87 protein-coding genes, 2 rRNA genes and 2 riboswitches (1 of these 91 running past the window's edge) are annotated in these 81,226 nt (G+C 62.0%); of the genes, 53 read left to right on the top strand and 36 right to left on the bottom strand.

The annotated features are described in order from the left end of the window. The 5 genes from MIC97_RS07845 to MIC97_RS07825 all read left to right on the top strand — a co-directional run. Nucleotides 1–2,566 (top strand): 23S ribosomal RNA (locus MIC97_RS07845) (it extends 240 nt beyond the left edge of the window). A gap of 178 nt (nt 2,567–2,744) precedes the next feature. Further along, a 5S ribosomal RNA gene (gene rrf, locus MIC97_RS07840) occupies nt 2,745–2,859 on the top strand. 206 nt (nt 2,860–3,065) lie between these two features. Then, a protein-coding gene (locus MIC97_RS07835; protein WP_239799560.1) for an IS3 family transposase occupies nt 3,066–4,165 on the top strand; the annotation gives its coding sequence in 2 pieces (ribosomal slippage) (nt 3,066–3,318 and nt 3,318–4,165; 1,101 coding nt in all). A gap of 172 nt (nt 4,166–4,337) precedes the next feature. Further along, nucleotides 4,338–4,453, top strand: a riboswitch (TPP riboswitch). Nucleotides 4,454–4,543: 90 nt separating this feature from the next. Beyond that, nucleotides 4,544–5,191, top strand: coding sequence for a TenA family protein (locus MIC97_RS07830; RefSeq protein WP_239799559.1), 648 nt, complete (start codon nt 4,544–4,546; stop codon nt 5,189–5,191). Nucleotides 5,192–5,193: 2 nt separating this feature from the next. Next, a complete protein-coding gene (locus tag MIC97_RS07825) occupies nt 5,194–5,859 on the top strand; it encodes a TenA family protein (RefSeq protein WP_239799558.1) in 666 nt (221 codons plus the stop codon). An 85-nt stretch (nt 5,860–5,944) separates the two neighbouring features. Here the strand turns inward: MIC97_RS07825 and MIC97_RS07820 are convergent, their stop codons facing one another. Further along, nucleotides 5,945–6,658 (bottom strand): L,D-transpeptidase, encoded by a 714-nt coding sequence (locus MIC97_RS07820; RefSeq protein WP_239799557.1) that lies wholly within the window; start codon nt 6,656–6,658, stop codon nt 5,945–5,947. 19 nt (nt 6,659–6,677) lie between these two features. Next, the gene (locus tag MIC97_RS07815) at nt 6,678–7,265 is read right to left on the bottom strand and encodes a DsbA family protein (protein ID WP_239801064.1); all 588 of its coding nucleotides are present in this window, start codon (nt 7,263–7,265) and stop codon (nt 6,678–6,680) included. 353 nt (nt 7,266–7,618) lie between these two features. Between MIC97_RS07815 and MIC97_RS07810 the strand changes: the two genes are divergently transcribed. After that, nucleotides 7,619–8,992, top strand: a complete 1,374-nt coding sequence (locus tag MIC97_RS07810) for an ATP-binding protein (protein WP_239799556.1) — start codon at nt 7,619–7,621, stop codon at nt 8,990–8,992. 106 nt (nt 8,993–9,098) lie between these two features. On the opposite strand, the gene MIC97_RS07805 is transcribed toward MIC97_RS07810, so the two are convergent. The 4 genes from MIC97_RS07805 to MIC97_RS07790 form a co-directional block, all read right to left on the bottom strand. Beyond that, nucleotides 9,099–9,902 (bottom strand): TlpA disulfide reductase family protein, encoded by an 804-nt coding sequence (locus tag MIC97_RS07805; RefSeq protein WP_239799555.1) that lies wholly within the window; start codon nt 9,900–9,902, stop codon nt 9,099–9,101. 10 nt (nt 9,903–9,912) lie between these two features. Further along, complete coding sequence (gene dsbD, locus MIC97_RS07800) at nt 9,913–11,739, bottom strand: protein-disulfide reductase DsbD (protein ID WP_239799554.1); 1,827 nt, start codon at nt 11,737–11,739, stop codon at nt 9,913–9,915. A gap of 35 nt (nt 11,740–11,774) precedes the next feature. Next, nucleotides 11,775–12,185: a thioredoxin family protein gene (locus MIC97_RS07795; protein WP_239799553.1), complete on the bottom strand. Its 411-nt coding sequence runs from the start codon at nt 12,183–12,185 to the stop codon at nt 11,775–11,777. A 209-nt stretch (nt 12,186–12,394) separates the two neighbouring features. Continuing rightward, complete coding sequence (locus MIC97_RS07790) at nt 12,395–13,057, bottom strand: response regulator transcription factor (RefSeq protein WP_239799552.1); 663 nt, start codon at nt 13,055–13,057, stop codon at nt 12,395–12,397. Nucleotides 13,058–13,200: 143 nt separating this feature from the next. Between MIC97_RS07790 and MIC97_RS07785 the strand changes: the two genes are divergently transcribed. Together MIC97_RS07785 and MIC97_RS07780 are read left to right on the top strand one after the other, a co-directional pair. Then, nucleotides 13,201–14,649 (top strand): amidohydrolase family protein, encoded by a 1,449-nt coding sequence (locus MIC97_RS07785; protein ID WP_239799551.1) that lies wholly within the window; start codon nt 13,201–13,203, stop codon nt 14,647–14,649. 7 nt (nt 14,650–14,656) lie between these two features. Further along, complete coding sequence (locus tag MIC97_RS07780) at nt 14,657–15,490, top strand: hypothetical protein (protein WP_239799550.1); 834 nt, start codon at nt 14,657–14,659, stop codon at nt 15,488–15,490. A 4-nt stretch (nt 15,491–15,494) separates the two neighbouring features. Here MIC97_RS07780 and MIC97_RS07775 read toward each other — a convergent pair whose 3' ends face one another. Together MIC97_RS07775 and iolG are read right to left on the bottom strand one after the other, a co-directional pair. Beyond that, a complete protein-coding gene (locus MIC97_RS07775) occupies nt 15,495–16,607 on the bottom strand; it encodes a Gfo/Idh/MocA family oxidoreductase (protein ID WP_239799549.1) in 1,113 nt (370 codons plus the stop codon). After that, entirely contained in the window at nt 16,604–17,614 is a 1,011-nt protein-coding gene (gene iolG / locus MIC97_RS07770) for an inositol 2-dehydrogenase (RefSeq protein ID WP_239799548.1), read from the bottom strand. The genes MIC97_RS07775 and iolG overlap by 4 nt, the downstream gene beginning before the upstream one ends. A gap of 122 nt (nt 17,615–17,736) precedes the next feature. Between iolG and MIC97_RS07765 the strand changes: the two genes are divergently transcribed. The 9 genes from MIC97_RS07765 to iolB all read left to right on the top strand — a co-directional run bounded on the left by MIC97_RS07765 (nt 17,737) and on the right by iolB (nt 27,381). Next, the gene (locus MIC97_RS07765; protein ID WP_239799547.1) at nt 17,737–18,573 is read left to right on the top strand and encodes a MurR/RpiR family transcriptional regulator; all 837 of its coding nucleotides are present in this window, start codon (nt 17,737–17,739) and stop codon (nt 18,571–18,573) included. A 124-nt stretch (nt 18,574–18,697) separates the two neighbouring features. Next, nucleotides 18,698–19,642, top strand: coding sequence for a sugar ABC transporter substrate-binding protein (locus MIC97_RS07760; protein WP_183831947.1), 945 nt, complete (start codon nt 18,698–18,700; stop codon nt 19,640–19,642). A 189-nt stretch (nt 19,643–19,831) separates the two neighbouring features. After that, a complete protein-coding gene (locus MIC97_RS07755) occupies nt 19,832–20,929 on the top strand; it encodes an ABC transporter permease (RefSeq protein ID WP_239801063.1) in 1,098 nt (365 codons plus the stop codon). A 1-nt stretch (nt 20,930) separates the two neighbouring features. After that, complete coding sequence (locus MIC97_RS07750; protein ID WP_239799546.1) at nt 20,931–21,710, top strand: ATP-binding cassette domain-containing protein; 780 nt, start codon at nt 20,931–20,933, stop codon at nt 21,708–21,710. After that, on the top strand, nt 21,707–23,629 hold the full coding sequence (iolC, locus tag MIC97_RS07745) for a 5-dehydro-2-deoxygluconokinase (protein WP_239799545.1): 1,923 nt from the start codon (nt 21,707–21,709) through the stop codon (nt 23,627–23,629). Before MIC97_RS07750 ends, iolC begins: the two co-directional genes overlap by 4 nt. Beyond that, complete coding sequence (gene iolD / locus MIC97_RS07740) at nt 23,626–25,452, top strand: 3D-(3,5/4)-trihydroxycyclohexane-1,2-dione acylhydrolase (decyclizing) (RefSeq protein ID WP_239799544.1); 1,827 nt, start codon at nt 23,626–23,628, stop codon at nt 25,450–25,452. Before iolC ends, iolD begins: the two co-directional genes overlap by 4 nt. Nucleotides 25,453–25,473: 21 nt before the next feature. After that, on the top strand, nt 25,474–26,382 hold the full coding sequence (iolE, locus tag MIC97_RS07735; RefSeq protein WP_239799543.1) for a myo-inosose-2 dehydratase: 909 nt from the start codon (nt 25,474–25,476) through the stop codon (nt 26,380–26,382). Then, nucleotides 26,379–26,588 carry a hypothetical protein gene (locus tag MIC97_RS07730; protein ID WP_239799542.1) on the top strand — a complete coding sequence of 70 codons (210 nt, stop codon included), beginning with the start codon at nt 26,379–26,381 and terminating at the stop codon, nt 26,586–26,588. Before iolE ends, MIC97_RS07730 begins: the two co-directional genes overlap by 4 nt. Beyond that, the gene (gene iolB / locus MIC97_RS07725; RefSeq protein WP_239799541.1) at nt 26,581–27,381 is read left to right on the top strand and encodes a 5-deoxy-glucuronate isomerase; all 801 of its coding nucleotides are present in this window, start codon (nt 26,581–26,583) and stop codon (nt 27,379–27,381) included. Before MIC97_RS07730 ends, iolB begins: the two co-directional genes overlap by 8 nt. Nucleotides 27,382–27,521: 140 nt before the next feature. Here the strand turns inward: iolB and MIC97_RS07720 are convergent, their stop codons facing one another. From MIC97_RS07720 to MIC97_RS07705, 4 genes are all read right to left on the bottom strand, one after another. Next, complete coding sequence (locus tag MIC97_RS07720; RefSeq protein WP_239801062.1) at nt 27,522–28,007, bottom strand: copper chaperone PCu(A)C; 486 nt, start codon at nt 28,005–28,007, stop codon at nt 27,522–27,524. Nucleotides 28,008–28,261: 254 nt separating this feature from the next. Further along, nucleotides 28,262–28,615, bottom strand: a complete 354-nt coding sequence (locus MIC97_RS07715) for a DUF2946 family protein (RefSeq protein ID WP_239801061.1) — start codon at nt 28,613–28,615, stop codon at nt 28,262–28,264. A gap of 103 nt (nt 28,616–28,718) precedes the next feature. Further along, nucleotides 28,719–29,891, bottom strand: coding sequence for a Gfo/Idh/MocA family oxidoreductase (locus tag MIC97_RS07710; RefSeq protein WP_239799540.1), 1,173 nt, complete (start codon nt 29,889–29,891; stop codon nt 28,719–28,721). Nucleotides 29,892–29,904: 13 nt separating this feature from the next. Further along, nucleotides 29,905–30,960 carry a sugar phosphate isomerase/epimerase gene (locus tag MIC97_RS07705; protein ID WP_239799539.1) on the bottom strand — a complete coding sequence of 352 codons (1,056 nt, stop codon included), beginning with the start codon at nt 30,958–30,960 and terminating at the stop codon, nt 29,905–29,907. Between the two features lie 123 nt (nt 30,961–31,083). Here MIC97_RS07705 and mgrA point away from each other — a divergent pair, with 123 nt between their 5' ends. From mgrA to MIC97_RS07690, 3 genes are all read left to right on the top strand, one after another. Next, nucleotides 31,084–32,130, top strand: a complete 1,047-nt coding sequence (gene mgrA, locus MIC97_RS07700; protein WP_239799538.1) for an L-glyceraldehyde 3-phosphate reductase — start codon at nt 31,084–31,086, stop codon at nt 32,128–32,130. Nucleotides 32,131–32,244: 114 nt separating this feature from the next. After that, on the top strand, nt 32,245–32,649 hold the full coding sequence (locus MIC97_RS07695; RefSeq protein WP_239799537.1) for a Fur family transcriptional regulator: 405 nt from the start codon (nt 32,245–32,247) through the stop codon (nt 32,647–32,649). Between the two features lie 46 nt (nt 32,650–32,695). Continuing rightward, the gene (locus tag MIC97_RS07690) at nt 32,696–33,238 is read left to right on the top strand and encodes a hypothetical protein (protein WP_239799536.1); all 543 of its coding nucleotides are present in this window, start codon (nt 32,696–32,698) and stop codon (nt 33,236–33,238) included. On the opposite strand, the gene MIC97_RS07685 is transcribed toward MIC97_RS07690, so the two are convergent. Next, the gene (locus MIC97_RS07685; RefSeq protein WP_239799535.1) at nt 33,186–34,256 is read right to left on the bottom strand and encodes a D-alanine--D-alanine ligase family protein; all 1,071 of its coding nucleotides are present in this window, start codon (nt 34,254–34,256) and stop codon (nt 33,186–33,188) included. The genes MIC97_RS07690 and MIC97_RS07685 overlap by 53 nt on opposite strands. A gap of 75 nt (nt 34,257–34,331) precedes the next feature. On the opposite strand from MIC97_RS07685, the gene MIC97_RS07680 reads away from it, so the two are divergent. After that, complete coding sequence (locus MIC97_RS07680; RefSeq protein ID WP_239799534.1) at nt 34,332–34,889, top strand: GrpB family protein; 558 nt, start codon at nt 34,332–34,334, stop codon at nt 34,887–34,889. On the opposite strand, the gene MIC97_RS07675 is transcribed toward MIC97_RS07680, so the two are convergent. Further along, on the bottom strand, nt 34,870–35,256 hold the full coding sequence (locus tag MIC97_RS07675; RefSeq protein WP_239799533.1) for an RDD family protein: 387 nt from the start codon (nt 35,254–35,256) through the stop codon (nt 34,870–34,872). The genes MIC97_RS07680 and MIC97_RS07675 overlap by 20 nt on opposite strands. A 36-nt stretch (nt 35,257–35,292) precedes the next feature. After that, on the bottom strand, nt 35,293–38,217 hold the full coding sequence (gene polA / locus MIC97_RS07670) for a DNA polymerase I (RefSeq protein WP_239799532.1): 2,925 nt from the start codon (nt 38,215–38,217) through the stop codon (nt 35,293–35,295). Between the two features lie 410 nt (nt 38,218–38,627). Between polA and MIC97_RS07665 the strand changes: the two genes are divergently transcribed. From MIC97_RS07665 to MIC97_RS07645, 5 genes are all read left to right on the top strand, one after another. Continuing rightward, a complete protein-coding gene (locus MIC97_RS07665; protein WP_239799531.1) occupies nt 38,628–40,028 on the top strand; it encodes a M20/M25/M40 family metallo-hydrolase in 1,401 nt (466 codons plus the stop codon). 7 nt (nt 40,029–40,035) lie between these two features. Continuing rightward, on the top strand, nt 40,036–40,656 hold the full coding sequence (locus MIC97_RS07660) for a ribonuclease D (protein WP_239799530.1): 621 nt from the start codon (nt 40,036–40,038) through the stop codon (nt 40,654–40,656). A 98-nt stretch (nt 40,657–40,754) separates the two neighbouring features. Then, nucleotides 40,755–40,970: a hypothetical protein gene (locus tag MIC97_RS07655; protein WP_239799529.1), complete on the top strand. Its 216-nt coding sequence runs from the start codon at nt 40,755–40,757 to the stop codon at nt 40,968–40,970. A 146-nt stretch (nt 40,971–41,116) separates the two neighbouring features. Beyond that, nucleotides 41,117–41,371, top strand: coding sequence for a GlsB/YeaQ/YmgE family stress response membrane protein (locus tag MIC97_RS07650; protein WP_239799528.1), 255 nt, complete (start codon nt 41,117–41,119; stop codon nt 41,369–41,371). Between the two features lie 21 nt (nt 41,372–41,392). Next, a complete protein-coding gene (locus MIC97_RS07645) occupies nt 41,393–41,539 on the top strand; it encodes a hypothetical protein (RefSeq protein ID WP_239799527.1) in 147 nt (48 codons plus the stop codon). Between the two features lie 86 nt (nt 41,540–41,625). Here MIC97_RS07645 and MIC97_RS25080 read toward each other — a convergent pair whose 3' ends face one another. Then, entirely contained in the window at nt 41,626–41,928 is a 303-nt protein-coding gene (locus MIC97_RS25080; RefSeq protein ID WP_275592327.1) for a DUF982 domain-containing protein, read from the bottom strand. Between the two features lie 289 nt (nt 41,929–42,217). On the opposite strand from MIC97_RS25080, the gene MIC97_RS07635 reads away from it, so the two are divergent. From MIC97_RS07635 to MIC97_RS07565, 15 genes are all read left to right on the top strand, one after another. Further along, entirely contained in the window at nt 42,218–42,667 is a 450-nt protein-coding gene (locus tag MIC97_RS07635) for a universal stress protein (RefSeq protein WP_239799526.1), read from the top strand. Between the two features lie 160 nt (nt 42,668–42,827). Beyond that, complete coding sequence (locus tag MIC97_RS07630; protein ID WP_239799525.1) at nt 42,828–43,358, top strand: hypothetical protein; 531 nt, start codon at nt 42,828–42,830, stop codon at nt 43,356–43,358. A 274-nt stretch (nt 43,359–43,632) separates the two neighbouring features. Continuing rightward, the gene (locus MIC97_RS07625) at nt 43,633–43,866 is read left to right on the top strand and encodes a YdcH family protein (protein WP_183831921.1); all 234 of its coding nucleotides are present in this window, start codon (nt 43,633–43,635) and stop codon (nt 43,864–43,866) included. A gap of 268 nt (nt 43,867–44,134) precedes the next feature. Continuing rightward, a complete protein-coding gene (locus MIC97_RS07620) occupies nt 44,135–44,881 on the top strand; it encodes an outer membrane protein (RefSeq protein ID WP_239799524.1) in 747 nt (248 codons plus the stop codon). Nucleotides 44,882–45,127: 246 nt separating this feature from the next. Continuing rightward, nucleotides 45,128–45,343: riboswitch (cobalamin riboswitch) on the top strand. Nucleotides 45,344–45,440: 97 nt separating this feature from the next. Further along, entirely contained in the window at nt 45,441–46,490 is a 1,050-nt protein-coding gene (locus MIC97_RS07615) for a DUF1852 domain-containing protein (protein WP_239799523.1), read from the top strand. Nucleotides 46,491–46,517: 27 nt separating this feature from the next. Next, on the top strand, nt 46,518–47,546 hold the full coding sequence (locus tag MIC97_RS07610) for a methionine synthase (protein WP_239799522.1): 1,029 nt from the start codon (nt 46,518–46,520) through the stop codon (nt 47,544–47,546). 887 nt (nt 47,547–48,433) lie between these two features. Further along, nucleotides 48,434–48,745 carry a hypothetical protein gene (locus MIC97_RS07605; RefSeq protein ID WP_239799521.1) on the top strand — a complete coding sequence of 104 codons (312 nt, stop codon included), beginning with the start codon at nt 48,434–48,436 and terminating at the stop codon, nt 48,743–48,745. A 45-nt stretch (nt 48,746–48,790) separates the two neighbouring features. Further along, nucleotides 48,791–49,165: a tudor domain-containing protein gene (locus MIC97_RS07600; protein ID WP_239799520.1), complete on the top strand. Its 375-nt coding sequence runs from the start codon at nt 48,791–48,793 to the stop codon at nt 49,163–49,165. A 172-nt stretch (nt 49,166–49,337) separates the two neighbouring features. Next, complete coding sequence (locus MIC97_RS07595) at nt 49,338–51,644, top strand: transglycosylase domain-containing protein (protein ID WP_239799519.1); 2,307 nt, start codon at nt 49,338–49,340, stop codon at nt 51,642–51,644. Nucleotides 51,645–51,745: 101 nt separating this feature from the next. Further along, nucleotides 51,746–52,495 carry an SDR family oxidoreductase gene (locus MIC97_RS07590; protein ID WP_183831916.1) on the top strand — a complete coding sequence of 250 codons (750 nt, stop codon included), beginning with the start codon at nt 51,746–51,748 and terminating at the stop codon, nt 52,493–52,495. 189 nt (nt 52,496–52,684) lie between these two features. Beyond that, complete coding sequence (gene cysG / locus MIC97_RS07585) at nt 52,685–54,127, top strand: siroheme synthase CysG (RefSeq protein ID WP_239799518.1); 1,443 nt, start codon at nt 52,685–52,687, stop codon at nt 54,125–54,127. After that, the gene (locus MIC97_RS07580; RefSeq protein ID WP_239799517.1) at nt 54,124–54,423 is read left to right on the top strand and encodes a DUF2849 domain-containing protein; all 300 of its coding nucleotides are present in this window, start codon (nt 54,124–54,126) and stop codon (nt 54,421–54,423) included. Before cysG ends, MIC97_RS07580 begins: the two co-directional genes overlap by 4 nt. A gap of 15 nt (nt 54,424–54,438) precedes the next feature. Beyond that, complete coding sequence (locus MIC97_RS07575; protein ID WP_239799516.1) at nt 54,439–56,109, top strand: nitrite/sulfite reductase; 1,671 nt, start codon at nt 54,439–54,441, stop codon at nt 56,107–56,109. Then, nucleotides 56,102–56,878, top strand: coding sequence for a phosphoadenylyl-sulfate reductase (locus MIC97_RS07570; RefSeq protein WP_239801060.1), 777 nt, complete (start codon nt 56,102–56,104; stop codon nt 56,876–56,878). Before MIC97_RS07575 ends, MIC97_RS07570 begins: the two co-directional genes overlap by 8 nt. Beyond that, nucleotides 56,875–57,432 carry a DUF934 domain-containing protein gene (locus tag MIC97_RS07565; protein ID WP_239799515.1) on the top strand — a complete coding sequence of 186 codons (558 nt, stop codon included), beginning with the start codon at nt 56,875–56,877 and terminating at the stop codon, nt 57,430–57,432. Before MIC97_RS07570 ends, MIC97_RS07565 begins: the two co-directional genes overlap by 4 nt. 38 nt (nt 57,433–57,470) lie before the next feature. Here the strand turns inward: MIC97_RS07565 and MIC97_RS07560 are convergent, their stop codons facing one another. Beyond that, nucleotides 57,471–57,683 carry a hypothetical protein gene (locus tag MIC97_RS07560; protein ID WP_239799514.1) on the bottom strand — a complete coding sequence of 71 codons (213 nt, stop codon included), beginning with the start codon at nt 57,681–57,683 and terminating at the stop codon, nt 57,471–57,473. Nucleotides 57,684–57,901: 218 nt separating this feature from the next. Between MIC97_RS07560 and grpE the strand changes: the two genes are divergently transcribed. Together grpE and MIC97_RS07550 are read left to right on the top strand one after the other, a co-directional pair. Further along, nucleotides 57,902–58,510: a nucleotide exchange factor GrpE gene (gene grpE, locus MIC97_RS07555; RefSeq protein WP_183831910.1), complete on the top strand. Its 609-nt coding sequence runs from the start codon at nt 57,902–57,904 to the stop codon at nt 58,508–58,510. 111 nt (nt 58,511–58,621) lie between these two features. Beyond that, nucleotides 58,622–59,254: a trimeric intracellular cation channel family protein gene (locus MIC97_RS07550; protein ID WP_239799513.1), complete on the top strand. Its 633-nt coding sequence runs from the start codon at nt 58,622–58,624 to the stop codon at nt 59,252–59,254. Nucleotides 59,255–59,269: 15 nt separating this feature from the next. Here the strand turns inward: MIC97_RS07550 and MIC97_RS07545 are convergent, their stop codons facing one another. From MIC97_RS07545 to MIC97_RS07525, 5 genes are all read right to left on the bottom strand, one after another. Beyond that, nucleotides 59,270–60,163, bottom strand: coding sequence for a GNAT family N-acetyltransferase (locus MIC97_RS07545; RefSeq protein ID WP_239799512.1), 894 nt, complete (start codon nt 60,161–60,163; stop codon nt 59,270–59,272). 111 nt (nt 60,164–60,274) lie between these two features. Further along, entirely contained in the window at nt 60,275–62,548 is a 2,274-nt protein-coding gene (locus MIC97_RS07540; RefSeq protein ID WP_239799511.1) for an ATP-binding protein, read from the bottom strand. 89 nt (nt 62,549–62,637) lie between these two features. Beyond that, on the bottom strand, nt 62,638–63,150 hold the full coding sequence (gene lspA, locus MIC97_RS07535) for a signal peptidase II (protein ID WP_239799510.1): 513 nt from the start codon (nt 63,148–63,150) through the stop codon (nt 62,638–62,640). Further along, on the bottom strand, nt 63,147–64,001 hold the full coding sequence (locus MIC97_RS07530) for an RNA methyltransferase (RefSeq protein WP_239799509.1): 855 nt from the start codon (nt 63,999–64,001) through the stop codon (nt 63,147–63,149). Before MIC97_RS07530 ends, lspA begins: the two co-directional genes overlap by 4 nt. Next, entirely contained in the window at nt 63,998–65,017 is a 1,020-nt protein-coding gene (locus MIC97_RS07525; protein ID WP_239799508.1) for a class I SAM-dependent rRNA methyltransferase, read from the bottom strand. Before MIC97_RS07525 ends, MIC97_RS07530 begins: the two co-directional genes overlap by 4 nt. Before the next feature lie 100 nt (nt 65,018–65,117). Between MIC97_RS07525 and MIC97_RS07520 the strand changes: the two genes are divergently transcribed. Beyond that, nucleotides 65,118–66,083: an alpha/beta hydrolase gene (locus tag MIC97_RS07520; protein ID WP_239799507.1), complete on the top strand. Its 966-nt coding sequence runs from the start codon at nt 65,118–65,120 to the stop codon at nt 66,081–66,083. A 16-nt stretch (nt 66,084–66,099) separates the two neighbouring features. Here the strand turns inward: MIC97_RS07520 and MIC97_RS07515 are convergent, their stop codons facing one another. The 4 genes from MIC97_RS07515 to MIC97_RS07500 form a co-directional block, all read right to left on the bottom strand. Next, nucleotides 66,100–66,453 (bottom strand): DUF1049 domain-containing protein, encoded by a 354-nt coding sequence (locus MIC97_RS07515; protein WP_239799506.1) that lies wholly within the window; start codon nt 66,451–66,453, stop codon nt 66,100–66,102. A gap of 221 nt (nt 66,454–66,674) precedes the next feature. Then, nucleotides 66,675–66,959 carry an integration host factor subunit beta gene (locus MIC97_RS07510; protein WP_183831902.1) on the bottom strand — a complete coding sequence of 95 codons (285 nt, stop codon included), beginning with the start codon at nt 66,957–66,959 and terminating at the stop codon, nt 66,675–66,677. Nucleotides 66,960–67,041: 82 nt separating this feature from the next. Next, the gene (sppA, locus tag MIC97_RS07505) at nt 67,042–67,992 is read right to left on the bottom strand and encodes a signal peptide peptidase SppA (RefSeq protein ID WP_239799505.1); all 951 of its coding nucleotides are present in this window, start codon (nt 67,990–67,992) and stop codon (nt 67,042–67,044) included. A 36-nt stretch (nt 67,993–68,028) separates the two neighbouring features. Beyond that, nucleotides 68,029–68,340 carry a hypothetical protein gene (locus MIC97_RS07500; protein ID WP_239799504.1) on the bottom strand — a complete coding sequence of 104 codons (312 nt, stop codon included), beginning with the start codon at nt 68,338–68,340 and terminating at the stop codon, nt 68,029–68,031. 27 nt (nt 68,341–68,367) lie between these two features. Here MIC97_RS07500 and lptC point away from each other — a divergent pair, with 27 nt between their 5' ends. From lptC to ptsN, 6 genes are all read left to right on the top strand, one after another. Beyond that, complete coding sequence (lptC, locus tag MIC97_RS07495; protein WP_239799503.1) at nt 68,368–68,952, top strand: LPS export ABC transporter periplasmic protein LptC; 585 nt, start codon at nt 68,368–68,370, stop codon at nt 68,950–68,952. Continuing rightward, nucleotides 68,939–69,511, top strand: coding sequence for an LptA/OstA family protein (locus tag MIC97_RS07490; protein ID WP_239799502.1), 573 nt, complete (start codon nt 68,939–68,941; stop codon nt 69,509–69,511). Before lptC ends, MIC97_RS07490 begins: the two co-directional genes overlap by 14 nt. 8 nt (nt 69,512–69,519) lie before the next feature. Continuing rightward, nucleotides 69,520–70,332 carry an LPS export ABC transporter ATP-binding protein gene (gene lptB / locus MIC97_RS07485; protein ID WP_239799501.1) on the top strand — a complete coding sequence of 271 codons (813 nt, stop codon included), beginning with the start codon at nt 69,520–69,522 and terminating at the stop codon, nt 70,330–70,332. 206 nt (nt 70,333–70,538) lie between these two features. After that, nucleotides 70,539–72,065, top strand: coding sequence for an RNA polymerase factor sigma-54 (rpoN, locus tag MIC97_RS07480; protein ID WP_239799500.1), 1,527 nt, complete (start codon nt 70,539–70,541; stop codon nt 72,063–72,065). Nucleotides 72,066–72,316: 251 nt separating this feature from the next. Next, on the top strand, nt 72,317–72,898 hold the full coding sequence (gene raiA / locus MIC97_RS07475; RefSeq protein WP_275592411.1) for a ribosome-associated translation inhibitor RaiA: 582 nt from the start codon (nt 72,317–72,319) through the stop codon (nt 72,896–72,898). Nucleotides 72,899–72,969: 71 nt separating this feature from the next. Then, complete coding sequence (ptsN, locus tag MIC97_RS07470) at nt 72,970–73,434, top strand: PTS IIA-like nitrogen regulatory protein PtsN (RefSeq protein ID WP_183831896.1); 465 nt, start codon at nt 72,970–72,972, stop codon at nt 73,432–73,434. 137 nt (nt 73,435–73,571) lie between these two features. Here the strand turns inward: ptsN and MIC97_RS07465 are convergent, their stop codons facing one another. From MIC97_RS07465 to MIC97_RS07445, 5 genes are all read right to left on the bottom strand, one after another. Beyond that, nucleotides 73,572–73,841 carry a DUF1150 family protein gene (locus MIC97_RS07465; protein ID WP_183831895.1) on the bottom strand — a complete coding sequence of 90 codons (270 nt, stop codon included), beginning with the start codon at nt 73,839–73,841 and terminating at the stop codon, nt 73,572–73,574. Nucleotides 73,842–73,900: 59 nt separating this feature from the next. After that, on the bottom strand, nt 73,901–74,326 hold the full coding sequence (locus MIC97_RS07460; RefSeq protein ID WP_183831894.1) for an Hsp20 family protein: 426 nt from the start codon (nt 74,324–74,326) through the stop codon (nt 73,901–73,903). A 168-nt stretch (nt 74,327–74,494) separates the two neighbouring features. Then, the gene (locus tag MIC97_RS07455) at nt 74,495–75,403 is read right to left on the bottom strand and encodes a ribokinase (RefSeq protein ID WP_239799498.1); all 909 of its coding nucleotides are present in this window, start codon (nt 75,401–75,403) and stop codon (nt 74,495–74,497) included. A gap of 69 nt (nt 75,404–75,472) precedes the next feature. Continuing rightward, nucleotides 75,473–76,363, bottom strand: a complete 891-nt coding sequence (locus tag MIC97_RS07450) for a bifunctional helix-turn-helix domain-containing protein/methylated-DNA--[protein]-cysteine S-methyltransferase (RefSeq protein ID WP_239799497.1) — start codon at nt 76,361–76,363, stop codon at nt 75,473–75,475. Between the two features lie 87 nt (nt 76,364–76,450). Then, complete coding sequence (locus tag MIC97_RS07445) at nt 76,451–76,945, bottom strand: DUF2244 domain-containing protein (RefSeq protein ID WP_183831891.1); 495 nt, start codon at nt 76,943–76,945, stop codon at nt 76,451–76,453. Nucleotides 76,946–76,967: 22 nt separating this feature from the next. Here MIC97_RS07445 and nth point away from each other — a divergent pair, with 22 nt between their 5' ends. After that, nucleotides 76,968–77,768 carry an endonuclease III gene (gene nth, locus MIC97_RS07440; protein ID WP_239799496.1) on the top strand — a complete coding sequence of 267 codons (801 nt, stop codon included), beginning with the start codon at nt 76,968–76,970 and terminating at the stop codon, nt 77,766–77,768. Between the two features lie 32 nt (nt 77,769–77,800). Here the strand turns inward: nth and MIC97_RS07435 are convergent, their stop codons facing one another. From MIC97_RS07435 to MIC97_RS07425, 3 genes are all read right to left on the bottom strand, one after another. Beyond that, nucleotides 77,801–78,292: an NUDIX hydrolase gene (locus tag MIC97_RS07435; RefSeq protein ID WP_239799495.1), complete on the bottom strand. Its 492-nt coding sequence runs from the start codon at nt 78,290–78,292 to the stop codon at nt 77,801–77,803. 61 nt (nt 78,293–78,353) lie between these two features. Beyond that, nucleotides 78,354–78,653, bottom strand: a complete 300-nt coding sequence (locus MIC97_RS07430) for a hypothetical protein (protein ID WP_239799494.1) — start codon at nt 78,651–78,653, stop codon at nt 78,354–78,356. Between the two features lie 150 nt (nt 78,654–78,803). Further along, nucleotides 78,804–78,992 (bottom strand): Flp family type IVb pilin, encoded by a 189-nt coding sequence (locus MIC97_RS07425; protein ID WP_239799493.1) that lies wholly within the window; start codon nt 78,990–78,992, stop codon nt 78,804–78,806. A 301-nt stretch (nt 78,993–79,293) separates the two neighbouring features. Here MIC97_RS07425 and MIC97_RS07420 point away from each other — a divergent pair, with 301 nt between their 5' ends. Both MIC97_RS07420 and msrA read left to right on the top strand, forming a co-directional pair. Then, nucleotides 79,294–79,617, top strand: a complete 324-nt coding sequence (locus tag MIC97_RS07420; RefSeq protein WP_239799492.1) for a hypothetical protein — start codon at nt 79,294–79,296, stop codon at nt 79,615–79,617. A 47-nt stretch (nt 79,618–79,664) separates the two neighbouring features. After that, nucleotides 79,665–80,330: a peptide-methionine (S)-S-oxide reductase MsrA gene (gene msrA, locus MIC97_RS07415; protein ID WP_239799491.1), complete on the top strand. Its 666-nt coding sequence runs from the start codon at nt 79,665–79,667 to the stop codon at nt 80,328–80,330. A gap of 30 nt (nt 80,331–80,360) precedes the next feature. Here msrA and MIC97_RS07410 read toward each other — a convergent pair whose 3' ends face one another. Further along, entirely contained in the window at nt 80,361–80,573 is a 213-nt protein-coding gene (locus tag MIC97_RS07410; protein WP_239799490.1) for a SlyX family protein, read from the bottom strand. 7 nt (nt 80,574–80,580) lie between these two features. Beyond that, nucleotides 80,581–81,210 carry a uracil phosphoribosyltransferase gene (gene upp, locus MIC97_RS07405; RefSeq protein WP_183831883.1) on the bottom strand — a complete coding sequence of 210 codons (630 nt, stop codon included), beginning with the start codon at nt 81,208–81,210 and terminating at the stop codon, nt 80,581–80,583. Between the last annotated feature and the right edge of the window lie 16 nt (nt 81,211–81,226).

Raw genomic sequence — 81,226 nt, 5'->3', positions numbered from 1 at the left:
GGGAACTGAAACATCTAAGTACCCGTAGGAAAGGACATCAACCGAGACTCCGCTAGTAGTGGCGAGCGAACGCGGACCAGGCCAGTGGCTTATGTGAGACAAGCAGAACCTTCTGGAAAGGAGGGCCGTAGTGGGTGACAGCCCCGTATGCGTAATGCGAACATAAGTCCTTGAGTAGGGCGGGACACGTGAAATCCTGTCTGAACATGGGGAGACCACTCTCCAAGCCTAAGTACTCGTGCATGACCGATAGCGAACTAGTACCGTGAGGGAAAGGTGAAAAGCACCCCGACAAGGGGAGTGAAAGAGTACCTGAAACCGATTGCCTACAAACAGTAGGAGCCCAAGGTTCGTCCTGGGTGACTACGTACCTTTTGTATAATGGGTCAGCGACTTAGTGTGACGAGCAAGCTTAAGCCGGTAGGTGTAGGCGCAGCGAAAGCGAGTCTGAACAGGGCGTTCAGTTCGTCGCATTAGACCCGAAACCGAGTGATCTAGCCATGAGCAGGTTGAAGGTAAGGTAACACTTACTGGAGGACCGAACCCGTATCTGTTGCAATAGATTGGGATGACTTGTGGCTAGGGGTGAAAGGCCAATCAAACTCGGAAATAGCTGGTTCTCCGCGAAATCTATTTAGGTAGAGCGTCGACCGAATACCCCCGGGGGTAGAGCACTGGATGGGCTATGGGGACTCACCGTCTTACTGATCCTAACCAAACTCCGAATACCGGGGAGTACTAGTCGGCAGACACACGGCGGGTGCTAACGTCCGTCGTGGAAAGGGAAACAACCCTGACCTACAGCTAAGGTCCCCAAGTCATGGCTAAGTGGGAAAGGATGTGAGGATCCCAAAACAACCAGGATGTTGGCTTAGAAGCAGCCATCATTTAAAGAAAGCGTAACAGCTCACTGGTCTAAATAAGGGTCTTTGCGCCGAAAATGTAACGGGGCTAAAGCCATGCACCGAAGCTTAGGGTTCGTCGTAAGACGAGCGGTAGCGGAGCGTTCTGTAAGCTGATGAAGCCGTACCCGTGAGGGGCGGTGGAGGTATCAGAAGTGCGAATGCTGACATGAGTAACGTAAGGGGTGTGAGAGACACCCCCGCCGAAAGTCCAAGGGTTCCTGCTTAAAGTTAATCTGAGCAGGGTTAGCCGGCCCCTAAGGCGAGGCCGAAAGGCGTAGTCGATGGGAATCACGTTAATATTCGTGAGCCTGGAGGTAGTGACGGATCGCGTGTATTGTCAGGTCTTATTGGATTGATCTGGCAGTGAAGCGGTCCCGGGAAATAGCTCCTCCTTATAGCCCGTACCCGAAACCGACACTGGTGGACTGGTAGAGTATACCAAGGCGCTTGAGAGAACTATGCTGAAGGAACTCGGCAAATTGCACGCGTAACTTCGGAAGAAGCGTGACCCTTGTCTGCGCAAGCAGGTGAGGGTGGCACAGACCAGGGGGTAGCGACTGTTTATCAAAAACACAGGGCTCTGCGAAGCCGCAAGGCGACGTATAGGGTCTGACGCCTGCCCGGTGCTGGAAGGTTAAGAGGAGAGGTGCAAGCTTTGAATCGAAGCCCCAGTAAACGGCGGCCGTAACTATAACGGTCCTAAGGTAGCGAAATTCCTTGTCGGGTAAGTTCCGACCTGCACGAATGGCGTAACGACTTCCCCGCTGTCTCCAGCATAGACTCAGTGAAATTGAATTCCCCGTGAAGATGCGGGGTTCCTGCGGTTAGACGGAAAGACCCCGTGCACCTTTACTATAGCTTTACATTGGCATTCGTAGTGACATGTGTAGGATAGGTGGTAGGCTTTGAAGCCAGGGCGCCAGCCTTGGTGGAGCCACCCTTGAAATACCACCCTTATTACTATGGATGTCTAACCGCGACCCGTTATCCGGGCCCGGGACAATGTATGGTGGGTAGTTTGACTGGGGCGGTCGCCTCCTAAAGAGTAACGGAGGCGCGCGATGGTGGGCTCAGACCGGTCGGAAATCGGTCGTCGAGTGCAATGGCATAAGCCTGCCTGACTGCGAGACTGACAAGTCGAGCAGAGACGAAAGTCGGTCATAGTGATCCGGTGGTCCCGTGTGGAAGGGCCATCGCTCAACGGATAAAAGGTACGCCGGGGATAACAGGCTGATGACCCCCAAGAGTCCATATCGACGGGGTTGTTTGGCACCTCGATGTCGACTCATCGCATCCTGGGGCTGGAGCAGGTCCCAAGGGTATGGCTGTTCGCCATTTAAAGCGGTACGTGAGTTGGGTTCAGAACGTCGTGAGACAGTTCGGTCCCTATCTGCCGTGGGTGTAGGAATATTGACAGGATCTGTCCCTAGTACGAGAGGACCGGGATGGACGTATCTCTGGTGGACCTGTTGTGGCGCCAGCCGCATAGCAGGGTAGCTATATACGGACGGGATAACCGCTGAAGGCATCTAAGCGGGAAACCCACCTGGAAACGAGTATTCCCTGAGAACCGTGGAAGACGACCACGTTGATAGGCCGGGTGTGGAAGAGCGGCAACGCTTGAAGCTTACCGGTACTAATAGTTCGATAGGCTTGATCGTTCTCATTCCTTATGTTCATCAAATCCAGCGCTCACGCATGAGCGGCCCTTCGGGCCTATGCTCCGCGAGGGCGCTGGAAAACCGGCGACGCGCAGTCGCGCTTGCGGGCACAGCCCGTAACGAACGCGCATCGCTCATCAGCACAAAACAGCTTCTCAATTAACATGCGCTTTGCCGACCTGGTGGTCATGGCGGGGCGGCTGCACCCGTTCCCATTCCGAACACGGCCGTGAAACGCCCCAGCGCCGATGGTACTTCGTCTAAAGACGCGGGAGAGTAGGTCGCTGCCAGGTCTGCAAAACGCATGAAAATCTTCTCTGATGTAAACAGAACAGCTTCATTCCCTGATTACAGAACGCCGCCCTTCGGGGCGGCGTTCTGCGTTGTGGGCTGGCCCAAGGAAAATGCCCGACCTCGCTGATTGTTAGTGACCTGTGACCTGAGCCCCTGAACTTCCTCCAGATTTTGGTAGAGTCCGTCGCAATGAGGAGACGGACGAATGAAGCGTTCACGGTTCACGGAAGAACAAATTATCGGGATACTGAAGGAGCAGGAGGCGGGCGCGAAGACAGTCGATGTCTGCCGCAAGCACGGCATCTCGGACGCAACCTTCTACAAATATAAAGCAAAGTATGGCGGCATGGACGTGTCGGATGCCCGCAAACTGAAGGCGCTTGAGGACGAGAACGCCAGGCTGAAGAAGCTGCTCGCCGAGGCCGTGCTGGACAATGCGATCCTGAAGGATGTTGCTGCAAAAAAATGGTGACGCCCGATGTGAAGCGGGATGCGGTGGCTCACGTCTGTGCGCAGCACGGGGTGAGCCAGCGTCGGGCGTGCGAGGTTCTGTCGGTGGATCGGTCGAGCATGCGATATCGCAGCGTGCGGCCTGACGATGCATCCATCCGCGAGGCCATGAAGAAGCTGGCGTCCGAACGGCGGCGCTTCGGTTATCGCCGTATCCACGTCATGCTCGACTGGCAGGGGATCGTCATGAACCTGAAGAAGCTTCGGCGTCTCTACCGGGAGGAGAAGCTGACGGTGCGCAAGCGTGGCGGCCGAAAGCGGGCCTTGGGCACGAGACGTCCTCTGGCTTTGCCGTCGCGTCCGGGCGAGCGCTGGAGCCTGGACTTCGTCAGCGATGCCTTCACCGACGGTCGCCGCTTTCGGGTCCTGGCCGTCGTCGACGACTTCACCCGAGAATGCCTATGCCTGGTTGCCGATACATCCCTGTCAGGCGCAAGGCTTGCCCGCGAACTGGACAGTCTCATCGCCAGACGCGGAAAACCGAGGACGATTGTCTCGGACAACGGGACGGAGATGACCAGCATGGCCATCCTCAAATGGTGCCAGGAGGCCAAGGTGGAATGGCATTACATCGCCCCCGGCAAGCCGATGCAAAACGGCTTCGTCGAAAGCTTCAACGGCAGCTTCCGCGATGAGTGCCTGAACGAGACGCTGTTCTCGTCGCTCGCTCAGGCCCGCGCCGCAATCACTGCATGGAAGGAGGATTACAACAGAAACAGACCGCACTCGTCGCTGGGCAACATCACCCCCAACGAGTTCGCAATGAAAATAGCTATGGAAAAACAGGCCGCATGACGCCAGATTGAAAACCCAAGACTCTCCTGAAAACCGGAGGGAAGATGGGTCTCAGGTCATTAGCTGTGCAATCCGATGTGGCGGCGATGGTGGCTTTATCGTTTCAAGGCGTGAATTGCCGATCCGGTCTGTCGCTTCGTGGTGACAGGCAGCGTCCGATCGCCTACAAGGAACATTCACCAAGGGGAGCCTCGACAAGGGGCTGAGAGACCGCTGGCGCAAGCAGTGCGGTGACCCTTCGAACCTGATCCGGATCATGCCGGCGAAGGGATGGCGAATGTTGATGCTGTCTTTTGCCGGCCTCCATGCGAGGCCGTACATGCCACAAACAAAGCCCGAAATTTACGGTCTCGCTGTCTGCCATGAAAGGACGGCAAGATGACCGAACGCTTTTCCGAAACACTGAGGCTTGCGAGCGAACCGCTCTGGACACAGGCGGTAAGTCACCGTTTCGTGGGCGAATTGTTCGCCGGCACGGTTCCCGATGCCGTGATGTCGTCCTATCTCGTGCAGGACTATCGCTTTCTCGACAGTTTCCTGACCCTTCTTGGGGCAGCGATCGCCACCAGCGACAGTTTTGAGGCGCGGCTGCGGTTCGGTCGTTTCATTGGCATGGTGGCGGGGGAGGAGAACACCTATTTCCTGCGGGCGTTCGAAGCGCTCGGCGTCGATGAAGGCCAGCGCGCAGCCATCCCCGATACCAAGCCGACCGCCGGGTTCAAGGCGATCATGCGGGAGGCGGCAGCCACACGCTCCTATGCGGCTGCGCTTTCGGTTCTGAACGTTGCGGAATGGCTCTATCTCGACTGGACCATGCAGGCGCCCCATCCGTTGCCGCAGAACTTCATTCATGCGGAATGGATCACCCTTCACGACAATACCGATTTTCGCGATTTCGTTGGCTTCCTTCGGGGGGAGCTGGATCGCGTCGGGCCGGGCGAAGCCGAAGTGAGCCGCGATTTCTTTCAAAGGGCCGTGAAGCTCGAGCTGGCCTTTTTCGATGCAGCCTACGAGCAGGGAGAGTGAAGATGGACGTTTTTGATCGGCTGAAACAGGCGGCGGATCAGGATTGGCAAAGCTATGTCGATCATCGGTTCGTGCGCGAGCTGGGCGCAGGCACGCTGCCACAGGCGGCCTTCAGGGCTTATCTGGTGCAGGACTATCTTTTCCTGATCCAGTTTTCGCGCGCGTGGGCGCTTGCTGCCTATAAGAGCCGGACGATACCGGAAATCCGCGCCGCGCAGGCTGGTCTTTCAGGCATCCTCGACGAGACCGAGCTGCATGTGCGGCTCTGCGGCCGGTGGGGGCTGACGCCGGAGCCGCTTCACTCCGTGCCGGAGCATCAGGCGACGGTCGCCTATACGCGCTTCGTTCTGGATTGCGGCGCTGCAGGTGACCTGCTCGACCTGCATGTGGCTCTTGCGCCCTGTGTTATCGGCTATGCCGAGATCGGCAAGGCGCTGACCCCGAACGGCATCGATAAGATCCCGGCGGATCATCCCTATCGCGAATGGATCGGGGAATACGCCGGCGATGCGTTCCAGCAACTGGCGGTCGGGTCACGCAAGCTTCTGGATGATCTGGCAGAGCGCTCGATGACCGAGCGACGTTTTGCGGAACTCGCTGCCCTGTTTGGCAAGGCATCCCGTCTCGAAGCCGATTTCTGGCAGATGGGGCTGGACGCCGCGGCCTGAGCGTAATGAAAAAAGCCTCCCCGCTGAAAAATCAGGCGGGGAGGCTGTTCGATGCGGCACAAATTCTCCGATGCCGATAAGCCGATTAAAGGATAACGACCTTCGAGCCGGGGCGTGCGCGGGCGTAAAGGTCGATGATGTCGGAGTTCAGCAGGCGGATGCAGCCGGCGGAAACCGACTTGCCGATGCTGCTCGGCTGGTTGGTGCCGTGGATGCGGTAGTAAGTGTCCTTGCCGTCCTTGAACAGATAAAGGGCGCGTGCTCCGAGCGGATTGGTGGGGCCGCCTTCGACGCCGTCCTCGTATTTCTTGTACTGTTGCGGGGCGCGGGTAATCATGGCGTCCGTCGGTCGCCAGCGCGGCCATTCCTGCTTCCATGCCAGATCGGTTTCGCCGGAGAAGCCCCGGCCGGCCGCGCCGACGCCAACGCCGTAACGCAGCGCCTTGCCGTTGCCCTGCACCAGATAGAGGAAGTGGTTGGCCGGATCGACGACGATCGTGCCCGGCGCATAGGCTGTCTGATAGTCGACGAGCTGACGCTGGTATTTTTCGGCGATCTTAACCTGGCTCTCGTCCGGTACGGCGAAGCGCTCATTCGGCTTTGGCCCGATACGAGGCGGCGCCACCGAGGCACTGGCCTGTTCCACCGGCGGAAGAGGGGCAATCGCGGGTGCAGCCGGCTGCAATCCGGGGGGCGTCGCCGTCTCGGAGGAGGTGGCGCAGGCGGCCAGCCCCATGCAGGCCAAAAGCGTCATTGCAGTCAGAATGCGTCGTGCCGACCCGTCCATTGCCTCGGTCATTTACCAGAAGTCCTTCGTATCAGTTGCTTTCACGCGCGCGCGCGTCTGAGATAACCTGTTTGAAACCCGCCTCATCGAGTGCTGAGGCGACGAGAAACGGGCCGATGAGAAAAACCGGCGTGCCGGCAAGACCGAGCGCATCGGCCTGTGCGCCATGGCGGCGCAGAAGCGTGGTGATTTCCGCGTCCTTCGCCTTCATGTCGCGTTCCAGCCGCTTCATGTCGAGCCCGACGCCGGCCACTGCCTTGCGCATCTTGTCTTCCGGCACCCTGCCGCCCGGTATGCCCATGAGTGCGTGGTGCACTTCGCTGTATTTGCCCTGATGGTGAGCAGCCAGCGCCAGCTTCGCACCATAGATGGAAGCCGAGGTGAGGATCGGCCAATCCTTGTAGACGAGGCGGACCTTGCCGTCCTGCTTCACCACCTTGTTCAGCGGCGCCATGGTCTTCTTGCAGAAGGGGCAGTTGTAGTCGAAGAAATAGACGATGGTGACATCGCCTTTGGCGTTGCCGGCCTTCGGATCGGCCGGATCGTTCAGGATCATCTCGGGGTCGAGCTGTTCGCCGTCCTGCGCGCGGGCGCGATGGGTAAAACCGGGAGCAGCCATGAGCGCGGCCAGCCCCAGCCCAAGTGCGGCCCTGCGGCTGACGGGTGCAATGGGAAGAGTTTCAGAAGAACCGGTTTCAGCAAGCGGCGACATGATGCGGGACTGGATGGTCGACATGATAAGCGGCCTCGATTTCAGATGGTCGGGCCGACAGGGTTTGGTGGACCTTAAGGCAGGCTTAAGGACAAAAGGAAAGCCTTCGCGCACGTTAAAAACAGGGTGTTGCAGACAGCGCACAGATGCCGGAACGGCAGCCGGCAAGGTTTCTTAAGTTTGCCTTAAGGTTCCGGCATGAGGCATGAAGCACCTGCGCCGTCTGCCGGCAGACGGTGCGGTAAATGGAGAAAAGTCCGATGCGTTCCATGCGGACACGACTGTTCGGCATTCTCATCCTCATCACCGGTCTGGTGTGGCTGTCGGCGGTGGCGTGGATTTTCTTTTCCACCGGCGCGCAACTCGAAAGGGTTCTCGATGCGCGGCTGATGGAGGCCGCACGCATGGTCAACTCCATGGTTACGAAGCGTGCCCTGGGAGCAGGCGAGAATGTGGGAATCCCATCTGTCGAAATGGAGACGCACGAAGCCTATAACCGCCAGCTTTCCTGTCAGATCTGGTCGCTTGAAGGCACTTTGCTCAGCCAGTCCGAAGGCGCTCCGGAGACCAGGCTGTCGGAGCATGCGGAAGGCTTTTCCAACACCGTCATCAATGGCGAAACCTGGCGGGTCTATACGGTCGATAACCCACAGGCAGGCGTGCGGGTGATGGTTGGGGATCGTGTTTACTTTCGCGATCATCTGGTCAACAGCGTGATTTTCGGCGTGCTTTTGCCCGCATTGCTGATCCTGCCGGTGCTCGCCGGCCTGATCTGGCTGAGTGTCGGACGCGGGCTGACCCCGCTCAGCCGGATTGCGCGGGAGCTTTCCATGCGTCCTGCCTCCGACCTGCACCCGATCGACGCGGGCGGTGCGGCCAGCGAGCTGCAACCTGTGGTGAAAGCGCTGAATGCGCTGTTTCGGCGGGTGTCCGACGCCCGCGAGCGTGAGCGTGATTTCATCGCCTTCGCCGCGCATGAACTGCGCACGCCGATGTCGGGCCTCAAGACACAGGCGCAGGTGGCCCTTGCCAGCAGCGATCCGGCGGTTCAGCAAAACGCACTGTCGCAGATTGTCGTGGGTGTGGATCGCACCGGCCGGCTGGTTCGGCAGTTGCTGGACATCGCCTCGCTGGAAGCGGGCGGGGAGGCAGTGGCCGCGGAAACCTTCAACGCTGGGCGCGTTGTGCAGTCGGTGGCCGATGAGCTGGTGACACAGCACGCTGGCGGGGATGCCGTCATCTTTGTCGATCCCGGCCTTTCGGCTTTTTCATTCACGCTGCCGGCAGAGCTGTTCCGGCTCGCCGTGCGCAATCTGCTGGAAAATGCCGTGCACCATTCACCGCCCGGCGGGCGGGTTTTCTGCCGTATCGCCGAGGAAGGCGAGGACATTGTCCTGCGCATCGAGGACGAGGGACCGGGCATTCCGCAGGAAGAACTGCCACGCGTGACGGAGCGTTTTTTCCGGGGCCGGTTCCGCTCATCGGTTGGCAGCGGGCTGGGGCTCAGCATCGTGGAAACAGCGCTGGACCATGCCGGAGCAAGGCTGGATATACGCAACCGGCAGCAAGGCGGCCTCTCGGCTGCAATCGTCATCCCGGCTGACATGGCGCAGAAGATGAAGGCAGCGGCTTAAACCCTGTCGCGATCTGGAAGATCGCGACAGGGTTTAAGGTCCTGATTTCACGCATGTCGTTGTCCCGAAACCGTGCCCACTTTCGGGCGACATGCTTTAGGAGCGCCTATTCGTCCCTTAGCTTGCCGATGCCCGTGAGCAGCGCTTCGCGTGAAATTTCGCCCATATGAACGGAGCGGAGCCGGCCATCGGCGCCGATGAACAGGGTCGCGGGCAGGCCGGGCGTGGTGTAGTGGCGCGAGAAACGGCCAAGTCCGTCAAGCAGCACCGGGTCGAGCGTTAATCCCTCCCGTTCGAGATAGGCCTGAACGGTGCCCTCGTTCTCGCCCTGATTGACGAACAGGAAGGCAGCCTCTTCATTGGTGGCAGCGACACCGGCCATCATCGGCATTTCGCGCCGGCAAGGCGGGCACCACGAGGCCCAGAGGTTGATCACCATCGGCTTGCCGGTGAGCGTCGAGGGCGTGACTTCGGCGCCTGCCAGCGAGGTATAGGAGCCGGAGGGCAGGGGCGTTGGCGGCACGCCGGCGGTGAGCTGGATGACAAGCGTGGCCATGAATGCGGCTGCCGCTGCCGGAACCGGCGTCCATAGCAGCAACCGGGGACGGTGGCGCAGATGCAGAAGCGTGATCGCCGCCACCCCGGCGATGCCGGCCGGGATCATGAACCCACCCTGCCAGACGGCCAGAACGCGCCATGGCTCGGCAGCGAAACTGTCGAAATGGCGCAGGACATGGCCGATACGCGCCGCGATCAGGAATGCCAGCGCCGCCCGCCACGACCAGCCGGCAAAGCGGCTGTCCACGGTGCGGGCCAGAATCTCGGCGCCGCCCAGAAACGTCGCTATGCCGAGAATCGCGGCCAGGCGATCCGGCGAGAACATCAGCGGCCCGATGGTGAAGGCGTTCATTGCGTAAACCTTATTCCCTCGACCGCGCCGCCGAGGCGACAAGCGATTTCACGTCTATCTCCCCGACAAGCCTTGTGCCGTCGACCTCCGCATTATCGGTTCCAAAGAAGATCATGGTCGGCGGGCCGATGACTGCCAGATCGCGCATCAGGGACTGCTTGTCGTCGTCCAGCTTCGACAGGTCGACCTTGATGCGGCGGAAGCCGGACAGATTGTCCGTTACTTCCGGTGCCGGCAACACGTCGCGCTCGATACCGGCGCAGGTCACGCACCAGTCGGCGGTGAAATAGACCAGCGTCGGGCGCTTTTCGGAAGCGGCGGTGGCAAGCACGCTCTGCAACTCCGGCGCGGAAGAGATATTGGCGAAGTCGGGCGCGGTGGTTGCGGCCGTCTGCTGCTCGACGCCGAAATGCGCCAGAGGGCGGGCGGGGTCGCCGCCGCCGGAGGCAGCGCCCAGTCCGAGGATCAGCGCATAGAGCGCAACGGCCATGCCGGCGCCCTTGCGCAGGCGGCGGTCTGCTGTGGCTTCGTTTCCGAGGGCATCGAAAGCGCCGATGAACACGGCGGCTGTCATGGCAAGAGCTGCCCACAGGGCCAGTGTCAGGGACGCCGGGAGCAATCGCGATGCCATCCACACCGCCATGCCAAGCAGCACGAAGCCGAACACATATTTCACATATTCCATCCAGCCGCCGGTTTTCGGCAGGGCGCGGCTGCCGAATGTGCCAAAGGCGATCAGCGGCAGGCCCTGACCGAGGCCAAGCGCCAACAGTGCGGAAGCGCCCAGAACCGCATCGCCGGTCTGGGCGATGTAGAGCAGGGCGGCGGCCAGCGGAGCGGTGACGCAAGGGCCGACGATCAGCGCGGAGGTGAAGCCGATGGCGGCGGCACCGCCCAGCGAGCCGCGCCGGCTGCTGCCGGCACCAGCCATGCGGTTGACCCATGCGGACGGAAGCTGAATTTCAAAAAGCCCGAACATGGACAGGGCGAGGATGAAGAAGATTATCGCAACCGTGCCGACAGCAAAGGGCGATTGCAGCACGATCTGCAGGTTCTGGCCCGACCATGCGGCCGCAATGCCGAGCAGGCCAAACGCCGCTGCCATGGCCACCACATAGGTGAGCGACAGGGCAAAGCCACGGCGTGGCGTCAGCGTTTCACCGGAGCGGGCAAGCGTGGCGCTCAGGATCGGATACATGGGCAGCACGCAGGGTGTGAAGGCCAGCAGCAGCCCGAAGACGAGGAAACTGCCTACCACCCAAAGCGCGCCGCCATCTTTCAGCAGCGAAGCGATCATGCCCCCGGAAGCGGCTTCCTGCGAAACTTTGAAGCCGCCGGCGGACGCTTCCGCCGGCTTGTCGGAGGCAGGCCCGGATTGCGGCATTTCGGCAAACAGGCCGAAACCCGAGGCGGCAGCCGTGATCTCCAGCGTGTCGAGGTTCACCTTGCGGGTTTCAGGCGGATAGCAGATCGAATCCTTCTTGCAGCCCTGATAGGTCAGCAGGATTTCGGATGCCGAACCGGGGACGATGTGCGCCTTTGCCTCCTTGTAGTAAACTTCCGAGACCCCGAAATTGGGATCGTCCTCCTTCGTTCCTTCCACGGTGTTCAATGTGACAGGCGCATCGCCATTCGCGGCTTTCGCTTCGATATGGTCGCGATAGAGGTAGTAACCGTCGGCGATCTTCCACTCGAAGCTTACGCCACCGTCCGCAGAGGGAGCGGCTTTGAGGCGAAACGCCTCGTCGGCCTGCAACAGGTCGAATTGCTGGGCGGCAGCCGGAAAAAGGCCGGCAAGGAAAAGCAGGGTCGCAAGGGCGGTAATCAGTATTCTCAACGTTCAGTTCTCTCGCTGACTTTGATGCTGAAGTGTCAGGCGGCAAAAGCTTGCAGGCGGGCGATCAGATGCTCGGTCGTGAAATTGCCGACCGAACGGGTGTTGGCGTGTTCACGCCCGCTGCGCGTATCGACGATGAAAACGGTTGGCGGGCCATCGACCTTCAGATGCCGTAACAGAGCGCGATTGTCATCTGACATGGTGGTGATGTCGATCTTCAGCAGGCCGAAACCGTGCATCAGCTTCGCAACCCGCCGGTCCGGCAGGATCTTGTCGTCGATGACCTTGCAGAAGGCGCACCATTCCGCGCCGACATCGACAAGCGCCACGGCCTTTGTCTTTGCCAGATCATCAAGCGCTGCCTGATACTGGGACAGGCTTCCGATAAGATAAGTGGCGGCGGCAGCCGGCGCGGCGAGCACGCCAGCGCCGGCGAGCGCGATCATGCCGCTGAGAAATGTCCGCCGCTGAAGGAGAGACGGTGCATGCAGGCTTCCGATGAGCCGATGTTCGGGATCAGGACGGGTGTCGCACATGCTGTCAACGCTGCTCCTTTGGCCGGGCCGCCGCACAGATGCGAAAATGCTGCTGCGGGCAGGCTTTGCGGGGCAGTTTCCGGGTGAAACTTAAGCCAGACTTAAACGCATGGAATGCCTTACGGCTCCGAGCCGAGGCGATAGCCCAGCCCCCGCACCGTTTCGATGAGACCCGGCCCCAGCTTGGAGCGCAGGTGATGGATATGCACCTCGATGGTGTTGCTCTCCACCTCTTCCTGCCAGCCATAGAGCTTGTCTTCCAGCTGCGCCCTGGACAGTATCGCACCGGGATGGCTCATCAGGGACTGAAGGATGGTGAACTCGCGCCGCGAGAGGCGCACCTGCCGCCCTGCCTGCTCGACCGTCTGGCTGGATGGCACCAGCATCAGGTCGCCCCATTTCAGATCCGCGCTGGAGCGGCCATTGGAGCGGCGGGTCAGCGCCCGCAACCTTGCCGCGACCTCGTCCAGATCGAAAGGCTTGCCCAGATAATCGTCGGCACCGCTGTCGAGACCGCTGATGCGGTCGGCAACCGTGTCGCGTGCCGTCAGAAGCAGCACTGGTATCTGGTTGCGGGCAGAGCGCAGCGATTTCAGGACATCGAGACCCGATCCATCGGGCAGCATCAGGTCGAGGACGACGGCATCGAAGGCGGTCGAGTCCAGCGCAGCCGTCGCTGCCTCGCAGGTGCCCACCGCATCGGTGGTGAAGCCCGCAAGCGCCAGGCCCACTTTTAGCCCGTCGCGCAAAATGTCATCGTCTTCTACGATCAGCAGCCGCATCGCTTCCTTCCGCCAACGGACCTTCACTCGTAAGCCTGTCTTAAGGCAAGCTTAAGGAAACGCGATCTGAAGCCGGTCAGCGTTTTGCAACGGGTAGCAAATCAACTATCGTCGCAACATTGTTTGAATCTCAGGAGGTCGGCGTGGGCATCAGCTTTGGATCGAAATACAGCCATCTGCGCCACGGCTTCGGTTGTCTGTGCCACAGCCCGTTGGTTGCTGAAATCAACGCGCGGCTTGCCGGAGGCACGTCCAGACGATCCGTGCTGAGAGGCATTGCCGCGGCAGTCGGCGCTGCGACGGTTGGATTGCCTGCCTTTGCTGCGGAGGGAAAGCCGGTGCTTTTGAAGAATGTGAGGATATTCGACGGCAAGTCCTCTGCCTATATCGAAGGGCGAAATGTCCTGATCTCGGAAAACCGCGTCGAAAGCCTTGTCGGGCAGGATGAGGCGGTGACCGACGCTGAGGTGATCGACTGTGCCGGCAAGGTGCTGATGCCGGGGCTCATTGATGCGCACTGGCATTCCATTCTTGCCGGCATCAGCCAGATCGCGGCGATGACGGCGGATATTCCTTATGCGCATCTCGTTGCCGCGCAGGAGGCCGAACGGACGCTCATGCGCGGCTTCACCACGGTGCGCGATGTCGGCGGGCCATCCTTCGCGCTGAAGCGGGCGATCGATGAGGGACGGCTGGCGGGCCCGCGCATCTATCCCAGCGGCGCGATGATCTCGCAGACCTCGGGGCATGGCGATTTCCGCATGCGCACCGATCTGCCGCGCACGGCGCAAAGCAATCTCAGCACGGCGGAAGCCGCTGGCATATCCGCGATCGCCGATGGCGTGCCGGAGGTGCTGCGCCGCGCCCGCGAGCAGCTCATGCTTGGCGCCAGCCAGCTCAAGATCATGGTGGGCGGCGGCGTGACGTCGACCTTCGATCCGCTGGATTCGCTGCAGTTCACCGAGGCCGAGATCAGGGCTGCCGTCGATGCGGCGGGTGACTGGGGCACTTATGTGTGCGCGCATGTCTACACTTCCGCAGGGATAAGGCGCGCGCTGGACTGCGGCGTGAAGAGCATCGAGCACGGCCAGCTTGCAGACGAGGAAACCGTGCAGCGCATTGCCGATGCGGGTGCGTGGTGGAGCCTCCAGCCCTTCCTGGCGGACGAGGATTCCAATCCCGGCGGAACGCCCGAGCAGCAGGCGCAGCGTCGCGAGGTTGCGGAAGGCACGGCGCGTGCCTTCGAGCTTGGCAAGAAGCACAACGTCAACATGGCCTGGGGCACCGATATTCTTTTCAATCCGAAAGGGACGGCAGCGCAGGGGCGGCATCTCGCCAAGATCGCGCGCTGGTTCGACAATCATGAGGTGTTGTCGCTGGCTACCAGCCGCAATGCCGCATTGCTGGCATTGTCTGGTCCCCGCAACCCCTATCGGGGTAGGCTGGGGGTGATCGAAAATGGCGCCATCGCCGATCTGCTTGTCGTGGATGGCGATCCGTTGCAGGATATCTCCGTTATTGCCGACCCCGAAAACAGTCTGAAGCTCATCATGAAGGATGGGCGCATTCACAAGAACACGCTCGGAGCCTGAGGCGATCATGAAAAAGAAAGCAACGGCCGGTCTTGCGGCTTTTCTTGCTCTCACAACGTCCTGTGCCTTCGCCGCAGACATATTGCCGGTAACGGCGCCGGAAGCGGTGGATGCGGGCCGCCCGCTCTGGGCATTGCAGATCACCCCCTACATGTGGGCTGCGGGCCTCAAGGGCGACATTTCGCCATTCCGGCGGGCGCCGACGATCCCGGTCGAAAAGAGCTTCGGCGATATTTTTGACGATCTGAACTTCGGCGGCTTCGTCAATCTGTGGGCCCGCTATGATCGTTTCGTCTTCTCAGGCGATGCCATGTACACGTCAACCACAGACGCGCACAGCTTCGGCAGCATCCCGCAGCTTCCCGGTTGGACGGGCCCTTATCCGAGCAGCGCGGATGTGGACGTGGATACCAAGCAGTTCACCTCCACGCTGACCGGCGGCTATCGTGTCTTGGACGTTCCCGGCACCACGCTGGATCTGCTGGGCGGCCTTCGCATCTGGCATGTGTCCAACCGGGTGAAGGTCGGCGGACTGGTCAACAACACCTATGTCTCAGCCTCCCACAAGGAAAGTTTCGGCTGGGTCGACCCGGTGATCGGCGCGCGGCTGTTCCATGGGCTGACGGACCGGCTTTCCTTCCACCTTCAGGCTGATGTCGGCGGCTTCGACGTGGGGTCCAAAATCACCTATCAGGCGCTGGCGACATTCAACTACATACTGACCGATCACCTTTCCACCTCCGTCGGCTACAAGGTGTTGAGCGTGGATTACCGCCATGATGGCCATGTCTTCGACACGAAGCTGCATGGCCCGGTGCTGGGCATGACCTACCGCTTCTGAAGCCTTACAATTCGATGCGCCGCCCGTTGGAGGCGGCGATCGCGTGGATGATTTCCTCGATCGTCAGCGCGTCTGCAAAGGACGGGTAAGCTTCCTTGCCGTCTGCGATGGCGCGCAGGAATTCCGCCGCCTCGATTACCTTGAGATCGTTGAAGCCGAGCTGATGGCCGGCGGCGGGCGTGAACTGCCCGTAGGGAGGATGCGCCGGGCCGGTCAGGATGGTGGTGAAACCCTGTGTGGCCGCATCGCCATCGTTGCGGAACAGTTGCAGCTCGTTCAACCGTTCCTGATCGAAGCGGATCATGCCTTGCGTTCCATGCACTTCGAACACCATGCTGTTCTTGCGCCCCCATGCCGAGCGCGAGGTGGAAAACAGACCCTGCTGGCCGCCGGCGAAGGTGAGGATGGCGGAGGCGATGTCGTCGTTCTCGACAGGGCGCGGCGCACCGCCTTCCGGCGAAGGGCGCGTTTCGTGCACGGTGCGGATATCGCCGATAACGCTGGCGATCGGCCCCATAACGCCAATGGCCATGGACAGCATGTGGCAGCCCATGTCGCCCAATGCGCCAAGCCCGGCATCCATCTGCGTGGCGCGCCATGTCCATGGCAGGTCGGGGTCGGCCTGATAGTCCTCGTCTACGAAGCCGCGGAAATGAATGAGTCGGCCGATAGCGCCGTCGCCGATCAGCCGGCAGGCATGCTGATAGGCGGGATTGCGAATGTAGTTGTAACCAACCATGGTGAGTCGGCCGCTTTTTCCGGCCGCTCGCGTCATGGCGCGGGCCTCGTCCAGCGTCAGCGCCATCGGCTTTTCGCAATGGACATGCTTGCCGGCTTCAAGCGCGGCAATGGCCATTTCGGCATGCAGCTTGTTGGGCGTGGTGATGCACACGATGTCGATGGCGGGATCGCTCACCAGCGCGCGCCAGTCGTCGGTGGAGCGGGCAAAGCCGAATTGTTCGGCCATGGCGGATGCCTTGTCGGCCGGCGTGTCGCACAGGAGTTCGAGCCGTGGCGTCGGCACGTCGCCGAACACCGCCCTGACCGCGCCATAGGCCAGAGCATGGCATTTTCCCATGAAACCGGTGCCGATGAGGCCGATGCCGAGAGTACTCATGCGTCGCCGCCGACTTCCGCCATCCGCACTGCGCGGCCTTCCTGCACGGATTTCAGTGCCGCCTCGGCCAGAAGCAGTGCCGCCAGCCCGTCGGCACCGGATGGCGAGGGGTCCCTTCCGTCGCGGATCGTGGCAATGAAGGCGGCGATTTCGGCTGCATAGGCTTGCGTATAACGGGTCATGAAAAAATCATGCAGCGGCGGCAGGCGGTAGCCGTCGGCAGTGGCCAGTTCGACCGAAACCGGGCGCTGGTTCTGCGCCGAAACCGCGCCCAGCGAGCCGTGGACTTCGATGCGCTGGTCGTAGCCATAGCTGGCGCGGCGCGAATTTGAGATGGAGCACTGGCGCCCCGAGGCGGTCGTGAGCACCACCGATGCGCTGTCATGGTCGCCCAGACGGCCGATTTCCGGATCGACCAGCACCGAGGCCGCGGCATAGACGGTCTCGATTTCCTCGCCGAGCAGGAAGCGGGCCATGTCGAAATCGTGGATGGTCATGTCGCGGAAGATGCCGCCCGACGAGGCGATATAGGCAGGTGGCGGCGGGCCGGGATCGCGCGAAATGATCTGCACCATCTCGATCGTGCCGATGCGGCCCTCGTCGATGGCTTGCCGCACCGCCTGAAAATGCGGATCGAAGCGGCGGTTGAAGCCAACCATCAGCCTTGCGCCGGTGTCTTCCACCGTCTTCAGGCAGGCCCGCACGCGCGCCACGGAAAGATCGACCGGCTTTTCGCAGAATATCGCCTTGCCGGCGCGGGCGAAGAGCTCGATCAGATCGGCATGGGTGTCGGTCGGCGTACAGATGACGACCGCGTCGATGCTCTTGTCGGCGGCGATGTCCGCTATGGAGCGCACCGGCGCGCCATAGGGTTGCCCAAGGTCATCGGCGGCCTGCGCGACCGGGTCGGATATTGCCGCCAGCCTGGCGTCGTGGTTCGAGGCAATGGCCTGCGCATGCACCTTGCCGATGCGCCCGGCGCCCAGAAGAGCGAAACTGATCGTCATGACTGTCCTCGACAAATCGGACGCCACCGGATTTATGCAAACCGCTCCGGCATTGCCCGCCTGAGTGAATTAGAATAAAAATTCCAAAATCACGGAATATGGATCGTGTCAAGGAGCAAGCGATGGACCATGACGATGCAGGCGCGCCGCATACGGTCGAAGCCTTCTATGAAAGGCTGAGGCGTGACGGCCACGATCTGCCCAAGCGGCTGCGCCAATGCGCCGATTACGTCGCGGCCCATCCCGACAAGGTGGCGGTGTCGACGGTCGCCGAGCTTGCCGAAGCGGCGGATGTGCCGCCTTCGGCCTTCATGCGCTTCTGTCAGGAACTCGGCTTCTCCGGTTTCTCGCACATGCAGAAGCTGTTCCGCGAGGAATATACCCAGAAATGGCCGAACTACGCGACGCGCCTGACCAAGCTGCGCGACAGCGGCAATGATACGCCGGCGGCCCTTCTGGCCGAATTTGCCGAGGCTGGCCGCAATTCCATCGAGAACCTTGCCCGCACCGTCGATGCCACCCTGCTCGACGAGGCCGTCGCCATGCTGGCGCAGGCGCGCACCATTCATCTGGTCGGCAACCGCCGCGCGTTCCCTGTCGCGTCCTACCTTGCCTATTCCTTCGAGAAGATGGGCGTCCCCGCCATCCTGCACAGCGGTGTCGGCAATCTGAAGCTCGACCATCTGCTGGCTCGGGGCGACGCCATGATCGCCATCAGCTTCGCGCCCTATACGGCCGACACGGTCGAACTGGCCGAGGAGGCGGAACGGCGGGGCGTCGGGATCGTGGCGCTGACCGATCTGCCGACCAGCCCGCTGGCAAGGCTCGATGCGGTCAGGTTGTTCGTGTCGGAGATCGATGTTGGCGCTTTCCGCTCGCTTTCGGCGGCGCTGACGCTGGCCATGGCGCTGTCCGTCGCCGTCGGTGCGCATCGCCGCCGTCCTGAAAATAGAAAATGAAAGTTGCTTTTTGTAGAAAATGGAATAATTATGTCATTTATGGTCCCGGACCGTCCGGGATCGCTGCGCATGTAGCGGCTTCCGGAGGAGGAAGCCGGCATGCGGACGAAACGGGGAGGTTTCAATGAGAAGGACGTTTCTGGCACTCGCGGCGGCGGTTTCCACTGCCTTTGCGGGTCTTTCCACGCCGGCTCATGCCGAGGGCGAGCGCTTCGTTCTGGTCAGTCATGCGCCGGACAGCGACAGCTGGTGGAACACCATCAAGAATGCCATCACGCTTGCCGGCCAGCAGATGAACGTGACGGTGGAATACCGCAATCCGCCGACCGGCGATCTGGCCGACATGGGCCGCATCATCGAGCAGGCGGCGGCTTCCAATCCAAACGGCATCATCTCGACCATTGCGGATTATGACGTGCTGTCCGGGCCGCTCTCCAATGCGGTGGCCAAGGGCATTCCGGTCATCACCATCAATTCGGGCACCGAAGAGCAGTCGAAAGAGATCGGCGCGCTCCTGCATGTCGGACAGCCTGAAAAGGCGGCGGGCCATGGCGCGGGCGAGAAGGCCAAGGCTGCGGGCGTCACCAAATTCGTCTGCGTCAACCACTACATCACCAACCCGGCCTCGGTGGAGCGCTGCCAGGGATATGCCGAGGCGCTCGGCGTGGAACTCGGCTCGCAGATGATCGATTCCGGCCTTGATCCGGCTGAAGTGAAGTCGAAGGTTCTCGCCTATCTGCAGAGCAATCCCGACACCAACGGCATCCTGACGCTGGGTCCGAATTCCGCCATCCCGACGATTGCGGCCTTGCAGGAAAACGGCAAGGCAGGAACGATCCATTTCGCCACCTTCGATCTTTCGCCTGAGATTTCGGCGGCGATCAAGGACGGCACCATCGCCTTCGCCATCGACCAGCAGCCCTTCCTGCAAGGCTACCTGCCGGTGGTGATCCTGACCAATCTCGCCCGCTACGGCGTGGTGCCGGGCAACTCGATCAATTCCGGTCCGGGTTTCATCACCAAGGACAATATCGAGCTCGTGGAAAAGCTGGCCGGCGAATATCGCTGACCGCATGATGCAGGCGCCGGAGGCGATGCCCCGGCGCCCGCCTGCTCAACCCTGTTCTGAAGCGGTCCGGCGTGCGCCCTGTCTGGCGCCGCGTCCGCACGGCCATTTCCGGAGGACGGCATGACCGAACAAGCCCCCCGACCCAAACCCGCCGCACCCGGCGCGGCAGATACCAGCGCGGCCGAGATCATCGCCGACGAGCGCGTCAGGCCGATCTCGCCGCTGCGCAAGGCGCTGATCCGGCCGGAGCTCGGGGCCATCTGCGGCACCATACTGGTCTTCGTCTTCTTCTTCGCCATTGCCCGCAACAGCGGCATGTTCGCGCCCGAAGGCGTCATGAACTGGGGCGTGGTGGCTGCGCAGTTCGCCGTCATCGCGGTCGGCGCCTGTCTTCTGATGATCGCCGGCGAGTTCGACCTGTCGGTCGGCTCGATGATAGGCTTTTCGGGCATCATCATCGCGTTGCTGTCGGTGACGTGGCAATATCCGGTCTGGGTCGCGATTCTCGCCGCCTTTGCGATCGCGCTCGCCATCGGTGCGCTGAATGGCTACCTCGTCATCAGGACCGGCCTGCCGTCGTTCATCGTCACGCTGGCCTTCCTCTACATATTGCGCGGGCTGACAATTTTCATTTCCATCACCACGACGCGCCAGACCATCATTGGCGGCGTGCGCGAGGTGGCGGCGGGCGACCCGCTGGCATGGCTGTTCGGCGGCAAGGTGCTGGGCGCGCTGTTCGTATGGCTGGCCGATATGGGCCTGATCGGCAAGTTCGTGGCCGGGCCGCGCGCCGGCCAGCCGGTCGTGGACGGCATCCCGATCCTCATCATCTGGGCGCTGGTGCTGGTCGCCTTCGGCCACATCCTGCTCACCCGCACCCGCTTCGGCAACTGGATCTTCGCTTCCGGCGGCGATGCGCAGGCCGCACGCTATGTCGGCGTGCCGGTCGACCGGGTGAAGATCCTGATGTTCATGTTCTCCGCCTTCTGCGCCACCGTCTTCGCCACCTGTCAGGTGATGGAATTCGGCTCGGCGGCAGCCGATCGCGGCCTGCTCAAGGAGTTCGAGGCGATCATCTCGGTGGTGATCGGCGGGGCGCTGCTCACCGGCGGCTACGGCTCGGTGATCGGGGCGGCACTCGGCGCGCTGATCTTCGGCGTCGTCCAGCAAGGGCTGTTTTTCGCGGGTGTCGAAAGCTCCCTGTTCCGCGTCTTCCTCGGCGCCATCCTTCTGATGGCCGTCATCCTCAACACCTATATCCGCCGCATGATCACGGGGGAGCGCTGAGATGACCAATCCGCTGATCGAACTGATCGACATCGAAAAGCACTTCGGGCCGGTGATCGCGCTGAACGGCGTGTCGATCTCCGTCCTGCCCGGCGAATGCCACTGCCTTCTGGGCGACAATGGTGCGGGCAAGTCTACCTTCATCAAGACCATGTCGGGCGTCCACAAGCCGACGCGCGGCCGCATTCTCGTCGAGGGCAAGGAGATCGCCTTTGCCAGCCCGCGCGACGCCATGCAGGCCGGCATCGCCACAGTCTATCAGGACCTCGCCATGATCCCGCTGATGTCGGTGACGCGCAATTTCTGGATGGGGCGCGAGCCGGTGCGTAAGATCGGGCCGCTCAGCTTCTTCGATTTCGAGAAGGCGAATGCCGTCACCATGGACGAGATGCGCAGGATGGGCATCAACCTGCGCGAGCCGGATCAGGCGGTGGGCACGCTGTCGGGTGGCGAGCGGCAGACGGTGGCGATCGCGCGCGCCGTCTATTTCGGTGCGAAGGTGCTGATCCTCGACGAGCCGACCTCGGCGCTCGGCGTCCGCCAGACCGCCAATGTGCTGTCGACCATCGCGCGGGTGCGGGAAAAGGGCATCGGCGTCGTCTTCATCACCCACAATGTGCGCCACGCGCTGGCCGTGGGCGATCGCTTCACGGTGCTCAACCGCGGGCGCACGCTGGGCACCGCGCTGCGCGGGGAGGTGAAGCCGGAAGAGCTTCAGGACATGATGGCCGGCGGTCAGGAACTGGCCGAACTGGAGGGCTCGCTGGGCGGCACGGTATGACGAAAAAGCTCGATGTCATCACCATCGGCCGGTCATCGGTCGATCTCTACGGCGCGCAGGTCGGCGGGCGGCTGGAGGACATGCGCTCCTTCAACAAATATGTCGGCGGCTCGCCCACCAACATGGCGGTCGGCACCGCGAGGCTCGGCCTGCGCTCCGCCCTGATCACCCGGGTGGGCGACGAGCATATGGGCCGCTTCATCCGCGAGCAGCTTGCCGCCGAGGGGGTGGATGTGCGCGGCGTCGTCACCGATCCCGAGCGGCTGACGGCGCTGGTGTTGCTCGGCATCCGCGATCAGCACCAGTTCCCGCTGATCTTCTACCGCGAGAATTGCGCCGACATGGCGCTGTCGGAAGGCGACATCGATCCGGCCTTCGTTGCCGAGGCACGCTGTGTGGTCGCGACGGGTACGCACCTGTCTAACCCGCGCACGGAAGCGGCAGTGTTGAAGGCTCTGCACCTTGCCCGCGAAAACGGCGCGCGGACGGCACTCGACATCGACTACCGGCCGAACCTGTGGGGGCTCTCCGGCCATGGCGACGGAGAGAACCGTTTCATCGCGTCGGACAAGGTGACCGGCCGGCTGCAAGCAATGCTTGCGCTGTTCGACCTGATCGTCGGCACCGAGGAAGAGTTCCACATCGCCGGCGGCAGCACCGACACGATCGAGGCGCTGCGCAAGGTGCGCGAGATCACCGATGCGGTGCTTGTGTGCAAGCGCGGACCGATGGGCGCATCCGCCTTCACCGACGCCATCCCCGCAGCGCTGGATCAAGGTGCTGCCGGTCCCGGCTTTCCAATCGAGGTGTTCAACGTGCTGGGAGCGGGCGACGGCTTCATGTCCGGCCTGCTGAAGGGCTGGCTCGACGATGAGGACTGGCCGACAGCACTGAAATACGCCAATGCCTGCGGGGCGCTCGCCGTATCGCGCCATGGTTGCGCCCCGGCCTATCCGAGCTGGCAGGAATTGAATTTCCTGCTCGAACGCGGCGTGCGCAACCCCGCTTTGCGCCATGACCGCGAACTGGAGCAGATCCACTGGTCCACCAACCGCAAGGGTGACTGGCCGGTGATGCGCGTCTTCGCCTTCGACCACCGCATCCAGATGGAGGCGCTGGCCGACGAACTTGGCGTCGGGCATGAGCGCATCGGCATCTTCAAGCAGCTTTGCCTCGATGCGGCGCTCAAGGTCGCGGCCGGGCGCGGCGGCTATGGCATTCTGTGCGACGGGCGGCTCGGGCAGGAGGCGCTCTATCGCGCGGCGGGGCAGGGGCTGTGGATCGGCAGACCGGTCGAGGATCCGGGCTCGCGCCCGCTGGCGCTGGAGATCGGGCCCGATCTCGGCTCGGACCTTGCCGAATGGCCGGCCGAACATGTGGTGAAGGTGTTGTGCTTCTATCACCCGGAAGACGATGAGGCGACGAAGCGGGCGCAGGAAGAGACGGTGATCCGCCTTGCCGATGCCGCCCGCGCCAACGGGCTGGAATTCCTGCTGGAGATCATTCCCTCGAAGGTGGGAGCGGTGGGTGACGACACCACGGCGCGCGTCATCCAGCGCTTCTACGACATCGGCGTTTTCCCCGACTGGTGGAAGCTGGAACCGATGACATCGCCGCAGGCATGGGCGCTGGCCTGCGCGGCCATCGAGCGCAACGATCCCCGCACACGCGGCATTGTCGTGCTCGGGCTGGAGGCGGAGCTTGCGGACCTGCGCGCGAGCTTTGCGCAGGCCGCGCGCTTCGATCTGGTCAAGGGGTTTGCCGTCGGACGTTCCATCTTCGCCGCGCCGGCGCGTCGGTGGCTGTCCGGCGCGATCGATGACGCGGAAGCGGTGAATGCGATGGCGGGCATCTATGCAGAACTGTGCGCGGCGTGGGACGATGCAAGGCGCGATGTGCAGACAGGGAACAGGCCATGAAGACGATCCGGCTCACTGCGGCGCAGGCGATGGTGCGCTACCTCGCCGCGCAGAAGAACGAGGAAGGCGAGCCGCTCATTCCCGGCTGCTGGGCGATCTTCGGCCACGGCAATGTGGCCGGCCTCGGCGAGGCGCTTTATGCGGCACGCGACACTTTCCCCACATGGCGCGGCCACAACGAGCAAGGCATGGCCCATGCTGCCATCGCTTTCGCCAAGGCGAAGAACCGCCGTCAGGCCATGGCGGTGACAACCTCCATCGGCCCCGGCGGGCTCAACATGGTGACGGCGGCGGCGCTTGCCCATGTCAACCGGCTGCCGGTGCTGCTCATTCCCGGCGATGTGTTCGCCAGCCGCGCGCCCGATCCGGTGCTGCAGCAGGTCGAGGATTTTGACGACGGCACCGTCTCGGCCAATGACTGCTTCCGCCCGGTCAGCCGCTATTTTGACCGCATCATGAGCCCGCGCCATCTGCTCACCGCCCTGCCGCGCGCCATGGCGACGCTGACCGATCCCGCCCGCTGCGGGCCGGTGACGCTCTCATTTTGTCAGGACGTGCAGGCCGAGGCCTTTGACTGGCCGGAGACCTTCTTCAAAGACCACATCTGGCGCAGGCGCAGGCCGCGCCCCGATCTGGACGAACTCGAACGGGCGGCGGTGCTTGTGCGGGCGGCGCGCAAGCCGCTGATCGTCGCCGGCGGCGGCGTCCACTATTCGGGAGCCTGCGGGGTGCTGGAGGCTTTTGCCGAAACCCATTCCATTCCCGTTGCGGAAACACAGGCCGGCAAATCCGCCCTGCCGTGGGATCACAAGCTGAATTTCGGCTCCATCGGCGTGACCGGCTCGTCGGCGGCCAATGCGATTGCGGAAGAGGCCGATCTGGTGATCGGCATCGGCACACGATTTCAGGATTTCACCACAGGCTCATGGGCGCTGTTTCGCAATCCTGCCCGGCGCATCCTGTCGGTCAATGTCGAGCCCTATGACGCTGCCAAACATGGCGCCACGGCGCTGGTGGGCGATGCGCGCGAAACGCTTGTCGAACTGGGGCGGTTGCTGGAAGGTCATCGCGTGCCAGAACCGGATTTTGGCTTGCGCGAAAGCTGGCTTGAGGCGGTGGCGGTGGCAACGTCCATCCCGAACGGCAATGCGCTGCCTTCGGATGCGCAGGTGATCGGTGCGGTGCAGCGCTCGCTCGATGATGAGGCCATCGTTGTCTGCGCCGCAGGCGGCTTGCCGGGCGAACTGCACAAATTGTGGAAGGCGGCGCGGCCGAACGGCTATCATCTCGAATACGGCTTCTCGACCATGGGCTACGAGATCGCCGGAGGTCTCGGCGTGAAGATGGCCCATCCCGGGCGCGAGGTCGTCGTCATGGTCGGCGACGGCTCCTACATGATGATGAATTCGGAGCTTGCGACCTCGGTGATGCTGGGCCGCAAGCTGATCGTCGTGGTGCTCGACAACCGCGGCTTCGCCTGCATCAACCGCCTGCAGATGGCGACCGGCGGCGAGAGCTTCAACAATTTGCTCGACACTGCCCGCCACGAGGTGGCGAGCGACATCGACTTCGTCGCCCATGCGGCCTCGATGGGCGCGATCGCCGAGAAGGCGGATTCCGTCGCCGCGCTGGAAGCCGCCATGGCCCGCGCCTGCAACTCGGATCGCACCCATGTCATTGTCATCGACACCGATCCGATGCCGACAACCGAGGCAGGCGGCCACTGGTGGGATGTGGCGGTGCCGGAAGTCTCCACCCGGCCGCAGGTCGAGGCGGCGCGCAGGGCCTATGAGGCGGCGCTGGCTCGCCGCGACGAGAACTGAACCTTTTTCGGAACCACATTCATGATCCTCTACGGCACCAATCCCATCGCCTGGTCGAATGACGACGACCATTCCATCGGCGCGCATATTTCGCTGGAAACCTGCTTGAGGCAGGCCGGCGAGATCGGCTTCGACGGCATCGAGAACGGCCACAAATTCCCGAAGGAGCCGGAGGCGCTGAAGGCGATTCTGGCCGAGCACGGCCTGCGCTTCGTCTCCGGCTGGTACTCGCTGATGCTGCTGGAGCGTTCGGTGGAAGACGAAAAGAAGGCAATCCAGCCGTGGCTCGACTTCCTCAAGGCCATGGGCTCGCCGATCTGCATCGCCTGCGAATGTTCCAACACCGTGCACGGTAACGACCATGTCGCGCTCAACGACCGCCCGAGGCTTGATGCTGAGGCCATGCAGCGCTTCGGAGCGGCGGTGGAAGAGGTGGCGCGGTTCTGCGAGGCGCAGGGCATCCTTCTTGCCTATCACCACCACATGGGCACGGTGGTTGAATCCGAGGCCGAGATCGATGCCTTCATGGCCGCGACCGGACCCTCGACCCAGTTGCTGTTCGACACCGGCCACGCTTTCTTCGGAGGCGGCGATCCGGCGGCGATCATCGCCCGCCATATGGGCCGCGTCGTCCATATCCACGCCAAGAACGTGCGGCCTGATGTGATGCGCACGGTGCGCGATGAAGGCCTGAGTTTTCTCGAGGGCGTGCGGCGCGGGGTGTTCACCGTGCCGGGCGACGCGGAAGGCGACGTTGCCTTCGAGCCGGTGCTGGAAGTGGCGGCGCGGGCCGGCTACTCTGGCTGGGTGGTGGTGGAGGCGGAGCAGGATAGCGCCGTGCGCGACCCCGTCACCTATCAGAGCATGGGGCTGCGGGCACTGAAAGATATGGCGCGGCGCACCGGACTGGACCAGAGCGAGACCGCATGAAGATACTCGATGCCGCCCATCCTTTCTATCGCCCGCTGTGGCGGCGTATCGCCATCGTGGCGCTGGCCTTCGCGTGGGCGGCTTTCGAGCTGTCGAATGACGAAACCATATGGGCGATGGTTTTTGGCGCCATCGGTCTTTATTGCGGCTGGGCGTTGCTGGTGGCTTACAAGCCGGTGATCGGGGATGGTGAGAAGAATGGCTGATCTGCTGCGCAAACCTTTCGGCACACGCGGCAAGGTGCATGACATCACCCCGCAATCGGCCGGCTGGTCCTATGTCGGCTTCGGGCTTCATGTCCTGTCGCCAGGGGATCGGGCAGAGGAGTTCACAGGCGAGCGCGAGGCTATCCTCGTGCTGGTCGAGGGCAAGGCGCGCATTGCCGTGGACGGGCAGGATTTCGGCCTGCTCGGTGACCGGATGGACGTGTTCGAGCGTAAAAAGCCGCATTGCGTCTATGTGCCGAACGGCGCGAACTGGCAGGCGGTGGCGGAAACGCCCTGTACGCTGGCGGTATGCACTGCGCCCGGCAGGGGTGGCCACCCGGCCCGTGTGCTCACCGATATCGGCTTCGAGGAACGCGGCAAGGGCACCAACACCCGTTACATCCATCCGATCGCCATGGAAGGCAGCGACGTCGCCGACAGCCTGCTGGTGACGGAGGTTTTCACGCCCGCCGGCCACTGGTCGTCCTATCCGCCGCACCGGCACGACGAGGACGATTTTCCGAACATGACCTATCTGGAAGAGACGTACTATCACCGTCTCAACCCGAGGAACGGCTTCGGCATCCAGCGCGTGTTCACCGAGGACGGCGCGCTGGACGAGACCATGGCGGTCGCCGACGGCGATGTGGTGCTGGTGCCGAAAGGTCATCACCCCTGCGGGGCACCCTATGGCGTCGAGATGTACTATCTCAACGTAATGGCGGGGCCGCTGCGCAAATGGCGCTTCCGCAACCATCCTGATTTCGACTGGATCGCCAGACGCGACGCCTGAAACCGGAAAGGGAGAAGGCGAGTGCCTTCTCCCTCCCTTCCGTATTTAGAGCATTTATACGAATCGCAGAAATGCTCCAATCTCTTCGTTTGGGCCGCATTTATGCGATGCCAGATATTTCCATCTGGCTGCAAAATACTCTAGTGGCCGCTGTGCCCGTCTTCGGCACCATGGCTGCCATGATCGCCATGGTGCTCGGGCTCGCCGCCCATGGCATCGACCGCGAATTCCACGTCGACCTTGCCTGCCTTTTCAAAGGTGAGGGTGCCGGCGAACTTTTCGCCTTTCTTCGGCTGCGCCTTCAGGCCCATGAACATCAGGTGATAGGAGCCGGGCTTCAGCTCGATCTTTTCGCCGGGCGCGACTTCCAGCCCGTCAGGCAGCTGGCGCATGGTCATGACGCCGTCATTAACGGCCATTTCATGGATTTCGCCCTTTTCCGATATATCGGAGGAAACGGCGATCAGGCGGTCGGCTTCCTTGCCATGGTTGGTGACGGTCAGGTACCCGCCGGCCACCTTGGCGCCGGCCGGGGTCTCGCGCGACCATGGGTGGCCGATTTCAAGCTCGCCGAGCTTGTATTCATGCGCGGAGGCCGGGGCCATGGGCATTGCCAGCGGCAGCATGACGCCAAGGGCGAGGGCGGCTAGGCTGCGACGGGTGAGGGTGGTGCGTGCGGGAACGTGCGAACGGGACATTGGATCTTCTCCGAAACTGATGCGCAACTGATGGCGCGGAAAATTGCATGATGGGCGGCGACCTCGGGGGCGCCGGTTAGAGCAGTTCCAGAAAAAGTGCGAAGCGGTTTGCGTCAGGAACTGCGTAGAAACAAAGAGGCAGAGCATTGGAGGTGATCTTCTTTCACCGGAAATGCTCTGGATCATGCAGTTTGCGGAGGTGCGCGGGGATTGGCCGGCGAGCGCTGGCGCGCAAAGGACAGATGATCCGGCGCGCCGGTGCCGAAGCTCAGTGTCTGGAAGCGGAATCCGGTTTCGAGGGCCACGGGTGCCGGCGGGCTGGCCAGCAGAGGTGCTGCGAGATTGCAGCCGAGCACGCAGCAATCCGGCATATGGGCAGGCTGCGAGCCGTCAGGAAGCTCGCCAATGCCCTCATGGGTGCAGATGACGTTGCCGAAGGCGTCGAGCTGCAGGCGCTGTGGACCGGTAGCCATGGCATAGGCGCCGAGCAGGGATTGGAGCGCAAGGAACCAGGCTGCGGCGAAAGCCACGGCCATGTTCACTGTTTTGCGTCCTGCTTTCACCTGAGCCCGTCTCCGGCTGATCGATGCCAGACCTATCATAACCTGTCGCACGGGCAAGCAGCCACTTTGTCGCCGCTCAGAGCTTCGTCCACGCCCCGTTTTTCTTCGAGGATTTCACGCAGGCTTCGATGAAGGCCATGCCTTCTACGCCGTCATGGACCGTGGGGAAGACAACGTCCTTTGGCGGCTTGCGGCCATTGCGGGCCGCGCGGATCGCGGCTGCCGCCTCGCGATAGAGGTTGGCGAACCCTTCCAGATAACCTTCCGGGTGGCCGGCGGGAATGCGGGTCAGGCGGCAGGCAGCGGCAAGCGCGCCCGCTCCGCCGCGCGTCAGCAGGCGTTTAGGCTCGCCGAAGGGCGTGTGCCACAGATAGTTCGGGTCGGCCTGCACCCATTCCAGCCCACCCTTCGAGCCGTAGATCCTGAGCTTCAGCCCGTTCTCATGTCCCGGCGCGATCTGGCTTGCCCACAGCATGCCCTTGGCGGGCGGGGCGTTGCCTTTTGCCCTGAAGCGCAACAGCACGTTGAGATTGTCGTCCAGCAGGCGGCCGGGAACGAAGGCGTCGAGATCGGCGGCAAGGCTGTCCAGCTCCAGCCCGGTGACGAAGCGGGCGAGATTGTAGGCATGGGTGCCGATATCGCCCGTCGCGCCGCCGGCTCCGGCCTGCTTCGGGTCCGAACGCCACGACGCCTGCTTGTTGCCTTCGGCCGAAACGTCCTCGGTCAGCCAGTCCTGCGGGTACTCGACCTGCACGAGGCGAATGTCACCCAGCGCACCATTTGCCATCATCTCGCGTGCCTGCCGCACCATCGGATAGGCGGTATAATTGTGGGTGAGCACGAACAGTTTTCCGCTTTTCTCCACGAGTGCGGCAAGTTTTTTCGCTTCGGCCAGCGTGGTGGCCAGCGGCTTGTCGCAGATCACATGGATGCCGGCTTCCAGAAAGGCTTTGGCAGCGGGGAAGTGGTGGTTGTTCGGCGTGACGATGGACACTGCCTCGATTCCATCCGGGCGCTTCGCCTCGGCCTTCGCCATTTCGGCATAGGACGCATAGCTGCGGTCAGGGTCGAGCCCAAGTTCTTCGGCGGACGCCCTGGCGCGTTCGGGATTGGAGGACAGAGCCCCCGCCACCAGCACGAACTCGCCATCCATGCGCGCGGCGATGCGATGCACGCCGCCGATGAAGGCGCCCTGACCGCCGCCCACCATTCCGTAGCGGATCGGACCCTGAATCCTGTCGCTCGCCATGCCGTTCTCCCTCTCAGATGCCCATCATGGCGCGCAGCAGCTTGCGGTCAGTGGTGCTGGCGGCGAAATCGTCGAAAGCCTTGTCGGTCACGCGGATGATGTGGTCGCGGATGAAGGGTGCGCCTTCGGCAGCGCCGTCTTCCGGATGCTTCAGGCAGCATTCCCATTCCAGCACGGCCCAGCGATCATAGCCATATTGCGCCAGTTTCGAGAAGATGCCCGCGAAATCGACCTGCCCATCGCCCAGCGAGCGGAAGCGGCCGGCGCGGTCGATCCAGCCCTGATAGCCCGAATAGACGCCCTGCCGCCCGTTCGGGTTGAACTCGGCGTCCTTGACGTGGAAAGCGCGGATGCGCTCATGATAGATGTCGATGAAGGCCAGATAGTCGAGCTGTTGCAGCAGGAAGTGCGAAGGGTCGTAGTTGATGGCGCAGCGTTTGTGCCCGCCGACCGCTTCGAGGAACATCTCGAAGGTGGCGCCGTCGAACACGTCTTCGCCCGGATGGATTTCAAAGCCGATGTCGACGCCCTGTTCCTCATAGGCATCGAGAATGGGTTTCCAGCGCCGCCCGAGCTCGGCAAAGGCTTCCTCCACCAGACCGGCGGGGCGCTGCGGCCACGGATAGAGATAGGGAAAGGCCAGCGCGCCGGTGAAGCTAACCGACACGTCGAGCCCGAGATTGCGCGAGGCTTTCGCACCCAGAAGCATCTGCTCCACGGCCCATTCCTGCCGCGCCTTCGGATTGCCGCGCATCTGCTCCGGCGCAAAGGAATCGAATTGCGCATCATAGGCCGGATGCACGGCCACGAGCTGGCCCTGAATATGGGTGGACAGCTCGGTGATCTCGACGCCAACCTCGGCGCAGATGCCCCTGATCTCGTCGCAATAGTCCTTCGAGGTGGCGGCGCGGCGAAGATCGAACAGGCGCGCATCGCCGCTCGGGATCTGAATGCCTTCGTAGCCGAGCCCCGCAGCCCATGCCGCGATGGCTGGAAGCGAGTTGAACGGGGCTCCTTCACCGGCGAACTGTGCCAGGAAGATCGCGGGGCCCTTCATCGTGGTCGGCATGATTGTCTCCTTGCTCGCGAGGTCGCGCGGAACTGTCTTCACAGACCTTGCCGGGTTTTTCAATCGGTTCATATCGCGAAAGCCGGTCATTCCCTATGGGCTGGTGATGGGTTAAGAGAGGATATGGCTTACATTCCCGCTTCCGACCGCTATGAGACGATGATCTACAACCGCTGCGGGCGCTCCGGCCTGAAACTGCCGGCGATCTCGCTCGGGTTGTGGCAGAATTTCGGCGACACGACGCCCCATGTCACGCATCAGGCGCTGGTGCGCAGGGCGTTCGATCTCGGCATCACCCATTTCGATCTCGCCAACAATTACGGACCGCCCAAGGGCGCTGCCGAAACGGCTTTCGGCGAGATTTTGCGCAGCGATCTTTCCGGCTATCGCGACGAGCTCATCATCTCGACCAAGGCCGGCTACGACATGTGGCCCGGCCCCTACGGCGAGTGGGGCAGCCGCAAATATGTGCTGGCCAGCCTCGACCAGAGCCTCAGGCGGATGGGGCTCGACTATGTGGACATCTTCTATTCGCACCGCTTCGATCCCGATACGCCACTTGAGGAAACCTGCGGCGCGCTCGACCATGCGGTGCGTTCGGGCAAGGCGCTCTATGTCGGAATCTCGTCCTACAATTCGCAGCGCACGCGCGAGGCGGCCGACATTCTCAGGCAGATGGGCACGCCCTGCCTGATCCACCAGCCCAGCTATTCGATGCTGAACCGCTGGGTGGAGGATGACGGGCTGCTCGACACGCTGGATGGGCTGGGCATCGGCTCCATCGTGTTCTCGCCTCTGGCGCAGGGCATGCTCACCACCAAATATCTCGCCGGCATTCCGCAGGACAGCCGGGTGAAGAAGGGCGGACCGCTGCGCGAATCCTTCATCAATGAGGAAACGCTGGCCAATATCCGCGCGCTCAACGCCATTGCCGAACGGCGCGGGCAGACGCTGGCGCAGATGGCGCTGGCATGGGTGCTGCGGGGAGGGCGCGTTACGTCGGCGCTGATCGGGGCAAGCCGCGTCGAGCAGATCGAGGATTGCGTGGGCGCGCTTGCGAACCCCGATTTTTCGGACGCGGAGCTTGCCGAGATCGACACCTATGCGCGCGACGCCGACATCAATCTGTGGGCGGCTTCAGCCGAGCGCGAGGGGCCTGCGCGCAAGTAAGCCGCGCGATTTCTTCCCCTGCCGGCAGGCGGTAGCCATTAAGCCACATAATTACTACATAGGGGGAGGCGCGTTGCGGAACTGTCCCTGCGCGCGGCCGGACAAGGCAGGGTTATGGCGGTAAGAAGCAGTCTCACAAAGAACCAGTCGTGGGTGCTCGAAAAGCTCGAGGCGGCCGGCGCGCCGCTCAGCGCCTATACGCTGCTCGACCAGTTGCGCGAGAAGGGGTTTCGCGCGCCCCTGCAGGTCTATAGAGCCCTCGATGCACTGGTAAAGGAAGGGCTGGTCCACCGGCTGGAAAGCCTCAACGCCTTCGTCGCCTGCGCCGAGCCGCATGACCACAGCCATTCCATGACGACATTCGCCATCTGCGATACCTGCGGGCAGGTGGCGGAACTGTGCGATCACGATGTCAGCCACAGGCTGGAAGACTGGGTGCGCTCGACCGGCTTTGCGCCGAAGCATGCGGTCATCGAGTTTCGCGGCATCTGCGAAAGCTGCCGCAATAAGGCGGTCTGAGCCTGATGGCGGCTGCCCCGCTCGCCCACGCGCCCTTCGCGGAATAATGGCGGGCGGGACGAAAAGACGGGCGCGGGAAGGCGGCGCGCGGGTTGCCTATCTGGTCTGCGCGCTGTTCGCCTTCATCGCCGTCCTCTTCGGCAGCATCGCCGTCTATCTGCTCCTGATGACGGATGGTCCGCAGGACATTGCCGGCATTTTTATCGGCTTCGTCTGGGTGTTCCTGTCGGTCATCGTGGAGATACTGGTGATCGCCCGCGCTGGCCTGTTCAGGCAGGGCGACGAACCCGCGGAACCGTTGCCGGAAGATGCTTCGGAGCGGAGCGTGTTTTACGGCGCCAGCTATGAAGCGAGCGCGTCGGCTGAGGCCAAGGTTAGCGACCCGCGGATGCGGCTCGGCCTCACCGTCTTCATGCTCGCGTCCGCCCTTGGCCTGTTCATCGTCGAGATCCTGCTCTATCGCGCGGGGCGCTCGACCATGGCAGGCTTCGCCTTCTCATGCCTGCTGGTGATGTTCATGTGCTATTGGGCGGCCCTCAAATTTCACGAGCCGAGCGCGCCAGAGCGTGGGCCACGAGCCGGTCGATGATCTGCGGATAGCTGACCCCGCTTGCCGCCATCGCCTTGGAATACATGGAAATATCGGTGAAACCGGGGATGGTGTTAAGCTCGTTGACGAGGATGCGCCTGTCCGCGGTCACGAAGAAGTCGGCGCGCGCCATGCTGTCGCAGCCGAGCGCGCGGAAAGCTCTGGCCGCCAGCGCGCGCAACTCGTCTTCAACGCCCTCTGCAAGCTCCGCCGGAACCCGGATCGCGGCGCCGTCGGCGTCGATATATTTGGCATCATAGGTGTAGAAGCCGTGGCTTTCGGCCGGTGCGATCTCGCCGGTGCGGGACACGAACAGGTTGCCGTCCGGCGCTTCGAGCACGCTGCATTCCACCTCGCGGCCGTCGATGAACTCTTCGGCAAGCAGCTTCGTGTCGTGCCGGAAGCCTTCGGTCAGCGCCGCCTCATAGTCCGTTTCATCGCAGACCTTGCTGACGCCGACGGAAGACCCCTGCCGTGCCGGCTTGATGAACAGCGGCAGTCCGAGTTTCGCCCTGAGGTCCGCGAAGGAAGGCGCCGCATCGGGCAGGATGGTGACGGAGCGTGCGGCCGGAACGCCTGCTTCATTAAACAGCCGCTTGGCGATGTCCTTGTCCAGCGCATTGGCCGAGCCGATGATGCCGCAGCCGACCAGCGGCACGCGCGCCACCTCAGCCAGCCCCTGCACCGCGCCGTCCTCGCCATGCAGCCCATGCAGAATCGGGAACAGAAGGTCGATTTTCTCGACCTCATGCGGCGTGCCGTTTTCCGGGATCGCAAGAAGGCGTCCTTTTCCGCCGGGCAGGAGGCTGACTTCCGTGCCGTTGTCCGGCTTTGCCAGTACGCCGTCTGCGTAGCTGCTCAGCAACCATTGGCCTTCGCGGGTGACGAAAACCGGAACCGCATCATATCTGGCAGGATCGAGCGCCCGCATGACATTGGTGGCAGATAGTACCGACACGTCGTGCTCGGCCGAGCGCCCGCCGAAGAGAACCGCGATGCGCAATTTGCTGGAGGCCATGTCCTGCCTTTCATGGTGAGGAATCAGCTTATAAAAATGCCGAACTGACTAAGAACAGATGAAAGAGACAGAAAAATGCCGCCACCCATCAAGGTCGACCTAGTCGCTCATGATCCGCAATGGGCAGCACTGGCGCGAGCGGAGGCGGAGCGCATTTCGGCGGCGGCGGGTTCGTGTCTGGTCGCCGTGCATCATATCGGCTCGACCTCCATTCCCGGCATCCACGCCAAGCCTGTCCTCGATCTTTTGCCGGTGGTGCGCGATCTGGAGGCGTTCGATGCCTGCCGGCCCGCAATCGAGGCGCTGGGCTATGAATGGTGGGGCGAATACGGGCTGCCGGGGCGGCGCTACTGCACGAAGTCAGACCCGCAAAGCGGCTTTCGGCTGGCGCAGGCGCATTGCTATCTGGAAGGCTCGCCGGAAGTCATGCGTCATCTGGCGTTCCGCGATTACCTGCGCGCGAATGCTGACATCGCCGCCGAGTATGAACGCCTGAAGCAGGACTGCCGCGATGCGCATCCGGACGATTCGCATGCCTATTCGGATTGCAAGGACAGCTGGATCAAGCGCATCGAAGCGCAGGCGCTGCAGGAGTACAGGCCGGCGTTCAAATCTATCCCCTGCGGTCAATGACTTTTGCGCCACCCGACATGCGCTCGCGATAGAGCGGCAGGAACCACAGCACCAGCGGCCCGAAGACCATGCGGTAGAGCGCTTGTGTGAATTCCAGCTTCCGCCCGCTCGCCTGCACCACTTTCAGCCGCATCAGGAGCTTGCCCGGCGTGGCCATCAGGCGGCAGCTTTCGAAGCCCGGAAAATACCAGAGCAGCACCACGATCATCCACAAAAGGGTTGCGCCCATGAGGAGTGTCGGCGGCTGTCCCGCAGGCGCATCCATGTATCCGGGAAGAAAGGCGCCTGCCAGAAACAGCGGCGACAGCGCCATCGTCGACATGAGAATGACATCGATGACGCCGGCAGCGAGCCGCCTGAGCAGCATGGCCCTAGCGCCGCTTCCGGCCTGAAGCTTTCGCGTTCAGTGCGCTTCGTCCCAGTTGTGGGCGGCGCGCGCATCCACCTTGAGCGGAACCGACAGCGCGCGCGCCGGCATCGGTGCGTTTTCCATCACCTCGCAGATCACGGGAATGGTTGCCTCGACCTCGTCGTCGGCGACCTCGAAGATCAGTTCGTCATGCACCTGCAGCAGCATGCGGGCCGAAAGCTTCGCGTCTGCCAGTGCCGGCTCGATGCGCACCATGGCGCGGCGGATGATGTCGGCCGCCGTGCCCTGCAGGCGGGCATTGATCGAGGCGCGCTCGTTGAAGGCGCGCACCGAGGGGTTGGGCGAGCGGATTTCCGGATAGTGGATGCGCCGGCCGAACACAGTCTCCACATAGCCGTTCTCGCGCGCATAGGCCTTGGTCTCCTCGATATAATCGCGGATGCCGGGAAAGCGCTCGAAATACTTCTTGATGTAGGCGCTTGCCTCTTCGCGCGGGATGGAAAGCTGGTTGGCGAGGCCGAAGGCCGAAATGCCGTAGATGATGCCGAAGTTGATCGCCTTGGCGCGGCGGCGAACCTCCGAGGGCATGCCTTCCACCGGCACGCCGAACATTTCCGAGGCGGTGGTGGCGTGAATGTCGGCGCCTTCCGCGAACGCCTGCTTGAGCTGGGCGATGTCGGCCACATGGGCAAGCACACGCAGCTCGATCTGGCTGTAATCGGCCGAAACCAGCTTGTAGCCCTTGTCGGCGACGAAGGCGGTCCTGATCTTGCGGCCTTCGGCGGTGCGCACCGGAATGTTCTGCAGGTTCGGATCAGAGGAGGAGAGGCGTCCCGTCGTGGTCGCGGCAAGCGCGAAGTTGGTGTGAACGCGGCCGGTCTGCGGGTTGATATAGCCGGGCAGGGCGTCGGTATAGGTCGATTTCAGCTTGGTGAGCTGACGCCAGTCCACGATCTTGCGCGGCAGCTCATGGCCTTCCGCTGCGAGGTCTTCCAGCAGTTGCGCGGAGGTGGACCACTGGCCGGTCTTGGTCTTCGAGCCGCCGGGCAGGCCCATGCGGCCGAACAATATGTCGCCGAGCTGCTTGGGCGAGCCAATGTTGATGCGTTCGCCGATCAGGCCGTAGATTTCTTCCTCGATCGCCGCCGCGCCCTGCGCCAGCTCGCCGGACAGCCGCGACAGGATCTGCCGGTCGACCGAAATGCCGCGCTGCTCCATGCGCGCCAGAACCGGAACCAGCGGGCGTTCCAGCCGCTCATAGACGGACACCAGACCCTTGGCGGCCAGCCGTGGCTTCAGCACCTGCCACAGGCGCAGCGTCACATCGGCATCCTCGCCGGCGTAGCGGGTGGCCTTGTCGATGGCGACATTCTCGAAGCCGATGAAGCTCTTGCCGGTGCCGGCCACCTCGCCGAACTGGATGGTCTTGTGGCCGAGCCATTTTTCGGCAAGCGAATCCATGCCATGGCCGCGCGCCGCACCGCCATCGAGCACATAGGAGAGCAGCATGGTGTCGTCATAGGGGGCGATATCGACGCCGTAACGGCTCATCACGACCAGATCATATTTGAGGTTCTGGGCGATCTTGAGCACCGAGGGCGCTTCCATCAGGGGCTTGAGCGCTGCCAGCGCCTCGCGCACCGGCAACTGGCCTTCCACCGGGCCGCCGCCCAGCAGATCGCCCGCACCTTGCCTGTGGCCAAGCGGCACATAGGCCGCGCGGCCCGGCCGCGGGGCCAGGGAAAAGCCGACCAGTTCGGCCTGCATGGGGTCGAGCGAGGTGGTCTCGGTGTCGAAGGCGACGACGCCGGTCTCGAAGGCCTCCGCGATCCAGTCCTTCAGCGTCTGGAGATCGGTGATGGTGTGATAGGCCTCGACGTCGATCTTTTCTGTCGTCGCCGCCTCGGCGCGCCGGTCGGCAAGCCGGGCAGGGGTATCGCCTTCGTCCGTCGCCGGAGCCGTTTCGGCTTCATCCGCCGTTCCGGACGCCGCTTCATCCATGTCCGGGCCGTGGGCGGTGTCGGCACGCTCCACCGGCACATCGGCTGCCTCGACCTCGCTGGCTTCTGTGCCGGTTGCCTCGGCCACGCGCCGCGTCAGCGTGGTGAACTCCATCGCCTTCAGGAAGGCGACGAGCTTCGGCCCGTTGGCGGGTTCGAGCGCAAAGTCGTCCGGCACCTCATTCACAGGAACGTCACGCTTCAGCGTCACCAGTTCGCGCGACAGGCGGGCTTTCTCGGTGTTTTCGATGATGGACTCGCGGCGTTTCGGCTGCTTGATCTCGCCGGCGCGGGCAAGCAAGGTGTCGAGGTCGCCATATTGTTCCAGAAGCTGGGCTGCGGTTTTGGGACCGATGCCGGGAATGCCGGGAATGTTGTCGACCGAGTCGCCCGTCAGCGCCTGCAGGTCGATCATCTTTTCCGGCGGCACGCCCCATTTTTCGATGACTTCGGGGATACCGATCTGATGATCCTTCATTGGATCGTACATCGAGACGCTGGGGCTGACGAGCTGCATCAGGTCCTTGTCCGAGGAGATGATGGTGGCGTCGGCGCCCGCTTCCTCGGCCATGCGGCAGTAGGTTGCGATCAGATCGTCGGCCTCGAACCCTTCCATTTCCACGCAGGGCAGGTTGAAGGCGCGGGTTGCGTGGCGGATCAGCCCGAACTGCGGAACGAGATCCTCCGGCGGCGCCGAGCGGTTGGCCTTGTATTCCGGGTAAAGCTCGTTGCGGAAGGTTTTCGAGGAATAGTCGAAAATGACGGCGAAATGCGTCGGCGTTACCCCGACATCGGTGTCGCGCGCGTCGCGCATCAGCTTCCACACCATGTTGCAGAAGCCGAGCACGGCATTGGTCGGCAATCCGTCCGATTTACGGGTCAGCGGTGGCAATGCGTGATAGGCGCGGAAAATGTAGCCCGAGCCGTCGACAAGAAAGAGATGATCGCCTTTTTTCATGCCGCATGGATAGCGTGGCGGGGCGTTGCGGTCCATCGCAAAGGCGGGTTATGCCCCGCCGAGCGCGCCATTCCTGACAGAGGATGGCTGCATCACAGGCATGTTACAAAGTTGTAATCTTTGTGCCCTTGAATCGCCATCTTCCGATCCACAAATAGCATGCATCGGCAGTTTTCGCCGAAGTCCGGAAACAAGGCCCGTCCCCCGCCTTACCGGACGAATGCGGCAGCCTATCCCCCTCTCCGGGCTGCCGCACCGTTTGAAGTAAAGCCGCCGTGGTTCCCCCCTCCGCCACGGCGGCGCTTCTTTTTGTTCTCGGCCGCAGATGTCGTGCCGACGTCCCCAACAACTGCCTTTCCGTTTCGATCCGACAGCTTTAGGCTGCGCGCAGAATCGAAAGGCCTGAAAACATGTCCAAACTTTCCCCCGTTCTTGCCCCGGTCCTTGAGCGACTCGACCAGTCTCTCAACGAGAGCCTCGATCGCCTGTTTGCGTTGCTGCGCATTCGCTCGATCTCGACCGACCCGGAATTCGCCGCCGACTGCCGCAAGGGTGCCGAATGGCTGGTCGAGGATCTCAAAAGCATCGGCTTTGACGCTTCGGTGCGTGACACGCCCGGCCATCCGATGGTGGTTGCCCATCATGAAGGTCCCGAAGGCAGCCCGCATGTGCTGTTCTATGGCCATTATGACGTGCAGCCGGTCGATCCGCTGGAGCTGTGGCACGACGACCCCTTCGCGCCGGCGCTGAAGGAGGTCGAGCCCGGCCGCAAGGTCATCACCGGACGCGGTTCGGCCGATGACAAGGGCCAGCTCATGACCTTCGTGGAAGCCTGCCGCGCCTGGAAGGCGGTGCATGGCGGTCTCCCCTGCCGCATCACGCTTTTGTTCGAGGGCGAGGAAGAAAGCGGTTCGCCCTCGCTGAAGCCGTTCCTTGAAGCCAATGCGGAAGAGCTGAAGGCCGATTTCGCGCTGGTGTGCGATACCGGCATGTGGGACCGCGACACGCCTGCCATCTCCACCGCGCTGCGCGGACTGGTGGGCGAGGAGGTGGTGGTCCATGCCGCCGATCGCGACCTGCATTCAGGCGAGTTCGGCGGTGCCGCCGCCAATCCGATCCGCATCCTGTCGCGGGTTCTTGCCGACATCCATGACGAGAATGGCCGGGTCACCATTCCCGGCTTCTACGATGGTGTCGAGGAAACGCCCTCGCAGGTGCTGAAGTCGTGGGAGACGCTGGGCGAAACCGCCGAAACCTTCCTCGGGCAGGTAGGGCTTTCGATCCCGTCAGGCGAAAAGGGCCGCTCGGTGCTCGAACTGGTCTGGGCGCGGCCGACGGCGGAGTTCAACGGCATCACCGGCGGTTACACCGGCAAGGGCTTCAAGACGGTGATCGCGTCGCAGGCCTCGGCCAAGGTGTCGTTCCGCCTCGTGCACAAGCAGGACCCGGCAAAAATCCGTGCCGCCTTCCGCAAATTCGTCGAGGAGCGCATTCCCTCCGACTGCTCCGTGGAGTTCCACCAGCATGGCGGCTCGCCGGCCATCCAGCTTTCCTACGACTCGCCGTTCCTCGCCAAGGCCAAGGACGCGCTTTCCGACGAATGGCCGAAGCCCGCGGTGATGATCGCCATGGGTGGGTCGATCCCCATCGTTGGTGATTTCCAGACCTATCTCGGCATGGAATCCCTGCTTGTGGGCTTTGGTCTTTCCGACGATCGCATCCATTCGCCCAATGAGAAATACGAGCTGTCCTCCTTCCACAAGGGTCAGCGCTCCTGGGCGCGCATTCTCGCAGCGCTGACGACGAAGTGAGGGTGGCATGAGCACGATCCGTTTCCACAAGGCCGATCTGCCCGATCTCGCCCATTACGATGTCGATGCGGTGGCCATCGACACCGAGACGCTCGGCCTCAATCCGCACCGCGACCGTTTGTGCGTGGTGCAGATTTCGCCGGGCGACGGCACGGCCGACGTGATCCAGATCGCGGCCGGCCAGAAGGAGGCGCCCAATCTCGTCAGCCTGCTCAGCAATCCGAAGGTGACGAAGCTGTTTCACTTCGGGCGCTTCGACATCGCGGTGCTGTACAACGCCTTCGGTGTCATGGCCGAGCCGGTGTTCTGCACCAAGATCGCCTCGCGGCTGACCCGTACCTACACCGATCGTCACGGGCTGAAGGATATCTGCAACGAATTGCTGGGGGTGAGCATCTCCAAGCAGCAGCAATCCTCCGACTGGGCGGCGGAGGCGCTGTCACCCGAGCAGCTTGAATATGCGGCTTCGGACGTCCTCTATCTCCACCGTCTGCGCGACGTTCTGGCCGGCCGGCTGAAGCGCGATGGCCGGGTGGAGGAAGCCGAAGCCTGCTTCCGCTTCCTGCCGACACGCTCGAAGCTCGATCTGATGGGCTGGGAAGAAACGGATATCTTCGCGCATAGCTGACAAAGGGGCTGAGAACCGGGTCGTACCGGAACTGTCCGGTGGCGCAGCGCGTTGCAGCTTCGTCACCGGATACTCATTCAGTCAGAGAGGAAAACCATATGGCAGAGCGTGAACCCATCGCCAGCGCCCCGAAGGACGGATCGCGCGTGACCGTTTACTGGACCGACAGCGACGGCGTCATGAACGAATCCCTTGCCCGCTGGGATGCTGAGGACCAGGCATGGTGGGCCTATACGGATTCAAAGACACAAAAGAAGGTCGAACCGGCCAGCTGGCGTCCGGAAAATTCTGATGAAGCCGGCGACGAAGAATAGCGGCGCGAAGGCTTGACGCCTGTCCGCCCCGCCCAATGTAACGGGGTGGCGGTGGTGTGCTTATTCTCATACCCTGCATTTGTTGAAACCCGGGTTGATTCGGGGCACAGCGCTCCGCCTCGGCCATTTCTAATGGAGGGAACGTCGTGGGTCCGGAAGGTCTTATTGTCTTTCTTATCGTCGGTGCGATCGCAGGCTGGCTCGCGGGACTGATCGTCAAAGGGTACGGCTTCGGCCTGCTTGGCAACATCGTGGTCGGTATCGTCGGCGCGTTCATCGCCGGCTGGCTCTTGCCGAAGGTTGGCATCTTTATCGGTGGGGGTGTCATCGCCAACATCATCAATGCGCTGATCGGCGCAATCATCCTGCTGTTGCTGATCCGTGTTGTGAAGTCGGCCTGAAACTGACCGGAAAGCGTGTCCATGAACAGAAGCAACCTCTACCTCCTCATCGGCGCGCTGGTCGTCGTCGTGATCGGTCTCGGCATCTATGTCTATCGGGAGGAAACGAAACCTGCCGGCGTCGAACTCAGGATCGATGAGGGCGGCGTTTCCATCGAGCAGAACTGATGAACATGCGCCGCCCCGCGATCGTGAAGATCACGGGGCGGCTTTTTTGTCTGATCCTTCGGGCAGAAGGCTCAGCGTTGAGCGGCTCAAGTCGTCGGGCGATGCAGCGTCGAACGCGTGGTCGCAACCATCGGCGCCGGGCCGCTGTCGACCAGCAATCCGGTGATGCGCGCGAAACCGGCGAATGATTTTCGGGCTTCTTCCGCGCTCATCTGGGCGGCCATTGCCGCTGCGCAACAATTCAGAGCGCAACGGTAGACAGGGCCACGCCGGCCTATCGGCCATTCACGCAGAAAAACGAGCGCATCAGTCACATTTTCGATGGTGTGAACGGGCTGGCCACGCCCCAATGAGATGCGGACAGGCGAAAAGAACTGCAGGCGATCCATCGGCAACCTCCCTCGACATCAAACACTGGTGGAGAATCGATGGTTAACGTCGCAGATCGGCCGTGGTTCCCGCAAACGGATGCCTGTAACCGAAAGTGATCGGGATGGCGCTGCATCGCCTTGGGCGCGGCAGCTTGTCTGGCCATTCGGCTCATGCCCGAAACTTGACCTGCATCAAGGCCGTGCGGTTCCGCATGATATGAACTGCCATCATTATCCGTTCGGTCTGTGCACTTGCGAGCCTTATGCGGCTCTGGTTTTCTGACAGGACACAACAAGAGGTTTAGCCATGTACACCCACATCCTCATCGCCACCGACGGATCGGAACTTGCCCAGAAGGGCATCGATCATGGATTGTCGCTGGCCAAGGCCTTGTCCGCCAAGGTCACGTTCGTGATGGTTACGGAGCCTTTCCCGGTCGCTGCCGGCGCGACAGCCTCGGGCTGGGTTGCCGGTCCGAATGATATTTCCCGTTACGAGGAAGGCCAGAAGGAGTTCGCCGGCGGCATTCTGGAAAAGGCGCGCGCGGCGGCGGAAAAGATGGGTATCAAGGCCGATGTCGAGCATCTGGCGGACCGCTGGCCCGCTGATGCAATCATCGAGATTGCCGAGGAAAAAGACGCCAATCTGATTGTCATGGCCTCGCACGGCCGGCGCGGCCTCGGCCGCCTGCTGCTGGGCAGCCAGACGGTGGAAGTGCTGACCCATTCCAAGGTGCCGGTCCTGGTCGTTCGCTGATTCACTTCGTGGAGCGGGAAGGCGTTCTCAACCGTCCTTCGTTTCCTCCGGTATCGTTTCCGCTGGCGGGTAACTGCCGGCGGAAGGCGACGCCTCATCCGCCGACAGTCTTGTCGATCGGCCGCCGTTTTCGCTATAGGCGAAGCATGGAGGCCCGATCATGCATATACTGGTAGCCGTTATCGGCATATTCGCGGCTGCGGCATTCTGGTGGTATCGGCTCAAATATATGAGCGACGCCGCCAATGAGGTGGCGGATGCAGTCGGCAAGGTGCGCGGCAACATGCGGCGCAACAAGCTGCGCAAGAAGGCCGCCATCGCACCGGTCGCAGTCATCGATCACCCTGTGACGGCTGCCGCCACCGTGGTGATGGCGATAGCGGCGGAAGACCGGCCGGTGACCGATATCATCGAGACACGCGTGCGCGAGCAGATCGCCCTGATAGCCGGAAGCGACAAGCAACTCGACGAAGCCATCGCCTATGCGAAATGGGCCAGCGATCAGGTTGCCGACGTGCCGACCGTCATCGACAAGACGGCCGAATTCCTGAAGCCTCTTCTCGACGAGACCGAGAAAGAGCGGTTGCTCTCGATGGTTTTTGCCGCGACGCGTGAAGCCGAGCGCCATGCCATGTTCAGGGAGCGGACCGGGCGTCTGCGCCGCAAGCTGGGGCTCGAAACCGTTCACTGACACGGCTCAATCGCAAAATCTTGCGCCGCCTCGTCCGCAGTCGCCCAATCCTGCGGGTTGCTGTTGTGTCGAAGGTGGCACTTTTTGAAATCATCGACAGGCAAGGCAAACTCTCAACCCGGAATTCCGCCTGCGACATTGGGGAGCCTGCCCCGCACGGCGAAGGCTGTGACCTGCGACACGATGTTCCGCTGGGTCAGCCATTTGTTTGACATTGATCAACCGGGCCGACGCCCTACCTTCTATGTTTGGGAAGCAAACCACAGGAGGCGACATGTCAAACACCCCGCATACCCTTGGCGAAGAATTCCCCGGCAAGCTGGATGCAATCCATGCCCTCAAGGCGCAGGATCCGGAGTTCGCCCGTGTCCTCGAAGAGTATGACGACGTCAACGATCAGATACACAGGTCCGAGACGCGTATTGATACGATCAGCGACGATGCCGAAACGGAACTGCGCCGCCGCCGCCTTGCTCTCAAGGACAAAATTGCCTCTGCGCTGAGCTGATAGTAAATCAGCGCAATTTATGCTCGGTGGACCGATTCCTTAAGCATAATCCTTACCTATGGTAAGGTTATATCCGATGCCACTCAGATATTTTTCTCCTCTGAGTGGCTTCATTTCATTTTGTGTATGTTTAATTTATTATTAACTATTCAAATATCTGTATTTTATGGATTTTTGATCTTCGTAACGAAATGTGTCTTTTATGTTACAGACATTTTACGACGACGATCGTAAGTTAATTTCACGATTTCAACTAAGAGGTTTTGTCATGCGAAAAGTTCTCTCTCTTGCTGCTGTTTCTGTCATTCTTGCTTCGGGTGGCGCTTATGCTGCTGATGCGATTGTTTACAGTGAGCCTGCTCCGGTGGCTCCGGCTTCCTTCTATAGCTGGACCGGCGGTTATGTCGGCTTCAACCTTGGTTATGGCGGCGGCAAGGCAAAGCATCCGTTCAGCGTCACCGACACGACGGGTACGCTGGCCAGCGGTTCGCTGAATATGAACTCCAGCGGTTTCCTTGGCGGCGTTCAGGCGGGCTGGAACTTCCAGGCCGACCAGATCGTCTATGGTGTCGAGGCTGATTTTCAGGGTGGAAACGTCAAGGGCGAAACCAGTATCTCCGCCAATGTGCCTGGCGCTGGCGCTCTTGATGCTGCCATCGGCACGAAGCTGAACTGGTACGGCACGGTTCGCGCCCGCCTCGGCTATACGGCGACCGACCGCTTCCTCGTCTACGCCACTGGTGGTCTCGCCTATGGCGAAACCAAGAGTTATGCCAAGGGCAATCTGGGCGGTACCGCCTTCAATGAAAGCGTGAAGAAGACGAAGACCGGCTGGACTGTCGGTGCGGGTGCGGAATATGCCGTGACCGACAACTGGACCGTGAAGTCGGAATATCTCTACACTGATCTCGGCAAGGCGAATGTGTTCTCGGACACCTTCGGTGGCGCTGATGTCAACATTGACCGGAAGTTCAACTTCCACACGGTCCGGGTTGGCTTCAACTACAAGTTCTGATCCGGTTTCTCTCTGGAGCGTTTCCAGGAAAGTGGAAACACTTTTCCGGTTCGGAAATGCGACAGTCAAAGACCCAGAGCCGTTCAATGATTCCGTGAAACACTGAACGGCTCTGAAATCAAAGCCCCGGCAATCAGCCGGGGCTTTTTTGTTCAGATGCCGGCATCGAAGAACCGGATATTGGCATTTGCGACTTAAAGATATAAACATTCCTTTATGTCCTATTGACTTCGGACTGGAATTGCAGGAAGGTGTGCGTGCCTAGGTTCTCCGGTCGTTGCGCGCAACGCGCCGGGGCTAAGAGGGAAGCCGGTGCCCCGTCTTTTCGGGAAAGCCGGAGCTGCCCCCGCAACTGTAAGCGGCGAGCTGATGTCCAGCATGTCACTGGGGTGAAACCCTGGGAAGACGGACAGCAGCGCTGACCCGCGAGCCAGGAGACCTGCCTTGGCGAAATAACGTCCACGGGCGGGGTGTCCGGGTGTGCCGTAGCGGAGACCGCGTCGCGGCCGATCCTGCTATGTGTCCGCTGCCCCATGCCCCCAACTTATTGGGGTAAGTCATGTCTCAAACCGCAATTTCCGATGCCTCCCCGGGGGCGCCGTCGGTCGCTCGCCGGCCGGTCGCGAGGAATAACGATTTCACGTTTCGCCTTAAGAGCGTTCGTTTCGATGAGGATTATCGTCCCGCGGACAGCACGCGTATCACGACCAATTTCGCCAATCTGGCCCGGGGCGAGAACCGTCAGGAAAACCTGCGCAATGCCCTGAGGATGATTGACAACCGGTTCAACGCACTGGCGCATTGGGACAACCCCAAAGCCGATCGTTATTCTGTCGAGCTTGAGATCATTTCGGCTGAGATGACCATTGGCGATGAAGGCGACAGCGATGCCTTCCCGCTTATTGAAATATTGAAAACGATTATCGTTGATCACAAGACCAATGAGCGCATCGAGGGCATTGTAGGGAATAATTTTTCCTCTTACGTGCGCGACTATGACTTCAGCGTGCTGCTGCCGGCGCATAACAAGGATCGGGCTGAATTCAGCATTCCCGATGATTTCGGTGATCTTCATGGAAAATTGTTCAGGTGCTTCCTGAACTCAAATGCCTATAAGGAGCATTTCAACAAGCCTCCGGTCATTTGCCTGAGCGCGTCAAGCAGCAAGACATACCGCCGGACAGAAAACCGTCATCCTGTATTGGGCGTTGAGTATCAGCAGGGCGAGCTATCTTCGACCGATCTGTATTTCAAGAAAATGGGGTTGAAGGTTCGCTATTTCATGCCTCCGAACAGCGTTGCGCCGTTGGCCTTCTATTTTGTCGGCGACCTGCTCGGTGACTACACCAATCTGGAGCTGATCAGCACCATCAGCACGATGGAGACTTTCCAGAAGATCTACCGGCCCGAGATCTACAACGCCAATTCTGTTGCGGGGGCACACTATCAGCCAAGCCTGAAGCATCAGGACTATTCGCTGACCCGAATTGTCTACGATCGCGAAGAACGCAGCCGGCTGGCCATCGAGCAGGGAAAATTTGCCGAAGAGCACTTCATCAAACCATACAGGGCCATTCTTCAGCAGTGGTCCGCCAACTACGCTCTTTGATTGAACGGAAACAAAAGGTCATCTGTCTTGAAAACGCTCTTGCCTACATCAACAGCCGGCAGCCTGCCAAAACCCTCCTGGCTTGCGGAACCTGAGAAGCTCTGGTCGCCATGGAAGCTGCAGGACGAGGAACTGGCCGAGGGCAAACGGGACGCTCTGCGCTTGTCTCTGGACGATCAGCGACAGGCGGGCATCGACATCGTCAGCGACGGCGAGCAAACGCGCCAGCATTTTGTCACGACGTTTATCGAAAACCTCAACGGTGTCGATTTCGAGAAGCGTGAGACGGTCCGAATTCGCAATCGCTATGATGCGAGCGTGCCGACGGTCGTCGGCGCTGTTTCCCGCCAGAAGCCGGTTTTTGTCGAAGATGCCAAATTCCTGCGTCAGCAGACCACGCAGCCCATCAAATGGGCTCTGCCCGGTCCGATGACGATGATCGATACGCTCTATGATGCCCACTACAAAAGTCGGGAGAAACTGGCCTGGGAGTTCGCCAAAGCCCTCAATCAGGAAGCCAGGGAACTGGAAGCTGCCGGCGTCGATATCATCCAGTTCGACGAGCCCGCATTCAACGTCTTCTTTGATGAGGTGAATGACTGGGGGGTGGCGACCCTCGAAAAGGCAATGGAAGGGCTCAGCTGCGAAACTGCGGTGCACATCTGTTATGGCTACGGCATCAAGGCCAATACAGACTGGAAAACGACGTTGGGATCGGAGTGGCGGCAGTACGAAGAATCTTTCCCAAAACTCCAGAAATCCAGCGTCGATCTGATCTCACTCGAATGCCACAACTCGCATGTTCCAATCGACCTGATTGAACTCATTCGAGGTAAGAAGGTGATGGTGGGTGCCATTGACGTGGCGACGAATACCATCGAGACTCCGGAAGAGGTCGCCAGCACTCTGCGAAAGGCTCTGCAGTTCGTTGATGCCGACAAACTCTATCCCTGCACGAACTGCGGCATGGCGCCGCTGTCTCGTCAGGTGGCGACAGGCAAGCTGAAAGCTTTGAGCGCAGGCGCGGAAATCGTCCGCAGAGAACTTTCAGCTTAGAGCCTTTCCCGGATCGGTCTGGCCGTTTTGTCTAAATGGTCATTCCGATCCTGCGCTTGAGGGTCCGGTGGGTGAAGGCTGCTCTTCCCGCACCGGATTTCTTCCTCCGGCCGCAGTGCAATGAATTGCGTGACGTCGATCGAAAGAGCCGTTTCGCTGACTGAACCATTGTGAACAGAGCGGCAACGGATGAAAATTGACGTGAACGCACGGACGGAGGCCGGCGCTTTGCACCCAGGGGAGGGGACCGATGCCCCATGGCCGAAACCGCTTGGTCCCAGATTGAATCAAGACTGGAGAGCGCGCTAGCCCAGTATAGAGCCACCACAGGCGCTCAGAAAGGAGAGGCGACTGCCATTCCCTTTACGTCCTCAAAAGAAGATATCTCGCAGATCTGCTTTCCGTCTTTATCGCGCACCCTGACTGCCGATCCTGTCGGTTGGCGCCCTGCGTCAATCGTCTCGTCGTAGAGGTCCTTTGCCGAGCGGAGTGCTTCAGCGCGGGCAGCTTCTGGGGTGGGAAATTCGATACCCCTAATTTCCTGTTCAAGGCCATCACAGTCCAGATAAACGAAAGAGAAAGGCGGTATCTCAAATCCTCCGGTGCAACTCTATTTAAGCATATCGCCCACGCCAGAAAAAACGCTGCCGAGGGGATCATTCGACAGCGGGAAGTATGGGAACATCTCTCGTGATGATGCGTGTTAACGATGGCAATTCAAGAAGGTTCACGCTCTCTTTTCTAAAGTGCTGAACGCCATAAAATCGGCCAGCCATAGGACAGGAACATGCAGCTTCATCAACGAGGCGTCGTGTATTTGCAACAGCGCTTGTATCTGTGTCGCCAGCATGCAATTTCAGGTCCACAAACAACAAATTGGACTAGCTATGAAATTTTCGCACGCCGCACTATTTATTCTTGGAGCCACCTTCGGTGCTTCACCGGCATACGCCGCTCTTTCCGGCTTTTATGACAGCACAGAGCAGATAAGCACAATCTTTGAAAGTCACGACGTTTCAAATCGACTCAGGCAAGCTCCGATCGGTCACATTGCCAATACCGGCACTCGGGAAGATGGCGCCAAGGAGTGGGAAATTCGCACTCAAGATTGTGATCTAAAGGTTTATCTGACAGCCACACCGCCAAAAGGGCCAGGAAAGACCACTTACGCGATCGCCGATATCGGCAATTGTGAGTAGTCAAAAACAGCAAAAAATTCGGCGTGTGAATTGGAGATAATACCTTTGCATAAGCTCATTTTGGCGACTGCAGCTGCGTTCACTCTTATGGGTGGTGCCGGTTCGGCAGCCGCTCAGTCCGTTGGTGATTGGGTTCTGGGAAACTATCAAAACTCTGGTTATTGGTTTCCGGGTGTGATCTCCGATGTATCTAACGATAAGATCACAATTAAGTATGACGACGGTGATCTTGAAACCGTCTACCCCAATGCCGTGCGTCCCTATAACTGGTCGGTGGGCACACGGGTTGAGTGCAACTGGCAAAATAGCGGTGATTGGTACGCAGGCCAGATTACTTTGCTTAACGGCGACAAAGTCAGCGTTTCTTATGACGATGGCGACAGGGAGAACACAAGAACGGGATTGTGCCGGTCTCGTTAAACAGCAGAAAAGCCCACCACCCTTTCGGATGACGCGCCTGTTGCCTGAGTTGCGCCCGCGGGAGCAAGCGGGCGCGGGGTTGGTGTGCGATGCAGAGATTAACCCGCCCTTAAATTGCCTTAACTAACCTTCACCTCATCGCCATTGGCTGGGGGAAGGTACGGCATCGCGCATGGCGAACCGCAGGAACAGACGCATCGAACCAAGCTTCGGGGAACCGGCGCGCGACGCTTCCGTTGCGGGTTTCTCCCTGCGTGAAGAGGATCGGGTCGTGCCTGCCAGCCGCAAGCCGCGTTCGCGCAAGGCGGACAGGACGGAAAAGCCACGGCGTTCCGCAAAGGCGCGCTCCGCGCGCGGCGGGCGGGGCAGGCGCCGTGGCCTGTTCGGCCTCTTCATGCGCATGGTCTACTGGTGCTTCGTGCTGGCGATCTGGGCCGGCATCGCCGCTGCCGGCATGGTCGTCTACTACGGTGCCAAGATGCCAGCTGCCACCACATGGTCGATCCCCGACAGGGCGCCCAACATCAAGATCGTGTCGGTCGACGGACGGCTGATCGCCAATCGCGGCATGAGCGGCGGCGAGGCGGTGCACCTTTCGGAAATGTCGGCCTATATCCCGAAGGCGGTGATCGCCATCGAGGACCGCCGTTTCTATTCGCATTTCGGCATCGATCCGCTGGGTCTCGGCCGTGCGATGGTCACCAACCTGATGCATGGGCGGCTCTCGCAGGGCGGCTCGACGCTGACCCAGCAGCTGGCCAAGAATCTGTTCCTCAAGCCCGACCGCACGCTGGAGCGCAAGGTGCAGGAGGTGCTGCTGGCGCTGTGGCTGGAACACAAGCACACCAAGGACGAAATTCTGGCCATGTATCTCAACCGGGTCTATTTCGGTTCGGGAGCCTATGGCGTCGAGGCCGCATCGCGGCGCTATTTCGGCAAGAGCGCGCGCGACGTGACCCTGTCGGAAGCCGCTTTGCTGGCAGGGCTGCTCAAGGCGCCGTCACGGCTGTCGCCGGCGCGTGACCCGAAGGCTGCGGAAGCACGCTCGCAACTCGTGCTGGCCGCGATGCAGGATGAAGGGCTGGTCAGTTCCCGCGAAATGACCCATGCCATGAGCGCGCCCGCCGCGCGCGTGCCTTCCTACTGGACGGGTTCGGAGAACTACGTCGCCGACACGATCATGGAGGAGCTGCCCGACCTGATCGGCGAGGTGGAGGGCGACATCATCGTCGACACCACCATCGATCTCGATCTTCAGAAGCAGGCCGAGAAATCGATCCGCCGGCTGATCGACGAGAATGGCAAGAAGCTCGACGTCAGCCAGGGCGCTCTCGTTTCCATCGACAGTTCCGGAGCGGTGCGTGCCATGGTCGGTGGCTACGATTATTCGACCAGCCAGTTCGACCGTGCCTCCGGCGCCAAACGCCAGCCCGGTTCGGCCTTCAAGCCGTTCGTCTATGCCGCTGCACTGGAAGCGGGGCGCACGCCGGATAGCGTGCGCAACGATGCGCCGATCCAGATCGGCAAGTGGAAGCCGGTCAATTACGGCGGCAAGTATTATGGCAAGGTCACGCTGTCGACCGCGCTCGCCAAATCGCTGAATTCGGTTGCCGCCCAGCTTGCCATGGAAGTCGGCCCGCAGGCGGTGATCGAGATCGCCAATCGCATGGGCGTGCAGTCTGATCTTCAGAAGAACGTTTCCATCGCGCTCGGCACATCGGAGGTGACGCCGCTGGAACTGACCGCCGCCTATGTGCCTTTCGCCAATGGCGGCTATCGCCCGCAGGTGCATTTCGTGAAGCGTGTGGCCAATGCCAAAGGCAAGGTGCTGTATGAATTCACCGGAGGTTCCGCACCGCGTGTGCTGAAGCCTGAGATCGTCGGCATGATGAATTCGATGATGGCGGGCGCGGTGGAGGTCGGCACGGCGCGCAAGGCGGCCTTCGCATGGCCGGCGGCCGGCAAGACCGGCACCAGCCAGAATTCGCGCGACGCATGGTTCGTGGGCTACACGGCCAACCTCACCACCGGCGTGTGGTTCGGCAATGACGATGCGCGGCCTATGAAGAACGTCACCGGCGGCGCGCTTCCGGCGCAGGCATGGCACGAATTCATGGTCGCCGCGCATGAGGGGGTGCCGGTAGCGCGTCTGCCGGGCGGCTGGCAGCGCGCGCCCGTTGCCCCCGCCATTCCGGAGATTGCCACCGGCGAGCCGGCTGAAACAGTATCGGCACCTGCCCCCGTCAGCGTGCGCCCCGCAGAGCCGGTCCAGCGCGCGGCCCCGGTTCCGCCCGCAGCGGTCGCGCGGCCCTCCGTGCCTGTCGCCGGTGGCGGCAATGGTGGCGGAAACGCGCATCCTGCCATGCCATCTGATCGCGCACCGACGGCCTCGATCCGGCGTCCGGTCCCGCCGGGCGAGGTCGGGGCGCCGATGAAGAAGGGCACGACGTCGATCCTCGATATTCTGACCGGCGGCTGATATTTCGCAGTTCCGTACAAGAGTTGTCTCTCGTGTGGCTCTCGCCAGAACCTTCGCGTTCGGCTAGATGTCTGTTCATACATCAACGGGTCGGTTTCGTCGTGACGCATACAGACAGCAGGAAGACCATCGTTCTGACCGGGGCGAGCCGCGGCATCGGCCATGCGACGGTGAAGCGTTTTTCCATGGAAGGATGGCGCGTCATCACCTGCTCCCGGCAGGCTTTCGCGGAGAATTGCCCGTGGCCGGCGGGGCCGGAAGACCATATCAAGGTCGATCTGGCCGATCCCGAGGATGTCGGCATCGCGGTGGCGGAAATCCGTCACAGGCTGGAAGCGAATGGCGGCCAGCTCAATGCGCTGGTCAACAATGCCGGTATTTCGCCCAAGATGCCGAAGAACCAGCGCATGGATTCGCTCGACACGCCCATGCATGTGTGGCGCGACGTGTTTCAGGTGAATTTCTTCGCGCCGATCATGCTGGCAAGGGGGTTGTTCAAGGAACTCGCCGCCGCCAGAGGCTCGGTGGTCAATGTCACCTCCATTGCCGGCACGCGCGTGCATCCTTTCGCCGGAACGGCCTATGCCACGTCGAAGGCGGCGCTGGGCTCGCTGACGCGCGAGATGGCGCATGACTTCGGGCCGCACGGCATTCGCGTCAACGCCATCGCGCCGGGCGAGATCGACACGGCAATCCTGTCGCCGGGCACGGAGAAGATCGTCGAGACCATTCCGCTGCGGCGTCTCGGGACCACGGCGGAAGTGGCGGATATCATCTACTTCCTGTGCTCGGGCCAGTCGTCCTATGTGACGGGTTCCGAAATCCACATCAATGGCGGCCAGCACGTCTGAGCCCCCGTCCCACCGGGGGGGGGGGCGCGCGGCAAAGCGTGCCGCGGTTGCCGCTGCTGGAATGATTTTCTTTTCAGACGCGTTCCCGGGCAAAAAACATTGCCTGCCGCAAAGGCAGGCGCGAGCCCGTTCCTTCGCTCCAAACCCCTGTCAGGCTAGAAATACCAGCCTGTACAGGGTTTTACCGCGATGCCGCACGATTTTCCCAAGCTGAACGCTTTTCCCGTCTTCATGCGCGTTGAAGGCGCTGTCGTCGTCATCGTCGGAGATGGCGAGGAAGCGCTTGCCAAGGCAAGGCTGCTCGGCCAGTCATCCGCCGCTTTGCGGATCGTCGCACCCGACGCATCCCAGGATTTGCTGGACTGGATTTCCGCCAATCACGCGGCCCACATTTCGCACGTATACGCGCGCGCGCATCTCGTGGGGGCGACGCTCGTCTTCGCGGCCAGCGGCGATGAGGAGCTCGACCGCCGGGTGGTGGAAGACGCCCGCGCCCTCGGCATCAGCGTCAATGCGGTCGACCGGCCGGAACTTTGCGACTTCTTCACCCCGGCGCTGGTCAACCGCGCGCCGGTCGCCATTGCCATCGGCACTGAAGGAGCGGGGCCGGTTCTCGCCCAGATGATCCGCGCGCGCATCGACCGCATGCTGTCGCCGTCGCTCGGCACGCTCGCCTCGCTGGCGGTCGGTTTCCGCGACGCGGCCGAGCGGCTGCTGCCCAAGGGCTTGCCCCGCCGCCGTTTCTGGCGCGAGTTCTTTGAAGGGGCGCCCGCACGCGCCGTGGCGGGCGGCGATGTTTCCCTCGCCCATGCGGCGGCATCCGCCATGCTTGGCAATCCGGAGCGCAATTTCGGCCATGTCGCGCTGGTGGGCGCCGGTCCCGGCGCGGAAGACCTGCTGACGCTCAGGGCCCAGCGCCTTCTGATGGAGGCAGACGTGATCCTGCATGATGCGCTGGTTCCCGAGGCGGTGGTCGCCATGGGCCGTCGCGACGCCGAGCGTGTCGCGGTCGGCAAGCGCAAGGGTTGCCACTCGAAGAGCCAGTCGCAGATCAACGCGCTTTTGGTGGAGCTTGGCCGGGAAGGCAAGCGGGTGGTGCGCCTGAAAAGCGGCGATCCGCTGGTGTTCGGCCGGGCTGGCGAGGAAATGGCTGCGTTGCGCGAGGCCGGCATTTCCTATGAGGTCGTGCCGGGCGTGACTGCGGCCTTTGCCGCTGCCGCCGATTTCGAACTGCCGCTGACGCTGCGCGGCGTCACCTCGTCCATGGTGTTCACCACCGGCCACGATCTCAAGGGCGGATCGCTGCCGGACTGGGCAAAGCTCGCCATCTCGGGCGCCACGGTTGCCGTCTATATGGGCCGCTCGGTTGCGGCGGAAGTTGCGGGACGGCTGATCGCGGCCGGCCTTTCGCCGGATACGGCGGTCGCCGTGGTCGAGAATGCCAGCCTGCAAGGTTGCCGCCGGTTCCACGGAACACTGGCCGATCTGCCCGCGCTGGAAGAGCGCCACGACCTGACCGGCCCGGTGATGACCATCATCGGGGATGCGGTGGCGGGGGCCGACTTCAGCCGTTCGCAGGCGCTTGCTGCCGTTCCGTCCCGCCAGCGCGTTTCGGAGGAGGCCGCACCATGAAGATCCTGACCGCAAACCGGCTGAGCGACGGTGAGGTCGTCTGGTATGCGCGTGGCCAATGGGTCGAGACCATTGCCGAGGCCGAAATCGCCGGGGACAAGGAAGCCGAAGCCGCGCTGGAAAGTGCCGGCGCGCAGGGCCTTGCAGGCAATCTCGTAGTCGATGTCAATCTGATCGACGTGGAAATCGTCGACGGCACCGTCCGCCCTCTCAGGCTGCGCGAGCGTATCCGCGCCGCCGGTCCCACAACCCGCAACGATCTGGGCAAGCAGGCCCGTACGCAGCACGCGGCGTAAGCCGGAGGACCACCGATGTACCGTTATGATGAGTTCGACCACGAATTTGTTCAGGGAAGGGTTGCCCAGTTCGCCGATCAGGTCGAGCGAAGGCTTTCGGGCGAGCTGACGGAAGATCAGTTCAAGCCGCTCCGGCTCATGAACGGTGTATATCTCCAGCTTCACGCCTATATGCTGCGCATCGCCATTCCCTATGGCACGCTGCATCCGCGCCAGTTGCGCATGCTGGCCCATATCGCGCGCACCTACGACAAGGGCTATGGCCACTTCACCACGCGCCAGAACATCCAGTTCAACTGGCCGGCACTGTCCGACGTTCCGGCCATCCTTGCTGATCTGGCGCAGGTCGAGATGCACTGCATCCAGACCAGCGGCAACTGCATACGCAACGTCACCGCCGATCATTTCGCAGGTGCCGCGGCCGACGAGGTCGCCGATCCGCGCCCCTATGCGGAGATCCTGCGCCAGTGGTCGTCGGTGCATCCCGAGTTCTCCTACCTGCCGCGCAAGTTCAAGATCGCGGTGACCGGGGCGGAGCGCGACCGTGCGGCCATCAAGACCCACGACATCGGCCTGCACCTGAAGAAGAACGAGGCGGGCGAGCTGGGCTTTACCGTCTATGTCGGCGGGGGCCTCGGCCGCACGCCCATGGTGGCGAAGAAAATCCGCGAATTCCTGCCGCAGGAACATCTCCTGTCCTATGTGACGGCGATCCTGCGCGTCTACAATCTGAACGGCCGGCGCGACAACAAGTACAAGGCCCGCATCAAGATCCTCGTCCACGAGACCGGAACAGAGGAGCTGGCAAGCTGGGTCGAGGCGGAATGGCAGGCGCTGAAGGATGGCGAGCTGAAGCTGCCGGATGCCGATGTGGCCGCGATCAGGGCCTATTTCGCGCCTCCCGAGCTTCCGTCCCGTCCGGAGGGCGACGAGGCGGTGCGGCTGGCCCGGCTGGATTCCCGCGCGTTCTCCGAATGGCTCGGCCAGAACGTGACCACGCACCGCAATCCCGACTATGCGGCCGTGACCATCTCGCTGAAGGGGATAGGCGAGGTTCCGGGCGACGTGACCGACAAGCAGATGGAGGCGGTGGCCGACCTTGCCGAACGCTTCGCCTTCGACGAGGTGCGGGTGACGCATGAGCAGAATCTGGTGCTGCCGCATGTGGCGCGCGCCGATCTGAGGGCCGTCTATGACGCGCTGGTCGAGACCGGGCTTGCCACGGCCAATGCAGGCCTGATCAGCGACATCATCGCCTGCCCCGGCCTCGACTATTGCGCGCTCGCCAATGCCCGCTCCATTCCCGTCGCGCAGCAGATTTCGACACGGTTTTCGTCGCTGGAGCGCCAGCGCGAGATCGGCGAACTGAAGCTCAAGATCTCGGGCTGCATCAACGCCTGCGGACATCACCATGTCGGCCATATCGGCATACTGGGCGTGGAGAAGAAGGGCGCGGAGCTTTACCAGATCACGCTGGGCGGCTCTGCCGACGAGAACACCAGCGTCGGCGAGATCATCGGCCGCGGCTTCGGTCCCGACGAGATCGTCGATGCGATCGAAACGCTGGTCGAGACCTATCTGACGATACGCAGCGCGCCTTCGGAAAAATTCCTCGACGTCTATCGCCGTGTCGGCGCGGCGCCGTTCAAGGAGGCTCTGTACGGGGCCGAAGCAAAGGCTGCCTGAAGTGGATGCTTTCGATGCCGCTGCCCTCGAAGCGCGCCACGGGCAGCTTTCGGCTCTCCGCACCATCGAGCTGGCGGTGGGCAGCCTGTTTCCCGGAGAGGTCGCCGCCGTTTCGTCCTTCGGGGCGGACTCGGCGGTTCTCCTGCACCTGATCGCGCAGGTGGACAGGCATGTGCCGATCGTGTTTCTCGATACGGGCAAGCATTTCGAGGAAACCCTGCGCTACCGCGATGCGCTGGCCGAGGATTTCGGCCTGACCGATATCAGGGTGATCCATCCTGATGCGGCGGTGCTGCAGCGCGTTGATCCGTCGGGCCGCCTGCACGAAAGCGACGTCGAAGCCTGCTGCCATGTGCGCAAGGTGGAAACGATGGCACGGGGCGTGGAGCCGTTCCGGGCCTGGTTCACCGGCCGCAAGCGCCATCAGGCTGAGACGCGCGCCGCCCTGCCGGTGTTCGAGGCGGTGGGGCCGCGCATACGCATCAATCCTCTGGCAAGCTGGGGGGCGGCCGACCTCGCCGATTATATGCAGGCGCACGAGCTGCGCGAAAACCCGCTGGTCGCTTATGGTTATCTGTCCATCGGCTGCTTTCCCTGCACCCGTCCGGTGGAGCAGGGGCAGGATGCACGCAGCGGGCGCTGGGCAGGGCAGGCAAAGACCGAATGCGGTATCCATCTTGGCGGTCTGGAACAGACCCTCGGCCAAACCAGCCAGTCAGGCCCGGTCTTTCAGTCAGGCCCGGTCCTTCAGTCAGGAAAGACAACATGAGCGAGCAAGCGACGGGGAGCGAACACAAGGCAACCCCCGAAATTCGTCTGTGGACTCCGCAGGGTTTCCGGGACGACGAGTGGATACACGCCGAGAGTGCCGAGGCCCTTGCCGGCAACAGCCGCGTGATTCTGCCGCTGCAGGCCTTTCTCGATCTCGATCCGCAGGAGCGCGCGCTCAACCACGAGCGTCTGGGGGTGATCCTGCAACCGGGAGAACAGCTCGACGCGATTGCCGGCCTTCTCGATGCGCTGTCGCTGGTGGCGCTTGCCTTCCCGGCCTACAGCGACGGGCGCAGCTACTCCAAGGCGGAGCTGCTGCGCAGCCGGCACGGGTTCACGGGCAGGGTGCGCGCGGTGGGCGATGTGCTCGTCGACCAGCTTCCGCATATGCTGCGCGTCGGCTTCGACGAGTTCGAGATTTCGAACCGGGTTCTGCTGGGACGGCTTGAAAAAGGCGAGATTGGCGGCTTGTCGGTCCACTCCCAGCCGGCAGCGACATCGGGCGCTGCCGCTGCGGGCACCTATTCATGGCGCCGAAGGGCAGTGCAGTAGCCTGCCACGCAGGGCATGGTGTGAAACGCGCAACGGGGTCACCGCTCCGGTGCTTCTTCGTGCTGTGCTTCCATAGCCTCCAGTCGGCAGATGAGCGCCTGCAACTGTTCCGGTATGTCTCTGGCGACCTTGAAGGCGGGCAGGGAGCGCAACAATCCACGCGTGGTTTGGCTGCGGACCTGACGGCGTATCGCTTTCGCCAGGTTCTGCCGCACCGTTTCCTGTGGCCGTTCTTTGCCTGTTCGGGTCATCGTTCCAAAATCCTTTCGGTTTCGAAACTCCCTGTATCGGTCTAAGGTTCCCCCTTTGCCGGGGTGTTGGGACATAGCTCAGCGCAACAAGGTAAAATTTGAATTAAATACGTTTGTTGGCGCGGAAGGCATCCGGCGTGCCGGGGGCCTTGATTTTTGAGTGTCGAACCTCGATATCGGACCCAACTTCGAAACTTCGAAAAGAATGGGAATACGCCATGACTGACCAGGCCAAAGACGAGCGCACGCCCGACGAAACCGAGGCCGCAGAAGCTTTTGCCGAACAGACGGTGGAGGGTGCCGAAGGTGATTACGAGGCACTCGTCCGTTTGATGAAGGAAAACGAGGAGCTGAAGGATCGGGCTCTTCGCGCCGCCGCCGAGGTGGAAAACATGCGCCGCCGTGCCGCCCGTGACGTGCAGGACGCGCGCTCCTACTCCATAGCCAACTTCGCCCGCGACATGCTGACGGTTGCAGACGACCTGCAACGTGCGCTGGAAGCCATTCCCGCAGAGGCCAAGGCATCCGACGATGCAGGCTTCAAGGCGCTGATCGAGGGCGTGGAGATTACCGCGCGGGGTCTGATCGGCGCGCTGGAACGGCACGGTGTGAAAAAGCTTTCGCCGGAAGGCGAGCGGTTCGATCCGAATTTCCACGAGGCGCTGTTCGAGATTCCGAACCCGCAGGTTGTCGCAGGAACCGTTCTGCAGGTCGTGCAGCCGGGATATTCGATTGGCGAGCGGGTTCTGCGCCCGGCCAAGGTCGGCGTCTCGAAGGATGGACCGAAGCAGGCCAACGGTTCTGCCGGCGAAGGAAATCAGGGCTGATAGCCTTCGGCCCCGCAGCATTGCGGGGCCGTTGCCCTTCAGGGGCTTCCACAGCCGGGAGCGGCTGCTACTGTAGCGCCGTCACCTGCCACCGGGGATGAACGCGCTGCCATGAACCTCGTCACCATCCTCGATTATTCCGGCGTCGCCGTTTTTGCGGCGACGGGCGCGCTTTCGGCTTCACGCAAGCAGATGGACATCATCAGCTTCATGTTTCTGGCCGGGGTAACGGGAGTTGGCGGCGGAACCTTCCGCGATCTCGTTCTCGACGTGCCGGTCTTCTGGATCGCCAACCACGACTATATTCTGGTGTGCGCGGCAGTTGCTGTGCTTGTGTTCTTCACGGCGCACCGGGTTGAATCGCGCTACAAGCTCCTGCTGTGGCTGGATGCCATCGGCCTTGCCGCATTTGCGGTGATGGGGGCGGCAAAGGGGCTCGCGGTTACCGGCTCGCCGGTCGTGGCCATCATCATGGGCATGCTCACGGCTACTTTCGGGGGCATCCTGCGCGACGTTCTGGCAGGTGAGCAGTCGGTGCTGCTGCGCCCCGAGGTCTATGTGTCGGCTGCGCTGATCGGCGCCGGCGTCTATACGCTGGGCGATCTCGCGGGCTTTGCGCCTCTCATCTGCCAGCTCGGCGGCTTCATCGCCGCCTTTGCCGTGCGTGGCGGCGCAATCCGTTTCGGCTGGCACATTCCGGCCTACAAGAGCCGGCCCGGCCGGAAGCCCGAGGATATTCCCTGAATGGAACGCTGATCTTCAGGCGGCGTAACTCTGGCCGTCGCCGCCGTAATAGCTGATGTAGCGGGCGGCGATTTCCTTGACCGGCATGACGATGAACACATCGACGGTCGAAAAATCGCGGTCGATGACGCAGCCGTCGCCGATACGCGCGCCGATGCGCAGATAGCCTTTCACCAGGGGCGGCATGGCGGTGATTGCCGCCTTGGGGTTCACCGCCTCGACCGGCATCATGGCCATCGGGTGATAGCGACGGCCAACGGCCCGCACATCCCAGTCCGCACTCGTGCGGCAATGATGAGCCATATAGGTCAGCGCCTCGGCATGGGCCGCCGGATCGACGCCGGGGAAAGAAGCACAGCCCACCATGACGTCGATGCCATAGTGGTTGAGATAGGCCCAGATACCCTGCCACAGGGCCTCGATGGTACGTTTCGACCTGTATTGCGGCAGCACGCAGGAGCGGCCAAGCTCAAGGAACCGCAGATCGGGGTGGCGGGCGACCAGCCTGCGCAACTCGAATTCGTCTTCCGAATAGAATCCGCCCGCTGCCGTTGCCATCTCCTGCCGCAAAAGGCGGTAAGTCCCGACGATGCGCCTGTGCTCGGGGCCGGTCAGGCTGTTGTCCAGAACCAGCAGATGGTCGCAAAGCGGATCGAAGCGGTCCGAATCGCGCCTGTCGATCTGGTCCAGGCTGCTGCGGGCACCCAGTTCATCATAGAAGATGCGGTAGCGGATTTCCTGTGCGGCCTCGATCTCGGCCTCGTTGCGGGCCAGCCGCACCTCCAGAGTGCCTATACGACCCAGAGGGCCGATCGGGCCTGCGAATGACGGGGCCTGCGGCCCGGTGGCCGGTACGGTAACGAGCGTAGAGCCCAACCTGGTGTGACCTTGCGGCATCGCTGTCTGCACGGGCGATTCTCCTTCGAGCCATCCCTCGTGGCGCGGGGATACGATTGTGGTGCAACAGGATTGTGACAGTAGCGTGATATGGCGTGATCGGCAACAAAGCCGGACCTGTGTTCATGTGGACATCAGTTCCTGAACGGCGGCAAGCAGATCACGCGGATCGAGCGGCTTTGTCAGGAAGGCCGTGGCGCCATGGGCGAGCACGGCATGGCGTGTCTTTTCCTGATTGTCAGCCGACAGCACCAGAATCGGGATTGCCGGAATGCCGTGGGCTTTCTCATGCCGTCTGATATGGGCGATGGCATCCATGCCGTCCATCACCGGCATGTGCAGGTCCATGAGAACGACATCGTGGCGTCCCGTTCCGGTGTCGGTCGAGGTAAGCCGGTCCACTGCCTCCTTGCCGGTCGTGACCATCTCCAGGTGATGGCCGGCACTGCCGAGTGCGGCGCGAACCAGCAGGGCGTTGATTTCGTTGTCTTCGGCAATCAGGATTGAAAGTCCGCCGGGCTTGTTTTCCGGTGCCGGGTGCGCATGCATTCCGGGTTCTCGCAGGTGCTGTTCGCCTGCGCTGTCGGAGCTGCCGCCAGTCAGCACTTTCAGCAGCGTTGCACCCCGGACCGGGCGGGCGAGGAAGCCGCCATATCCGCCGGCCAGATATTCGCAGAGCCGGCCACGGTCGTTCGGCGCCATCAGGATGATGGCGCGGCTGGTGGCGAAAGCATCGTCGCGCAACACCTGAACGGTGCGTCCATCGCTGCCTTCCAGCGCGGCGTCCACCATCAGCGTGTCGCAGCCCTGGGCCAGCTTTCGTGCAGTTTCGGGGTTTTCGGCAATTTCGGCGGACCCGCCGTGGGCGCGGATCGTCCGCGCGATCACATCAGCCTCGATCCTGTTGGCGGAGAGGATCACGACATTGCGGCCTGCCAGCGCATCCTGCCGTGGGTGCGGCGGATCGGTAGCCTCATGCGCCGGCAGTTCGAAAACGAACTCCGTTCCTTCGCGCGGTGTGCTGGACACGGAGATCGTGCCGCCCATCGCCGTCACCAGCCGTCTGGAAATCGCAAGGCCGAGCCCAGCGCCGCCATGTCGGCGCGTCGAGGTTCCGTCGGCCTGCTCGAATTCGAGGAAGATGCGTTCGAGATCGTCTTGCCGCAGTCCCGGGCCGGTATCGCTCACCCCGAAGCGGATGCGATTGCCGCTGCGGGTGATGACAAGCGCCACGCCGCCGCTTTCGGTGAACTTGATCGCATTGCCGAGAAGGTTGAGCAGCACCTGCCGGACCCGCCCCGGATCGGCGGTGATCATCTGCGGGACATCGGGCGCGACATGGCAGCCGAGACCGATACCCTTGCCATGGGCGCGGTCGGCCAGAAGCTCCACGACATTGTCGGCCAGCTCGCGCAGCGAAACCGGCTGCGGCTCCGGATTGAACCGGCCGGCCTCGATCTTGGAGTAATCCAGAAGATCGTCGATCAGCGCCAGCAGCGCGCTGGCCGAGGTGGACACGGCGTTGACATAGGTATGCTGCTCGGGTGAGAGGCTGGTATCCGACAACAGCCGCGCCATGCCCATGATGCCGTTCATCGGCGTGCGGATCTCATGGCTGACGGTGGCCAGGAAGCGGGACTTCGCCTGATTGGCGAATTCCGCCCGTTCGCGCGCCGCTATCAGCGAGGTTTCCGCCTGCTTGCGGGCGGTGATTTCGCGGGCGATGGCGTGATGCGAAACGGCGCCGGTATCCTTCTCGCGCACCGAAAGCTCGACCCATGAGAACCAGCGCTGGCCCTGCGGCGTGGTCATGCAGGCATCCGTCGAGCGCAGGCGTTCATTGTCGGTGAATGCAGCCTCCGGCGTAACAGTGAACTCCATGCCGATATCGGCAAGCGTCATGCCGCGCAGATCGTGCATCTCCCTGCCGACAAGTCCGGTGAAGACCCGATTGGCGTAGACGATCCTGCCGTGCCGGTCGCGGTGCACGACGATGTCGCCGAGCGCGTCGATGAGGCCGTGGAACCGCTCTTCGCTCTCCTGCATCTCCCACATCTGGTCGGAGAGTGTTTCCAGCCGGGTGCGTGCCTGAACGGCCTCCCTGTCCAGTTGCTGCCGGGTACGGCGTTCCTTCGACAGGATCAGCTCATGCAGCAGAATGCCAACAAATCCGGTGGCGAGCATGGCAAGGCTGAGGAAGGCGGGCGCGCCGGTCAGATGGGCAAGTCCGGCGAACAGGAGAACGAACAGCCAGCTTGCGACAGGCAGGTTGCGGGAGATGGGCGTGGCGGAAAGATCGGTTCCGAGCGCTTCGGGCGACAGCGGCGGGGGAATGACACGAAGGCGGTGGCCGCCCGTTTCGTGCGCCTCGTCCCCTCCCGTCCGCTTGTGGTCCATCTCCGCCGTCATGCACAAGACAATGACAGGCAGAGCTTAGGGAAGCCTTCGGCAAACCCGCGCAATTTTACCGATTGCGGGCGTTTTGCTCAGTTGTCGCGCGATCTGACCTCGTAGCGCCAGCCGATGAACTCCTCCACCACCACGAGGAAAGCGCCGACGCTGATGAAGACATCCGCCAGATTGAACACGGCGAAGGACCAGTGCGGGGTATGGAAGAGGATGTAGTCCACGACATGGCCGTAAATGGCGCGGTCGATGACGTTGCCCATCGCGCCGCCGAGGATGAGCGCAAATCCAAGCCGGGCAAAAATCTGGCGCGGCGTGCTGCGCAGCGCCAGATAGACGATGAAGGCCGATACGACGAGCGAGATGACGATCAGCCCGGTGTCGCCGAAGGAGGACAGCATCGAGAAGGCGATGCCGGTGTTGTAGGTGCGAAACAGTGCCAGAAACGGCAGCAGGTCGATCTTCTCCTGAAAGGGAAGCCCGCTTTCGACCGCGTATTTGATCAACTGGTCCAGCGCGATGGCGACGATGGCGAGGATCGCATAGAGGCCGAGACCCTTGCCGGCGGCAGATGGGGCAGGGGTGGAACTCATGGGGCGGGCGCCTCCAGCGAGAGTGCCTCGCGGCGGATCTCGAACAGCATCACGCCGGTTGCGACCGCGAGGTTGAGCGAGTCGGCGCGGCCGGCCTGCGGAATGCGCAGCAGGCGGTCGCAGCTTTGCGCCAGATCGTCGGGCAGGCCCTGCTGCTCGTTGCCCATCATAAGCAGCATCGGCTTGTCCGAGAAGTCGACCGAGCGATAATCGACCGCGCCCTTCAGATGCGTGCCGGCGACGAGGCCCGGAAAGCCCTTGCGCCAGGCAAGGAAGGCTTCCACACTGGTTTTCGCGACCGGAACGGCGAAGATCGAGCCCATGGTGGCGCGCACCGTTTCCAGCGAGAACGGATCGGTGGTGTCGCCGACAAGGATGACGCCTTTGGCGCCGACCGCATCGACGGTGCGGATGACGGTGCCGAGATTGCCCGGATCGCGCACCCGGTCGAGCGCCACCCAGACATCGCCCCTGGCGGGGCGGATGTCCTTCAGGGGCACGAGGCGCTGCGTGAACACGCCGACCACCATCTGCGGATTGTCGCGGCGGGTGATGGAGGACAGCACCTTTTCCGAGACTTCCAGCACGTCGCCGCCGGCGGCGACGGTGCGGGCGGCGACCTTTTCGACCGCCGCATTGCCACGTCCGGCTTTGGCGAAGATCAGGGTGCGGATTTCCCAGCCGAGATCGAGCGCGTCGATGACCAGCTTCAGCCCCTCGGCCATGAAGGCATTGTTCTGGTCGCGGAATTTCTTCAGCGCCAGAGCCTTAATGTCCTTGACCAGCGGATTGGACAGGCTGGTGACTTCCTTGACCCGTCCGACCGGACGGCGTTTTTCATGTTCGCTCATCTGGCGACCCATCTGGAAAAGAGCGAGGTGGAAAGCGCGCGGCCGGCCGATTTCTCGCGAATGATCAGTTCTCCGGATTCCACGGCGCCGCCCATGCCGGCGAAGGTGTCGCGCATCAGCGCATGGATGGCGAAGAAGGAAGCGCGGATCGAATAGGCGGTGAGCACCACGGCCAGCGGCTTCGGCGTCAGGATGGAGCGGCAGATGTCGGCAAGTGCGGGCAGATGCTCGAACAGTTGCCACACTTCGCCCTTGGGTCCGCGCCCATAGGCGGGCGGGTCGAACAGGATGATGTCGTAGCGGCTGCCGCGGCGCTCCTCGCGCTCGGCGAATTTCATCGCGTCCTCGACGATCCAGCGGATCGGCTTGTTGGTCAGCCGCGCCACTTCCTGATTTTCGCGGGCCCAGCCGATCGCCTTCTTCGAGGCGTCGACATGGGTGACCTCGGCCCCGGCGCGGGCGGCGACCAGAGAGGCGAGGCCGGTATAGCCGAACAGGTTGAGCACCTTCACCGGCCGTCTGGCATTTTCGATGAGGGCGGCCATATGGTCCCAGTGGGAGCCCTGCTCGGGAAAGACGCCGACATGGCGAAACGAGGTGAAGCGGCCGAGATAATCGATGCCGTCATGCTTCATCGGCCATGTTTCGCCGAGTGGATTGCGGGGAAACTGCCAGCGGCCCATTCCCTCCTCATCGGTGTTGCCGGTGAAAATGGCGTCGGCGCGGCCCCATTCCCTGTCGGGCAGGGCAGGGCGCCAGATCGCCTGTCCCTCCGGGCGCACGATGCGATAGGGGCCGTATTGCTCCAGCTTGCGCCCGTCGCCGCTGTCGAGCAGGGCGTAGTCGTCACTGGGCGCGACCTCGAGGATCAGCGGCAGCCTTTCGGCCGGCAGCGCGCCTTCGCGGCGCACAAGCTGGCGCTTCGGCTGGTGCTGCGGCTCGCGTTCCTGCTCGGGACGGGCGTCTCGCTCCGGTCGCGGCCTTGCCTCATGGCTCCTGTTGCGCGTGGCTTTCAAGCGAATGCTCCGGTGGAAATATGCCTGCGCTTCTGCCATAGCGGCAGACGGGTCGCAACATGGCCCGCACCCATTGTGAGGCAAGATGCAGGCAACCGGCATGAAAAGGGCTGCTCTGGCGGCCGCCACGCTCCTGTGTTGCAGCGTCGTTTCGCCATCGCTGGCCGAAACGGTTGTCGAGGCGCAGGTGGAGGAAGGCGTCCTGAAGGGGCAGATGCTCCTTCCCGGCGACCGGTCAGAACAGCCGGTGGCCGTCATCATCCCGGGCTCCGGTCCAACCGACCATGACGGCAACAATCCGCTCGGCATCAAGGCGGGCTATCTGAAGATGCTGGCCGAGGAACTGGCCGACAAGGGAATCGGTTCGATCCGCATCGACAAGCGCGGCATGTTTTCCAGCAAGACCGGCTTTCCCGACGCCAATGACGTGCGCATGACGGACTACGCGGGAGACGCCATTGCCTGGCTGAAGGTCGCGCGCGAGAAGGCGGGGACGGATTGCGCCTGGCTCGTGGGCCACAGCGAGGGCGGTCTGGTCGCCCTGATCGCCGCGCAGACGGCGGGGCCGGACCTGTGCGGGGTGGTGCTCGTCTCTGCGCCCGGCCGTCTGCTGGGCGAGATCCTGCGGGAGCAGTTTACGGGGAACCGTGCCAACCGGCCTGTCCTGCCCCAGCTTCTGGAGGCGACCAGAACGCTGGAACGCGGCGAGAAGGTAGATGTCGCCAGCCTTCCCGGGATCGTGCGGCCGCTGTTTCCGGAAAGCATTCAGGGCTTTCTCATCGATCTGCTGAGCTACAAACCGGCGGAACTGATTGCAAAACTGAAAGTGCCGGTGCTGATCGTGCAGGGCGACAATGATCTTCAGGTGAAGGTTGCTGATGCAAAAAACCTGTCACAGGCCCAGCCGGCGGCGCAGCTGAAGATTTTCCCCGGTATGAATCACGTACTGAAGGAGACGCCGAAGGATAATCTCATCGCCAATTTCGCCGCCTATGGCGATGCCGAAATGCCTCTGGCTGCGGGCTTGTCCGATGAAATAGCCGGGTTCATCGTCGGCAGGCGCTGAACCGTCCCGTATCGGCTCAGGCGCTCGGGTGCGGCAGCGCCGGATTGTGAGGGGCCGGATTGTTCGGGTTCGCGGCGGCCGGGCGCGCGCCTGCTGCCTGCTTCAGGCTTTCGGCCTCGATAGCGCGCTGGCGGGCCAGCTTGCGGTAGCGCCCCTGCCGGAACCATGTGGCCAGGCTTCCGATCAGCATGCCGAGCGCCAGTGCTGCGAACAGGAACACGAAGAAAGGCAGCGTGTAGGTCAGCGCCGGATTGCCGGGGTTGAACGGATCGACGGTGAACGCAACCGGGGCGCGGTTCGCCACCGCCAGCGCGATCAGGATGATGGCCAGCGGCACGAAGACGAGAACGAGTGCGAAGCGATTGAACATTGGAAATTCCTGACGCCTGGAGCATTTTGCAGTCAGCGAAGTCGTCTGACGTCGCATAAATGCGGCTCAAACAAAGAGATAGAGCAGCAGCCCGGATTTATCCGGGCGTCAGTCGCTCTAAAGCGTATCGCGATCTCTCAGAGTTGCCGCTTACGCTTTAAGTTCCTGTTTTTACGCGTGTCGTTGTCCCAAAGGCGGTTCCAGCTTTCGGGCGACAGGCTTTAGTCCTCCGCGTTCAGCCTTTCACGCAGTTCCTTGCCGGTCTTGAAGAAGGGAACCCACTTTTCCTCGACCTCGACCGCTTCGCCCGTGCGCGGGTTGCGTCCGGTGCGGGCGGGGCGGTTCTTCACCGAGAAGGCGCCGAAGCCGCGCAACTCCACGCGGTTGCCCTCCGCCAGCGCATCGGTAATCTCATCAAACACCGCGCTGACGATGTTTTCGACATCGCGCAGGAAAAGATGCGGGTTGCGAGAGGCAATGATTTGCACGAGTTCAGACTTGATCATGCGGGCAATCCCCTTGCGGACAACATGCGGTCGAAATTATGCAGATGATTTCATTCGCTTTTTTCATTTGAAAGCGGGACTGTCAAGGGTGCCAGACCGACACCAGCCCGTCAAGGAACAGCCGCTCCATGCCAAGCTCCCTGACCACGTCGCCGCTTTGCTCGGGCAGACCCAGAGCGCGCGCGATGTTGCGTACCAGCGATTGCGACAAAAGAAGGCTTGCCGTTCCCTCCTTCGGCTTCCACTCGATAACCTTGAGATCGGGCGCAACGCCTTGGCTTTCCAGCCACGCCACGGCTTCTTCCTCTCCCCCGAGAGCGTCGACGAGCTTGTTCTGCAAGCCCTGCCGGCCGGTGAAGATCGAACCGTCGGCGAGCGCAAGCGCCTGCTCGCGGGTCATCGACCGGCGGTTGGCGACGATGTCGACGAACCAGTCGTAGCTGTCCATGATCAGGCGGCGCACCATGGCGCGCTCTTCCTCGTTGGTCGGCTTGAAGGGCGAGGGTGAGGCCTTGAGCGGCGAGGATTTCACCTCTTCCAGCTTGATGCCGATCTTGTCCATCAGGCCGGTGACGTCCGGATACTGGATCAGCACGCCGATCGACCCGACGATCGAGGACTGGCGGGCCACGATATGATCCGTGGCGCTGGCGATCATGTAGCCGGCGGAGGCCGCCAGCGTGCCGACTTCCGCGACCACCGGCTTTTCAGCGGCGATCTTGCGCACGGCCTCGTAAATGGATTCCCCGCCGGTCGTGGTACCGCCGGGCGAGTCGATCTGGACGATGACGCCGGCGACGCGCGGCGATTTGCGGATCTTCTCCAGCCGTTCGAGCAGCTTGTCGTCCTGGGTGATGGTGCCCGTGATCCTGACCTTGGCGATATGGGAGCCTGAGCCGGTGCCATCGCCGCCAAACCAGGCTGCGATGCCGCCTATGGCAAGCAGGATGACGATGATTGTCAGTGCGCGCCAGAATGTCAGCTTGCGCCGAAGTCTGCGCCGGTCGATCAGGTCATCGGCTCTCTGTGCCATGCTCAGCCTCTTGGATGGGATATGGGCAGTGCCTATCTAGATCATCGTGCCGTCGGCGACCACCACTTTTGCCCGTTTTGCGCCGCAAAGGAGGTCTTGCGGGCCATTTACGCCATCGTGTATCCTTAGACTGGTCATATTTTTACGGTTTTGATCCGTCCGGACTTGTTTGAAACGTTCCGCCTCCCGAATTACTGGGCATAAGGCGTAATTTTCCTTTTGTAGAAAGTAGTTGTTTTGTCGCCAGTGACAGATCCGATGGGCATGGAAGACAGACTGCCGCGGCCCGCGCTTGCCCAGGCGGGCGACGGCCAGCGCGAAGCAGCCTTCGACCGTGCCCAGCAGCATTCGCGCCGGGTGCGCAGGCTCAAATTCGTGGTTCCGGCGATCGCCATTGCCATGGCCGTCGCCTTTCCGCTTTATTCTTACATGGTCGCCCCCGATGAGGTGCCGGTCACGACCGAGAGCAGCGCTTTTTCCGATGGCAAGCTGGTGATGTCCAATCCGAAGCTGGAAGGCTTCACCAAGGCGCTTCTGCCTTACGCGATGACGGCGGTTCGGGCCGTGCAGGATACCGCCAAAGAAGGCGTGATCGAGCTGGAGGGCATCAGCGCCCGGCTGCCGCTCAATGCGGAGACCACTGCGAAGGTGGATGCGTTAAACGGTTCTTATGATCGTTCGGGCAATACGCTGCAGCTGGACAACGAAATTACGGTCACGACCACCGACGGAATGGTTGCAAAGCTGAAATCGGCCTTTCTCGACATGGACAAAGGCAATATGAAGACGGAGCAACCCGTCGAAATCAGCCGGGCCGGATCGCGCATCACTTCCGACACGATGTCGGTGGAAGATGGCGGCAAGGTCATGATATTCGAGAAGCGGGTTCGCGTGAGCATCGACCCCGCCGCCCGGAAGGCGGATCAGAAAAAGAGCGGAGACACCAATGCTACGCAGTGATTTGATGAGGCTTGCAGCGCTTGCATCTGCCTTGTCCCTTGTCGTGGCGGGCTCCGCCTTCGCCCAGTCGGGCGGCACCGGCACCATGTCGGGCCTGAAGCTGGCGGGTGATCAGCCAATCGAGATCGAAAGCGACAAGCTGGAAGTGCGTGAGAATGAAAGTCTCGCCATTTTTACCGGCAATGTGCAGGTCATTCAGGGGCCGACCCTGCTCAAGGCCGGTTCCATGGATGTTTATTACGTCAACGACAAGGGCGGTAATGCCGACGCGGCTGCGGGCTCCGCCACCACCGGCACGGCCAACATCGACCGGCTTGAGGTCAGGGACAAGGTTTACATCAAGTCCGACACGCAGGTCGCCACGGGCGATCGCGGCACCTTCGACATGAAGACCGAGGTTCTGGTTCTGTCGGGCGACAAGGTGGTCCTGTCTGACGGCGACAATGTTCTCACCGGCTGCAAGCTGACCGTGCAGATGAAAACCGGCCTCGCTCAGGTGGAGGCCTGCGGCAAGAGGGTCATGATGTCGATCTCTCCGGGTTCGCAGAAGAAACCGTAGGATCGCGGATGCTTTCACTTCAAAAGTTCGGCCTGTCCGGACGCAAGGCCAGTGAGACTGCTTCCCCGCCGAAGGATGAGGCAGTTTCGTCCGGGCTCAAGGGTACGCTGATCGCTCGCGGCCTGACCAAGAGCTATAAGGGCCGAAGGGTTGTCAACGGCGTTTCGCTTGGCGTGCGCGCCGGCGAGGCCGTGGGCCTGCTTGGGCCCAATGGCGCCGGCAAGACGACCTGCTTCTACATGGTTACCGGGCTGGTTCCGGTGGACGAGGGCACCATCGAGATCGATGGTTACGATGTCACCTCCATGCCCATGTATCGCCGGGCGCGGCTGGGCATCGGCTATCTGCCGCAGGAAACCTCCATCTTCCGGGGGCTCAGCGTCGAGCAGAACATACGCGCGGTGCTTGAAGTCGTCGAAAAGAGCCGCAAGCAGCGCGAGAAGAGCCTCGATGAGCTGCTGGAAGAGTTCCATATCAGCCATCTCCGCCATGCGCCGTCGATGGCGTTGTCCGGCGGCGAACGCCGGCGACTGGAGATCGCGCGGGCACTGGCCAGCCGGCCGGCCTATATGCTGCTGGACGAGCCTTTCGCGGGTATCGATCCAATTGCTGTGGCCGATATCCAGCAACTGGTGCGCCATCTCACCAAGCGCGGCATCGGCGTGCTGATCACCGATCACAATGTGCGCGAGACGCTTGGGCTCATCGACCGTGCCTACATCATCCACGCTGGCGAAGTCCTTACTCATGGCCGGGCTGAGGAAGTGGTCGCCAACGCCGATGTGCGACGTCTCTATCTCGGCGAAGGCTTCACGCTCTGAAGCCTTCCACTGCAAAAGCGCATTTTCTTCCGAAGATAGTCTTTTTCCACCCGAACTCTGCTTCGCCCGATGCTTTCTTATGCAAATGCGGGCGAGAGCCGGGCTTTCGCGTGCCATCGCGCTTGACAAGCAAAAGCCGGGCCAGTTTGAATTGCTGGCACGGAAAATCTCCTTTCCCGTTGCTTCGTGGGAAGAAACGCTACCGGATGGCACTCTCGGCAAAATTGCAGGTCAGGCAGACGCAGTCGCTGGTGATGACACCGCAACTGCTGCAGTCGATACGCCTGCTGCAATTTACCCATGCCGAGCTGGAGCATTTCGTCGACGAAGAGGTTGAGCGCAATCCTCTGCTGGAGCGAGCGGAGAGCGGTCCGGATGATCTTGCCGGACCGGAGCCGGAATCCGACGCGAACAGTGCCGGCGAAACCGGCGACGACTGGTTCGGCAAAGAAGCGGGGCTCTCTTCCGAGGCGATATCGGAGCGGTTGGATTCGTCTCTTGAAAATCTGTTTCCGGATGATCCGGGGCGTTCGGAACAGCTTGACCCTTCCTTGTCGATGCAGTGGAAATCCGCTGCCGGCGCATCCGCCGGTGGAACTTCCGAGGGGTTCGATCTTGAGGATCTGGCGGCAGCGCCTGTCACCCTGCGCGATCACGTCGCGGAACAGATTGCCTTTGCGTTCACCGATCCGCGGGACCGGATGATCGCGGCCGAGCTTGCCGATTGTCTCGACGAGGCCGGCTATTTGCGGGCCGATCCTGTCGAATGTGCCGAACGGCTCGGCACGGATGCCGAGAGCGTCGAGGCCGTGCTCTCCCGTTGCCGGAATTTCGATCCGCCGGGGCTGTTCGCACGTGACCTTGCTGAATGCCTGTCCATCCAGCTTCGTGCCCGCAACCGGCTCGATCCGGCCATGCGGGCGCTGCTGGAGAGGCTCGATCTTCTCGCCCGCAGGGATTTCCAGTCGCTCAGGCGTATCTGCGGCGTCGATGAGGAGGACCTTCTGGATATGCTGGCCGAGATCCGGGGGCTGGATCCGCGTCCGGGCCTCGCCTTTTCCGGAGGGAACAGCGAGACGCTCGTGCCCGACGTCGAGGTGCGGCCTGCCAGCGACGGTGGGTGGACGGTGGAACTGAATGCCGATGCCCTGCCGCGCGTGCTGATCGACCAGACCTATTTTGCAAGGGTGTCCGGCCAGACGCGGGATCAGGGCGAGAAGGATTTTCTCGGGCAATGCCTGCAGAGCGCCAACTGGCTGGCGCGCAGCCTCGACCAGCGCGCGAGGACCATCCTGAAGGTGGCTTCCGAGATCGTGCGCCAGCAGGATGCCTTTCTGGCCCATGGCGTGCGGCATTTGCGGCCGCTCAACCTGAAGACCGTGGCCGACGCCATCGGCATGCACGAATCGACTGTCAGTCGGGCCACCGCCAACAAGTACATGAACACGCCGCGCGGCGTGTTCGAGATGCGCTATTTCTTCACCGTGGCGATCGCAGCGTCCGGCGAGGGCGAATCCCATTCCTCCGAAGCCGTGCGCGACAGGATTCGCGAACTGATCGAAGCCGAGGAAATGAGCTGTGTACTTTCGGATGACACGATTGTTGATCGCCTGAAGGAGGAAGGCATCGATATCGCCCGGCGCACGGTCGCCAAGTATCGGGAAGCTATGAATATTCCCTCTTCGGTCCAGCGCAGGCGCGAGAAGCGGGCGCGCGCCGGCCTGAAAGGCTGACGCCGGGGCACCGCGCTGCCGGTCGCCGTTTCGTTGACAAGCACCCATGAAGTGTCTAGAAGCCCGCCCGCATGAGGCGGGTCTGACCCGCGCAGGGAATGGCCATCGATGCTTGGACGGCAGGCTTTGAGAGTCGGCTGCGACGTTCTCGGGCAAATTCGGCACAAGGGGTGCCGTGTGGCTTGTACGAACGGACTACGCGTATAAACTCCGGTAAGTTTGAAGTCTGTACAGGGAAGGTCGGTAATCAGATGGCATTGCGGATTGCAGGAAAACATATGGATGTCGGTGATGCGTTCCGGACGCGCATCGATGAACGTGTTACTGACATCATTGCGAAATATTTCGACCGCGGCTTTTCGGGCCAGGTCACTGTCATCAAGTCCGGCTCGCGTTTCACCTGCGATTGCGTTGTGAGGCTCGATTCGGGTGCCTCCCTGCAGGCTGCCGGCGAATCCCACGATCCCATTCAGGCTTTCGATGCTGCGGCTGAACGGCTGGAAAAGCGTCTGCGCCGTTACAAGCGCCGTCTGAAGTCGCATTATCCGGTGAATGCCTCTTCCGAGGGGCAGAATATCGCCTACACGGTGGTGGAAGCGCTGGCCGAGGATGACGAGGAGGATATCCCGGAGGATTTCGCTCCCACCATCGTCGCCGAATCGAGCCTTGCGCTGAAGACGATGTCCGTCGCTTCGGCGGTCATCGAACTCGACACGACGGGCAGCCCCGTCCTTGTGTTCCGTAACGGCGGGACAGAACAGCTCAACATCGTCTATCGCCGGCCGGACGGGAACATCGGCTGGATTGATCCCGCGACGGTAAAAACCGCGTAAGGGTAGAAAAGACGGCCGGTACCTGCGTTCTTGGGGCCGGCCGCGGCAGGCGAAGCAGAGGAATTTCAAAAATGGCTCTGAACGATCTTGTCGACGTTCCGGCAATCCTGCCGGCGTTGAAGGCCAGCTCCAAGAAGCAGGTGCTCCAGCTTCTGGCCGAGCGCGCATCCGCTATCTCGGGTATTCCCGAGCGCGACATTTTCGAGACGATCCTGCAGCGCGAAAAGCTGGGGTCCACCGGTGTCGGCAACGGCATCGCCATTCCGCACGGCAAGCTGGCCGGCGTGAAGGGCATCACCGGCGTCTTCGCGCGACTGGAAACGCCTGTCGATTTCGAGGCGCTGGACGATCAGCCGGTCGATCTCGTATTTCTGCTGCTGGCGCCCGAGGGTGCGGGCGCGGACCATCTCAAGGCCTTGTCGCGCATCGCGCGTGTGCTGCGCGACACCGACACGGTGAACAAGATCCGCGGCACCCGCGATGCGCAGGCAATTCACGCGCTGCTTTCCGAAACGCCGGCATCGCACGCAGCCTGAGAACAGGCAGCGCCAGTCGCCGTTTTTCCTGATTGAACCTTTACCGCAGGGGCCGCACACAGCGGCCCTTCTGCTTCATGTGGCTTCAGGAGCGTTCCGCGTCCAGCTCCGGCATCATTGCCGAACTGTCATGGAGCTCAGTGCGTGGCAACCGTGGTCAGGTCGTTTTCCATCGCTCCGGCAAGTGCGCGGTCGCGTTCGTCCGCCAGCAGGATCGGCTGGCCGTTCGCGGCGAACAGTGCCCACAGCTCAAGTCCGGGCGTGATCTGCGCCAGGCCGGGGAAGCGGCCGCGCAGGTCGTCGCTCGACATCTTTCGCAGATAGGCAACTGTACCTTCGCCGAGATGGGCCAGTTCGCCTTCGCTCATCACCTGGCTGTCGGCAATCGTGTCAACGGTTCTGGTCATATCCAGGCCTCCTGTCTATGAGCCGCCTTCCAAGGCCGGCTCTTCAGCATCGGCAAAGATCAGTCTTTCACCGATATGTTTATTTTTCGTACCAGCCTTTCGGCTTCGGGCCGGTCGAGATCTATGGACAGAAGCCCGTTCCTGAGCTCTGCCCCGATCACGCGCATTCCATCAGCCAGCACGAAACAGCGCTGGAACTGGCGGGCAGCGATGCCACGGTGGAGGAATTCGCGCTCGGAGTCGTCTGTCTGACGGCCTCTGACGATCAGCTGGCTTTCCTCGGTGGTCACGTCGAGGTCGCTTTCCGCGAACCCTGCGACGGCCAGCGTGATCCGCAGCTTTTCTGTGGTGCCGTCTGCGCCGCGAAGGCGCTCGATATTATAGGGAGGGTAGCCGTCACCCGACTTTGCCAGGCGTTCCAGCGTTTTCTCCATGGCATCGAAGCCGAGGAGAAGCGGGCTGGAAAAAGGCGTCATTCTGGTCATGCAATCCTGTCCTCTTGAGAGCGACAAATTCCGGAAGAACCCACACGGCATTCTTCCATGCACCAGATATGGTCTGCCGCAGCCCCGAGTTCAAGATTTGGCCGTCTGAGCTGCACAGGAAAGGCAGGCTTGCCTTCGGCTTTCGCCGGTTTGCGCCGAGGGTGACCTTCACCGGGCCCTGCGGGAGAGGGCAGCATCCACCTCGCTCGCGAGCGGGATCGAAGGCTGGGCGCCGGCTTTGAGGCAAGCGAGGGAGCCTGCCGCAGCAGCGCGTTCGAGAACCTTTTCAAGGGGAAGGCTGGCGCTCAGGCCCGCTGCCAGATAGCCGCAGAAGGTGTCGCCTGCACCAACCGTATCGACTGGCTGTATGTCGATCACAGGCACCTCCAGAAAATTATCGGGCGTGGCGGCGAGAACGCCGTCGGACCCCAATGTAACGATGATCGTTCTGCCGGTCCGGGATACGATGCTCCGCATGCGTTGTCTGGCGTCGCTGCCCTCAATGCCAATGGTGCGGCAGCATTGGTCGAACTCCGTTTCATTTGCGACAATGAAATCGGCTTTGGTGAGGCATTGGCCTGCCTCATCGCGGTAGGGTGCGATGTTGAGCACGCTGAGCGCACCCGCATCCCGCGCCATAACGAGTGCAGCCTCCACGGTTTCGGGCGGTATCTCCTGCTGAAGCAGCAGGACATCACCCTTCTTCAGCTCTGCCTTTCCAAGATCGGCGGGATGAACTTCGCTGTTGGCGCCCGCCACCAGCGCGATCATGTTTTCACCGTCCGCGCCAACGAAGATAAGTGCTGTGCTGGTCGGGGCCGTGCTGATGGTCACGCCGGAAAGATCGAGCCCGCCGGCGCGCAGAAGGGACAAAGCATCACCGGCGAAGGCATCGTTGCCGACGGATCCTATCATGCGCACCCTTGCGCCGGCGCGCGCTGCCGCCAGAGCCTGATTGGCACCCTTGCCGCCGGGAGCTTTGTCAAAGCCGGTGCCCTGCAATGTCTCGCCGGGGGAGGGCAGGCGCTCCAGCCTGACGATCAGATCAAGATTGATCGATCCGACAACGATGATCATGCCCGCAAAACTCCCTGACCTTGCGAGCTTATCGTGCACCGCACAAAGCGCAATGCGCGCTTCCCGGCGTCAGGCTACCTGTCCCGCTTCCCAGCCGAGGATGGCCCGCTTGCGGGTCAGGCCCCAGTGATAGCCGGTGAGCGCACCGGATTTCGCCAGGGCGCGGTGGCAGGGCACCACGAAGGAGATGGGGTTGGCCCCGCAGGCCGCGCCCACGGCGCGCGAGGCCTTCGGCTCCCCGATCTTTCCGGCGAGGTCGGAATAGGTTCTGGCCGTGCCCATGGGGATGGACAACAAAGCCTCCCACACCCGCACCTGAAAGTCGGTGCCGATCATGACCACGCGCAGGGGCTGGTCAGCGCGCCAGCGGGACGGATCGAAGATGCGCTGCGCATAGGGCAGGGTGGCGGCCATGTCTTCGATGTAGGTGGCGTTGGGCCAGCGGCCGGCCATATCGTCGAACGCGGCTTTTTCATCGCCGGGATCGTTGAAGGAAAGGCCGGCAAGCCCCCGGTCGGTGACCATGATCAGCGCGATGCCGAAGGGCGAGACGTGGTAGCCATAATTTATGGTCAGGCCCTCGCCGCGGTTCTTGTAGGCCCCCGGCGACATCGCCTCATGGGTGACGAACAAATCGTGCAGGCGGGCGGGTCCGGACATGCCCACTTCCATGGAGGCTTCCAGCAGCGGCGCGCCCGATTCGAGCAGCCGCCGCGCATGGTCGAGCGTCACCGCCTGCAAAAAGCCCTTGGGAGAAAGCCCGGCCCAGCGGGTGAACAGTTTCTGCAGCCCGGTCGGGGTCTCGCCCACATCGGCAGCCAGTTCCTCCAGCGATGGCTGGTCGCGATAATCGAGACTGATCTTTTCGATGACCTGGCGCACGATCTCATAATCGCTGCCTTGCGGGGTGATGTCGCGTTCGAGAACGGGTACGGGCTTCATCTGGGTGCGGGCGTTCATGGCCTGTCTCGCTGATATCTGTCTGTTCTCAAATATCGTCCCAAAAGAGCGCCATTCCCACCCGTTTCCTGCCGGATGCGTGCTTTCTTAACGGGCCTTTGCGGTGGCAAGGGCGCGGGAAAACGCGGTGGCGAAGCTTTCGCGGTCGTCCGGGTTGAGGAAACTGCCGATCGCCACGCTTTGCTCGCGCGTTTCCACCGCCATGCGGGTGATGCCGATTTCGGTGTGGCGGGCCACGGAAAAGCGTGTCCAGAACGGATTGAAGCGATGCTGCTCGGATTTGCCGGAGGGCGAAATCTTGCGGATATGCAGTTCGGTTCGGGAAACCGACACTTCCTCGCGGGCGCGGGCAGCCCGATAGTTGAACCGGAATGCGACATAGAGGGCCACCACGTCGAGACCGAAGAAGCCGAAGATCGGCCATGCGCCGTGGCTGAGGAAAATGATGCCGATGATGGCCCAAGCAGACAGCATGGCGCCGAACAGGATCAGAAAGCCGGTGCGCCCAAGCGATCTGTACGGCGTCAGCAGCGCTGTGAAGAAGGGCTGATCCGCGGCAAAGTCGGCATTTGTCTCGCTCATGCGGCGATACTATAGGATGAGCATGAGCAAGCCCAAGTCAAAAGATCGGCCTGTGCCCGGAAATGAGGTCGCGCAGCCGGTGCCCAAGGCAAAGGCGGTGAAGGCGCGGCCTGCGCCGCGCCGTCCGCGTTCGCTGTACACGCCGGCCGAGGTTCATGAGATTTTCCGCCGGTTCTCGGTGCAGCGGCCGGAACCGAAGGGCGAACTGGAGCATGTCAACGCCTTCACCCTGCTGGTGGCGGTGGTGCTGTCGGCGCAGGCGACCGATGCCGGCGTCAACAAGGCGACACGCGCACTGTTCCAGATCGCCGACACGCCGCAGAAGATGCTGGCGCTGGGTGAGGAGAAGGTCGGCGACTATATCCGCACCATCGGCCTGTGGCGCAACAAGGCAAAGAACGTGATCGCCCTTTCGCAGGCGCTCATTCGCGATCATCACGGTAAAGTTCCTGATGATCGCGACGAACTGGTGAAGCTGCCGGGTGTTGGCCGAAAGACCGCCAATGTGGTGCTCAACATGGCTTTCGGCCAGCATACGATGGCGGTGGACACCCACATCCTGCGCATCGGCAACCGCATCGGACTGGCTCCGGGCAAGACGCCGGAGCAGGTGGAGGCGGAGCTTGTCCGCATCATTCCAGACGAATTCATGCGCCATGCCCATCACTGGCTCATCCTGCACGGGCGCTATGTGTGCAAGGCGCGCAAGCCGGACTGCCCGGCATGTGTGATTGCCGATATCTGCAAATCTGCGGAAAAAACCACCTCCATACCCGCTCCGTTGGTGGAACTGGCGCCACAGGAGATTCCGCAGTCACTGTGAGTGCGTCGCTGCTGCTTTGCCGGCGCGCCGGATCACGCTTTGGTTTTTTCAGGCTTTGCAGGCGTGGTTTCCTGCGGAATTTTCAGCTGGCGGACGAGGCTTGCCAGTTCCGGCTCATCTATCAGCACGGCTGCCTGCGCGGGTGAAAGCCATGCGCGCTGGCGGCGGCCGGATTCCGGCCACTGCTTCATCTGTTCGGAGACTTCCAGAAGATAGACGGTGACATCGATGCGCACGAAGGCGGCCGGCAGGCGCTTCCAGTAAGTGTAGGTTCCTGCGGGCTCCTTGAGCGTCTTTCCGGAGACGCCGGCCTCTTCCTCGGCCTCGATGGTGGCGGCCTTGCGGCCGCTCTTGCCTTTCATCGGCCAGCCTTTGGGCAGAATGAAGCGCTGGGTTTCGCGCGAGGTGACCAGCATGACCTGCAAATCGCCATCGGCTCCGATCCTGAAAGGGATCGCCGCCACCTGGCGAATCTTCTCGCCTTTCTTCGCTTTACGAAGGACCTGCTTCTTCTGTTTCGCCATATTCCGTCGATTCGATCTGCACCGAACAGAATAGTCGGCTAATCAATTGAGGCAAGCCACGTCAGCGGCAATTCCTTACATAACCGCTGCCTGTCACCTGAGTTTGACAGTTTTGCTGAAAAGTCGGCACCTGCGGGCGCTGGACGGGAGGCTGGGTGACCTGCTGGCGGTCGATCTGCCTGTTAAGCTGCTGCTGCTGCTCGAATTGCTGGCGTTGGATGCGGTTCTGAAGCTGGATGATTTCGGATTGGTCCTGCACCACGGGCGGCCGTTGCTGGGCCGAGGTCGGAACGCTGACGGTCAGAAGCGCTGCTGCGAAGACCGCCGCTGCACATGGTTTTCCGAAGAGATAATTCAGCATTTGTTTGCGACCGTTGATACCGCCTCAATATAGACCTACCGTATCATTGTTACAGAAGATTGAGGCCGAAAATAGAAAAGGCCGCCCTGAGGCGACCTTTTCATTTACAGCGCCAAGATCCATGGATCTCAGAGCTTTATTCCTCAGGTATCAGGGAGTAGACGTAGCCGGTGCCTGCGAAAGTTCTTTAGAAACATCGCTAAACGTGGCGCTGATGTTCTTTCCAAGTGTCGTGGCGGCACCGATGATGCCGACGGCGATCAGGGCTGCGATCAGGCCGTATTCGATGGCAGTGGCGCCGGACTCATCCTTGGCGAAGCGTGCGAAAAGCTTGGTCATATCTGTATTCCTTGTTGCCCAGGTTGTGACTTGTTTGAACGGCTTCTTGATGAACCGTGACCCCAATATCGCGGGCACCGCTTTCGGTTGTGTTAAGTGCAATGGTAAACGAAATGTGCGCAATGGTTGTACTTAACAAACTCGGAATCGAAGTGGTTGATTTCTAACCACCAGCATTGAATTATAAGCGTTTTCCGGTTTCCGCTGGGATGGGAAAATTACGGTTACAACCTGTTTTTCCTTCAACCCGATTGCGCCCGGAAGCTCGCCGCCATATCTCTTGTGCCAGAAAGGTGCACTGATGTTCCGTTTCCTGTTCCGGCTTGCCGCGATGGTTTCACTTTCGGTCGCCGTGATCATGGCGGTGCTGGATGCGACGCGCACGGTTGCGGCTTCTCAGCTGATCACCACGCCGCTGAAAACCAGCTGGAATGCGGTGTCACCACAGACACTGGGTGCGGCGGAAATGTTCGTGCGCGAGAAGATCGGTCCGCTGGTCTGGGATGTGGGCGTGAACTTCATTCTGTCTCTGCCGGGTTTTGCGGTGTTCGCGTGCCTGGCATTGCTGCTCTACGCCATCGGCTACCGGCGCGAGCGTCCAGCCGTACGCTACGCCGCCGGCTGAACGGTGATAGCCCTTTGGCGCTAACCCTTTAAGGAAGGAAGACCGACATGTTTTCCCTGAATGATCTCCTGAGCAAGAAATCCTCCATGCCGAAGCCTGAGGAGGCGCTGCCGGGACGGGATCAGCCGCTCCCGACCGCCGAGACCCATTACGTCAACGGCAATCCGCTGAAGGGGCCTTATCCGGAGGGCATTGAGAGCGCCGTGTTCGGCATGGGCTGCTTCTGGGGCGCGGAGCGGCTGTTCTGGCAGGTGCCGGGCGTGTGGGTCACTGCTGTCGGCTATGCGGGTGGCCTCACGCCCAACCCGACCTATCGTGAAACCTGCACCGGGCTCACCGGCCATGCCGAGGTGGTGCTGGTGGTCTTCGATCCGGCCGTGGTGTCCTATGCCGACCTGCTGAAGCTGTTCTGGGAAAATCACGACCCGACGCAGGGCATGCGGCAGGGCAACGACATCGGCACAACCTACCGCTCGGTGGTCTTCACCACCAGCGAGGCGCAACTGGAGCAGGCGAAGGCTTCGCGCGATGCCTATGAGGCTTCATTGGTGGCAAGCGGACGCGGCAAAGTCACCACGGAGATCGCGCCGGCGCCGGAGTTCTATTTCGCTGAAACCGAGCATCAGCAATATCTGGCGAAGAACCCGGATGGCTATTGCGGCCTGCAAGGCACGGGCGTTTCCTGCCCCATCCCGACCGGCGTGCGCGCCTGACGGGTTGTTCTTGCCGGGCGGCGTCGGCGCTTACCAGTGGGGCGGCTTCGTCACCGGTATCTCGGGCGAGGCCTGTTCTTCCAGTTCCAGAAAGCGCTCGGTCAGGGCGTTGAGCCTCTTCTGAAGCCGGTCGATCACCTTCCACTGTTCGGCGAGCTGGCCGGACAGTTCCTCGATGGTCTTTTCCTGTTCGGCCGCGCGGATTTCCAGCGCGACCAGCCTGTCCCTGTCGGTGTCGTTCATGGCGGGGCTACTTCGTTCCATACATGCGGTCGCCCGCATCGCCGACGCCGGGCATGATGTAACCCTTTTCGTTGAGCTGGCGATCGATGGACGCGGTATAGACCGGTACGTCCGGATGGGCGGCGGTGAAGCGGGCAATGCCTTCCGGCGCGGCCAGCAGGCACAGGAAGCGAATGTTGGTGGCGCCGCGCGCCTTCAGCCTGTCGATTGCCGCCGTGGCCGAATTGGCCGTCGCCAGCATGGGATCGACCACGATCACCAGCCTGTCGGCAAGGTCGCTGGGCGCCTTGAAGAAATATTCGATCGCTTCCAGCGTATCGTGGTCGCGGTAAAGCCCGATATGGGCGACGCGCGCGGCCGGTACGAGGTCGAGCAGGCCTTCGAGCAGCCCGTTGCCGGCGCGCAGCACAGAGGCGAACACCAGCTTCTTGCCTTCCAGCACCGGCGCTTCCATTTCCTCGATCGGCGTTTCGATGGTCGTCGTCGTCAGTTGCAGGTCGCGCGTCACCTCATAGCCGAGCAGCAGCGAGATTTCGCGCAGCAGCCGGCGGAAGCCTGCCGTCGAGGTGTTCTTGTCACGCATGATGGTGAGCTTGTGCTGCACCAGCGGATGATCGATGACGGTGACGCCCTTCATGGTGTTCTCCGGCTAA

Origin of the sequence: Aquamicrobium sp. NLF2-7 (genome assembly GCF_022359935.1) — a bacterium.
GTDB classification, from domain to species: Bacteria; Pseudomonadota; Alphaproteobacteria; order Rhizobiales; family Rhizobiaceae; genus Mesorhizobium; species Mesorhizobium lusatiense.
The sequence above is the reverse complement of the archived record's forward strand: the minus strand, read 5'-3'. Positions and strand labels throughout refer to the sequence as shown.

Excerpts from the sequence above, each read along its gene's own strand:
- MIC97_RS07830 (WP_239799559.1), top strand. The coding sequence starts at position 4,544 with ATGACCGAACGCTTTTCCGAAACACTGAGGCTTGCGAGCGAACCGCTC.
- MIC97_RS07825 (WP_239799558.1), top strand. The coding sequence starts at position 5,194 with ATGGACGTTTTTGATCGGCTGAAACAGGCGGCGGATCAGGATTGGCAA.
- MIC97_RS07820 (WP_239799557.1), bottom strand. The coding sequence starts at position 6,658 with ATGACCGAGGCAATGGACGGGTCGGCACGACGCATTCTGACTGCAATG.
- MIC97_RS07815 (WP_239801064.1), bottom strand. The coding sequence starts at position 7,265 with ATGGCTGCTCCCGGTTTTACCCATCGCGCCCGCGCGCAGGACGGCGAA.
- MIC97_RS07810 (WP_239799556.1), top strand. The coding sequence starts at position 7,619 with ATGCGTTCCATGCGGACACGACTGTTCGGCATTCTCATCCTCATCACC.
- MIC97_RS07805 (WP_239799555.1), bottom strand. The coding sequence starts at position 9,902 with ATGAACGCCTTCACCATCGGGCCGCTGATGTTCTCGCCGGATCGCCTG.
- MIC97_RS07795 (WP_239799553.1), bottom strand. The coding sequence starts at position 12,185 with ATGATCGCGCTCGCCGGCGCTGGCGTGCTCGCCGCGCCGGCTGCCGCC.
- MIC97_RS07790 (WP_239799552.1), bottom strand. The coding sequence starts at position 13,057 with ATGCGGCTGCTGATCGTAGAAGACGATGACATTTTGCGCGACGGGCTA.
- MIC97_RS07780 (WP_239799550.1), top strand. The coding sequence starts at position 14,657 with ATGAAAAAGAAAGCAACGGCCGGTCTTGCGGCTTTTCTTGCTCTCACA.
- MIC97_RS07775 (WP_239799549.1), bottom strand. The coding sequence starts at position 16,607 with ATGAGTACTCTCGGCATCGGCCTCATCGGCACCGGTTTCATGGGAAAA.
- iolG (WP_239799548.1), bottom strand. The coding sequence starts at position 17,614 with ATGACGATCAGTTTCGCTCTTCTGGGCGCCGGGCGCATCGGCAAGGTG.
- MIC97_RS07765 (WP_239799547.1), top strand. The coding sequence starts at position 17,737 with ATGGACCATGACGATGCAGGCGCGCCGCATACGGTCGAAGCCTTCTAT.
- MIC97_RS07760 (WP_183831947.1), top strand. The coding sequence starts at position 18,698 with ATGAGAAGGACGTTTCTGGCACTCGCGGCGGCGGTTTCCACTGCCTTT.
- MIC97_RS07750 (WP_239799546.1), top strand. The coding sequence starts at position 20,931 with ATGACCAATCCGCTGATCGAACTGATCGACATCGAAAAGCACTTCGGG.
- iolC (WP_239799545.1), top strand. The coding sequence starts at position 21,707 with ATGACGAAAAAGCTCGATGTCATCACCATCGGCCGGTCATCGGTCGAT.
- iolD (WP_239799544.1), top strand. The coding sequence starts at position 23,626 with ATGAAGACGATCCGGCTCACTGCGGCGCAGGCGATGGTGCGCTACCTC.
- iolE (WP_239799543.1), top strand. The coding sequence starts at position 25,474 with ATGATCCTCTACGGCACCAATCCCATCGCCTGGTCGAATGACGACGAC.
- MIC97_RS07730 (WP_239799542.1), top strand. The coding sequence starts at position 26,379 with ATGAAGATACTCGATGCCGCCCATCCTTTCTATCGCCCGCTGTGGCGG.
- iolB (WP_239799541.1), top strand. The coding sequence starts at position 26,581 with ATGGCTGATCTGCTGCGCAAACCTTTCGGCACACGCGGCAAGGTGCAT.
- MIC97_RS07720 (WP_239801062.1), bottom strand. The coding sequence starts at position 28,007 with ATGCTGCCGCTGGCAATGCCCATGGCCCCGGCCTCCGCGCATGAATAC.
- MIC97_RS07715 (WP_239801061.1), bottom strand. The coding sequence starts at position 28,615 with ATGGCCGTGGCTTTCGCCGCAGCCTGGTTCCTTGCGCTCCAATCCCTG.
- MIC97_RS07710 (WP_239799540.1), bottom strand. The coding sequence starts at position 29,891 with ATGGCGAGCGACAGGATTCAGGGTCCGATCCGCTACGGAATGGTGGGC.
- MIC97_RS07705 (WP_239799539.1), bottom strand. The coding sequence starts at position 30,960 with ATGCCGACCACGATGAAGGGCCCCGCGATCTTCCTGGCACAGTTCGCC.
- mgrA (WP_239799538.1), top strand. The coding sequence starts at position 31,084 with ATGGCTTACATTCCCGCTTCCGACCGCTATGAGACGATGATCTACAAC.
- MIC97_RS07695 (WP_239799537.1), top strand. The coding sequence starts at position 32,245 with ATGGCGGTAAGAAGCAGTCTCACAAAGAACCAGTCGTGGGTGCTCGAA.
- MIC97_RS07690 (WP_239799536.1), top strand. The coding sequence starts at position 32,696 with ATGGCGGGCGGGACGAAAAGACGGGCGCGGGAAGGCGGCGCGCGGGTT.
- MIC97_RS07685 (WP_239799535.1), bottom strand. The coding sequence starts at position 34,256 with ATGGCCTCCAGCAAATTGCGCATCGCGGTTCTCTTCGGCGGGCGCTCG.
- MIC97_RS07680 (WP_239799534.1), top strand. The coding sequence starts at position 34,332 with ATGCCGCCACCCATCAAGGTCGACCTAGTCGCTCATGATCCGCAATGG.
- MIC97_RS07675 (WP_239799533.1), bottom strand. The coding sequence starts at position 35,256 with ATGCTGCTCAGGCGGCTCGCTGCCGGCGTCATCGATGTCATTCTCATG.
- polA (WP_239799532.1), bottom strand. The coding sequence starts at position 38,217 with ATGAAAAAAGGCGATCATCTCTTTCTTGTCGACGGCTCGGGCTACATT.
- MIC97_RS07665 (WP_239799531.1), top strand. The coding sequence starts at position 38,628 with ATGTCCAAACTTTCCCCCGTTCTTGCCCCGGTCCTTGAGCGACTCGAC.
- MIC97_RS07660 (WP_239799530.1), top strand. The coding sequence starts at position 40,036 with ATGAGCACGATCCGTTTCCACAAGGCCGATCTGCCCGATCTCGCCCAT.
- MIC97_RS07655 (WP_239799529.1), top strand. The coding sequence starts at position 40,755 with ATGGCAGAGCGTGAACCCATCGCCAGCGCCCCGAAGGACGGATCGCGC.
- MIC97_RS07645 (WP_239799527.1), top strand. The coding sequence starts at position 41,393 with ATGAACAGAAGCAACCTCTACCTCCTCATCGGCGCGCTGGTCGTCGTC.
- MIC97_RS25080 (WP_275592327.1), bottom strand. The coding sequence starts at position 41,928 with ATGGATCGCCTGCAGTTCTTTTCGCCTGTCCGCATCTCATTGGGGCGT.
- MIC97_RS07635 (WP_239799526.1), top strand. The coding sequence starts at position 42,218 with ATGTACACCCACATCCTCATCGCCACCGACGGATCGGAACTTGCCCAG.
- MIC97_RS07630 (WP_239799525.1), top strand. The coding sequence starts at position 42,828 with ATGCATATACTGGTAGCCGTTATCGGCATATTCGCGGCTGCGGCATTC.
- MIC97_RS07625 (WP_183831921.1), top strand. The coding sequence starts at position 43,633 with ATGTCAAACACCCCGCATACCCTTGGCGAAGAATTCCCCGGCAAGCTG.
- MIC97_RS07620 (WP_239799524.1), top strand. The coding sequence starts at position 44,135 with ATGCGAAAAGTTCTCTCTCTTGCTGCTGTTTCTGTCATTCTTGCTTCG.
- MIC97_RS07615 (WP_239799523.1), top strand. The coding sequence starts at position 45,441 with ATGTCTCAAACCGCAATTTCCGATGCCTCCCCGGGGGCGCCGTCGGTC.
- MIC97_RS07605 (WP_239799521.1), top strand. The coding sequence starts at position 48,434 with ATGAAATTTTCGCACGCCGCACTATTTATTCTTGGAGCCACCTTCGGT.
- MIC97_RS07595 (WP_239799519.1), top strand. The coding sequence starts at position 49,338 with ATGGCGAACCGCAGGAACAGACGCATCGAACCAAGCTTCGGGGAACCG.
- cysG (WP_239799518.1), top strand. The coding sequence starts at position 52,685 with ATGCCGCACGATTTTCCCAAGCTGAACGCTTTTCCCGTCTTCATGCGC.
- MIC97_RS07580 (WP_239799517.1), top strand. The coding sequence starts at position 54,124 with ATGAAGATCCTGACCGCAAACCGGCTGAGCGACGGTGAGGTCGTCTGG.
- MIC97_RS07575 (WP_239799516.1), top strand. The coding sequence starts at position 54,439 with ATGTACCGTTATGATGAGTTCGACCACGAATTTGTTCAGGGAAGGGTT.
- MIC97_RS07565 (WP_239799515.1), top strand. The coding sequence starts at position 56,875 with ATGAGCGAGCAAGCGACGGGGAGCGAACACAAGGCAACCCCCGAAATT.
- MIC97_RS07560 (WP_239799514.1), bottom strand. The coding sequence starts at position 57,683 with ATGACCCGAACAGGCAAAGAACGGCCACAGGAAACGGTGCGGCAGAAC.
- grpE (WP_183831910.1), top strand. The coding sequence starts at position 57,902 with ATGACTGACCAGGCCAAAGACGAGCGCACGCCCGACGAAACCGAGGCC.
- MIC97_RS07550 (WP_239799513.1), top strand. The coding sequence starts at position 58,622 with ATGAACCTCGTCACCATCCTCGATTATTCCGGCGTCGCCGTTTTTGCG.
- MIC97_RS07540 (WP_239799511.1), bottom strand. The coding sequence starts at position 62,548 with ATGGACCACAAGCGGACGGGAGGGGACGAGGCGCACGAAACGGGCGGC.
- lspA (WP_239799510.1), bottom strand. The coding sequence starts at position 63,150 with ATGAGTTCCACCCCTGCCCCATCTGCCGCCGGCAAGGGTCTCGGCCTC.
- MIC97_RS07530 (WP_239799509.1), bottom strand. The coding sequence starts at position 64,001 with ATGAGCGAACATGAAAAACGCCGTCCGGTCGGACGGGTCAAGGAAGTC.
- MIC97_RS07520 (WP_239799507.1), top strand. The coding sequence starts at position 65,118 with ATGAAAAGGGCTGCTCTGGCGGCCGCCACGCTCCTGTGTTGCAGCGTC.
- MIC97_RS07515 (WP_239799506.1), bottom strand. The coding sequence starts at position 66,453 with ATGTTCAATCGCTTCGCACTCGTTCTCGTCTTCGTGCCGCTGGCCATC.
- MIC97_RS07510 (WP_183831902.1), bottom strand. The coding sequence starts at position 66,959 with ATGATCAAGTCTGAACTCGTGCAAATCATTGCCTCTCGCAACCCGCAT.
- sppA (WP_239799505.1), bottom strand. The coding sequence starts at position 67,992 with ATGGCACAGAGAGCCGATGACCTGATCGACCGGCGCAGACTTCGGCGC.
- MIC97_RS07500 (WP_239799504.1), bottom strand. The coding sequence starts at position 68,340 with ATGCTGCTGGGCACGGTCGAAGGCTGCTTCGCGCTGGCCGTCGCCCGC.
- MIC97_RS07490 (WP_239799502.1), top strand. The coding sequence starts at position 68,939 with ATGCTACGCAGTGATTTGATGAGGCTTGCAGCGCTTGCATCTGCCTTG.
- lptB (WP_239799501.1), top strand. The coding sequence starts at position 69,520 with ATGCTTTCACTTCAAAAGTTCGGCCTGTCCGGACGCAAGGCCAGTGAG.
- rpoN (WP_239799500.1), top strand. The coding sequence starts at position 70,539 with ATGGCACTCTCGGCAAAATTGCAGGTCAGGCAGACGCAGTCGCTGGTG.
- raiA (WP_275592411.1), top strand. The coding sequence starts at position 72,317 with ATGGCATTGCGGATTGCAGGAAAACATATGGATGTCGGTGATGCGTTC.
- ptsN (WP_183831896.1), top strand. The coding sequence starts at position 72,970 with ATGGCTCTGAACGATCTTGTCGACGTTCCGGCAATCCTGCCGGCGTTG.
- MIC97_RS07465 (WP_183831895.1), bottom strand. The coding sequence starts at position 73,841 with ATGACCAGAACCGTTGACACGATTGCCGACAGCCAGGTGATGAGCGAA.
- MIC97_RS07460 (WP_183831894.1), bottom strand. The coding sequence starts at position 74,326 with ATGACCAGAATGACGCCTTTTTCCAGCCCGCTTCTCCTCGGCTTCGAT.
- MIC97_RS07455 (WP_239799498.1), bottom strand. The coding sequence starts at position 75,403 with ATGATCATCGTTGTCGGATCGATCAATCTTGATCTGATCGTCAGGCTG.
- MIC97_RS07450 (WP_239799497.1), bottom strand. The coding sequence starts at position 76,363 with ATGAACGCCCGCACCCAGATGAAGCCCGTACCCGTTCTCGAACGCGAC.
- MIC97_RS07445 (WP_183831891.1), bottom strand. The coding sequence starts at position 76,945 with ATGAGCGAGACAAATGCCGACTTTGCCGCGGATCAGCCCTTCTTCACA.
- nth (WP_239799496.1), top strand. The coding sequence starts at position 76,968 with ATGAGCAAGCCCAAGTCAAAAGATCGGCCTGTGCCCGGAAATGAGGTC.
- MIC97_RS07435 (WP_239799495.1), bottom strand. The coding sequence starts at position 78,292 with ATGGCGAAACAGAAGAAGCAGGTCCTTCGTAAAGCGAAGAAAGGCGAG.
- MIC97_RS07430 (WP_239799494.1), bottom strand. The coding sequence starts at position 78,653 with ATGCTGAATTATCTCTTCGGAAAACCATGTGCAGCGGCGGTCTTCGCA.
- MIC97_RS07425 (WP_239799493.1), bottom strand. The coding sequence starts at position 78,992 with ATGACCAAGCTTTTCGCACGCTTCGCCAAGGATGAGTCCGGCGCCACT.
- MIC97_RS07420 (WP_239799492.1), top strand. The coding sequence starts at position 79,294 with ATGTTCCGTTTCCTGTTCCGGCTTGCCGCGATGGTTTCACTTTCGGTC.
- msrA (WP_239799491.1), top strand. The coding sequence starts at position 79,665 with ATGTTTTCCCTGAATGATCTCCTGAGCAAGAAATCCTCCATGCCGAAG.
- MIC97_RS07410 (WP_239799490.1), bottom strand. The coding sequence starts at position 80,573 with ATGAACGACACCGACAGGGACAGGCTGGTCGCGCTGGAAATCCGCGCG.
- upp (WP_183831883.1), bottom strand. The coding sequence starts at position 81,210 with ATGAAGGGCGTCACCGTCATCGATCATCCGCTGGTGCAGCACAAGCTC.